This is a genomic window from Mesorhizobium sp. P160187, assembly GCF_057766425.1.
On record NZ_JBYMDX010000002.1, the window covers coordinates 286,129 to 401,471 of the forward strand.

87 protein-coding genes and 9 pseudogenes (2 of these 96 only partly in view) are annotated in these 115,343 nt (G+C 60.4%); 66 read left to right on the forward strand and 30 right to left on the reverse strand.

All coding sequences use genetic code 11. The annotated features are described in order from the left end of the window. The 7 genes from panB to AC3CCE_RS02685 form a co-directional block, all read left to right on the forward strand. Positions 1-780, forward strand: partial view of a 3-methyl-2-oxobutanoate hydroxymethyltransferase gene (panB, locus tag AC3CCE_RS02655; RefSeq protein ID WP_023707031.1) — the 3' portion only. 81 nt of this gene lie to the left of the window's left edge; 780 of the gene's 861 nt are visible here — the last part of the coding sequence; the start codon falls outside the window, past its left edge; it ends in the stop codon at positions 778-780. Then, positions 777-1,640 carry a pantoate--beta-alanine ligase gene (gene panC, locus AC3CCE_RS02660; RefSeq protein WP_352627103.1) on the forward strand — a complete coding sequence of 288 codons (864 nt, stop codon included), beginning with the start codon at positions 777-779 and terminating at the stop codon, positions 1,638-1,640. The genes panB and panC overlap by 4 nt, the downstream gene beginning before the upstream one ends. Positions 1,641-1,733: 93 nt before the next feature. Further along, positions 1,734-2,459: a LuxR family transcriptional regulator gene (locus tag AC3CCE_RS02665; protein ID WP_286456140.1), complete on the forward strand. Its 726-nt coding sequence runs from the start codon at positions 1,734-1,736 to the stop codon at positions 2,457-2,459. A gap of 92 nt (positions 2,460-2,551) precedes the next feature. Next, a complete protein-coding gene (locus AC3CCE_RS02670; RefSeq protein WP_031206361.1) occupies positions 2,552-3,184 on the forward strand; it encodes an acyl-homoserine-lactone synthase in 633 nt (210 codons plus the stop codon). 22 nt (positions 3,185-3,206) lie between these two features. After that, positions 3,207-3,581, forward strand: coding sequence for a transcriptional regulator domain-containing protein (locus tag AC3CCE_RS02675; RefSeq protein WP_352627105.1), 375 nt, complete (start codon positions 3,207-3,209; stop codon positions 3,579-3,581). A 58-nt stretch (positions 3,582-3,639) separates the two neighbouring features. Continuing rightward, on the forward strand, positions 3,640-4,050 hold the full coding sequence (locus AC3CCE_RS02680; RefSeq protein WP_023808079.1) for a DUF2285 domain-containing protein: 411 nt from the start codon (positions 3,640-3,642) through the stop codon (positions 4,048-4,050). A gap of 169 nt (positions 4,051-4,219) precedes the next feature. After that, on the forward strand, positions 4,220-5,194 hold the full coding sequence (locus AC3CCE_RS02685) for a hypothetical protein (RefSeq protein ID WP_023708080.1): 975 nt from the start codon (positions 4,220-4,222) through the stop codon (positions 5,192-5,194). Positions 5,195-5,631: 437 nt separating this feature from the next. Here AC3CCE_RS02685 and AC3CCE_RS02690 read toward each other — a convergent pair whose 3' ends face one another. Next, positions 5,632-6,387, reverse strand: coding sequence for a Crp/Fnr family transcriptional regulator (locus AC3CCE_RS02690; protein ID WP_352627108.1), 756 nt, complete (start codon positions 6,385-6,387; stop codon positions 5,632-5,634). A 112-nt stretch (positions 6,388-6,499) separates the two neighbouring features. Further along, entirely contained in the window at positions 6,500-6,712 is a 213-nt protein-coding gene (locus tag AC3CCE_RS02695; RefSeq protein WP_155921670.1) for a hypothetical protein, read from the reverse strand. Positions 6,713-8,152: 1,440 nt separating this feature from the next. Between AC3CCE_RS02695 and bluB the strand changes: the two genes are divergently transcribed. From bluB to AC3CCE_RS02710, 3 genes are all read left to right on the forward strand, one after another. Beyond that, on the forward strand, positions 8,153-8,788 hold the full coding sequence (bluB, locus tag AC3CCE_RS02700) for a 5,6-dimethylbenzimidazole synthase (RefSeq protein WP_023807046.1): 636 nt from the start codon (positions 8,153-8,155) through the stop codon (positions 8,786-8,788). Positions 8,789-9,653: 865 nt separating this feature from the next. Continuing rightward, positions 9,654-11,474, forward strand: a complete 1,821-nt coding sequence (gene glmS / locus AC3CCE_RS02705) for a glutamine--fructose-6-phosphate transaminase (isomerizing) (RefSeq protein WP_352445653.1) — start codon at positions 9,654-9,656, stop codon at positions 11,472-11,474. A 453-nt stretch (positions 11,475-11,927) separates the two neighbouring features. Further along, entirely contained in the window at positions 11,928-12,182 is a 255-nt protein-coding gene (locus AC3CCE_RS02710; protein ID WP_352627111.1) for a helix-turn-helix domain-containing protein, read from the forward strand. Between the two features lie 27 nt (positions 12,183-12,209). Here AC3CCE_RS02710 and AC3CCE_RS02715 read toward each other — a convergent pair whose 3' ends face one another. Beyond that, positions 12,210-13,202 (reverse strand): IS481 family transposase, encoded by a 993-nt coding sequence (locus AC3CCE_RS02715; protein ID WP_286454927.1) that lies wholly within the window; start codon positions 13,200-13,202, stop codon positions 12,210-12,212. Between the two features lie 713 nt (positions 13,203-13,915). On the opposite strand from AC3CCE_RS02715, the pseudogene AC3CCE_RS02720 reads away from it, so the two are divergent. Both AC3CCE_RS02720 and AC3CCE_RS02725 read left to right on the forward strand, forming a co-directional pair. After that, positions 13,916-14,798 (forward strand): annotated as a pseudogene (locus AC3CCE_RS02720) (IS1380 family transposase); the annotation flags it as partial. Between the two features lie 169 nt (positions 14,799-14,967). Further along, a pseudogene (locus AC3CCE_RS02725) lies at positions 14,968-15,132 on the forward strand (LysR family transcriptional regulator); the annotation flags it as partial. On the opposite strand, the gene AC3CCE_RS02730 reads toward AC3CCE_RS02725, so the two are convergent. Both AC3CCE_RS02730 and AC3CCE_RS02735 read right to left on the reverse strand, forming a co-directional pair. Then, complete coding sequence (locus AC3CCE_RS02730) at positions 15,119-16,324, reverse strand: beta-ketoacyl-[acyl-carrier-protein] synthase family protein (RefSeq protein ID WP_352627208.1); 1,206 nt, start codon at positions 16,322-16,324, stop codon at positions 15,119-15,121. The pseudogene AC3CCE_RS02725 and the gene AC3CCE_RS02730 sit on opposite strands and share 14 nt — an antisense overlap. Next, complete coding sequence (locus AC3CCE_RS02735; protein ID WP_031206078.1) at positions 16,325-16,600, reverse strand: acyl carrier protein; 276 nt, start codon at positions 16,598-16,600, stop codon at positions 16,325-16,327. It abuts the gene before it with no gap. Positions 16,601-17,175: 575 nt separating this feature from the next. On the opposite strand from AC3CCE_RS02735, the pseudogene AC3CCE_RS02740 reads away from it, so the two are divergent. Both AC3CCE_RS02740 and AC3CCE_RS02745 read left to right on the forward strand, forming a co-directional pair. Continuing rightward, positions 17,176-17,277, forward strand: a pseudogene (locus AC3CCE_RS02740) (LysR family transcriptional regulator); the annotation flags it as partial. Positions 17,278-17,374: 97 nt separating this feature from the next. Further along, positions 17,375-17,767, forward strand: a pseudogene (locus tag AC3CCE_RS02745) (transposase); the annotation flags it as partial. Positions 17,768-18,169: 402 nt separating this feature from the next. On the opposite strand, the pseudogene AC3CCE_RS02750 reads toward AC3CCE_RS02745, so the two are convergent. Beyond that, positions 18,170-18,941, reverse strand: a pseudogene (locus AC3CCE_RS02750) (IS1380 family transposase); the annotation flags it as partial. 988 nt (positions 18,942-19,929) lie between these two features. On the opposite strand from AC3CCE_RS02750, the gene queC reads away from it, so the two are divergent. From queC to queE, 3 genes are read left to right on the forward strand one after another with little or no spacing between them, the layout of a single operon-like run. Next, positions 19,930-20,628: a 7-cyano-7-deazaguanine synthase QueC gene (gene queC, locus AC3CCE_RS02755; RefSeq protein ID WP_023807035.1), complete on the forward strand. Its 699-nt coding sequence runs from the start codon at positions 19,930-19,932 to the stop codon at positions 20,626-20,628. Then, on the forward strand, positions 20,628-20,984 hold the full coding sequence (queD, locus tag AC3CCE_RS02760; protein ID WP_023807034.1) for a 6-carboxytetrahydropterin synthase QueD: 357 nt from the start codon (positions 20,628-20,630) through the stop codon (positions 20,982-20,984). The genes queC and queD overlap by 1 nt, the downstream gene beginning before the upstream one ends. Next, positions 20,981-21,715, forward strand: coding sequence for a 7-carboxy-7-deazaguanine synthase QueE (gene queE / locus AC3CCE_RS02765; RefSeq protein ID WP_352627224.1), 735 nt, complete (start codon positions 20,981-20,983; stop codon positions 21,713-21,715). The genes queD and queE overlap by 4 nt, the downstream gene beginning before the upstream one ends. 237 nt (positions 21,716-21,952) lie before the next feature. Here queE and hemN read toward each other — a convergent pair whose 3' ends face one another. Beyond that, positions 21,953-23,302 (reverse strand): oxygen-independent coproporphyrinogen III oxidase, encoded by a 1,350-nt coding sequence (hemN, locus tag AC3CCE_RS02770; RefSeq protein WP_352519776.1) that lies wholly within the window; start codon positions 23,300-23,302, stop codon positions 21,953-21,955. 152 nt (positions 23,303-23,454) lie between these two features. Here hemN and AC3CCE_RS02775 point away from each other — a divergent pair, with 152 nt between their 5' ends. The 13 genes from AC3CCE_RS02775 (at position 23,455) to AC3CCE_RS02835 (ending at position 37,619) form a co-directional block, all read left to right on the forward strand. After that, complete coding sequence (locus AC3CCE_RS02775) at positions 23,455-24,201, forward strand: Crp/Fnr family transcriptional regulator (protein WP_352519775.1); 747 nt, start codon at positions 23,455-23,457, stop codon at positions 24,199-24,201. A 554-nt stretch (positions 24,202-24,755) separates the two neighbouring features. Next, a complete protein-coding gene (gene ccoN, locus AC3CCE_RS02780; protein ID WP_352627211.1) occupies positions 24,756-26,366 on the forward strand; it encodes a cytochrome-c oxidase, cbb3-type subunit I in 1,611 nt (536 codons plus the stop codon). A gap of 11 nt (positions 26,367-26,377) precedes the next feature. Then, complete coding sequence (gene ccoO, locus AC3CCE_RS02785) at positions 26,378-27,109, forward strand: cytochrome-c oxidase, cbb3-type subunit II (protein ID WP_352519773.1); 732 nt, start codon at positions 26,378-26,380, stop codon at positions 27,107-27,109. An 11-nt stretch (positions 27,110-27,120) separates the two neighbouring features. Beyond that, positions 27,121-27,270: a cbb3-type cytochrome c oxidase subunit 3 gene (locus AC3CCE_RS02790; RefSeq protein WP_352519772.1), complete on the forward strand. Its 150-nt coding sequence runs from the start codon at positions 27,121-27,123 to the stop codon at positions 27,268-27,270. A 2-nt stretch (positions 27,271-27,272) separates the two neighbouring features. Then, on the forward strand, positions 27,273-28,136 hold the full coding sequence (gene ccoP, locus AC3CCE_RS02795) for a cytochrome-c oxidase, cbb3-type subunit III (protein ID WP_352627214.1): 864 nt from the start codon (positions 27,273-27,275) through the stop codon (positions 28,134-28,136). 128 nt (positions 28,137-28,264) lie between these two features. Next, positions 28,265-29,824 (forward strand): cytochrome c oxidase accessory protein CcoG, encoded by a 1,560-nt coding sequence (gene ccoG, locus AC3CCE_RS02800; protein WP_352627216.1) that lies wholly within the window; start codon positions 28,265-28,267, stop codon positions 29,822-29,824. Beyond that, positions 29,821-30,318 (forward strand): FixH family protein, encoded by a 498-nt coding sequence (locus AC3CCE_RS02805; protein WP_023713185.1) that lies wholly within the window; start codon positions 29,821-29,823, stop codon positions 30,316-30,318. Before ccoG ends, AC3CCE_RS02805 begins: the two co-directional genes overlap by 4 nt. Next, a complete protein-coding gene (locus AC3CCE_RS02810) occupies positions 30,315-32,603 on the forward strand; it encodes a cation-translocating P-type ATPase (RefSeq protein WP_352519768.1) in 2,289 nt (762 codons plus the stop codon). The genes AC3CCE_RS02805 and AC3CCE_RS02810 overlap by 4 nt, the downstream gene beginning before the upstream one ends. Further along, entirely contained in the window at positions 32,600-32,770 is a 171-nt protein-coding gene (ccoS, locus tag AC3CCE_RS02815) for a cbb3-type cytochrome oxidase assembly protein CcoS (protein WP_023697810.1), read from the forward strand. Before AC3CCE_RS02810 ends, ccoS (AC3CCE_RS02815) begins: the two co-directional genes overlap by 4 nt. 64 nt (positions 32,771-32,834) lie before the next feature. Beyond that, positions 32,835-33,533 (forward strand): CBS domain-containing protein, encoded by a 699-nt coding sequence (locus AC3CCE_RS02820; RefSeq protein WP_352519767.1) that lies wholly within the window; start codon positions 32,835-32,837, stop codon positions 33,531-33,533. A gap of 210 nt (positions 33,534-33,743) precedes the next feature. Further along, positions 33,744-33,824, forward strand: coding sequence for a cbb3-type cytochrome oxidase assembly protein CcoS (gene ccoS, locus AC3CCE_RS02825; protein ID WP_352519784.1), 81 nt, complete (start codon positions 33,744-33,746; stop codon positions 33,822-33,824). 409 nt (positions 33,825-34,233) lie between these two features. Further along, complete coding sequence (gene ubiM / locus AC3CCE_RS02830) at positions 34,234-35,415, forward strand: 5-demethoxyubiquinol-8 5-hydroxylase UbiM (protein ID WP_352519783.1); 1,182 nt, start codon at positions 34,234-34,236, stop codon at positions 35,413-35,415. 293 nt (positions 35,416-35,708) lie between these two features. Further along, a complete protein-coding gene (locus AC3CCE_RS02835; protein WP_023822534.1) occupies positions 35,709-37,619 on the forward strand; it encodes a putative bifunctional diguanylate cyclase/phosphodiesterase in 1,911 nt (636 codons plus the stop codon). A gap of 94 nt (positions 37,620-37,713) precedes the next feature. Here AC3CCE_RS02835 and AC3CCE_RS02840 read toward each other — a convergent pair whose 3' ends face one another. Beyond that, positions 37,714-37,995, reverse strand: coding sequence for a DNA -binding domain-containing protein (locus AC3CCE_RS02840; protein WP_352519782.1), 282 nt, complete (start codon positions 37,993-37,995; stop codon positions 37,714-37,716). Positions 37,996-38,099: 104 nt separating this feature from the next. Here AC3CCE_RS02840 and AC3CCE_RS02845 point away from each other — a divergent pair, with 104 nt between their 5' ends. From AC3CCE_RS02845 to rlxS, 9 genes are all read left to right on the forward strand, one after another. Beyond that, entirely contained in the window at positions 38,100-38,333 is a 234-nt protein-coding gene (locus AC3CCE_RS02845) for a helix-turn-helix domain-containing protein (RefSeq protein ID WP_023694857.1), read from the forward strand. A gap of 372 nt (positions 38,334-38,705) precedes the next feature. Next, a complete protein-coding gene (locus AC3CCE_RS02850) occupies positions 38,706-39,668 on the forward strand; it encodes an ArdC family protein (RefSeq protein ID WP_023694856.1) in 963 nt (320 codons plus the stop codon). A gap of 248 nt (positions 39,669-39,916) precedes the next feature. Further along, a complete protein-coding gene (locus tag AC3CCE_RS02855; RefSeq protein ID WP_023694855.1) occupies positions 39,917-40,336 on the forward strand; it encodes a DUF2958 domain-containing protein in 420 nt (139 codons plus the stop codon). 79 nt (positions 40,337-40,415) lie between these two features. Continuing rightward, positions 40,416-42,137: a ParB/RepB/Spo0J family partition protein gene (locus AC3CCE_RS02860; RefSeq protein ID WP_352519765.1), complete on the forward strand. Its 1,722-nt coding sequence runs from the start codon at positions 40,416-40,418 to the stop codon at positions 42,135-42,137. 547 nt (positions 42,138-42,684) lie between these two features. Then, positions 42,685-43,008: a DUF736 domain-containing protein gene (locus AC3CCE_RS02865; protein ID WP_023747246.1), complete on the forward strand. Its 324-nt coding sequence runs from the start codon at positions 42,685-42,687 to the stop codon at positions 43,006-43,008. A gap of 170 nt (positions 43,009-43,178) precedes the next feature. Beyond that, positions 43,179-43,448, forward strand: coding sequence for a helix-turn-helix transcriptional regulator (locus AC3CCE_RS02870; protein WP_023672373.1), 270 nt, complete (start codon positions 43,179-43,181; stop codon positions 43,446-43,448). Next, positions 43,445-43,993, forward strand: a complete 549-nt coding sequence (locus tag AC3CCE_RS02875; protein WP_023697819.1) for a S26 family signal peptidase — start codon at positions 43,445-43,447, stop codon at positions 43,991-43,993. The genes AC3CCE_RS02870 and AC3CCE_RS02875 overlap by 4 nt, the downstream gene beginning before the upstream one ends. A 17-nt stretch (positions 43,994-44,010) precedes the next feature. Continuing rightward, positions 44,011-44,667 (forward strand): lytic transglycosylase domain-containing protein, encoded by a 657-nt coding sequence (locus AC3CCE_RS02880; RefSeq protein WP_352627226.1) that lies wholly within the window; start codon positions 44,011-44,013, stop codon positions 44,665-44,667. A gap of 186 nt (positions 44,668-44,853) precedes the next feature. Next, positions 44,854-46,821 (forward strand): relaxase/mobilization nuclease RlxS, encoded by a 1,968-nt coding sequence (gene rlxS, locus AC3CCE_RS02885; RefSeq protein ID WP_352627222.1) that lies wholly within the window; start codon positions 44,854-44,856, stop codon positions 46,819-46,821. A 1,327-nt stretch (positions 46,822-48,148) separates the two neighbouring features. Here the strand turns inward: rlxS and AC3CCE_RS02890 are convergent. Beyond that, a complete protein-coding gene (locus tag AC3CCE_RS02890) occupies positions 48,149-49,345 on the reverse strand; it encodes an IS256 family transposase (RefSeq protein WP_488377083.1) in 1,197 nt (398 codons plus the stop codon). A 114-nt stretch (positions 49,346-49,459) separates the two neighbouring features. On the opposite strand from AC3CCE_RS02890, the pseudogene AC3CCE_RS02895 reads away from it, so the two are divergent. Beyond that, positions 49,460-49,854: pseudogene (locus tag AC3CCE_RS02895) on the forward strand (nodulation factor fucose acetyltransferase NolL); the annotation flags it as partial. A gap of 407 nt (positions 49,855-50,261) precedes the next feature. Here AC3CCE_RS02895 and AC3CCE_RS02900 read toward each other — a convergent pair. Together AC3CCE_RS02900 and AC3CCE_RS02905 are read right to left on the reverse strand one after the other, a co-directional pair. Beyond that, a complete protein-coding gene (locus tag AC3CCE_RS02900) occupies positions 50,262-51,908 on the reverse strand; it encodes an MFS transporter (protein ID WP_023704122.1) in 1,647 nt (548 codons plus the stop codon). 548 nt (positions 51,909-52,456) lie between these two features. Continuing rightward, on the reverse strand, positions 52,457-53,602 hold the full coding sequence (locus AC3CCE_RS02905; RefSeq protein WP_352627059.1) for a trans-sulfuration enzyme family protein: 1,146 nt from the start codon (positions 53,600-53,602) through the stop codon (positions 52,457-52,459). A gap of 88 nt (positions 53,603-53,690) precedes the next feature. Between AC3CCE_RS02905 and AC3CCE_RS02910 the strand changes: the two genes are divergently transcribed. Both AC3CCE_RS02910 and AC3CCE_RS02915 read left to right on the forward strand, forming a co-directional pair. After that, positions 53,691-54,335 (forward strand): helix-turn-helix domain-containing protein, encoded by a 645-nt coding sequence (locus tag AC3CCE_RS02910; protein ID WP_023709150.1) that lies wholly within the window; start codon positions 53,691-53,693, stop codon positions 54,333-54,335. Positions 54,336-54,384: 49 nt separating this feature from the next. Next, positions 54,385-55,023: an FMN-binding negative transcriptional regulator gene (locus AC3CCE_RS02915; protein WP_023672382.1), complete on the forward strand. Its 639-nt coding sequence runs from the start codon at positions 54,385-54,387 to the stop codon at positions 55,021-55,023. A gap of 644 nt (positions 55,024-55,667) precedes the next feature. Here the strand turns inward: AC3CCE_RS02915 and AC3CCE_RS02920 are convergent. From AC3CCE_RS02920 to AC3CCE_RS02940, 5 genes are all read right to left on the reverse strand, one after another. After that, the gene (locus AC3CCE_RS02920) at positions 55,668-57,731 is read right to left on the reverse strand and encodes a carbamoyltransferase family protein (RefSeq protein ID WP_352627062.1); all 2,064 of its coding nucleotides are present in this window, start codon (positions 57,729-57,731) and stop codon (positions 55,668-55,670) included. A gap of 1,139 nt (positions 57,732-58,870) precedes the next feature. Next, entirely contained in the window at positions 58,871-61,081 is a 2,211-nt protein-coding gene (locus tag AC3CCE_RS02925) for a xanthine dehydrogenase family protein molybdopterin-binding subunit (protein WP_352544198.1), read from the reverse strand. 3 nt (positions 61,082-61,084) lie between these two features. Next, positions 61,085-61,543 carry a (2Fe-2S)-binding protein gene (locus tag AC3CCE_RS02930; protein ID WP_023689394.1) on the reverse strand — a complete coding sequence of 153 codons (459 nt, stop codon included), beginning with the start codon at positions 61,541-61,543 and terminating at the stop codon, positions 61,085-61,087. 1,163 nt (positions 61,544-62,706) lie between these two features. Next, positions 62,707-63,609 carry a dihydrodipicolinate synthase family protein gene (locus AC3CCE_RS02935; protein WP_023685525.1) on the reverse strand — a complete coding sequence of 301 codons (903 nt, stop codon included), beginning with the start codon at positions 63,607-63,609 and terminating at the stop codon, positions 62,707-62,709. A 52-nt stretch (positions 63,610-63,661) separates the two neighbouring features. Continuing rightward, on the reverse strand, positions 63,662-64,894 hold the full coding sequence (locus AC3CCE_RS02940; RefSeq protein WP_023697828.1) for a trans-sulfuration enzyme family protein: 1,233 nt from the start codon (positions 64,892-64,894) through the stop codon (positions 63,662-63,664). 74 nt (positions 64,895-64,968) lie between these two features. Between AC3CCE_RS02940 and pdxR the strand changes: the two genes are divergently transcribed. The 4 genes from pdxR to AC3CCE_RS02960 all read left to right on the forward strand — a co-directional run bounded on the left by pdxR (position 64,969) and on the right by AC3CCE_RS02960 (position 70,527). Then, positions 64,969-66,474 (forward strand): MocR-like pyridoxine biosynthesis transcription factor PdxR, encoded by a 1,506-nt coding sequence (gene pdxR / locus AC3CCE_RS02945; RefSeq protein WP_023697829.1) that lies wholly within the window; start codon positions 64,969-64,971, stop codon positions 66,472-66,474. A gap of 157 nt (positions 66,475-66,631) precedes the next feature. Beyond that, positions 66,632-67,123: an MOSC domain-containing protein gene (locus AC3CCE_RS02950; protein ID WP_023704114.1), complete on the forward strand. Its 492-nt coding sequence runs from the start codon at positions 66,632-66,634 to the stop codon at positions 67,121-67,123. A gap of 6 nt (positions 67,124-67,129) precedes the next feature. After that, positions 67,130-68,065: a 2Fe-2S iron-sulfur cluster-binding protein gene (locus AC3CCE_RS02955; protein ID WP_352627055.1), complete on the forward strand. Its 936-nt coding sequence runs from the start codon at positions 67,130-67,132 to the stop codon at positions 68,063-68,065. A 65-nt stretch (positions 68,066-68,130) separates the two neighbouring features. Next, positions 68,131-70,527 (forward strand): transketolase, encoded by a 2,397-nt coding sequence (locus AC3CCE_RS02960; RefSeq protein ID WP_352627053.1) that lies wholly within the window; start codon positions 68,131-68,133, stop codon positions 70,525-70,527. A gap of 187 nt (positions 70,528-70,714) precedes the next feature. Here the strand turns inward: AC3CCE_RS02960 and AC3CCE_RS02965 are convergent, their stop codons facing one another. The 3 genes from AC3CCE_RS02965 to gmd form a co-directional block, all read right to left on the reverse strand. Continuing rightward, on the reverse strand, positions 70,715-72,136 hold the full coding sequence (locus AC3CCE_RS02965) for a phosphomannomutase (RefSeq protein WP_352544196.1): 1,422 nt from the start codon (positions 72,134-72,136) through the stop codon (positions 70,715-70,717). Between the two features lie 339 nt (positions 72,137-72,475). After that, positions 72,476-73,420 carry a GDP-L-fucose synthase gene (gene fcl / locus AC3CCE_RS02970; RefSeq protein WP_023672396.1) on the reverse strand — a complete coding sequence of 315 codons (945 nt, stop codon included), beginning with the start codon at positions 73,418-73,420 and terminating at the stop codon, positions 72,476-72,478. Continuing rightward, positions 73,420-74,490 carry a GDP-mannose 4,6-dehydratase gene (gene gmd, locus AC3CCE_RS02975; protein WP_023672397.1) on the reverse strand — a complete coding sequence of 357 codons (1,071 nt, stop codon included), beginning with the start codon at positions 74,488-74,490 and terminating at the stop codon, positions 73,420-73,422. The genes fcl and gmd overlap by 1 nt, the downstream gene beginning before the upstream one ends. Before the next feature lie 995 nt (positions 74,491-75,485). Here gmd and AC3CCE_RS02980 point away from each other — a divergent pair. Together AC3CCE_RS02980 and AC3CCE_RS02985 are read left to right on the forward strand one after the other, a co-directional pair. Next, positions 75,486-76,472, forward strand: coding sequence for a nodulation protein NodZ (locus AC3CCE_RS02980; RefSeq protein ID WP_352544195.1), 987 nt, complete (start codon positions 75,486-75,488; stop codon positions 76,470-76,472). A 239-nt stretch (positions 76,473-76,711) separates the two neighbouring features. Further along, complete coding sequence (locus AC3CCE_RS02985) at positions 76,712-78,127, forward strand: mannose-1-phosphate guanylyltransferase/mannose-6-phosphate isomerase (protein WP_352544216.1); 1,416 nt, start codon at positions 76,712-76,714, stop codon at positions 78,125-78,127. A gap of 200 nt (positions 78,128-78,327) precedes the next feature. On the opposite strand, the gene AC3CCE_RS02990 is transcribed toward AC3CCE_RS02985, so the two are convergent. The 5 genes from AC3CCE_RS02990 to AC3CCE_RS03010 all read right to left on the reverse strand — a co-directional run bounded on the left by AC3CCE_RS02990 (position 78,328) and on the right by AC3CCE_RS03010 (position 82,715). Further along, positions 78,328-79,899, reverse strand: a complete 1,572-nt coding sequence (locus tag AC3CCE_RS02990) for an E2 ligase fold family C protein (RefSeq protein ID WP_352627050.1) — start codon at positions 79,897-79,899, stop codon at positions 78,328-78,330. A 3-nt stretch (positions 79,900-79,902) separates the two neighbouring features. Beyond that, complete coding sequence (locus tag AC3CCE_RS02995; RefSeq protein ID WP_245261414.1) at positions 79,903-80,289, reverse strand: hypothetical protein; 387 nt, start codon at positions 80,287-80,289, stop codon at positions 79,903-79,905. 98 nt (positions 80,290-80,387) lie between these two features. Continuing rightward, positions 80,388-81,005: a putative metal-binding protein gene (locus AC3CCE_RS03000; protein ID WP_352627047.1), complete on the reverse strand. Its 618-nt coding sequence runs from the start codon at positions 81,003-81,005 to the stop codon at positions 80,388-80,390. Then, entirely contained in the window at positions 80,998-81,294 is a 297-nt protein-coding gene (locus AC3CCE_RS03005; RefSeq protein WP_352627045.1) for a DUF2604 domain-containing protein, read from the reverse strand. The genes AC3CCE_RS03000 and AC3CCE_RS03005 overlap by 8 nt, the downstream gene beginning before the upstream one ends. A gap of 902 nt (positions 81,295-82,196) precedes the next feature. Continuing rightward, entirely contained in the window at positions 82,197-82,715 is a 519-nt protein-coding gene (locus AC3CCE_RS03010; RefSeq protein ID WP_488377084.1) for a hypothetical protein, read from the reverse strand. A gap of 120 nt (positions 82,716-82,835) precedes the next feature. Here AC3CCE_RS03010 and AC3CCE_RS03015 point away from each other — a divergent pair, with 120 nt between their 5' ends. Both AC3CCE_RS03015 and AC3CCE_RS03020 read left to right on the forward strand, forming a co-directional pair. Beyond that, positions 82,836-86,837: an ATP-binding protein gene (locus AC3CCE_RS03015; protein WP_352627043.1), complete on the forward strand. Its 4,002-nt coding sequence runs from the start codon at positions 82,836-82,838 to the stop codon at positions 86,835-86,837. A gap of 267 nt (positions 86,838-87,104) precedes the next feature. After that, positions 87,105-88,484: a hypothetical protein gene (locus AC3CCE_RS03020; protein ID WP_352627041.1), complete on the forward strand. Its 1,380-nt coding sequence runs from the start codon at positions 87,105-87,107 to the stop codon at positions 88,482-88,484. 16 nt (positions 88,485-88,500) lie between these two features. Here the strand turns inward: AC3CCE_RS03020 and AC3CCE_RS03025 are convergent, their stop codons facing one another. Further along, positions 88,501-89,094, reverse strand: coding sequence for a hypothetical protein (locus tag AC3CCE_RS03025; RefSeq protein ID WP_488377085.1), 594 nt, complete (start codon positions 89,092-89,094; stop codon positions 88,501-88,503). Between the two features lie 81 nt (positions 89,095-89,175). On the opposite strand from AC3CCE_RS03025, the gene AC3CCE_RS03030 reads away from it, so the two are divergent. Together AC3CCE_RS03030 and AC3CCE_RS03035 are read left to right on the forward strand one after the other, a co-directional pair. After that, positions 89,176-89,310, forward strand: a complete 135-nt coding sequence (locus tag AC3CCE_RS03030; protein WP_488377086.1) for a hypothetical protein — start codon at positions 89,176-89,178, stop codon at positions 89,308-89,310. 34 nt (positions 89,311-89,344) lie between these two features. Then, positions 89,345-94,525 (forward strand): NACHT domain-containing protein, encoded by a 5,181-nt coding sequence (locus AC3CCE_RS03035; protein ID WP_352627037.1) that lies wholly within the window; start codon positions 89,345-89,347, stop codon positions 94,523-94,525. 948 nt (positions 94,526-95,473) lie between these two features. On the opposite strand, the gene AC3CCE_RS03040 is transcribed toward AC3CCE_RS03035, so the two are convergent. Together AC3CCE_RS03040 and AC3CCE_RS03045 are read right to left on the reverse strand one after the other, a co-directional pair. Next, positions 95,474-95,800: a hypothetical protein gene (locus AC3CCE_RS03040; protein WP_352627330.1), complete on the reverse strand. Its 327-nt coding sequence runs from the start codon at positions 95,798-95,800 to the stop codon at positions 95,474-95,476. Further along, positions 95,797-96,903, reverse strand: coding sequence for an IS5 family transposase (locus AC3CCE_RS03045; protein WP_488377079.1), 1,107 nt, complete (start codon positions 96,901-96,903; stop codon positions 95,797-95,799). The genes AC3CCE_RS03040 and AC3CCE_RS03045 overlap by 4 nt, the downstream gene beginning before the upstream one ends. A gap of 169 nt (positions 96,904-97,072) precedes the next feature. Between AC3CCE_RS03045 and AC3CCE_RS03050 the strand changes: the two genes are divergently transcribed. The 9 genes from AC3CCE_RS03050 to AC3CCE_RS03090 all read left to right on the forward strand — a co-directional run bounded on the left by AC3CCE_RS03050 (position 97,073) and on the right by AC3CCE_RS03090 (position 106,548). Continuing rightward, a protein-coding gene (locus AC3CCE_RS03050) for an IS630 family transposase (RefSeq protein ID WP_245262801.1) occupies positions 97,073-98,021 on the forward strand; the annotation gives its coding sequence in 2 pieces (ribosomal slippage) (positions 97,073-97,416 and positions 97,415-98,021; 951 coding nt in all). Between the two features lie 528 nt (positions 98,022-98,549). Further along, a complete protein-coding gene (locus AC3CCE_RS03055; protein WP_023772729.1) occupies positions 98,550-99,272 on the forward strand; it encodes a helix-turn-helix transcriptional regulator in 723 nt (240 codons plus the stop codon). An 81-nt stretch (positions 99,273-99,353) separates the two neighbouring features. Continuing rightward, entirely contained in the window at positions 99,354-99,905 is a 552-nt protein-coding gene (locus AC3CCE_RS03060; RefSeq protein WP_352544182.1) for a hypothetical protein, read from the forward strand. 175 nt (positions 99,906-100,080) lie between these two features. Further along, the gene (locus AC3CCE_RS03065) at positions 100,081-101,433 is read left to right on the forward strand and encodes a tyrosinase family protein (protein WP_352544181.1); all 1,353 of its coding nucleotides are present in this window, start codon (positions 100,081-100,083) and stop codon (positions 101,431-101,433) included. A gap of 188 nt (positions 101,434-101,621) precedes the next feature. Next, the gene (locus AC3CCE_RS03070; protein ID WP_245275558.1) at positions 101,622-102,035 is read left to right on the forward strand and encodes a hypothetical protein; all 414 of its coding nucleotides are present in this window, start codon (positions 101,622-101,624) and stop codon (positions 102,033-102,035) included. 244 nt (positions 102,036-102,279) lie between these two features. Then, positions 102,280-102,582: a hypothetical protein gene (locus AC3CCE_RS03075; protein WP_352544180.1), complete on the forward strand. Its 303-nt coding sequence runs from the start codon at positions 102,280-102,282 to the stop codon at positions 102,580-102,582. 283 nt (positions 102,583-102,865) lie between these two features. After that, positions 102,866-103,537: an acyl-homoserine-lactone synthase gene (locus AC3CCE_RS03080; RefSeq protein WP_023772735.1), complete on the forward strand. Its 672-nt coding sequence runs from the start codon at positions 102,866-102,868 to the stop codon at positions 103,535-103,537. Positions 103,538-104,038: 501 nt separating this feature from the next. Continuing rightward, entirely contained in the window at positions 104,039-106,144 is a 2,106-nt protein-coding gene (locus tag AC3CCE_RS03085; protein WP_352544179.1) for a multicopper oxidase family protein, read from the forward strand. 29 nt (positions 106,145-106,173) lie between these two features. Then, positions 106,174-106,548, forward strand: coding sequence for a cupredoxin domain-containing protein (locus AC3CCE_RS03090; protein ID WP_488377087.1), 375 nt, complete (start codon positions 106,174-106,176; stop codon positions 106,546-106,548). A 457-nt stretch (positions 106,549-107,005) separates the two neighbouring features. On the opposite strand, the gene AC3CCE_RS03095 is transcribed toward AC3CCE_RS03090, so the two are convergent. Beyond that, positions 107,006-108,223, reverse strand: a complete 1,218-nt coding sequence (locus AC3CCE_RS03095) for a hypothetical protein (protein WP_023772738.1) — start codon at positions 108,221-108,223, stop codon at positions 107,006-107,008. Positions 108,224-108,377: 154 nt separating this feature from the next. Between AC3CCE_RS03095 and AC3CCE_RS03100 the strand changes: the two genes are divergently transcribed. The 5 genes and pseudogenes from AC3CCE_RS03100 to AC3CCE_RS03120 form a co-directional block, all read left to right on the forward strand. Further along, positions 108,378-108,803, forward strand: a complete 426-nt coding sequence (locus tag AC3CCE_RS03100) for a hypothetical protein (protein WP_352544176.1) — start codon at positions 108,378-108,380, stop codon at positions 108,801-108,803. A gap of 483 nt (positions 108,804-109,286) precedes the next feature. Beyond that, entirely contained in the window at positions 109,287-110,144 is an 858-nt protein-coding gene (locus AC3CCE_RS03105) for a tyrosine-type recombinase/integrase (protein ID WP_352544175.1), read from the forward strand. Between the two features lie 3 nt (positions 110,145-110,147). Continuing rightward, positions 110,148-110,826: pseudogene (locus AC3CCE_RS03110) on the forward strand (IS91 family transposase); the annotation flags it as partial. 105 nt (positions 110,827-110,931) lie between these two features. Further along, positions 110,932-112,127 (forward strand): annotated as a pseudogene (locus tag AC3CCE_RS03115) (IS256 family transposase). Positions 112,128-112,173: 46 nt separating this feature from the next. After that, positions 112,174-112,682, forward strand: a pseudogene (locus AC3CCE_RS03120) (IS91 family transposase); the annotation flags it as partial. A 531-nt stretch (positions 112,683-113,213) separates the two neighbouring features. Here the strand turns inward: AC3CCE_RS03120 and AC3CCE_RS03125 are convergent. Together AC3CCE_RS03125 and AC3CCE_RS03130 are read right to left on the reverse strand one after the other, a co-directional pair. After that, positions 113,214-114,299 carry a hypothetical protein gene (locus AC3CCE_RS03125; RefSeq protein ID WP_352793063.1) on the reverse strand — a complete coding sequence of 362 codons (1,086 nt, stop codon included), beginning with the start codon at positions 114,297-114,299 and terminating at the stop codon, positions 113,214-113,216. 12 nt (positions 114,300-114,311) lie between these two features. Beyond that, on the reverse strand, positions 114,312-115,343 hold the 3' portion of the coding sequence (locus AC3CCE_RS03130; RefSeq protein WP_352627326.1) for an AIPR family protein. 735 nt of this gene lie beyond the right edge of the window; the window shows 1,032 of its 1,767 coding nt (coding positions 736-1,767); its start codon lies beyond the right edge, outside the window; the stop codon is at positions 114,312-114,314.

Consider the following 115,343-nt stretch of genomic DNA (forward strand, 5'->3'; position numbering starts at 1 on the left):
ACCGCCTACACCACCCCAGTCGCCCGGCTTGTCGATCCCCATTGTGATGTGGTGCTCGTCGGCGACAGCGTCGGCATGGTTCTCCACGGCCTGCCCTCGACGCTCGGTGTCACGCTGGAGATGATGATCACGCACGGCCAGGCGGTGCGCCGTGGCATCAAGCAGGCGCTGATGGTGGTCGACCTGCCGTTCGGTTCCTACGAGGAAAGCCCAGAGCAGGCTTTCCGCAATGCCGCGCGCGTCATGGCCGAGACCGGCTGCACGGCCGTCAAGCTCGAAGGCGGCGAAGCGATGGCAGAGACGATCGGCTTCCTCGCCGCACGCGGCGTGCCCGTCATGGCCCATGTCGGATTGACGCCGCAGGCCATCAACACCATCGGTGGCTACCGCGTACAGGGCAGGGGCGGGGATGCCGAGCGCATCAGGCGCGACGCAATTGCGGTGGGCGAAGCGGGCGCCTTTGCGGTCGTCCTGGAGAAGGTTCCTGAGGCGCTCGCCCGCCGGATCACCAAGGAGGTGGCGACCCCGACCATTGGCATCGGTGCCTCGGCAGCCTGTGACGGCCAGATTCTCGTCGTCGACGACATGCTGGGCCTCTTCGGCGACTTCCGGCCCAAGTTCGTCAAGCGTTATGCTGAACTCCGGGAGGCGGCTGCGGCTGCGATCGCTTCCTATGCGCGCGAGGTGAAGGAGCGCCAGTTTCCCGCCGCAGAGCACGTGTTTGCCGATGCGCCCAAGCCCGCCGACACGGACGCCACCAAGAGCGGAGAAGCAGCGTGAGCGTGCCGATCGTCAGGAGCGTTGACCAGCTTCGCGAAAGCGTCGCCGCATGGCGCTGCGAAGGTGTGAGGATAGCCCTGGTGCCAACGATGGGCGTCCTGCATGAGGGCCATCTCAGCCTGGTGCACGCTGCACTCGAGAAGGCAGACCGTGTGATAGTGACGCTCTTCGTCAACCCGAAGCAATTCAACAGCCAGGCCGATCTTGCCGCGTATCCCCGCACCGAGAACGAGGATGCCGCCAAACTGGCACCGGTTGGCGCGCACCTGCTTTATGCGCCAGATGCAGAGGAGATGTATCCGGCGGGCTTCGCCACCACCGTTTCGGTTTGCGGTGTCAGCGAAGGCCTGTGCGGTACATTCCGGCCGGGGCATTTCGACGGCGTGGCGACCGTCGTCGCCAAGCTCTTCCTGCAGACCAGCGCTGACTTCGGCTTCTTTGGCGAAAAGGACTTTCAGCAAATTCACCTGGTCAGGCGCATGGCCCGGGATCTCGATATTCCAATCACCATTGTTGCCTGTCCGACAGTCCGTGAAGCCGACGGTCTTGCGCTAGCATCGCGCAATGTGCGGCTCTCGCCAGCGGAACGCGCTGTTGCTCCCAAGCTATCATCGGTCCTGCTCAAGACGGCTGAGCGGCTTGAGCGCGGCTCACCCATCATGCCAACGCTTGCAGAATCTCGCGCAGCAATTCTAACTGCAGGCTATCGCGAGGTCGAATACCTGGAACTCCGCGATGAGGCAGATCTGCAGCCGATAACAAGCCTCGATCGACCGGCACGGTTGCTTGCCGCCGCCTGGCTCGGCGGCACACGGCTCATAGACAACGTCAGACTATTTCGGATTGGTTCAACAGATTAGCCACGTTCTCGGCACGCGCCGTATTCGTCCGGGATCATCTAAAACAAGGTCTCTGCCTGGCATTGAGCGTTACGGAGGTTACGCACAGGACACATGCATCGCGTGTTTGAGAACTTCGTCGAGCAACTGTCTGCAAGTGTTGATGCTGCCGATCTCTGTGAGGCAATGGCCTCCGCTGCAGCCGGCTTCGACTTCCCGCTATTCGCCTATTTCACCTACCCGTCAGCCTCCGGCGACGCCCCCCAATTGATTTCAAACTATCCTTCATCCTGGACGTCACGTTATCTGCAACAGCGGTACCACAGTCTCGATCCGGTCATCCTGCGCGGGCTGCAAGGCTGGGATACATTCGATTGGGGTGTGGATCGCGCTCGGCACTGTCTGCCGAATTCGCAGCAACAAATTCTAGAGAGTGCGGCTGAGTTTGGCATCTGCGGCGGCCTGACGATGTCCATGCATGATCATCTCGGCCGGTTTGCTGCCCTGACCTTTGCTTCCGACGAGTCCCGTCCGCCTCTGTTGCGGTCACTGGCACGTTACGAAAAAGCATTGCAGCTGGTGGCCATCAACTTTCATATCCATGTCCGGCGCAGGCTCGCCGATCATCGCGTGGTGGATGGTGTAACGCTCACCCCGCGGGAGTTCGAGTGCCTGAAATGGGCGGCGCGCGGCAAGTCGGCTTGGGATACTAGCCAGCTTCTCGGCGTCTCAAAGCGCACCGTGACCTTTCATCTGGAAAACGCCAAGGCAAAGTTTGGCGTTCGAACGATCAACCAAGCCGTTGCACGAATGGCTGCCTCCGGCCTGACGAGATCCTGATTCTCAGCCACGATACCTGTAAACCTCTACAGGCTGCATCGATGTCAGCTTTGCCCTTCGATGGCGGGAACACATCCCACATGGAGGCGACCATGATGCAACTGATAGCACCAGACTTTTACAACGAGTTTGCAGGCGAACTCAAAGAGATGCATGGGCTCAGGTTTCGGGTCTTCAAGGAAAGGCTCGATTGGGAAGTTGATACCGAAGACCAGATGGAATCCGATCCGTTTGATGCTCTCAAGCCTGTCTATCTGCTCCTCAAAGGATCCGACTGGCGAATTCGCGGTTGCGTGCGTCTTCTGCCCAGCACCGGACCCACAATGTTGCGCGACACCTTCCCGGTGCTGCTGGGTGCTGACGTCGTGCCCTCGACCACCGACATATGGGAGAGCAGTCGTTTCGCGCTCGATCTTCCTCCGTCGGCGCCCAAGGCAGCGGGCGGGCTGGCCCAGGCGACCTACGAGCTCTTCGCGGGCATGATCGAGTTCGGCTTGGCCAAGGATCTGACCCGGATCGTAACGGTGACGGACACGCGCATGGAGCGGATCCTCCGCCTTGCTACGTGGCCATTGTCGCGCATCGGAGAACCCAAGTGCGTCGGCAAAACGGAGGCGGTGGCTGGGTTTCTCGAGATTTCCCACGCGAGCCTTTTGCGAATCCGCAGCAGGGGACGTCTGAGCGGACCGGTACTTTGGCAACCGGTTCTAGGCCCGTCAGCATAGCGCCATTGTGGACACCTGTGCCATGAAGGATGCTGGTTTGCCCAAGGAAGCGACGGTCGGCGTTGTATGCTGGCCGGACTGGCGTTGCCAGGACGCTTACCACTACGCCAGACGATTGCCACGGACTGGCTGGGCCTGGGAGTTTCTTCGGCGCAATCCACAATTCCAGCGCGACCACGCCAAAATGGCACCGTCCGCCTGCTTTGTCGGAGCCCAGGCCGACATGAAGATAATCGAGTTGACGACAGAATCAGCTTTCCTAAGACAATGGAGCCTCCTTTTTCGCGGACGCGCCACAGTCGGACGCTACATCGGCGAGGGTCTTTTGGGATCCGCGCGATTGCGCCTGTATTCTACGAGCGGCCGCGGAGCCGCTGGGGCTCGACCACGATTTTGAACCGCTTCACCTTTCATCGCTCTCATGCTGCAAGGACATCCTGCTGACAGCTGCGGGCATGCAGCACGTGCTGCTGAGGGAGAACTGCCGGAGTCTGCAGATCGCCGTTTCCGGTGCGTCCGTCCTCCGCCCGTTGCGGCTATATGTCGACGCAATCCTTCAGCCGCAGCACCTCAAGTTCCATGTCGCTGCCCTTCAGTTCCTGAACGACATCAATGATTGCCGCCGCGTGTCAGCTGCTTGCTTTCCGCCGGAACACCGCGGAGCGCGTCTGCGTATTGTACTGCAGGCTTTGGATGGCTCGCTCGCGGGAGCATCTCATCAGGAGGTCGCCATTGCCTTGTTCGGGAGACGCCGTGTCGAAGAAGATTGGCGTCATCCAGGCGGCCATCTTCGCGATCAGGTACGCCGCGCCATCCAACGTGGCCGCTTCCTGATGGGCGGCGGCTACAGACAGTTCCTGAGGTAATTGGGGTGGTTGCGATTGTCTTATCCGAACGCGCAACCTCCATTTCTCACTGCAATGGTGCGTTGCACAAAACGTGGCAAGCGCCTAGTTCTTCCGCGGCGAATCGGGTTTCGGCGAAACACCGGGACCCAACTTCGTCGATAAGTGCATTCATGACCTGAGGACCCCGATGACCGTTATGAACTCCGACAAAGCCGGCGCTGCAAGCCTTGAGACAATCGCGCGAAACGGCAGCATGCTGCGTCGCATAGCCGTACGCATTCCGACCTACCTGTCGGATATTCGCGAAAATCCGGCGTGGCTGCCCATGTTCATGTTGGCGCGCACCATGCCGGCACGGAGAATGCACTGGCGTGGTGCAAAGCCGGTCCGAAGGCCGCAAAGAGCCCAGGACACGATGTTTGCCGGTGTCAATTGCCACGACGTTGTCGACGCGCTGCGGATGGATGGGCTTTTTCCCGGCCTTGTCCTGCCTGCAATGGTGGCTGAAGATGTAGCCGCATTCGCAAGGTGCACACCTTGTTTCGGCAATTTCGATCGCCGACTCGAATTCATGCCGGCGGAGCATGCGGAGGCTGAGGCGCGATTTGGCCGTCCGTTGCTCAGCGGCCATTATTTCGAGCGCATTCTGGGCTGTAAGTCGGCCGTTGCCATCCAAAACGATCCGCTGCTCATGGATATCGCCGCGCACTATCTCGGCGGCCAGGCGACGCTGATCACGACGCGCGTCTGGTGGAGCTTCCCGACCGGCCAGGCGTCGGACGCCGACAAGAACCTGGCTTCGCTCGGCAAATACCATTTCGACCTGGACGACTGGCGGATGCTGAAGTTCTTTTTCTATCTAGTGCCCGTCGACGAGGGGACCGGCCCGCATATCTATGTTCGCGGCAGCCATGATCGCCGCGCCCTCAAGCACCAATTTACGCTTGTAGTCGGCCATCCAGCGCAAGAGATTCTGGACGTCTACGGCAAGCAGAGTCCGGTCACGCTGACCGGCAAGGCCGGTTTCGGTTTCGTCGAGGATCCGTTCGGGTTCCATATGGGCACCGTGCCGTCGCACAGGCCACGGCTGATGATGGAAGTTGGCTTCGGCGTTTCTCCTCCATCGCGCCGCCGCTTCCATGGCGAGCCTGTGATCCGCTGATTTCGAAAAGTCCCGAAACAGCCTTCCCGTTGTGAGGCAAGATAAGGCTATGCGGCTGGCGCAATGAGTCTCGCCATTGCTCCAGCTTCCTCGAGATCGCCTGCCGCGCGAAGCCTCAGATGCTCTTCGAAAACCTCCTCTACGGACCGAGTCATCTCGGGTCTCCTTTGGAGTCACCGGAAGGTGGTGCACAGCCGTATCGTGCTTCGCAATCCTGAACGACTGCGAGGGGCGGTTTGTTCCTCGCGTGGCGCATGCAGCGGTGCCGGCATGACAGCTTCGTCTTGGATCCCGATGCTCGGCAACGTCGGCGGTGAAGGCTCTGTCTAGGCGGCTTACCCGGACATGACTCCAATGCAGGAAATCGACCATCTCCTGTTCGAGCACATTCGTTGGCGATCACCGTCGCGGCGCTACGGACGCCGCGGCGCCTGCGGTCAATGCAGTTTGCCGACTAGCCGAGCGTATTCGGCTTCAGCCCTGCCATATGACCCATCTGCCAGCGCAATTAGACGCGCGCGATCAAGAATGACTATCTCTCCTCGCCTTGAGCGTATCAGACCTTGGCCCTCCAAGGTTTGCAGCGCTATGGTGACGCCGGGCCGCCTGACACCGAGCATAACTGATAAGAACTCGTGCGTAATCGCAAAGCTGTTCCCCTCGACGCGATCATCACACATCACCAGCCATCTTGAGAGCCTATCGACGATGTTCATCCGGGCATTGCTGAGCGCGGTGAAGCTTGCCTGGAGGTGAAAGTAGTGAACGTAGCGGAGCAGAAAACTTCGCAGGGTTGGGCTTGTCAAAAGCGCCTTGGTGAAGAGGCCCGCGTCGATAACAAAGGCTCGGGCTTCTAATTGGACGTAACAATCGTGCGTTGACCGGTCATCGCCCATGATAAGCGCTGAGCCGGTCATACCCTCACAACCTATGATTCCGATCTCAGCTTCAATACCAGGCCGCAGTTCGCCCACCACTGACCCGAGACCGCTCTCGAAGAAGTACACGGTTCTGATTGGAGACCCCGCCACTTCGAGATGCGTCTTCAGTCCAAGGGAGACGCTTTCCAAATGAGGTTGCAGCAAGGCCAAATCTGCCGAGCACATTCGAAGCAGCAGCGAATTGCGATAGATGGAATTTTGGCCGGTGTCGCATTGCGCGGCAGTGTGAGTTTGTGAACTGGAATCTGTCATAGCTCCCTCTCCCTATTGGGGCGGAAGCATGTTGATCGCTCACAGCCGACGGACGCCCTTAGAGTTGCCGTCGATGGCACACTGTATGCCTGCGGACCGCGGGTGTCCCATTTTAACTGCGTTGATCGGCGCCAGCCAGGGTTTGGCGCACCCGCTCTAACGCCGCATTCAAATGCTCCAGAAATTCGTCATCGCTTTTGGTCGCCAAGCCGACTTGTCGAGCGCGAGTTACAATGCGCTCCTGGAGTGAAACCGCTGTCTCGTAGTGGTCGACGATCATCTGAAATGAAGCGCTCATTGGGGCGGATTCAAAGAGCTGTGCCATTGTGGCAATGTAGTTCCGCGATGATGAGAGTCCATGCGGCCGCCGCTTGGGTAACAATCGTACAATATACCCAAGACTGGCCGCGCTCTTTGGTTAGCCTCCCAGTAATCCAGTAGCCTTGCGAGGCGCAGCTTCTCGTCGCCCTTCTCCTCGTGACCCGGCCGACCAGTCCCGGCTTCAGCCATTCCGCCTTGTCCTTCTTATGCTCCTTCGGGACCGGGACGCCGACCTCGCCCTGCACACGATCCCATAGCGTTTGCCTCTTGTCGGCCTTGAAGGCTAACATCGCCCGCCCTTGTAGGACCGCTTTTCAGCCATGATCACCTCGGGGCGCTGAACGAAGCGCGTGCTTGTCGACTCTGTCGGTCGTCGCAGACGCTTACGGAGGCCTCACCGAAGAGGGCGATGCGCACTCCGGCTCGACGACGGCTGTCGCAAATCAGACTGCTGTGGGATGCACCACCATCGATCGGTACTAGGATTCTCAACCTCGGCAATAAGCTCCTCTGTACAGCAAGCGACCTTCCTGCCTAGCAATACCAAAAGTCAAACCCCGCCGCAGATGCATATCCCTGGCAGCACGCGTCGGTCTTTGGCCACGCATCTGCCAAACCGAAATCAAGTAGCCCGCCAGCGCGCGACCCTCAACGCGATCTTGATCATTGCAGTCGGGCAATAACTCATCTCTTTGGAGCTTGGTGGTGATATATAGGCGCCCAAGCCAGCGCTAATATTGCATGGAGCTAAAATGCCCGCTAAGATTTCTTGGGTGTTAGCTGGTGGGTATTTGATGGGGTTTGGTCGTCTAGGCGCGGTCGCTCTGGTTCTGGCGTTATTCATCAGCAGCGCTCATGGCCAAGAATCCTGCGACCCTAACTACACAGGCGCCTGTGTTCCAATCGCCAGCGATGTCGACTGTTCCTCCGGAAAGGGCAATGGTCCCGCATACGTACACGGGCCGGTCTCTGTCGTAGGCACCGATATCTATGATCTTGACCGAGACGGCGACGGGATAGGTTGCGAAAACGGCTAGAGGAGGCAAGTCGCCTTCCAACTTCATGACGGCACCAGCCCATCCGCGGTTTATGGTAACGGTCACCTCCGAGTTGAGGGTGAGCAACGTTCCCAGCCATTTGCATCAAATATTAGGACCTTCTAAATGCGACATGGCGACTCTGCGGTACGACGGTCGAACACCGTCCACGTCTCATCCGTCTCCTGCCATACGTTTGTCAGTTGGTAGCTGATTGTAGAATGTGCCAGTAACTGGGGATGCTCATCGCGTTCCACATGCGCGAGCCCTGATGCGCGTCAGTTATTTTTACTCTCCGAGAGGGGTCGCATGACGCGATTGTCGGACGCAACAAGCCAGCTTGGCAATAGGCAGAGGCTGTCCACACTGCACTCCCTAGTGCCCAATCCATACCTAACGAGACCGCCATGCCGTCACCTCCAGATTTCACCGACGATTTTCGCTCCGGGCTGATCACGCTGCTGCGCTGGCGCAGGGATGTGCGGCGCTTCGAGCCAACGGCTCTGCCAGAGGGTACGCTGGAACGCCTGCTCGAGCTCGCCAGCATTGCGCCCTCCGTTGGCCTCAGCCAGCCCTGGCGCTTCGTAGTGGTCGAGAGCCTCAAGCGGCGCACTGCCGTGAGAGACTGCTTCGAGCGCTGCAATGCCGAGGCGCTCACGCGCTTTTCGGGAGAGCGCGCCGCACTCTATGCCCGGCTGAAGCTTGCCGGGCTCGACGAGGCGCCCTGTCAATTCGCGGTCTTCGCCGACCACACGACCCGACAAGGCCATGGGCTCGGTCGCATGACCATGGCGGCGACCATCGACTATTCGGCCGTCATGGCAGTGCACACACTGTGGGTGGCGGCGCGGGCGGAGGGCATCGGCATGGGCTGGGTGTCGATCCTCGATGCGACCGAGATGGCCGAAATTCTCGACACGCCGCCCGAATGGACGCTGATCGGCTATTTCTGCCTCGGCTATGCCAGCGAGGAGCACGACATGCCGACCTTGGAACGCGAATGCTGGGAACATCGGCGGCCGCCGGTGGTGATCAGGCGGTAGTGGGGCTGCCTATCATTCGCCTCTTCCGTGGCGATGAGCTTGACGCAGATCGGGTCGCCCTTCGCCATGTTGCCATTCCGACCGAAGCCGAGGTTCGTGTTCTTGCAAAGGCTAGGAAAGAGCAGCATGACAAGCGCGACCGCAGCGAAGATGGCGCTTGCGACAACTGGGCTGAAGCCGGGCATGGAGGTGGTCGACCTCTGTTGCGGGGCGGCTGTGCCGATCGCCACAATCGCCCGCCATGTCGTCGCACTACGCCGACCAGCTGGAGGCCGCGCAGCGCCGGCTGACCGGCGCCGGCGCGACCAATTGCGAATTCGTCGCCGGCTATGCGCTATGAACTCGCTACTCTGGTGTCACGCCCCGTCGACTTCGTCTTCACGGCCAACGCCTTCGACGGCGTCCCGGACCGACCGCGGCTGGCACGTGCCGTGCGCGAGGCGCTCGCCCCCGGCGGACATTTTGTTATCGTCAACTGACACCGGCAGCCGCGCGAGACGACGACGGTCCTGAAGCGAACTCAGGCTGTCGCCAAGACAGACCATCGCCGATGCCCAAGTCGGCGGCACAATGCTCCTACCCGCAGGCCAGTCGTCCGTCCACTGTCCAAGGCCTCCTGGCCTTTCTGAGGCCGTGATCCTGCCGCGGGTGTGAGTTTGCGATCCTCATAAGAGCGTCAGGCGCGAATAGAAGTTTGGGTCGTGGCCCCACAGCGGCCGACCTATCCATCGGGTGGATGGTAGTTATCACAACAATCAATTTTACCAATATTATGGATTACTACTACAAGGCCGCCACTTAAAGCGGCCGGACGGGTATCCGTCTCGCGTGGGCTGGTGCTGCCCGCAAAGATGCGGAGACGAACATGTGCGGGATTGTTGGCATCGTTGGGCAACAGCCGGTGTCGGATCGGTTGATCGGCGCGTTGAAGGGTTTGGAATATCGCGGCTATGATTCCGCCGGCGTTGCGACGATCATCGAGGGTGCCTTGCACCGCCGGCGCGCCGAGGGCAAGCTCGTCAATCTCGAGACGCGACTGAAGGAAGAGCCGCTGAGCGGCAACGTCGGCATCGGCCACACGCGTTGGGCAACCCACGGGGCCTCGACCGAACGCAATGCGCACCCGCACTTTAGCGACGGTGTCGCCGTAGTCCATAACGGCATCATCGAGAATTTCACCGAGCTGAAGGACGAATTGGCGGCGGATGGCGCCGAGTTCCAGACCGACACCGACACCGAGGTCGTTGGGCATCTCTTGGCAAGATACCGCCGAGAGGGCATGAGGCCGCAAGAGGCCACGCGTGCCATGCTGAAACGCGTCAAGGGCGCCTATGCGCTTGCCATCCTCTTCGAAGATGAACCGACGACCATCACGGCGGCGCGCAACGGACCACCGCTCGCGATCGGTCACGGCGACGGCGAGATGTTCCTGGGCTCCGACGCGATCGCCCTTGCTCCTTTCACCAATGAAATTACCTATCTCATCGACGGCGACTGGGCCGTTGTCGGCAATTCGGGCGCCCATATCTTCGATATCGACGGCCGTCCCGTCGAGCGTCCGCGCCATATCTCCACGGCCGCGGCCGATCTGGCCAACAAGGGCAACCATCGCCACTTCATGGAGAAGGAGATTTACGAGCAGCCCGAGGTCATCGCCCATGCTCTCCGTCATTACATTAACATCATAGACAGTCGCGACATGGTTCCTGGCATTGATTTCGCCAAGGTCCCGAGCTTGGCGATCTCTGCCTGCGGGACCGCCTATTTCGCCGGACTGATCGGAAAATACTGGTTCGAGCGCTATGCGCGCCTGACGGTTGAAATCGACGTTGCGTCCGAATTCCGTTACCGCGAGATCCCGTTGCCGCCGCAGTCGGCGGCTCTTTTCATCTCGCAGTCCGGCGAAACCGCCGATACGCTTGCGTCATTGAGGTACTGCAAGGAGCGTGGGCTGAAAATTGGCGCTATCGTCAATGCCTGCGAATCGACCATCGCTCGGGAGGCCGATACGGTTTTCCCGATCCTTGCCGGACCGGAGATCGGCGTCGCCTCTACCAAGGCTTTTACCTGCCAGCTTGCCGTTCTAGCAGCACTCGCCATCGGCGCGGCCAGAGCCCGCGGGACCGTCCCCGAAGACGAGCTGCAGGCGCTCGTCAGGAGCCTCGCCGAATTGCCGCGCGTGATGGGCCACGTACTCGAGAGCATCCAGCCGGAAATCGAGTTCTTGTCGCGCGAACTGTCAAAGTGTCGTGACGTCCTGTATCTCGGCCGTGGCACCAGTTTCCCGCTAGCGATGGAAGGTGCGCTGAAGCTCAAGGAGATTTCCTACATCCATGCCGAGGGCTATGCAGCGGGTGAATTGAAGCACGGGCCGATCGCATTGATAGACGAGAACATGCCAGTGATCGTCATCGCGCCCCATGACCGTCTTTTCGACAAGACCGTTTCCAACATGCAGGAAGTGGCTGCCCGTGGAGGGCGGATTATCCTCATCACCGATGAAAAAGGGGCAGCCGTATCGAAACTCGAAACCATGCACACGCTCGTGCTGCCGGTTGTCGACGAGATTATCGCGCCAATGATCTTCTCGCTCCCGATACAGCTTCTAGCCTACCACACGGCGCTCTTCATGGGGACGGATGTAGACCAGCCGCGCAATCTCGCAAAATCGGTCACGGTCGAATGATTGTGAACCTCTACAGGTGGCGATGCGCCTCCAGGAAAGCGGTACCCCTTGTCTGGATCCGAAGCCCGGATGAAACCAGATGACCATTGTTTGCTGCAATTGCGAAACTCGGTAGCGGTTACGAGCGGGTCTTTCGCTGCCTCGCCGGTGGAGATTGGCCGAAGGAAGCAGTGTCCGTGCCGAAAGTTCGAGTTGCTGTTCAAGAAAGCCATCGGCGAGAATGGTCCACGAAGGATCGCAGGTCGCATGCGCTACGCCGACCAGGCTCTCAGCACGGGCAGCCTTGATACTTGATCAGAAGGAGGTGAGCCGCCATATTCCGGCCCGGCCAATTCAGCGGCCCATCCCATGCATGAGGCCGGTTCGGCCGATTGGACGACCATTTTTTTTATTTGCTAAGTGTGCGCCTCGGGGAGGAATCTCCGAGGGAGCTCCCAGTTCTTGGAGATGTTTATGAAGGATTCGCGCATTCCCGAACCAGTCTTGACGGCTATGTCCCAGGGAACCCACATCGTCCGCGCTTATCGCGAGCACCTTGGATATTCGATCGACGACCTGGCGGTCGCGTGCGGGCTGGCCGCTGAGGAAATCCAAAACATCGAGCGAGGTCTGAGGTACAGCAAGGGCTATCGGGATCGGATAGCGAAATCGCTTTCCATACCTGTGGGAATTCTTGGGTCGGAGTTGGACATTTCGGACGCCGCCTGATCAGTCGGATGATCTGCAATGGGTGGACTAGATGTTTAGTCCCAAGGTTTGATGGGTTGGATCGAGCCTGAATCGTTCGGGCTCTTTTGTCCAGATTTTGCAGATGTATTCAAAGGGCGTGAGGCCCTTGAGGGTCTTCAGTCGACGGCCGAAATTATAGGCTAAGACGAAATCGGCGAGATGCTGGCGCAGTTGGTCATGGCTCTCGTAGTAGAAGCGTTTGACGGTCGCATCCTTGATCGTGCGGTTCATGCGTTCGACCTGGCCGTTGGTCCATGGGTGCCTTGGCTTTGTCGTTCGGTGGTCGATATCGGCCTTGGCGCAAGTATGTTCGAAGGCGTGCGCCCATATGATTTCTCCCGCCGCCATGGCTTCCTTGATCAGCGGAACGGCCGAGCCGCCGGCACCTGGGGTCGTGAACTGAATGCCGTTGTCGGTAAGCACTGTGTGGATCTTGTAAGGGACAGCATCAAGAAGATGGCGCAGGAAATCGGCGGAGACCGCTGTCGTTGCCTTCTCGTGCAGCTCGACGAAAGCGAACTTCGAGGTCCGATCTATGGCCACGAACATATGCAGCTTGCCCTGCTCGGTTCGGACCTCGGCGACGTCGATATGGAAGTAGCCGATTGGATAGGCCTTGAACTTCTTCCTTGCCGGCTTGTCGCCCTCGACATCCGGCAACCTGCCTATCCCGTGACGCTGCAGGCAGCGATGCAAGGATGACCGCGACAGATGCGGGATCGTCGGTTGGAGAGCATAGAGGCAATCGTCCAGTGGCAGCAGCGTATAACGCCGAAAGGCGACGATGACCGCCTCTTCCTCAGTCGATAGCACTGTCGACTTCGGATCTCTGGGGCCAGTCGGAAGATCGGCGGCCGACGTCCGGTTCCTCCACTTCCTAACCGTCTTCTGATTGATGCCGTAGCGCTTCGCCAGCGCCCTCAGGCTCTCTTGACTATGCTGTATCGCTCGACGGATCGCCTCTGTCGTCGTGGCGCTCCCATGAAGAACCTGGCCCATAGCGCATCCTTTGATTCGGACGAAAAGTATGCGCCATCAAAGCCTGGGATCAAACATCTAGCTGTTGTGATGTGAAGCTTGCGGCTGATGTCGACGCTTGATTCGATTGGATGCGAATGCCTTCTGGCGCAGCTCGCCGAACAACAAAGCGATATAGCCGCCTGGAGTGCTACGAACGTGCACGACGGCATCGGATCGCGACGAAGGATTGTAACGGCGAACTCTTCCTAGTTCGGCAAGGCGATGCTGGCTTGAGCATCAACTCGGCCTACGGGCTGAATCATCCAACATGGCGAGTCGCGCCGCTCTGAAAGTAACATGGCGGGCATCCTGACGTTTCCGGGTTGACTATGGGCGTTCGAACCACGAAAAGGGGCCGCTCTTCGTGAGTGGCGTGCGCCGGCAGTCTGACCCCCAAGCCCCCCGCCCAGGCTGCCGGCGCGCTTCTAGAAAGATCGAAGTAGGCACTCGCTTGCGCTCTGCCCGCTCACACCTTGTGGTTCCTCCTGCGGGTCCAGCGGACCACCATGGGTGTCGCCAGTTCTGGTGGTTACGCGCGTCCATTTGCGATCTCGTTCAGTGAGTGCACCGCAAGCACCCTCTCTGCTAGCCTGAAAAATTCATGGGGGTTGGTGGATGTGGCGCAAGCCTTGAAATGACGTAGGATTTGGTTGCTTAAGCCGATCCGAAATTTCCCGGAGACCACACCCACCATGAACGATCTTGCGCTGCCGCTGAGCGGTTTGTCATCAGTCGGCGGCAAGTCCGTCGTCGCCCGTTTCGACGGCGGCATGCTGTCGTCCAACAGCGGCGTTCTGGCCTTGGCCGAGGTGGAAAAGCGGTTGCGGGTGGCCGAGCGTCTGGCGCGTTGCATCGACGATCCGCGCTGCCCGGACCAGGTCGTCCACAGCCTGGCGGACATGATCGGCTTTCGCATGAAGATGATCGCCGCGGGCTACGAGGACGGCAACGACGCCAACCGGCTGCGCCGCGATCCGGTCTTCAAGATGGCCCAGGATGCGCTGCCGTCGGGTCGGGATCTGGCGTCGAAATCGACGCTGTGCCGGCTGGAGAACCTACCCGGCGTGCGGGAGTTGGTCGATGGGACGGGCGATGGTCGATCTCTATTGCGCCTCGTTCCGGCAGGTGCCGAAGCGGATCGTACTCGACATTGACGACACCTTCGACGCTGTGCACGGAGGCCAACAGCTTCGCCTGTTCAATGCCCACCATGACGAGTACGGCTTCCAGCCGATCGTCGTGTTCGATGGTGCGGGACGGTTCGTCAGCGCGATCCTGCGACCGGCCAAGCGGCCGAGTGGGGCTGAGATCCGCCCCCACCTGCGCCGTCTGGTGCGGGCGATCCGGATCAACTGGCCGAACATTCGAATCCTGCTCCGCGGCGATAGCCATTATTGCAACCCGCAGGTCATCGACTGGTGCCGCGCCAACGACGTCGACTTCATCTTTGGCCTCGCGCCCACCACGACCCTGCGCAAGCATGTCGCGGATCTGGAGGCCAGCACGACGGCACGCTTGGAAGCGTCGGCCAAGACAGGCAAGGTCCGCAGGTTCAAGGAGCTCGTTGACGGCGCCCGCGGCGCGGCCGGGCCGGCAGCACTCAGGCGGCTATAACGGGCGCAGGAGCCGACCCTGAGGCTTCCAGACATTGTCGTGTACAGCTTCAGACCCTCAAGCCGAGCCCGCAGGGCCTCGCTTACCTTTTACGGGGCGGCGGTACGTCCAAGCCGCTTCAACAGTTAAGAATTTCGCAAAGACGATACCCCCGGATCGTCGAGCTTCCGCTGCCACTTCCCGCATTCGCCGAGGCGGTCAATGACCCGCCCTTCACAATAGTTATCTGGCAAGCATCTGGATGCGAGAGATAATGTTGCCGGAGGCATCTCTCATGGCTTCTACACCTGCCTGAACGCCAGAACCGCGTTCGTGCCGCCAAAGGCGAAGGAGTTGCTCAGTGCCACGCGCACCTTGCGCTCGCGTGCCACATTGGGCGTGACGTCGAGATCGCAATCGGGGTCCAGCTCACGATAATTGGCAGTCGGCGGCACGACGCTCTCGCGGATAGCCATCACGCAGGCGATCAACTCGAGCGCGCCGGACGCGCCGAGGCAATGCGCGTGCATGGACTTGGTAGAAGAAATGGACATTGAGAAGGCGTGCTGACCGAAGACTCGCTTGATCGCCGCCGTCTCGATCTGGTCGTTGGCCTTTGTGCCGGTGCCGTGCGCGTTGAGATAGTCGACATCCTCGGCGTCCAGCCTGGCATCGGCAAGGCAGGCCCGCATTGCTGCCTCCGGCCCCTCGACAGTCGGCGCGACGATGTCGGACGCATCGGCGGAAAGGCCGGCACCGGCAATTTCGGCAAGGATGGTGGCGCCCCGAGCCAGGGCATGCTCGTAGCTTTCCAGCACCGCCATGCCGGCGCCTTCACCAAGCGATAGGCCCTGGCGATCGGCCGAGAATGGCCGGCAAGCATCGGGCGAAAGCACGCGGATCGCTTCCCATGCCTTCAGCACACCCCATATGAGCGGCGCTTCGCTGCCGCCGGCAAGCATCACGTCGGCCCGGCCGTGCCTGATCTGGTCCACCGCGCAGGCAATCGCATGGTTTGCCGAGGAACAGGCGGACGTGACGCCGAAGACCGGCCCGCGCAGGCCGAGACTCATGCTGACCTGGCCGGCAGCGGCACCCGGCATCGCCTTGGGTACAGTCAAGAGAGCGGCACGCTTACCGCCCAGCAGGATGGCGCGGTAGGTTTGCTCGATCGCATCCCACCCGCAGCCGCCAACGCCCACCGTCGCACCGAAGCGATAGCTATTTCCCTCTTTGGAGGAAAGTCCGGCCTGACGCATGGCTTCGCGCGCCGCAAGAACAGCGAGCAGGCTGAAGCGGTCCATGGAGATGAGTTGCTTGCGGTCGATGTCATGCTCCGGCAGCGCTTTGATCTCGGCACCAATCCTGACCCTCAATTCATGGAGCTCGGAGTTGACGATTGGGCCGATGGCGGAGCGGCCTTCTCGCATCTCTCTCCAAATGGCGGCGGTGTTGGTCCCAAGCCCGCAAATTCCGCCAATCCCAGTAATCACGACGCGCCTGTCCATTCACACCCCCGTAGCGAGCAAGCTGCGCACGGCTTCCACCATGTCCCCAACATTCTGGAGATCCGACCATGCCTCGGCCGTATTCATCTCGATCTCGATGCCGTAGGCCTGCTCCAGGTCCCAGAGAACGTCCGCCAATCCCAGTGAATCGATACCGAGCGAAGTCAGTCTCGTGGCAGCCGTTATCTCGCCGCCTGTGGCAGGCGCTATGCCGCCCTCCGACGCGGCGCGCTTCTTGATCATGGCGATTATTTCGTTGGCGAGTTGATCTGCCATCTTGTTCCTTTCCAGCTTGCGTTTTCGGCGTCGTTCAAAACCCGAATCGCGTCGCGTTGCCAAAATTGCCCCTCATGGAGCCCTGTGCGCCGACCAAGCCCAATGCCCATAGGAACCGGACGAGTTCCGGCTTCTGCGGCGTCAGCCCGATGACGAAGAAAAGTCGCCGGCCTCCCGCTTTTGCGCCAGCACATCAAGAATCTGCGTGTAAATGGATAGGAACCGTCGTCAAACGTCAGCTAAACGCTGCGACGGTGGGTGCTGTCAGCGTATTCACTCGGCACCTCATATGTAATCGAGATGTTTCATAGCTCCGGACCAGTTGCGATCAACTATTGTACCGGTCCGCCATTCGTCGGAGAGTTCGACATGATCGGAGCGCTGCCTCTCATTTCCAGTACAATCTCCACCTCACGCGACAGATTTCCTCTTTCGGGCTCTTCTCAAGGGACTCGCCACGCGATAGGGGCAGTGATCGGCGCACTTGAGATCCTGCCAGGTCCATGCGACATTCCGGAAAATTGGTAAAATCCTTTGTTTCAATCAAATTCATCCACGCTATGGATAGCTAAGACATGCGTTTCAAAGGGCTCGATCTGAATCTTCTCGTCGTTCTCGACGCGCTGCTGAGCGAGCGCAGCCTCACGGCGGCGGCACGCCGCATCAACCTAGCCAAATTCATGGGGGTTGGTGGATGTGGCGCAAGCCCGTTGAAATGACGTAGGATTTGGTTGCTTAAGCCGATCCGAACCATTTCCCGAGACCACACCCACCATGAACGATCTTGCGCTGCCGCTGAGCGGTTTGTCATCAGTCGGCGGCAAGTCCGTCGTCGCCCGTTTCGACGGCGGCATGCTGTCGTCCAACAGCGGCGTTCTGGCCTTGGCCGAGGTGGAAAAGCGGTTGCGGATGGCCGAGCGTCTGGCGCGTTGCATCGACGATCCGCGCTGCCCGGACCAGGTCGTCCACAGCCTGGCGGACATGATCGGCTTTCGCATGAAGATGATCGCCGCCGGCTACGAGGACGGCAACGACGCCAACCGGCTGCGCCGCGCTCTCGACACCTTCGACGCTGTGCACGGAGGCCAACAGCTTCGCCTGTTCAATGCCCACCATGACGAGTACGGCTTCCAGCCGATCGTCGTGTTCGATGGTGCGGGACGATGGCGCCGGCATGATCGTGATGCTCGAAAAGGGCTGCGGCGGCCGTGGCAAAGCGGTCGCCGCGATGATGGTGTCAACGGCGTTGCATCGATGCGAGCGTTTAGACAGAGGTCTCCTCCTGGCATCCCGCGCATGCAAGGAGCTACGCAAGCGCAAATGTATCAAGTATTTTGAAGCGACGACCCCTCATGCATATGGAGCTGCGATGCACGGGCGGCATAAGCCTCGTTGCCATCTAGCCGCCTTGATGCACGGCGATGAGCTTTCGGCGGCCTGCATCGGCGATGTGGCCGCCCTGTGCATTTTGACAAGCCTCGTCGGGTGCCGGCGATGATCCGTGGTGATGGCAGGCGGGGGTTTACAGGTTGCGGTCGGCGGGTTCGTTTCGGGCGCCTGCGCCCATCGTTACGTCGCGAGTTGGGGGATGCGATTGAGGACGATGCGCAGGATGCGCTGGTCGGGGCACGATGTCGGCAGGTGCAGGCGGATTTGCGATTTCATCTCGACCACCCGCGCAGCGATTTTGATGAGGCGCAATCGCAGCGTGTCGAATTGGGCGACTGGAATGCTCGAGCGTTTCGGCATCGCGGCGCGCAAGCCCACATGAGCCAGTAGGCGCCGGCATGCAGGAATAACCGGAACTGGTTGGCCGTCGCTCTGTGCAGGAGGTTCGGCTGGCGGCGAGATGCGTCTTCTATGATTTGATGTGGTTCTCGGCCGCGCCGCGCCGACAGTAGACATTCTCGTAGAGCGCCTTGGCCTTCCCACCTGCAAGGTTGGTGACGATGAAGCGGGTATCGCCACCTTGGGCGCCGACCTCGACCCGCGCGAGGATGCGCTCGACGCGGCTCCAGCTAGCGGCGCCGTCAACGAGCTCCTTGAACCTGCGGACCTTGCCTGTCTTGGCCGACGCTTCCAAGCGTGCCGTCGTGCTGGCCTCCAGATCCGCGACATGCTTGCGCAGGGTCGTGGTGGGCGCGAGGCCAAAGATGAAGTCGACGTCGTTGGCGCGGCACCAGTCGATGACCTGCGGGTTGCAATAAGGGCTATCGCCGCGGAGCAGGATTCGAATGTTCGGCCAGTTGATCTGGATCGCCCGCACCAGACGGCGCAGGTGGGGGCGGATCTCAGCCCCACTCGGCCGCTTGGCCGGTCGCAGGATCGCGCTGACGAACCGCAGTGATGCACATGCAAGTTCAGAGATGCACTCTGGCCATATGCTAGGTGCCCAGCATATGTCGGCATCCCGCAACGCCGCTACGAAAAGACGGGCATTGCCGTTGGCATCCATCTTGGCCTGCATCGACAGGGGCATCCTGTGCCAGCTCTCCAAGGCCGCGATGTAATGTGAGAACATACCGTTAACGATGCAATAGTGGGTAACTAGGCCGTGTCCGTCTAACGCCAGCACGCCGAATTGGCCGCCGTGATATCGGATGGCTGCGACCCGCTGGACCTGCGCGTCACCGTCGATCCGAACGTCGAAAAGCAGGCTGCCGCGGCTCCTGTTGGCTATCTCGGCGGCTTTTTCAGCGAAGCTCAACGAGAGCGAGCGGACGCTTTCGACTGCCATCTGTAAAACCATCAAGTTCAGTTCATCCACTGCCATGAGGTACCTGTGCGCAAGACATGGGTGATTGCAATCGACCACACCGCTTGTTCACAGATGTCGGCTCACGACCGGTTATTCAGGGTTCGCCGGTCATCCATTGAGGGCGTGCTCATCAAAATGCTGCTGAAGTGGAATGCGCTGCTTCTACGAAACGCAAGGAGCAGGCCAGCCAAGCTGTCGCGACAATTGACCTCATAATCCATCCCGATATCTGGATTTCGGCATCGCTGAACATCCCTGATTAGTGAGCTGTTTGCGGCAAGCCCATCTCGGCTTTGTACCACGAAACCGTTGCACCGGCGTCGCTCGGCGCTCGGGACCGCCAGGCTCTGCTCGTCGAGAACTTTGTCCCCGAGAAGCGTTCGACTCTGAGCATTCCGCTCAAGGGTGACGTCTCGTCCGTGTCCTTGCAGCTCACCGCGAAGGCTTTTTGCGCATCGCACGCAAGCGCACGAACTGGTCTCCGTTCACTTCACAAAATGGTTTTCCTGAAGTACTGGAGCGCAGAGAAATCTCCGGTCGCAGCCTACCCGGTTAAAACAAGGACCCAACGATGAAGACTCTCGTCGTCTGCTCCGGCGGATTGGATTCCGTTACTCTTGCCCACAAGGTGGCAGCGGAGCACCAGCTTACCGGCCTGCTATCGTTCGATTACGGCCAACGGCATAGGAAGGAATTGGGCTTCGCCACCCTTTGCGCGGAGCGCCTGAGTGTCCCGCAGCGAATCATCGATATCCACGAGATCGGCGGCGGCCTTTCCGGCTCCGCGCTGACCGACAATGTGGACGTGCCCGACGGGCACTATGCCGAAGACACGATGAAGATAACCGTGGTGCCCAACCGGAACGCCATCATGTTGGCCATTGCCTTCGGCCTCGCCGCAGCGCAAGACGCTGACGCAGTGGCGACGGCCGTGCATGGTGGGGATCACGTTGTCTATCCCGATTGCCGTCCGGCCTTCATCGACGCTTTCCAGATGATGCAGGACCACGCGCTCGACGGCTACGCGCAGATTCGCCTTTATGCACCCTATGTGAACCTGGCGAAGGCGGACATTGTTACGGATGGAGCCACATACGGCACGCCGTTTGCGCAGACCTGGTCCTGTTACAAGGGCGCCGAGCGTCATTGCGGGAGGTGCGGGACCTGCGTCGAGCGGCGTGAGGCGTTTCACATCGCTGGGCACCCGGACCCAACGGAGTATGAGGACTCCGACTTCTGGCTCGGAGCGCTGCGAAGGACCACCGCGTAATGTTCCGCATCACCAAGGAATTCCACTTCTCAGCCTCGCATCAGCTCACCTCATTGCCACCCGATCACCAATGCGCGCGCCTGCACGGACATAACTACATCGTCGAAGTGGAGCTTTCAGCGGATGGACTGGACGATCACGGCTTCGTGCGCGACTACCACGACTTGGCGCCATTCAAACGCTACATCGACGAGAGCTTCGACCACCGACATCTCAACGACGTGCTGGGACACGAGCAAGTCACGGCGGAATATCTGGCCAGACATTTCTACGAATGGTGCAAGGCACGCCTGAGCGAAACCGCGGCCGTGCGGGTGAGCGAAACGCCGAAAACCTGGGCGGAATACCGGCCATGACGAATACTCATCCCGCAATCCGCGTTAGCGAGATTTTCGGGCCGACGATCCAGGGCGAGGGCGTGCTCATAGGTTTGCCGACGATCTTCGTCAGAACCGGCGGGTGTGACTATCGCTGTTCCTGGTGCGACAGCCTCCATGCTGTGGACAATCAATTCCGCCATGAATGGGAGATGATGTCCGTTGGCGCGGTGTGGAAAAATGTGCTTGCCCTTTCCGGTGGCCGCCCGCTGATGGTGTCGCTATCAGGCGGCAATCCGGCCATCCAGCCGCTCGGCGCGCTCATCGACCGGGGCCATGGTGACGGTTACCGTTTTGCGCTGGAAACCCAAGGGTCCCTTGCCAGGGACTGGTTTGCGCAGCTTGACGTGCTGATCCTCAGCCCAAAGCCGCCGTCAAGCCAAATGACGACAGATTGGGCCGCTGTCGAGGCGTGCCTCCAGGCGGCACAAGGCAACCCCCAAGTCGTGCTCAAGCTCATTGTTTTCGACGAAAGGGACTACACCTACGCGAAAGACGCCGCTGCGCAATTTCCGCAACTTCCGATCTATCTGCAGCCCGGCAATCACACGCCGCCACACCCCAGAAATGATGACGCGCCTGTCGACCTTGACGGAATATTGAAGCGCATGGAGTGGCTGGTTGACAGCGTGACCCGCGACAGATGGTTCGAGGCTCGCGTGCTACCGCAGCTGCACGTTGTGCTCTGGGGTAACAAGAGAGCCGTCTAGCCCAGGCCCTTTCCACTGGAACTGCGCCGGCAGAATTCGGGTGAACGGGTGGTTCAGGTCGAAGGGAGCTGTCGCCGACAACCATGATCCGACAGGCAGGGCTCGAGCGGACGATATCGTCGCTGCGCCAAGACGCGTCTGGTCCGCTCCGAATCTTGTCTCGATACGACGGTCGCCGATCAACAAACGTACCGCGGTCCATGATCGACTGAGAGGCATGACCGGTCCTCTGAGTGCTCAGACTGCCGCCGAGTGCCTGGCCGTTCCAGCTTCGAAATATTTGTCGAACCTGGCCGCGATGCTTCGGACGAAAGGGCGACTTTCAGCCGGCACAACGAATCTGTCGCCATCAAGTTCAAGCAATCGAACCGGATCGTGGAGGGCCATGGAACTTGACTGAAGGAGGAGCCTCTGGCCGGCCTCGCCGAAGCGTTCCACCAGATCGATGGCCGAGAAGGCGAAGTCGCACATCAAACGTTCGATGATCCAGCCGCGAACGCGGTCGTCGTTGGAAAATGCGATACCCCGAACAGCGGCCAGCCCGCCGTCATCAACCGTGCATCGATATTCGCTGGTCGAAGGCATGTTCTGCGCATAGCCCTGCCGAAACTGGCTGATGGACGATGGGCCTATCCCAATCAAGGTTTCGCAGCAATCGTCGGTGTAACCCTGAAAGTTCCGGTGCAGTGTTCCGGCGCGGGCGGCAAGGGCCAGGGCATCGCCGGGTTTGGCGAAATGGTCGAGGCCGATTGCTTCGTACCCCTGGTCCACGATCGCCCGCGCCGCCAGTTGCGATTGAGCAAATCTCTCCGCGGGACCGGGCAGCCATGCCTCGTCTATCATCGTCTGATGTTTCTTGAACCACGGCACATGGGCGTAGCCAAAAAGCGCTATCCTGTCCGGCTCCAGGGTCAGTGCCTGCGCGACCGTTGAGGAAACGCTCGCCCTGGTCTGGTGCGGCAGGCCGTACAGCAGGTCTAGATTGACGGATTCGACGCCGCGCGAACGAACACCGTCGACTACCGCTTTGGTCTGCAAAAAGCTCTGCTCGCGGTTGATTGCCTTCTGAACCTTCGGATCGAAGTCCTGGACGCCGAGGCTCCCACGAGTCATGCCGATTTCGGCAAGCGCATCGAGGCGGGCTCCATCCATATCGTTGGGTTCGATTTCAACGCTGATCTTGGCGCCGGGAAGAAAGCCGAAGCTGTTGCGCAGGGCGGTTCCCAGCGCCACCATATCTTCGGGTTTGAGGATGGTCGGCGAACCGCCACCGAAATGGACGGCACGGACGCGACCCTTGCCTGCGACAAGACTGGCGACGGTGGCGATCTCGGCATGCAGTGAGCGCAGATATGTGGTCACCGGTTCGTAATGGCGTGTCTGCTTGGTATGGCAGGCACAGAACCAGCAAAGCTTGTCGCAGTAAGGGATGTGCAGATAGAGCGAGATCTCGTCACCACCGCCGAGCGCTTGCAGCCAGCCACGACAAACGGCAGCATCAACGCCTGGATGGAAATGCGGCGCGGTCGGGTAGCTCGTGTAGCGCGGGACGTTCTCGCCAAATCTGGCAACTAGCTTTTGTCGCATGTCGTGGTCCACCGTGTTTGCGTCGCCCGAACTGTGGATGCTTGGATGAGCCTAAGCCCTGATTTCGATCAACCTTCAGCACGGACAAACTGCCGCAAGGATTTTTCTACCGTGGGTGCTATCCTGCCCGCACGGACCGGTAGAGCGATCGAATGACATTACGGCAGGATATTCACAGTTCCGGCATCCCCGTTCTTTGCCTGTCTTGCGAGGCACGGCGCCGCGGTGTCTGTGGCGCGCTAGAGCCAGACCATTTGGCTCAGCTCGCCAAGACGTCGTCGCGGCACAATATTGAGCCGGGGGTCGAACTGATCGGCGACGCCGAGGCGGTCGACTGTTATTCGAACGTGCTTTCAGGCGTGGTGAAGCTCACGAAGAGCCTGTCAGATGGACGCCAGCAGATTGTCGGCCTGCAGTTCGCCCCGGATTTTCTGGGTCGGCCCTTCAAGATGAAAAGTGCGATCAATGCGGAAGCGGCAACAGCTGTCTCGCTATGCTCGTTTCCCAGAGCGGCCATCGAACGGATGATGAAGCAATCACCCGAATTTGTGCATCGCCTGCTCAAGCAGGCGCTGAACGAACTTGACGAGGCACGCGAATGGATGGTGACTCTGGGGCGCAAGACCGCACCAGAGAAGGTGGCGAGCTTTCTCCTCATGATTGCCCGTAACATCGACTCCAATGTTGACCCGACGGCTAGCTCGGCGTGCTTCGAGCTGCCGATGACGCGTGCCGACATTTCTGATTTCCTTGGAATCACAAACGAGACCGTGAGCCGTCAGCTGACCAGCCTGAGAATGGACGGCGTGATTCGGATCGAGAACAACCGCCGCGTCACCGTGGACAGCATGAGCCGGCTGGAACGGCGCTGCGGCGGCCGAGGCGCTACAGTCGTTTGAATGACGCAGAAGCTGCATGGCCCCCGTCACTTACTTCATTCGGGGCAGGGCATGCTCGCGTTGGGCTCAGAAGAAGTCGCGTAGCGACAGCCAGTTCTCCATCCGATCGTATGCGCCAGTTGCCTTTCGGCTCGTGGGCGAAGCATCCACACTTGGCCGAAGTCAATACGCCTCATCCGCAGGGGAAAATCGCCGTCTCCCCAAAGCCATGAATGTCACGACGGCAGCGTAACGCTGGCGCTGGCTGTTCCAAGGCATTGAACGCGGGGTTCGGTAAGGCGTCGACCTGCTTTCCAGCGTCGCAGAAGGTGCGCTCCCCCACACGCCCGCGGTCGCCTCCGCACCCGGGGCCCGACCGGGGACGCCAGGCCCCACCATAAACGGGCGGCCGGTGGTGCGCTTCCACATTCGATCGTCGCAGTCTGATCGCACCGAACTCGATGCTGCTCGAGCAAAATGGTGCGGCTCTGACATGGATCAGGGCGAGCAGGCGACGGCTGCGCAATAAGGCACCGCGGTTTGGCATCCGCCGGAATTGGAAATCGGGGCTTGCGATGAAATTCGGCAAAGAAATCGTGCTTCTAAGCCTGTTCGCATTCGCGGCTTTGGTGGCGGCTGGCGCTGGGGTGGATGAACCCTTTCGCCAGCACATGTGGGTCTTGTTCTTCGCCTTGGCTGGCTTCACTGCGATCCTACTGCGTAACACTGAGTTCAAGCCTGCCGTTCCGATCGACCCGTCCGCTTACATGGACGGGCCAATCCGGTACGGCGCCATCGCCACCATGTTCTGGGGTGTGGTTGGCATGCTGGTCGGGGTGGTCATCGCGCTGCAGCTTGCCTATCCCGATCTCAACATCCAGCCCTGGTTCAACTTCGGCCGCTTGCGGCCTCTGCACACCTCGGGCGTCGTCTTCGCCTTCGGCGGCAACGCGTTGCTTTGCACGTCTCTCTATGTCGTCCAACGCACATGCCGCGCCCGGCTGTTCGGTGGCGATCTCGCCTGGTTCGTGTTCTGGGGCTACCAGCTCTTCATCGTCATGGCCGCGACCGGTTATCTGCTCGGCATCACCGAGAGCCGCGAATATGCGGAACCCGAATGGTATGTCGACATCTGGCTGACCATCGTCTGGGTCGCCTACCTGATCCTGTTTCTGGGCACCATCCTGAAGCGCAAGGAACCGCACATCTACGTCGCCAACTGGTTCTATCTCTCCTTCATCGTCACCATCGCGATGCTGCATGTGATCAACAACCTCTCGATGCCGGCCTCCTTCCTCGGATCCAAGAGCTATTCCGCATTTTCCGGCGTCCAGGACGCCCTGACGCAGTGGTGGTACGGCCACAATGCCGTCGGGTTCTTCCTGACCGCCGGCTTCCTGGGCATGATGTATTATTTCGTGCCCAAGCAGGCCAACCGGCCGGTCTATTCCTACCGCCTGTCGATCGTCCATTTCTGGGCAATCATCTTCCTCTACATCTGGGCCGGGCCCCATCACCTGCACTATACGGCCTTGCCCGACTGGGCGCAGACGCTTGGCATGGTGTTCTCGATCATGCTGTGGATGCCGTCTTGGGGCGGCATGATCAACGGCCTGATGACGCTGTCGGGCGCCTGGGACAAGCTGCGCACTGACCCGATCATCCGCATGATGGTGATGGCCATCGCCTTCTACGGCATGTCGACCTTCGAAGGCCCGATGATGTCGATCAAGACGGTCAATTCTCTGTCGCACTATACCGACTGGACCATTGGCCACGTTCACTCGGGTGCGCTCGGCTGGGTCGGCATGATCTCGTTCGGCGCGATCTACTTTATGGTGCCGAAGCTGTGGAACCGTGAACGGCTCTACTCGCTTCGCCTCGTTACCTGGCACTTCTGGCTGGCGACGCTTGGCATCGTTGTCTACGCCGCTGTCATGTGGGTGTCCGGCATCATGCAGGGCCTGATGTGGCGCGAATACGACGAGCAGGGCTTCCTGGTCTACTCCTTCGCCGAAACCGTGGCCGCTATGCACCCTTATTACATCATGCGCGCCATAGGTGGGGCCATGTACCTCTCCGGCACCCTGATCATGGCCTGGAACATCGCCATGACCATCCTCGGCTACCGGCGCGAGCAGGATCCGATGCCGCGCTCCACCCCCGCCGTCCAGCTTGCGCGATGATGAGACAGAAAATGAGCTTGATGAACAGACACGCGGTTATCGAGAAGAACGCTACACTTCTCCTCCTCGGGTCGCTGCTGGTCGTGACAATCGGCGGCATCGTCGAGATCGCGCCGCTCTTCTATCTCGATAATACGATCGAGAAGGTGGAAGGCATGCGCCCCTACTCGCCGCTCGAACTTGCCGGGCGAAACATCTATGTCCGCGAGGGCTGCTACCTCTGCCACAGCCAGATGATCAGGCCGTTCCGTGACGAGGTCGAGCGCTACGGCCACTACAGCCTGGCGGCCGAGTCGATATACGACCACCCCTTCCAGTGGGGATCGAAGCGCACCGGACCGGATCTCGCCCGCGTTGGCGACCGGTATTCCAACCTGTGGCACGTGGATCACCTGACAGATCCACGGTCCGTGGTGCCGGAATCGATCATGCCGAGCTATGCCTTCCTGAAGGACAAGCCGATCGCGGTGAAGGACTTCTCGACGCATCTGGTCGCCAACAGGCGCGTCGGCGTCCCTTACTCCGACGACATGATCGCTAACGCCAATGCCGATTTGATGGCGCAGGCTGATCCCAACGCCGACACATCCGGCCTCCAGGCCCGCTACCCCAAGGCCAAGATCGGCGACTTCGACGGCAACCCGCAACAGGTCACCGAAATGGATGCGCTGGTTTCTTATCTCCAGATGCTGGGCACGCTGGTCGATTTCAAGAACTACGATGAGACCGCCGGCTACCGCTGAGGACAATGGCCATGACGTACAATTTCATGCGGGAGTTTGCCGACAGCTGGGGCCTACTTGCCATGTCTCTTTTCTTCATCGGATCCGTTGCCTTTGCAGTTCGTCCCGGAAGCCGCAGGCAAGCCGGCGAAGCAGCTCAAATTCCTCTGAAGGAGGACTGATCATGAGCAGCGATCACATCGACGAGGTTTCCGGCATCTCAACCACCGGTCATGAGTGGGACGGCATCCGGGAGCTCAACAACCCGCTTCCGCGCTGGTGGGTCTGGACGTTCTACATCACCATAGTCTGGGCGATCGGCTACACCATCGCCTATCCGGCATGGCCTCTGCTGCACACGGCAACCAAGGGGGTGCTCGGCTACTCCAGCCGCAACGATGTCGGGAACGAGTTGTCCAAGGCTGAAGCAGCCAAGGGCAAATATGTCGCCGCGATAGAAGCGAAAAGTGTTTCGGAGATCGCGGCGGACGACACGCTGCGCGAATTCGCCGTCGCCGCCGGCGGTGCCGCGTTCAAGCTCAATTGCGTGCAGTGCCATGGTTCCGGCGCCCAGGGATCCAAGGGCTTCCCCAACCTTAACGACGACGACTGGCTGTGGGGCGGCAAGGCGGACCAGATTCAGCAGACGATCACCCATGGCATTCGCTTTGCCTCCGATCCGGATACGCGCCTGTCGGAAATGCCCGCTTTTGCCGACATCATCACCGCCGACCAGATCAAACAGGTCAGCGCCTACGTCGCCAGTCTGTCGGGGGCCGTCGTCAATCAAGCATTGGTCGCGCCGGGCGCCAAGGTCTTTGCCGAAAACTGCGTGGCCTGTCATGGCGACAATGCAAAAGGCAACAAGGAACTCGGCGCTCCAGATCTGACCGACGCCATCTGGCTCTACGGGTCAGGCGAAGCGGCCATCGCCGCCCAGGTAACCGCACCGAAACACGGCGTGATGCCGGCTTGGGGCGCGCGCCTCGGCGAGATCAAGGTCAAGGAACTGGCGGTCTACATCCATTCGCTTGGCGGCGGAGAATAGGAAAGAAGCCTATTCTCGTCCTCCCCCTCCCGCCAAGCGACGAGGCCCGGCGCAAGCCGGGCCTCGGCATCATCCAGAACCGATGAGTCGGCTTCCGGCGAAATCGTCGCTGGTGACTGGAGCTTCTCGTGCTCGATAACACGCAAATAGAACGGATCGAACCCACGACGGTCAACTCCGCCCAGGTGCGCCAGCCAATGTATGCCGCGCGCAGGAAGATCTTCCCGAAGCGGGCCTCTGGCAGCTTTCGCCGATTTAAATGGATCGTGATGGCGATCACGCTCGGCATCTACTATCTCACGCCGTGGCTGCGCTGGGACCGCGGTCCGTTTGCCCCCGACCAGGCGGTGCTGCTCGATGTCGCCAACCGGCGCTTCTATTTCTTCTTCATCGAGATATGGCCCCAGGAATTCTACTATGTCGCCGGCCTTCTGGTCATGGCCGGCGTCGGTCTTTTCCTGATCACATCGACTGTTGGCCGTGCCTGGTGTGGCTACACATGCCCACAGACCGTATGGGTCGATCTGTTCCTGGTCGTCGAGCGCGCGATCGAGGGCGACCGCAACGCACGCATCAAGCTCGATGCCGGTCCTTGGACCACTCGTAAGCTTGTGCTGCGGGCATCGAAACACGTCATCTGGCTGGTCATAGCCGCAGCGACTGGTGGCGCATGGATCTTCTATTTCGCCGATGCGCCGACGCTGCTCGGCGAACTCTTCACCGGCACGGCAGCGCCTGTCGCCTACATCACCGTCGCGGTCCTGACGGCGACGACCTACACGTTTGGCGGGCTGATGCGCGAACAGGTCTGCACCTATATGTGCCCATGGCCGCGCATCCAGGCAGCCATGCTCGACGAGAGCTCGCTCACCGTCACCTACAATGACTGGCGCGGCGAACCGCGCACGCGTCACGCCAAGAAGGTTCTTGCCGCAGGGCATCCCGTCGGCGATTGCGTCGACTGCAATGCCTGTGTCGCCGTCTGTCCGATGGGGATCGACATACGCGACGGTCAGCAACTCGAATGCATCACCTGCGCGCTCTGCATCGATGCCTGTGACGGCGTCATGGATAAACTCGGCAAGGAGCGAGGACTGATCTCCTACGCGACGCTCTCCGACTACAACGCCAACATGATGCTGGCCACCGCCGGCGGCGCCAGCTCGGTCGATCCGTCGCTGGTCAGGACGGATGACGGCGTGTTTTCGGACAGGGTGGCGCATTTCCATATCCGCAAGATCTTTCGGCCGCGCACTTACGTTTACATGGCTATGTGGTCGATGATCGGCCTGGGCCTGCTCTTTTCGCTGCTGACCCGCGACCGGCTCGAGATCAATGTCCTGCACGACCGCAACCCGCAATTCGTGACGCTCTCCGACGGCTCGATCCGCAATGGCTATACCGTCAAGCTGCTGAACATGATCCCCGAACCGAGAACGATTATCGTCACCCTCGGGGGTTTGCCAGGCGCAGAGATGAGCATCGTTGGCGTCGACCTCCCCGCCGATCGCTCCTTTGCGGTCCAGGTCGAACCCGACCGGCTGAAGATGCTGAAGGTTTTCGTGCGCCTGCCCGCCGATCAGATTAATCGCCAGGCGCAGACCTTCACATTCCGCGTCGAAGACAAGGTCAGCTTCGAGTCCAACGAATACACCGCCACCTTCAATGCGCCGGAGATCGCCAGATGACCGCCACCACCCGAAGACCCCGCGAATTCACCGGCAGGCACATGTTGGCCACCATCCTTGCCTTTTTCGGCGTGGTCATCGCGGTCAATCTGACGATGGCGACGCTTGCCAACACAAGCTGGACCGGCCTTGTCGTCGAAAATACCTATGTCGCGAGCCAGCAATTCAACAAGAAGGCTGAAGAAGGCCGTGCGCAGGCAGCGCTTGGCTGGACCGGCCAGTTGACCATCGCATGGGGTGAAGTCCGCTATGGCATCATCGACGCCGCGGGCAAACCGGTTTCCCTGCATGGCGTGAAGGTGCTGTTTCGCCATCCCGCTTACGAGAAAGAGGATGAGTCCGTCACGCTCGCCCTCGCCTCGGGCCAGGAGTTTGCAGCACAACACGTGCCAAGGGATGGTGTCTGGATCATCGAAATAGACGCCGATACCGGCCTGGCAAAGCCTTATCGCGACGTGCGCAGGATCATGATTTCCAATGGAGCGCTGAAATGAGCTGTTGTGCACCGGGCGCTGAAATAGCGCTGGATCTGGTCAGCGGCACCTCGGTCCTGCCCTCCAGCCAGGAAATCAGGCTGGCGAGCCGATCGCTTGGCGACGACCTTCATCAGACCGACCTTTCGGTGCCGACCGTTCATTGCGGCGCCTGCATCCAGACGATCGAGACGGCGTTGGGAAAACTCGATCACGTCGAGGCAGCTCGCGTGAACCTGTCAACCAAGCGGGTCTCAGTCCGCTGGCGCGGCGACGAGGCTCCACCATTGGTCGCTGTGCTCGGCCGGCTCGGCTATCAGGCGCATTTGTTCGAAGCCGAGATTGATGCAAAGGACAAGATGCTTTCGGAGCTTATCCGCGCCGTCGCTGTTGCCGGCTTTGCTGCGGGCAACATCATGCTGCTCTCGGTGTCGGTCTGGTCCGGCGCCGAGGGCGCCACCCGCGACCTGTTCCACTGGGTCTCGGCCCTGATCGCCATTCCTGCGCTGGCCTTCGCCGGCGGCATCTTCTTCAAGTCGGCGTGGAATGCGTTGCGCCACGGCCGCATGAACATGGACGTGCCGATCGCCGTCGGCGTGTCGCTGGCCTACGCCATGAGCCTCTATGAGACGATCACCCACGGCGACCACGCCTATTTCGACGCGTCGGTATCGCTGCTGTTCTTCCTCCTGATCGGTCGCACGCTCGATCACGTGATGCGGGAACGCGCCCGCACCGCTGTGAAGAGCCTGTCACAATTGGCCGCGCGCGGCGCCATGGTGCTGCGCGGCGATGGCGCTCGGGGCTATCTGCCGGTGGCCGAGATCGAACCGGGCATGCTGTTGTTGATCGCCGCCGGCGAAAGAATCCCTGTCGATGGCAAAATTGTGCGCGGGACATCGGACGTCGACTGCTCCCTGGTCTCCGGCGAGAGCACGCCCAGTAGCGTGGCGCCGGAAGACACCGTGCAGGCCGGCGTCCTCAACCTTACCGGTCCGCTGACGGTAGAGGCCACAGCGGCCGCCAAGGATTCGTTCTTGGCGGAAATGGTTCGGCTGATGGAGGCCGCCGAAGGTGGTCGCGCCCGCTATCGCCGTATCGCCGACCGCGTGTCGGCACTCTACGCGCCCGTGGTTCATCTCACCGCATTGGTAACATTCACGGGCTGGATGGCGGCGACCGGCGACTGGCATCGGGCGATGACGATTGCCATCGCTGTTCTCATCATCACATGCCCCTGCGCGCTTGGCCTCGCCGTCCCAATCGTTCAGGTGGTCGCCGCGCGGCGCCTGTTTGAGAATGGCATCATGGTCAAGGACGGCTCGGCCATGGAGCGCCTGGCAGCGATCGATACAGCCGTGTTCGACAAGACCGGCACGCTCACGCTTGGCCAGCCCAGGCTCGTCAACACGTCGTCGATCGATCCCGCCATGCTGGCAATCGCTGCCGACCTGGCCGCGCATTCGCGTCATCCATATTCAAAGGCCATTGCCGGCTTTGCCGTCAGCAGCAGCCAGCACAAATTCGACGCGGTGACCGAGCACCCGGGTTTCGGGATCGAAGCCACCGCCGCCGGTATCACCTGGCGGCTGGGTCGACGCGGATGGGCTGGTTGGAAGGCGCGAACCGGCGGCGAAGGCAAACATGGCTACGGCGGAACAGTGCTGACGAAAAACGGCATGATTGTCGCATCCTTCGTTTTCGAAGATGCGCTGCGCCTCGACACCGGGGCAGCGATCGATCAACTGCGCAACGCTGGTATGTGCGTGGAAATGCTGTCGGGCGATACCGCGAAAGCCTGCGCCGAGGTTGCCGACATGCTTGGTGTCGACGACTTCGTTCCCTGCCTGCTGCCGTCCGGCAAGGTTGAACGCATCGAGAGCCTGGCGAGAGACGGGCACAAGGTTCTGATGGTTGGCGACGGGCTCAACGACACGCCGGCGCTGAGCGCCGCGCATGTCTCGATCGCACCCGCCACGGCCGCCGACATTGGCCGCAATGCAGCCGACTTCGTTTTTCTGCGCGAAAGCCTCTTGGCGATCCCTCTGGCGCTGGACGTGTCGCGCAAGGCGGGAAGCTTGGTCCGACAGAACATAACAATTGCGATCGTTTACAATGCTGTGGCCGTGCCGATCGCCATTCTGGGTCATGTTACGCCTCTCATCGCGGCGGTCGCGATGTCTGCCTCGTCATTGCTTGTGATTGGAAATGCAATGCGTCTGCAAGGCTTCGCAACGGGTGCGTCGTCCGAAACTGCGCGGCAGGACAGGCCCGCGCGGGCCGGCACCTTGGCCCGATCCTCATGACGACGCTCGCCTATCTCATTCCGGTGGCGCTGTTCCTTGGCGCACTCGGCCTGTCCGGCTTCCTGTGGGCGTTGAGAAGCGGCCAGTACGATGATCTCGATGGCGCGGCGGAGCGCATTCTTATCGACCGCGACGACGGCGCGGAGAATCCTCCTCGTTCCAAGTGACTTAGATCAACGCGCCGCGGGTCGGGATGTCCTATCGTCGTCACGAAAGATCAGGAGGGTGAGGATGCAAGCCGAATCCATAATGACAAAGCCAGTCATCACGACGCATGCGAACGCGACGATAGCCGAAGCGGTCGAGCTCATGCTTTCAAAAAAGGTCAGCTGCCTGCCGGTAGCGAACAGCGACGGCACCCTGGTTGGAATTGTAAGCAAAAGCGACTTCTTGCGCCGAGAGGAACTCGGGACCCAGCGTGTGCGTCCGCGCTGGCTGGAGCTTGATCTTGGCCCGGGCACAACCGCCAATGACTATGCGCGCTCGAATGGACGGATTATCCATCAGGTGATGACCACACCAGTCATCTCGGCGCCTCCTGGCGCCTTGATTGCACAGATTGTCAACTTGATGATGCAACACCGCATCAACAATGTGCCGATTGTCGATCAGGAAAGGGTCGTCGGCATCATCACGCGAACTGATCTGCTGCTTGTCCTGATCCGCGCAATGCCGAAAGAGGGCACTACGCCACCCGATGACGACGTGATTCGCAAGGCTATCCTTGCCGAACTGCAGGGACAATCGTGGAGCTGTGGTGGCTTGATCGATGTGAGGGTCAGCGACGGCCTTGTCGAACTCACCGGGGCGATTGTCGACGAGCGTCAACGGAAAGCCGCGATCGTTGCGGCGGAGAACGTTGCCGGCGTCGGACAAGTCAAGGACAGCCTCTTCCTCCGTACAGATCCGCTCTCGGTGATGGTTTCATAGCTGCGAAAAAAGCGGGGACGCCAAGCAGCGTCCCTTTGGGTTCTGCTCCCTTCCCACATCACTTGGACATGAGGCCGTCGGCGAGTTCCTTCGGCGTATAGCGCCCGTCATGGTTGGCGAGCACGCTGTCGTCAGCGAAGACGCCCGTCCTGACGGAATGCGATGGCCGCTGCCTGTTTTGGTGGGGCTTGACCGGGGCTTCCTGTTTGGATCTTGAAGAGCGGCCAATACGAAGATCTCGACGGCTCCGCCCAGCGGATCCTTATCGATCGGGAAGAGCCGCGAGGCTGAACCGGTTGGCGGCGCCCAACGACTGTGCGGATGCTGGTCGTCAGTCGACCGAGTCTTTGCTGGATTGCCTCGTCATGATGATATCGGCGCGCGTGCGAAGAACGGATCAGCCACAATACGTTGCCGAACCTTTGCCCAGGAGGGGCACGCGATTGGGAAGCCGACCATTCAGAATGCCTAGACATGCAACGTTTTCGCGGCAATCGACCACTCGACCGTGAACCCGCCGTTGCCGGGTTATCGAGCCTGGTTGATCCAGATCAGCGTTATCTCTTCGTCGGCGTGGTTTCATTGACCAGGCTTCCAACGGAGAACGCATGTCTATCGAGGGAGATGAGCGGCAACCGTGGGTGATTGCGATGCTTCAAGAGCGCTTCGTATCGCAGATAGCCGCTATGGCGGCACGCTGATGGCCGGCTCTGTCGAGACATTCGACATCATTGTCGTCGGAGCTGGGCCGGTCGGACTTGCCTTCGCAGCATCGCTCGCCCGGAGCCGACTCAAGGTGGCAGTGGTTGAACGGCAGTCGCTCGACAGCCTGGCGAATCCGGCTTTCGACGGTCGCGAGATCGCGCTGACCCACGCATCAGTGAGAATCCTTCGCGAGCTCGGCGCCTGGGATGCCATCCCCGTATCGGACAAATCACCGCTTCATGGCGCGCGCGTGCTCAACGGATCGAGCCCTTTCGCCCTGTGCTTCGATACTCCCAGCGGATCTGGGGAACCACTCGGATTGCTGGTCCCAAATTGTCGGATCCGCGATGCCCTGTTCAAAGTTGTCTGCTTCCAGGATCATGCCCGGCTGCTGTGCGGCAACTCGGTCGTCAATGCAACAACCAGCGACGACGAGGCGGTCATAGCGCTTTCTGATGGCAGGCAATTGGCCGCTCGGCTGCTCGTCGCAGCGGATTCGCGTTTGTCCGCGATGCGCGACCTGCTCGGCATTGGCGCCAACATCCATCCGCTTGGCCACTCCATGCTGATTTGCCGAGTGAGGCACGAGCGCTTCCATCACCAGATCGCGGTCGAATGGTTCGACCACCATCAGACCATAGCGATGTTGCCGCTCATGGAAGGCGTGTCGTCGCTGCTTCTGACTTTGCGCTCAATCGAGGCCGATAGACTGTCTGTTCTCGATGACGAATTGTTCCTCATGGAATTGATGAACCGGTGTCGAGGACGCCTCGGGCAGATGACCCTGGCAAGCACCCGCCATGCCTATCCGCTGGTCACGACCTGGGCGCACAAGTTCTCGGCACCGAGTGCGGCACTGATAGGAGACGCTGCCATCGGCATGCACCCGGTGACCGCGCATGGCTTCAACATCGGCCTCAGCGGCCAGAAGCAACTCGCTCATAAAATACTGACAGCATGTCGCGCCCGCCGCGACATTGCCGATCCCGACATGCTCGGCAGATACGAAAACCGGCTGCGGCTGTCGGCGGCGCCGCTCTATCATGCCACCAACATGCTTGTCGGTCTTTACTCAAGCGAGCACCCGGCGGCAGGGCTTGCAAGACATGCTGGGCTCCGCTTTGCCCAACATCTTCCCTTTGTCCGCCATGGCATTTCGGCCATGCTCAGGCGGTGAATCGCACAGAGCGCTACCGCTCTGGAGCGCTGTCTCGGCACGGCTTCTTTGTCTTGCTGGCTCGCGGCGCCGCGGGCAAGGCTGCTTCCTGGTGACGTTGCCGATCATGGCATGATTCGGATCAAGGCACGCGCGCGGGCGAAACCTTGATGATTCGGCAATGCTAAGCCAAAGGTGTGACCCGAAGCATGGTGAGCGCACTGGGTACCCTCGCTGGGTAGTTAACCCGTCCTTCAGTGGGCTTGCATAGGTTTGGTCCTCGCGAACAATGGCGGAAGCAAACTGGTCCATTCATGGCACCCCTAAAGAAAGAAGAATCGCTGGAGGCCAAAATCCGTCAGGATCAGCTTGCTGACCTGAGGGCCGGGCTCTTCGTGTCGATGCCGATAAGCGCGATCCTGTCAGGCCTGATTTGCGGGGTGCAGGCCCTTTCTGGCGGCGGCTTTGCCGCTGCAAGCTGGTTCCTGGTCGTCAATGCGCTAAATGCCGCCCGGCTTGCACTCGCGCGTTTTCAGCTAAAGGAAACGGGGCGCCATCAGGATTTGCTTGGCGTTTTGCCGCGCCTTCGCATGTTTGGCGTCCTTGCCCTTCTGGCAGGGTTTGCCTGGTCCTTCCCGGCCGTGCTGACTGTTGGATACACAACACCACAAGCACCGATGCATCTGGTCATACTGGCGGGCATTTCAGCTGGTGCGGTTACATATGGCAGTTCGTATGCCGCTGCGGCGACCAGCTTCATCACACCTCCACTCCTCATCACGGTGGCGTGCCTTTTGGCGAAAGGCAATTTTGAACGCTACATTCTGGCTTTTACCGTTCTGCTCTTCATGGGCGGCTTGGTCCGCGCTTCGTTTGTTGGGCAGGCGCGCTTCCGCGAAGCAAGCCGCCTGAGACATGAGGCAGAGCGACTTGCGTCGGAAATGGAGCGCAACTCCAGGGAGGACCATTTGACCGCCCTTCTCAACAGGCGGGGCCTTGAACACGCCATCGGTCGGTTCAAGACCGCGGATGGCCCCTTCGTGGCAATGCTGATTGATCTGGACGGCTTTAAATCTGTCAACGACACCTACGGTCACAGGACCGGTGATGAACTGCTTGTCATGATCGCCCGCCGCATAGAGCAGGAAGCACCGGAAGGCTCAACGCTCGCTCGTATCGGCGGCGATGAATTCGTGCTGGTTTTTCCCTCAACGAGAGCTTCGCTTTCTGCCAGTGATCTCGCCTCCAATATCATAGCCAAAATTGCTCGCCCCTATATCGGGGTCGCGTCCGTGCGCGTCGGGGCATCGATAGGGATATACTTGGCGCAGACGTCGAGCCTGACTGAAATGCTGTTGCGGGCCGATATCGCCCTTTATACGGCCAAGCGCCATGGCAGGAACGAATTTTGCCTGTTCGATGCCGAACTCGACCGGGAACTCCAACGCCGCCAGTCCATCGAACGGGACCTTCATTCGGCGATAAAGACGGGAAGATTGCAACCTTGGTTCCAGCCGATCGTGAAACTCGACACCGAGGCCGTGGTCGGTTTTGAAGCCTTGCTGAGATGGTCCCATCCGACACATGGTGCCATCTCTCCACCCGAAATCATCACAGCCGCACGCGAAACCGGAATGCTTCAGCTGCTGACGCAAACCGTATTCGCCGACTGTTGTGCTTTTATCGACGGCTTGGTGAAAGCTGACCGTCGTAACATTCGTGTGGCGATGAATGTTTCCCCGCGCGAACTGGAAGCCGGCGATATCGACGACATGGTTCTGGATGGTCTGGCGGCAAGAGGCCTGCCTGCAACGATGTTCGAAATCGAGATTACCGAAGAATCGCCGGTGGACCCGGACAGAGTGGATGAAAAGCTCGGACGGCTTTCACATGCCGGTATTTCCATCGCGCTCGACGACTTCGGCACCGGCTTTTCTACCTTGGCATCTCTCAAGGACCGTCGGATACGCAAGGTGAAAATAGACCAGGGCTTCATTCGCGGCTTGGCCAAGTCCCGAGAGGACCGACTGCTTGTCAAATCGGTCATCGAACTCGGTGACATGCTCGGGATCGAGGTCATGGCCGAGGGCGTCGAAACAGAGGCGGATCGGCAAACCCTGCACAAGCTTGGCTGCCGAACCGCTCAAGGCTTCCTCTTCTCCAAGGCTGTGCCTTTGATGCAAGCACTGGAAATGGCAGTCAAACAGCACGCGAACCAGTTGTGACCGCTCCCGCAGCGCCGGCTGTCGCGGCCGTGCGCCGCCGAATTTGGCTACAGAGACTTGCCTGCTCGAAACACGTGGCAGTGGGCGCTGTGCATCAGCCGGCGAACAGTTCCTTGTAGCCGGTCGTCACCATCCAGTTCGCACGGTCGATATGGCTGCGAAGAGCTTTGCGGGCGCGGACCGGGTCAATGGACGGGTCTATGCCGAGAATGCGCTCGGCCATCTCCTTTTCGCTGGCATTGTCGGCGCAGGCATCCAGGATCCGCAGGTAGATCTTGAAATGCTCCCTGTCGTAGCTCGTGAGGTTCTCCGACCAGGGGACTTCATCGCTCAAAGTTGAGCTTCGCGTCTCATCTGTTCCCATTGGTCCATTCATGCCTGCGGATCTCGCCTGTGAGCGCACGCAGTATATCCCAAACTGGGATAATCCGAAACCGGGATTAGTCGCTGATCCGGTCTTTACCCGACCGGTTCGCCTCCATGCCTAAATCCCTTCGATCGCCCCGCCACCAGCGGTTCCTGGCCCGGCTGGTTTTGCTGCGCAAGACCAAAGGCCTGACCCAGAAGCAGCTGGCTGACAAGCTTGGTCGTCCCCAATCCTTCGTGGCCAAGTACGAGGGCGCAGAGCGGCGTCTCGACGTCATCGAGTTTCTCGACATAACTGCGGCCCTTGACGCTGATCCGTGCGAGATTCTGTCCAGCCTCCGGTCCTAGCGGGCGCCCGCGCGCCTGACGACGCGCATCAGGTGCTCGTGAACCGAGCCCGCTTTTCTTCGGCAAGCTCAGGCGGTCTCGGCCATTCGGCTTCGCCCCTTGGCGTGGGCAGCCCTTCGGGCTGAGACGGCCGCCGCCCTTGCGGGCGGCGCGGTTTGTCGGTTGGCCTTTCCCGGTGGGCGCGGGGTGGGCGGCACTCCCTTCTAGGCCCGCCGCGGCAGCCCGCAACCCTTCGCGTGCCGCTCAGGGTCCTCCTCTTCGTTCCGGTCCGTCGGATGCGGTCCGCCTACCACGGCGGGCCTTTCCGGTCGCGACTCGCCGCCCACCCCGCTTCCGGGGAAAGCGCGGCGATTGGTGAGCGGAGGATAACACATGCGTGCAAACAGCAAGCGTACCACCAGCACAGAGGCTGGCGCAGGCAAGGGCCGGCGCCCGGGCGCCAGCCTTTATCAGGAGATCACCGACGGCATCATTGCCGAACTGGAGCGCGGTACCGTGCCATGGGTCAAGCCATGGGGCAGCGCAAAAGCAGGCTTTGGCCTGCCGCGGAATGCGTCCACGGGGCGCACCTATTCCGGCATCAATATCCTCATCCTGTGGGGCGCCGTCATCGAGCGCAGCTATCCCAGCCAGAACTGGCTGACCTTCCGGCAGGCGCTTGCCCTTGGCGGCAACGTCAGGAAGGGCGAGCGCGGCACGACCATCGTGCATGCCGACCGCTTTGTCCCCAAGGACGAGAAGGAGCGCGCACGCCACGAGGGCGATGAACCACTGGCGGTCCTTTTTTTGAAGCGCTTCACGGTCTTCAATGTCGCGCAGTGCGAAAATCTTCCGGAAGAGCTCCATGCCGCCGCCGAGCCGCTGCCTCAGTGCGAGATCGTGCCGCAGGCCGAGACGCTCATTCGCGCCAGCGGTGCGGATTTCAGGGTCGGCGGCGATCGCGCTTTCTACATGCCGGGCAGCGACCACATTCAGGTGCCGCCGCAGCCGGCGTTCCATCAGCAGATCGACTATTACCGGACCTGCTTTCACGAGCTTGGCCACTGGACCGGCCACCCGACGCGGCTTGCTCGCGACCTCTCCGGCTCGTTCGGCTCCAAGGCCTACGCGCGTGAAGAATTGGTCGCCGAAATCGCTGCCGCCTTCGTCTGCGGCAATCTCGGTATCGAGCCGATCGTGCGTCACGCCGATTACATCGGCTCATGGCTGAAGGTGCTGCGCGAGGACAACCGCGCCATCTTCCGTGCCGCCAGCCTCGCCTCGAAGGCCGCCGATTTCCTGCTTGGCCTTCAGGCCGATGCCGAAGGCGAGGCGCAAGAAGGGATTGCGGCATGACGATGCGCGATCCTCAACTGGCCGCGACCGAGCCGACGCCGCAAAGGAGCAGATGCTCATTCCCGGCGTCCAGCCCATCACCACGCGGGCAAACCCTCCTGATGGACGCGCCGATGTGTCCGCGCGCGGCGCAAAGCTGCTCGAAGTCGGCCTCTTAATGGTGAGGCGGATCAGAGGAAGGTCCAGGGAGCCTTTCTCCCGCCGGACGCAAGAAATCAACGCGACACGTTCTGACAAGGAGTCTTTCCATGATCCTGATCACCAATCCACTGCGCGCACGACTGCTCGCCCATGGCGCCGCCGGCGCCGACATCGACCATTTTCCCGTTGTGAAACTGTTTAATCCGACAGGTGCCGCGACCTGGCTTCTAAGCGAACTCGACGCCGATGGCGACACGCTGTTCGGTCTTTGCGATCTCGGCTTCGGCTTCCCCGAACTTGGCAGCGTCAGTCTGGCCGAGCTTGCATCCGTAAAAGGTCCGCTTGGCCTCGGCATAGAGCGCGACCTGCATTTCCAAGCGCGCTTTCCGCTCTCCGTCTATGCCGAAGCCGCCCGCATTTGCGGCCACGTCAGCGAGGCCGAGCGACTGCTGCGGCAAGCAGCAGACGCCCTATCAAAGCCCCATTCCGAGCTTCCGCCCGACACGGCGGAACAGCAGCGCCGATAGGCGCAAAAACCGTCCCGCCGCGCCGGCCTTCGGCCTCTGCGGCGGGGACAACCTTAACCAAGGCAAAAGGAGAGTAACCATGCAGCTTGCCCACATTCCCTTGGATCAGCTCAACATTTCCGCGCTCAACATGCGCCGTGGAAAACGCGCGCCCGACATATCCGACATCCTGCCCTCCGTGCGTGCGCGCGGCGTGCTGGTGCCACTCCTTGTGCGGCCGAACGGCCAGCCGGAAACCTTCGAGATCGTCGCCGGCAGGCGGCGCTATTTCGCCGCGAAATCGCTTGCCGACGAGCGCGGCGAAGGCGATCCCTTGCCCTGCGCCATCATGGAGGACGGTGACGACGCCGATGCGCTGGAAGCTTCGCTGATCGAAAACCTCGCCCGCCTCGATCCTGACGAAGTATCGCAATGGGAGACGTTTTCGCGGCTTGTCAGGCAAGGCCGCACCGTTCCCGACATCGCTGTGACCTTCGGCATCACTGATCTCAAGGTCAAACGCATTCTGGCGCTTGGCGACCTCTTGCCCAATATCCGCGAAGCCTATCGGCGCGAGGAGATCGATACCGAGACGGTGCGCCATCTCACCATGGCTTCCAAGGCGCAGCAGAAGGACTGGCTGGCACTCTGTGCCGATCCCGATCAATACGCGCCGCGTGGCTATCAATTGAAGCAATGGCTGTTCGGCGGCCAGTCGATTTCCACCAAGGTGGCGCTGTTTGCCATCGAGGAGTATCCCGGCCTGATCACCTCGGACCTGTTCGGCGAGGACAGCTATTTCGCCGATGCCGACCTGTTCTGGCAAAAGCAGAACGAAGCGATTGCCACCAAACGCGACACCTATCTAAACGAGGGCTGGAGCGAGGTTGTGCTGCTGGAACCGGGCCAGTATTTCCACGCATGGGACCACGAGAAGACCCCGAAGAAGAAGGGCGGCAAGATAGTCATCACTGTCTCGCATCGCGGCGAGGTCGAGTGTCACGAGGGCTGGCTGTCACGCAAGGAAGCCCGCCGCGCCCGCGAGGGCGGCGAGCAAGAAGAAACAGCCGCCAAGCTGCCGCGCCCCGAAGTCACCGGCCCGATGCAGAACTATATCGATCTGCATCGCCATGCCGCCGTGCGCGCGGCCATGCTCGACCATCCCGCCGTGGCGCTGCGCCTCGTGGTGGCGCACGCCATCACCGGTTCGGGCCTGTGGCAGGTGCGGCCCGAGCCGCAGCGCGCAGCCAACGAGACGGTGACTGCCAGCCTTGCCGGCTGCAAGGCTGAAGCCGCATTCGGCAAAAAGCGGCGCGAGGTATTGGCCCTGCTCGGATCACCGGATGAGGATAGCTTGGTCGCCGGCGGCAATGGCGACGCCGTTGCTATCGCCGGCGTGTTCGCGCGCCTCTTGGCGCTCTGCGACGACGATGTCATGCGCGTTCTCACCCTTGTCATGGCCGAGACGCTTGCAGCCGGCAGCGCCGTCATCGAGGCGCTCGGCAACCACCTGAACGTCGACATGGGCATATGGTGGCAACCGGACGATGCCTTCTTCGACCTCTTGCGCGACAAGGAAATCGCCAATTCGATGCTGGCCGACGTCGGCGGCAAGCTGGTCGCGGACGGCAATGTCGCCGAGAAGGTCAAGACGCAAAAGAACATCATCCGCGACTTCCTGGCGGGCGAGAATGGCCGCCCCAGGGTCGAGACCTGGCTGCCGCGCTGGATGAAATTCCCGGCCGAAAGCTACACCAGCCGCGGCGGCTTCCGCACCGCCGATCAGTGGACACAGGTGCAGCCGCTGTTCGTGCGCGAATAGTCGATCAGGGCCCGAGCGGCGGTTCTCTCGATTACCGCCGCTCAGGTCGCGCGCGCCGCTATGGGCCACGCCGGCTGCCGATTGGGCGTCTTGTCGAGCCAGTGCCGCGCGCGAGAAATTCCGACGCCAGTTCGCCCCATTTCGGCAGCCCCGCACCGCGCCGGGTTGCTTGCTGAGGCGCCAAAGGCGCATGGGGCCAATTGTCCGATCCGGTTGCCGACAGAGCCCGCGCAGCCGGCGCCCTGCATTGCCGCCGGCTTCTTGTGTCACCGATCGCGCCACCTGTCTCCATTGTGTCTCAGGGACCATTCCCCTGCGGCTGGCTTGTCGACCTATGGGCGGATCCGGCCCGCCCGAAACCCTCGCCGGCAGCTTTTTTCCCCGCCGCCTGCGGCGGCTTCCTCGCGCCGCTTCGCTTCAAAAAAGCTGCCCGCGCGGGTCCTCCGCTATCGCTGCGGCCGTCCCGGTTCCGGCGGTCCGGACGCGCCCATCACGGTCCGCCATCGCAGGGGAATGGTCCCCTGCGAGCACCAAGAGGAGACTGGAAATGACCGCGATCGGATACGTCACCAAACAGGAAAACGGCGGCTACAAGGGCCAGCTCAAGACGCTCAGCGTCCGCGCCGACATCGATATCGTGCCCAATCAGGCAAAGAGCGCCGACACCCATCCCGACTTCCGGGTGCTGACGCAAGGGATCGAAGTGGGTGCGGGCTGGATCCGCACCGGCGAGACCTCCGGCAAGGACTATGTGAGCCTGTCGATTGCCGCCCCCGAGTTTGGCCCCCGCAAGCTCTACGCCAATCTCGGCCGCGCCGCCGGCCAGGATGACGACGACACTTACGCCATCATCTGGAACCCGGTCGACTGACCGGCCGATCCGGAAAGCCCCGCGCCGCCACCGGCGCGGGGCCTCTCTCAGGACCCGTGAGGCCGCCGAAGGGGGCGGCGAAAACTCGCCCCCCACTCTTCGCCCGTCCCCAAAACGATCTCGCTCGCCGATCCTCGCCTTCGCTTGTCCGTAGCGAAACGAGGATCATCATGGACGACGAAAACGAACGCGCAGCCCGCGCCAAGAAGGGCAGTCCGTTTCTCAATACCGCGCAGGCGGCCTTCTATATCGGGCTGTCCCAGCGCACGCTGGAGAAGATGCGCCTCAAAGGCGGCGGCCCGCAATTCCGCAAGCACGGCCGCTATGTCCGCTATCACATCGACGAACTCGACGATTGGTCGAAGGGGCACGCGCAGGAGACCGGGCCCGAGGACGGCGGGCACGATTCCGGCTCGGCCGGCGAGGGAGGCCGCTCATGAGCCGGCGTCCCACCATCCATCTGATCGGCAGCCATCTGCGGCGCATTCGGGCGCGCAAGACGATCGCCATGGCCACGATGGGCCTTGCCCTGATCGGCTTCGCCGCCTTCGGCAAACCATCGCCCTGGCTGGTCTGGAACGCCTCGGCGAGTGCGCCGGTCGGCCTCTATCGCGTCGCGTCCGGATCGCCGGCTCTTGGTGATCTCGTACTCGTCCGCCCGCCAAAACCGGTCGTCTATCTGGCCGCCGAACGCTTCTATCTGCCCAGCAACGTGCCGCTGGTCAAGCACCTTGCCGCGCTGGCTGGCGAGCATGTCTGCGCCTTCGGCGACGCCATCATCATCGGCGGCGAGATTGTCGCGCGCCGGCTTGCAACCGACACGCAGCACCGTCCGCTGCCTTGGTGGAATGCCTGCCGAAAGCTCGCCGCTGCCGAGGTTTTCCTACTCGGCAGCGACAAAAATCGCTCGTTCGACAGCCGCTATTTCGGGCCGGTGCCGACCGAAAATATCATCGGGAGGCTCGTGCCGCTATGGACCGAGTGACCCTCCTGATGCTGGGCATGGTGTCTCTCGCACCATGCTCCTGTTCCGCGGCGACCAACACGAAGCCGGTCGTCATCTCCCATAGTCCGCAGCTTGCAAGATGGCAGCCCTTCGTAGCCGAAGCAAGCCGGCGTTTCAGCATTCCACAGACTTGGATTTATGCCGTCATGGATGCCGAAAGCCGGGGGCAGACAAGGCTCAATGGACGGCCGGTCACGTCGAGCGCCGGTGCCATTGGCCTGATGCAGGTGATGCCAGGCACCTACGAGGAGTTGCGCGCAGAGCTTGGCCTGGGAGCCGCCCCGCACGACCCTCGCGACAACATTCTGGCAGGCACTGCCTATCTGCGCGCCATGTATGACCGCTTCGGATTTCCAGGCCTGTTTGCAGCCTATAACGCCGGGCCGGAGCGCTACGAACAGCATTTGCAGCGTGGGCGGCCACTGCCCAGCGAGACGGTTTCGTATCTGGAAGAGGTCAAGGCGGCGGGCATTTCGGCCGCCGATATGGACGCGCTCACCGACAAATCCCGTTCCAAAAGCGCGCCGGGAATCCCTTCCGGGCAGTCGCTGTTTTTCCTCCGAAACGGTGTTTCCGTGACCGGCCCGAGTGGCCACCTCCTGGTGCCGCTCGGATCGGAGCGAGCAAGGTCAGGCCGGCCGGATCGCAGGTGAGGGCAGCGGCTACCGCGGTTCGGGCGGGGGGCAGGGAGGCAGGTCCGCGGAAGGCAAGATAAAGGCATCGCCTCCTGAGGCGGCGAAGTGTTTGTCTGCACATCGTTTTCCCGGGAGGTTGCCTGCGGGTCCAGGAGGGTCTGGCGCGCAAGCCTCTGATTTTGCTGCTGGTTCATCGGAGGCCGCATGCAGGATGACGAATTCACGCCGAGGCTCGGCAAAATTGGCTCGCGCGGCTCGAAGGCGGGCAAACGCTACGCTGGCCAGGTCCAGGCCGCGGTCAACCGAGCAGGCGGCAGGAGCGGACGCGGCAGCCGCTTCATCGGAAGCCGGGTGGGGCGCGGCGGGGCTGCTGCCGCCGTTCTTAGAGCACGCGACCGCCACGCGGCGTTTCGGCAGCGGCGCGCAGTCGTCAAGGCACGCATCGTCAAGCTGGCCGGCAAGGGAGTCGACGGAGCTCGTGCGCACCTCCGCTACCTGCAGCGCGACGGCGTCACCCGGGAAGGCGAGCGTGGCGAGCTCTACGCTGCCGACAAAGACCACGCGGACGGCAGGGCCTTTCTCGATCGCGCGAACGGTGACCGTCATCAGTTCCGCTTCATCGTCGCCCCTGAAGACGGTATCGAGTATGATGACCTGAAGCTGCTCACCCGGCGCCTCATGGCGCAAATGGAAGAAGACCTCGGCACCAGGCTAGACTGGGTGGCCGTCGACCATTTCAACACCGGCCATCCTCACACCCACATCATCGTGCGCGGCAGGGACGATCACGGCGAAAACCTCGTCATCGCGCGGGACTACATCTCCTCTGGCCTGCGCGAGCGCGCAGCCGAACTGGTTAGCCTCGACCTTGGCCCGCGCACCGACCGCGAGATCGAGCAGCGCTTGCGCCAGGAGATGGAGCAGGAACGCTTCACCAGCATCGACCGGCAGCTGATGCGCATGCGCGACGAGGGGCATGTCTCACCAGCCAGCCGAGACACCTTTCGCCAGACGCTGCACCAGGGCCGCCTGCGCAAGCTCGAGCGGATGGGCCTCGCCGAGGAGATGCCTTCGGGTCGCTGGCGCCTGGAGGATGATCTCGAAGCCACGCTACGCCGCATCGGCGAGCGCGGCGACATTGTCAAGACCATCCATCGCGAGCTGACCGGCAAGGGGCTCGTCCGCAGTGCCGCCGACTATCTTATCCACGATCGATCCGACGGGTCGGCCCAAACCGTGGTCGGACGTGTCGTCGGGCGCGGGCTGGCCGACGAAATCACTGACCGCCATTACCTCGTCGTCGACGGCGTGGACGGCAAAAGCCACTATTTTGATATCGGCAAAGGCGAGGCCACCCAACCGACACCAGAAGGCTGCATAGTGCGGATCAGGCCGAGGGACACCGGGCCAAGAAAAGTCGACCGCACAATTGCCGGCATCGCCACGGTCAGCGACGGGCGCTACAGCATCGATATCCATCTCAAGCATGACCCCTCGGCCACCGAACGCTTTGCCGAAACGCACGTGCGGCGACTGGAGGCGATCCGCCGTGCGACCGGTGGCGTCGAGCGCGAGCCGGACGGCACATGGACAGTCGCGCCCGACCATCTCAACCGCGTCGCGGATTACGAGCGTCAACGAGCGAGGGCCCAGCCTGTTGTCGTCGACAAGCTCTCATCAATGCCGCTGGAGAGCCAAGTAGGCTTTGACGGCGCCACCTGGATCGACCAGGAGCTGGTATCAGCCCACCCTGAGTCCTTGCGCGACTCTGGCTTCGGTCGAGAAGTACGTCAGGTCCAGGCCCGCCGACAGCAGTGGCTGATCGCGCAAGGTCTTGCCCATGATGCGCAGGATCGGGTCATCTATCGCGCCAACATGCTTTCAATGCTGCGCCAACGAGAGCTGAACCGTGTTGCCAGTCAGCTCTCGGACGAACTCGGGCTCTCGTATTCTGAAGCGCAGCATGGCAATCGAATAGACGGTACGCTGCGCCGCTGCGTCGAGCTCGCCGGCGGAAAATACGCTGTCATCGAGAAATCGCGCGAGTTCACGCTGGTGCCCTGGCGGCCGGTGCTTGAGCATCATATCGGCAAGGAGGTGTCGGGCGTGGTGCGCGCCGAGGGGATTTCCTGGATGATCGGACGGCAGAGGAGCGGGCCTGGCGTTTCGTGAACTGGCTACAATTTATTTGTTCACGTTGAAACAGGTACTCAGCCCAGACGGAGTTCCTCCGCCTGCTGCTTGCTCGCAGCATTCATTTGGCGGAGAGTCAGTGTTCTGCATTTTGTAGTTCGCTCTGTCAAAAAGCGCTGGGAATATGCATCATGTTCTGCGTTAACACGGAAGCCGGGCCGACAGGTGCCGCCCTGTGGTTGCGGATCGGCTCCCGATGGCTGCCAGCTAGAAAGGTGGGCTGACTCGTGATAGCGCAAGGGGCTATGGTGGCCGCGGTACGGCGAAGCGAGCTCTGGCATCGAGGATGAAGCCGCACTTCCCGATCTTATTCTACTCGCAGGACCGGCAGACGCGGCGGTCGCCCCTGCGGGTGTTGTTGGCCCTGGCGTGAACTGGCAGTCCGTCCCGCGGGGACTTTGTAACGGAGAAAAGTCGCTGCGATGGCCCGGGTGACGATGCGGTCAGCGACCATGCCAGACGAGATCGGCAGCTTTCTGCCGCGGCACGGCGCCGGAGCCATCAGGCCGCCGCGACATCGGGTCTGGCGCACCTTCGGATGTTGGCTGGCCGCGGTTTACTTCGAGCAGCGCCGGGTGGGTCATGCGGTGCCGCTACTGGGCACCGAGGCAGCTTTGGGCATGAGACCCGTTCAATCGCGCCGGCCACGTCGGTCATCGCGACATCTGGAGTCGAGGCCAGGTCAGACCGGGAAAAAAACCTGCTCGTCGCGCGGGAGCCCCGGGTTGCGCCGTCGATCCTTCCGCCCAACTCAGCGCCGCGCGACCAGCAATAGCCCCTTGCCCCGAAACTGACGCCAAGCCGACGGACCCGCTCTGCGCATACCGATGCCGTCCGCGCCGTCGTCGGCGGAAACCAGCGAGCCGTGGACCTCACACAATCTGAGCCGCTGGTGACGATGTGCATCGCCTACTTCCATCCGCACTCCTATCGACGAACTCGCCCGCTGCCCGCGGTGATGCGAACCCGTGGATGAATATTTCGCCGAAGCCGCAGTGGGGGCTCAGCCTCGACGATTTTTTTGCCTTGCCCCGGCGGGCGGCGCAACCGAGCATCGAGACAAAAAACGGGAAAGGGAGGGCACCAGCCCGTTAGAGCCGTGGCCATGATGATGTGGGGACGATCTCCTGGAAGAAATGTGGAGATCGACGCTCTCCTGACGCGCTCATCGAAGATTTTAGGCCGCGCCGACGTGGCTGCTTGAGCGATAACACTCACTCCGGAGGCCCCAGTGCGGCTCCTTGGCCAAGCTGCTCGGCAGGTTGTGTGCGTCAAGTTCTGCAAAATGGGGCGGCCATGATGCTGGTCATGCGGCTTGGCGTAGAGCGAGCTTCTTGTGCTCGCGCAGATCATCCATGTTGATATAGCGGTTGGCCTCCATCCAGTTTTCGTTGGTCTCGACGGCCAAGGCCCTGACCAGGCGCAGGCAGCTTTCGGTATTGGGGAAGATGCGCACGACATAGGTGCGCCGGCGGATTTCCTCGTTGAGCCGCTCCAGCATGTTGGTGGATTTGAGATGCTTGTGGTGCTGTCTCGGCAGCCTGAAGAAGGTCAGGGTTTGTTCGATGGCATCCTCGGCCCAGCCTGTCAGGCGCGGATAGCGTGCCGACCATTTGGCAAGCCATGCGGCAAGATCAGCCCTGGCCTCTGCGAGATCGCGCCGGTCGTAGAGCCAGCGCAATTCCTGCAGGCAGTCGTCGCCGTGCTTCCTCGGCAGATGATCGAGCGCGTTCCTGAGGAAGTGCACGTAGCAGCGTTGCCAGGCGGCTTCGGGGATCACCTCGCCGATCGCTGCCACCAGGCCGGCGTGATCGTCGGACACAACCAACTCGACGCCCTTGAGGCCGCGCGCCTTGAGGCCGACGAGGAAGTCCCTCCAGGCCGAGCGGCTCTCGCGATTGGCCATCTCCACGGCCAGGATCTGCCGGCGCCCGTCCCAGTCGATGCCGACCGCGATCAGCACCGCCTGGCTCATGACAACACCGGCTTCACGCACCTTCTCGTAGCGCGCATCGAGGATGAGGTAAGGAAACGGCTCTCGAAGGGGGCGCCTGGCAAAGGCAGCGAGGCTCTCGTCCAGCCGCTTGTTGATGGCCGAGATCGACGAGGCCGAGAAGGCATGGCCGCACAGCTCTTCCGTGATCGCCTTCACCTTGCGGGTCGACACGCCCTGGACATACATCTCGGCCAGTGTCGCCACCAAGGCCCGCTCGGAACGCTGGTAGCGCTCGAACAGCTCGGTGGAGAAGCGCCCGGCACGGTCCTGCGGAACCCGCAGCTCGAGCTTGCCGACCCGCGTCACAAGGGTACGGCCGTAATAGCCCGAGCGATAGCCAAGCCGTTCGGGCGTGCGCTCGCTCTTCGAGGCACCCAGCGCCTCGTCCATCTCGGCCTCAAGCACCTCCTGCATCACCGCACGGAGCACTTCGTGCAATCCATCCGGGTTCGAAAGCAAAATGTCTTTGACGGCAGCGCTGGCGGTCTTAACTTCAGTCTTGGTCATGGTGGCGTTCCTTCGCGGGAATCAGGTGACGTGAACAATCACCAGCCTGCCATGACCGCCCCCTCTCAGCGAATTTGCAGAACTCTCAGCACACTACCGCTCGGCACGCCGTGAGTGTGCTTTCTTGTTTGGGGAAGGGAGACTTACGTCTACAACAATCTCGTTTCGATCTACGATGGAGAGTCGGCGAGACAAGTGTTGCTGATGTTCATTGGCTCAGTAGCAACTTCTGCAGTCACAATGCAGCTTATGTTCCTATGCTGGAGAGTTGGCCATTCAACTCGCGTAGCTCGCTTTGTTGCGGTGGAGCTTGGTCAGAGCACACTGCTGCTTTACCTGCTTCAGGGCGCCGTGTTTCGCTTCATGGATCTAATAGGGTTCGGAGAGCTTTGGGATCTCCCGAGCAGAATCGGGTTCGCCACTTTGCTTGGTGCCGCGATCGTTGTCTCCGCTTGACAATTCGCAGGATTGCGCGTGACCACGGATGGTTGTCGCGCGGCTACGCTTAATATGTGACGACGCTTGCGCCTTGTAGGCAATTGTTGCGGCCGCCCACGGCCGACATGAACGTGCTTGGCCGCACGTTTTCTAAGTGAGGCGGAAAGAGGCGCGCGACCCCTCTCCCCAGCAACCCGCCTTGCGGATTCCTCCTCTGCCCGCTTCGCAGACGGGGATACCCTCCGCCCCCTTGCTATTCGTGCCCGCCGCTATGCAAAGGACGGGCGACCTGAATCCGTGCTCAAGCCGATCTGGCGGCAGAGGGGGGGCGGGCTGAACATGGGACCCGTGATTGACATAATTGCCGCGCGAATTCTCATGCTCGCCTAACCGGCCGGAACGATTTGCAATCCGGGCAGGCTCGACAAATCAAGGAGTAGCTCGTTCCGTGTCCAAGCCCAGACAAGTCTTGGTTATCTCACGGGCGCGATACAAAAGGCACAGGCTGGACTTGGCTGCCGGGGGCGGGGCTTGTCGACCGCTCGATTGAAAGTGAGATGCGAGGCGGAGAATCACCCATGTGCAGAGCGGCAAGGCGCTCGCCTACCTCCCTGTCATTCACCGTCAGCCGATGGTTTAGACGAAGATAGTCCGTCCATGTCGGCGTGCGGAATGTCTCGGTCCAAAGCGTCGACTTCTGAAGGTCGCGCTGGAGGGTCCAGTCCCGCGCACCGGCGCGGCTCTGAACGCGCCGCCTTTCGCGCATGCAGCTCAGAAATTCATCGATACTCTCCTCGGGTATCGAGTACTCCACCTTGATCACGATCGGACCGCTCCTGGGTTTCAAAGGGAGGGCCAGTTCTGGTGGCCTGAAGTCGACGGCCGCTTGATCCGATTCCTCCCATAGCCGCACTGGCAATAGCTTTCCCACAGCCGCGACCAGCAACAGTGCCGCTGCAGCACCTTCCAAAGCCCACGTCAGCGAATAGTACTGCGCGACAGCACCCCAGATCCAGCTGCCCGCTGCCATGCCGCCGTAGGTCAGGGCGTAATAGATGGACAGGGTCCGACCAACGACCCACCTTGGGCTTGCCAACTGCACACACACGTCGGTTCCGGTCCAGGTGACAACCCAGCCAGCGCCACCGATTGCAAGCGCGATCGCCGCCACAGCCACCGACGATGTGAGGGCCATCAAAAGGCAACACGTTGCGCAAGCAACGGATGCGAGCGTGATCAATCGGTTCTGGGACGTAATGCGTCTCAAGTAGCTGCTGCCAATGCCGGCTATGAAGGCGCCTGTGCCGAAGCCAGCCAATAGCACCCCGTAAACAATTGGCCCTCCCGCCAGCTGGTCGCGAACCAGGAGGGGGAGCAGAGCAAGGATCGAGATGCTTGACAGCCCGAATAGGGTTGCACGCACAATCGCCACTCTGATCTCTGAGGATATTGCCGTGAATCGCATGCCATCATGAATGGCCGTAGTCATCCGCTCGCGCGGAAGAGGCGAAAAGCGAACTTGCCACTTTGAGCGCAGAACAGCGCTCAACGGGACCAAGTCACTCAGCGCAGCGAGGGCGAAAGCCGTAAGGGGGCCTAGCAAAGCTAAGATTACACCGCCCAGCGCCGGTCCTATGCTCCGAACCACGTTGTAGCCCACCGACATCAGCGTCACTGCGGCGGGTATGTCGCGCTTTTCCAGGATATCGCCTACCGACGCGTGCCATGCTGGATCGTTCAAGGCAAAGCCGCATCCGGCCAAGAAACTCAGTCCCAGGATCAGCCATGGACTAACAAAGCCCAGTCCCACAGCGAGTGCCAGCGCCGTGGATGCCAGTGCGATAAGGCAGTGTCCGGCAAGCATCACGCCGCGGCGGCTGAAGCTGTCTGCAATGGCTCCAGCAAGGATCGACAAGAAGAACGCGGGCAGTGTCGATGCAGCCTGTACGAGCGCAACCATTAGATCGGAGGCTGAAATCGTCGCCATGAGCCAGCTTATAGCCACGCTCTGCACCAGCCAGCCAAGGCTGGATATCTGCGTGGCTGTCCAGATAGAACGAAAGACCGGGTTGTGAAGAGGGATCAGTGTGTTTGCCGCAAAGCGCGGAGGATCTTGACGCCGCATCACTTCTCTCCTCCACTGGGTGTCGTTCGTCCGCTCATTTGCTTACAGCGGTGCGCTCTGTGCACAGACTGCGTCACAACGAAGTTCCGAAATCGCGCTCGCAACAAGGACAATGTGACATCCATGGTGCTGATGCGCCTTGAGGTACCAACCTGGCCGTTAGCTGATGGGTCCCGCAGCCCGCTGGGTGCGGTCAGTTCTGCCCTGCGACTCTTGGCTTTGGACGGTGCTAGCGCCCCGATGGCCGGCTTGTCAAACTGCCGTAGTGCCAGCACATCCATCCCATCTGTTGACCGCGATCTCCGACGAGGTCGAGCAGCAGTAGGTCAACGGCAAATCTGGGTATTTCCGCTATCCGGTCGAGCGCGTGGCCATCGTCCGGAAACCCGAAGACGTTCATCACCCAGGCGACCACCACGCCCGAGACAATGCGACACGGCGGTAGCGGTTCACCAGAGGACGTGCGTTCTACTCAGCAGGAACATTGTTCTGCCGATCGTCGGCTGCGCCAGCCGTCACGTAAAGCGGCGCCAGAGTTCTTGCACCCGTCATTGGACTCCCGCTTTGCAGGTTTCGCCTAGGGCCTGCATCAGGTCATCTATAATGTCCTGAGGATGTTCAAGCCCTACAGAAATTCGCAGCAATCCGCCTGGCGCTTTGGACTTCGCACCTTCAACGGATGCGCGATGCTCTATCAGAGAATGCGTCCCGCCAAGGCTTGTCGCCCGGACAACAATCTTCAGGCGGCCGGCCACGGCCATTGCAGCATCGGCTCCGCCCTCGACGATAAAGGATAGCATCGCTCCGTAATGGCTCATTTGCCGCGTAGCAAGATCGTGTCCCGGATCAGTTTGCAAACCAGGAAAGAGCACTTTTTCGACGCGCGGATGAGACGCCAGGGCCTCGGCCACTTTCTGGGCGCCTTCGCAATGGGCGCGCATGCGGACCGGCAATGTCTGCAGGCCCCGCAACGCCAGCCAACAGTCGAAGGGCGCTGCGACGCTGCCCTTGTGTTTCTGGACCATCCGCAATGGGCGACCGAGGGGTGACGCGTTTGGGACAATGACGACACCGGCCATCAAATCCGAGTGGCCGCCAATGTACTTTGTCGCCGAGTGCATCACCGCGTCTGCCCCGATTTCGAGTGGCAGTTGAAGCACTGGGGTGGCCCACGTATTGTCCACCACCGCCAAGGCGTCTGCCTCGTGCGCGATTGCGCAGATGGCCGCAATGTCGACAACGCGGATCATCGGGTTTGACGGCGTCTCGACCCAGACGAGGCCAGTCCGCTTCGATGTCACTGCGGCGCGCAAAGCGTCCAAATCGCGCATGTCGACGGGGGCAAAGTCGAAGCGAGACCCAATGTCGGTCTCTTCGATCAGCGAACGAATGCCGAAATAGATGTCATCCGGCAGAACGATCCGACCCGCCGACGGATGGCTCTCGAAAACTGCAGCGATTGCGGCCATGCCCGAAGCGAAGGCGATGCCGTCTCCCCCTCCCTCAAGCGTCGCCATGGCCGCCTCGAACGCATTGCGTGTCGGATTTCCATCCCTTGCGTATTCGAAGCCGGACGGAAATGACCCGTTGGCGCCTCGTTCGAACGTCGTGCTGGTGTGCAGCGGCATGGATACGGCCCCCGTGGACGCGTCGACACCTCGGCCGCAGTGGATCGCCTTCGTCTCAAAACGCATCGGTTATTCCTTCCTAACGGGCAGTTGCAATTTCGTGCCGGTCATTATACTGACCGCAATACGTGAGCCGAGGACCCAAGTCAATATAATGACCAATGTTACGGAAGCGTTTGATGCCGAGCAAGCGCTTGGGCAAGCGATAGCAGCCCGGATCCGAGACTTGAGGCGTGACCAAAGCCTGACCCTGGATCGCCTGGCTAAACTAAGTGGCCTATCGAAGGGAACCGTGGTCGCGCTGGAGCAGGGTAGGGCGAACCCCAGTATCGGCATACTGTGTCGGCTGGCGGCGGCGTTTTCGCTCTCGGTGGCCGATTTGTTGAACGAGCACCCTTCCACGGTGCGCCTTCCCATCGAGCGGACAGAGACCAGGAGGCTTTGGACGAGCGCCAAGGGAAGCTCTGCGCAACTGCATTCGTCGACCTCGGGACGCACGATGTTCGAACTGTGGAGCTGGGTCATGATGCCGGGCGATGTGTTTTCCGCGGACGCTCATAGTCCGGATACGCGCGAGCTGATCTCGGTCAGTCAGGGTGCCCTGAGCGTTGTGGTAGGTACCCACGTGGAAATTTTAAGCGAAGGCGAGAGTGCGCGGCTTGTCACTGACCAACCTCACTCATATGCGGCGGCATCTGATGTGCCCGCCCACTTCACGATGGCGGTGCTTGAGCGTGGTGGACACCGAAATCCGGGGCACTCGTCGACGGCAGCGAAGATTCAGGGGCACGTTCCGTAAGGCCCCGCCGATTACTAACAACCGCACATTCGCGACAGGAGATAAACCGTTGTACGTTCCGCCTCATTTTGCCGTCCCTGATCAGAACGCCCTGTTTGACCTTATCGAGAGACACCCGCTGGGTATCCTCGTCACCCAAAGCAAAGGCACGCTGGACGCGAACCACCTCCCTTTCGAGCTTGACCGCTCGAAGGGAGACAAGGGCGTTCTCAATTGCCATGTCGCTCGCAAGAACCCAGTCTGGGAGGAAGTCGCCAATGGCGATGAGGTTCTCGTAATCTTCCGTGAGGCCGACGCTTACATCTCGCCGAACTGGTATCCGAGCAAGCATGAATTCCACAAGCAGGTGCCGACCTGGAACTATCTCGTCGTCCATGCCCACGGACGCATCACTGTCCGGGATGATGAGCGGTATGTGCGCCGCAACGTGGCGAAGCTCACTCACATGCAAGAAGCCTCGCAGCCGGTCCCATGGAAGATGGGCGACGCGCCGAAGGACTTCATCGACACGATGGTCAGGGCAATCGTCGCCTTGGAGATCGAGATCACCGGCCTGGTTGGAAAATCAAAACTCAGCCAGAACAAAGAGTTGCGCGACATTCAGAACCCTGGCGAAATGCTGCGTGCCCAAGGGGCCATTGCGATGGGAGAAGCGATGCTCGCGGCTGCGGCGGTCAAATCCCAATAGCATGTGTCTTGTCCCGACAAAGCCGCTGGTGCCGGCTTCCCGACGGGTCACCTAGTCCGCCTTGACGCACGGCAATAGCGTTTGACGGCCTGAAGCGACGCTGTGGTCACCCTTGTGATGCTTTTCCACGCGCCTGCTCAGGCGACAGGATTGCTCCGTCGTGAGGACAGGCGGGAGTTTGCAGGTTGCGGTGGGCGGGTTCGTTTCCGGCGCCTGCGCCCCGTCGTATGTCGCGAGTTGAGGAATGCGATCGAGGGCGATGTGCAGGATGCGCTGCGGGAACGTCGTCGGCTGGCACAGACGGACTTCCGATTTCACCTCGACCACCCGCGCAGCGGTTTTGAATGAGGCGCAAACGCACGCGTGTCGAATTGGGCGATTTCCCTTGGGCGCCGAGCTCGACCATGCGCGATGATGCGCTCGACGCAGCTCCAGCTGGCGGCGCCTTCAACGAACTCCTTGAACCTGCAGACCTTGCCCGAAAGCACTTGCTCTTACGGGAGATGATTGGCTTTGTCGCCGAAGCGACTGATGGAGATGTTGGTGGGCGCCGCCGCGTAGGCGACGACCCCGTAATCACAGCGGGAGCTCGCAGGCGGGGTCGACAAACACCCTTGATTGGCCGAGCTTGAGGTGCATCTCTATCAGGCTGATTGCTTATTGGGCTGGTCCAGCGTTTGATCGGACCCATGATCCATCCGACCAGCTTGTGAGGGATGCAACCGAACCAGGCGCTGCTCCCACAGTCTTCGCAGGCCCTCCATTAGAGCTGCATGCCTGGCCTGATCCGGCTCAATCATATTGAGGTGATCTCGCAACACGGCTTCGCCCTCGATCCGCATCAGTAGATTAAACAAGTCGTTTGAAATTCGCACACTGTCAATGCTGGAGTGGTTCGGAATAATCTCGCAGACAGTCTCCTGATGATCTCGCGCTGTGTAAGCACGGGTTTGATGGAGGGAGACTGAGGGAGGCAATGAAATCGCAAGCGCAGTCCAATCCTGCAGCGTTGCAGCCCGTTTTTTTACCAGGAAGGGCCCGACCACAAGTCCATCCAGCTCTGTCGTCAAAAATGTGGCAATCGCGTCTGCAACCGTATCCACGATCGGTTCAGCATTGTTGTTAAAGGACGTATTGAGCAGAATTGGAGTGCCTGTCCGCTTCTTGAAGGCATTGATGACCTCCCAGTAAGCTGGGTTGGCATCGCGCGATACTGTTTGCAGCCGAGCCGTACCGTCGACGTGCGTAATGGCACCCAACAAGGCGCGCTTTGAGTCACGCACGCGAACGACGAAATTCATGAATGGAAATTCGTGCTTACCGTCCGGGAGGTCGAAAAATTCGCTCGCATCCTCTTCCAGCACAGATGGTGCGAAAGGCCTATAGCCTTCGCGCTTCTTGACCATGGCATTGATCCGGTCCTTGTTTGCAGCGGGCCGAGGGTCGGCAAGAATGCTGCGGTTGCCCAGCGCACGTGGCCCAAACTCCGAACGACCCTGCACCCAGCCGATCACGGCGCCGTTGGTGATCCAGTGGGCTGCACTGCTCGCTACGTCATAAGAGCGTTCAACCTCGAGATGTCCGGACCATGCATTCAGTTCCTGTTCCACGGCGCGGTCGCTCCCGAGATCAGGACCCCAATAGACCTCCTGCAGTCGCTCACGCGGCGCGGGGCGGCCCATCTCGTTAGAGACTATCAGCGCAGCTCCCAATGCGCAGCCAGCGTCGTGAGACGCGGGTTGCACGAAGATGTCTTCGAAAAGCCCTGAATACAGCAGCTTGCCGTTCATCGTGCAGTTGTGGGCTACCCCTCCCGCCAGACACAACCGCTTCATGCCGGTGGCCTCACGGTGGTGCCGGAGAATGTGGAACACGATCCGCTCAAGCGCTTCCTGCAGTGACGCACTCACATCTCGATGCTGCTGGGTGAAAGGCATTCCCTTTCGCCTGATCTCGATGTTGCGGAGCAACGCCGGACCGATGCGGTCGAGGTGAACACGGTAGCCACCGTTGGCGGAGAGCTCGTACAACTGCTCGAAGAGCTCGCGATAGGGAGCGGGGTCGCCATAGGGCGCGAGTCCCATTACCTTATACTCGTCGAACATGCCGTAGCCGAGACAGCGGATCGTCTCGAGATAAAACAGCCCAAGAGAATTGTCCTCCGGGAAAGCCTCGATTTGCGTAATTTCTGTGCCAGACCCTACCGCCACAAGGCCCGACAGGAAATCACCACAGCCATCAATCGCTAGAATGAGACTTTGTTCGAAGCCCGACATTGCAAAGGCGCTCACGGCGTGCGCCTGATGATGACCTACGAATGAAATACGCGAACTGTCCAACTTAGTGCCGAACTCACGCACTAACAGGTTCTGCACCAACATTTTAGCATCCAACGGAGTGGAGAGAATGTCCGGTTGGGAAGCGGACATACCTTCAAGCATGGCGTTGGCATAGGGCTCGCTGGCGTAGACCGCGACACGATCAATGTCGCTGAGCTGAACCCCGGCCGTCGAGAGACAGTATTGAATCGAACCACTTGGCAGCTTGTTCGAGTGCTTGATTCGATTGAGGCGTTCCTCTTCTACGGCGGCTATCACCTTTCCGTCTCGGACGAGCACCGCGGCGCCATCGTGCATAAAGGCGTTCGGACGCTCGAATCGGTTTTCATGGACTTGGTCAAGTCCGCCGCTGATTCCTAGGCACAGCATTTCTTTCTCCAAATAGTAACGGGAAGCCAAATTGGCTTACCTCGACTGTTTCCAACTAAATAGGCGTGTTGTCGCCTGCAGCTGCGACCGCCCGTCAGGCATCAGCGGCATCGAAGAAAGCCTCATAAACGATCAATGAGATGCTTCGACTGTGACGCCTACAGTGCCATCACGCCGAGAGCTTGGCTGGATCATCCAATCCTGAGCGGCTGCTGACATGTATCCGGCGATGTCGTTTTCATCGGCAGAACCAACTTGCGATGCCGCCTGTTCTTGGGAAGGGCGGCCGTCGACGAATAACAGTACCGCCCCCGTGAACTGGCCCGATTTCATTCTCCGAAGCGACCATGGTCGCACCGCCCGACATTGTCGGCCAGTTGCAACTCACTTTCTCGGCACGACCTCCACTGCACGTCAGGGCGCATCGAAGATTTTCTCCTTTGGATTATACCTAAGGCAGCTTTCGTCACGCGTTAGAGCAGCGTGTGATTGGTGCGTGAGGCTCTTTTTTGTCCATGCACGATTCCGGAAGAGTGATGAAATCGATTGTTTTGATCAAAGTCATCCACGCTATGAATAACAGCCGCAGCACATGCGTTTTCAAAGCGCTTCAGGCTTCCCGGATGGCTACTCCGATGTGAAGCGCATGGCATTCCAAGCGCTCTGTCAACCAAACGATGAGTATCGGCGTCGACCCTCATTGCCTTCGTCTTCGCGACTCCGTGACAGCGGCTGGCATTGTGTTTGTAGGGCATCGGGCGAAGATCATGTCGATCGGCCATCTCGCCTGCCTATTGACAAACCCTTGAACAATGATCCACGCACCAGCGCGATTGTGATCACGAGCGCCTCTGAGCTCTGGAGGTTCGGTTTTCTGAGGGTTCCTGGGTCTCCGAAGCGATGGAGGTAGCTAGCCTTCCTGGTGCTATACGGTTGTGCTCTTCATGGAGTGGACGCATTTGCGTCTCGAAAGCGGTTCTTCAGTGGAACCGGCGCCAAGGCCCGTCTGTGGTCGTTCAGAACACGGGGTGCCGTCTCCAAACCGGATATTGGAGCGGGCAGCCGCCGGAATTTGACCCATGGAAATGAGCGCCTGTCAGGAGGCGTTCGAAAACGGCGCGATCTTCATCGCGGCTGTTTCATGGTGTCATTCCTGACATGTTCTTTATAATCGGCAGCTTGCGGATAGTCTTGCCCGTCGCCGCCCGTAGCGCGTTGGCGACGGCCGGGCCGATCGGCGGCACACCTGGCTCACCAACTCCCGTGGGCGGCTCCTCGGACGGCACAATGTGCACCTCGACTCGCGGCATCTGCTCGATCCTGAGCGGTGTATAGGTATCGTAGTTCTCTTGGTCTACGACACCGCCCTTCAGGGTCAGCTCCTCCTGGAGGATCGCACCTAGCCCGAATCCGATACCGCCCTCCATCTGAGCGCGAATCTGGTCAGGATTTATCGCGGTGCCGCAATCTACCGCGCAGACGACGCGGTCGACCTTGAAACCATTTTCATCGTTGAGGGTGATCTCCACCACATCGGCGACATAGGTCGAGAGGCTTTCATGCAGGGCCACGCCGCGGAAACGGCCTTCCGGCAGAGGCTTGTCCCAGCCTGCCTTCTCAGCAGCCACTTTAAGCACGGCGGCATGCCGTGGATGGTGACCGAGCATTGACAAGCGGAAGTCGACCGGATCACGGTTCGCAGCGGCGGCGAGCTCATCGATCAGGGTTTCCACCGCGTAAGCGGTGTGGGTGGAGCCTACCGAACGCCACCACAGCACCGGGATGTTCACGTCCGTGGTGGTCAGCTCGACCTTCAGGTTCGGGATCGCATAGGGCAGGTTGGTGGCGCCCTCTACGGAGGTTGGATCGATGCCGTTCTTGATCATCGCCGCAGAGGTCGAACCGCCCAAGACCGATTGACCCACGATGTGGTCATGGAGAGCGACGACATTGCCTTTCTTGTCGAGCCCCGCCTTGACTGCGTGCACATAGGCCGGCCGGTACCGCCCACCCCGCATGTCATTCTCGCGGGTCCACTGCACCTTCACTGGCTTGCCGCGTCCCAGTGCACGCGCTGTGGAAACAGCTTCGATAATGACATCTGCATCCAAGACCGCGCGGCGGCCGAAACTGCCGCCGGTCTTCATCACGTGCAGCCTCACCTTGTCCGGCGTGGTGCCGCCTACCTGAGCGGCAGCCGCCTGATAAAGGTCGGGCATCTGGTGTCCGCCCCAGACATCGATGGTGCCGTCTTCGTTGATTCGGGCGGCCGCGTTGAGTGGCTCGATCGAAGCATGGACAAGATAGGGGAATTCGTAGTGCCCCTCGATGATTTTCTCAGCACTGGCGAACGCTGCGGGAGTGTTACCGTCGTCGCGCGCGGTGGCCGCGCCCAGATCGTCTGCTGCCTTGTTGTATTCGGCCATGATCTCGGCCGTGCCGCGCTCTTCGGCCTTCTCCTCGTTCCAGGTCACCTCCACGAGGTCGCGGCCCTTCAGCGCCGTCCAGGTGTCCCTGCCAACCACGGCAAGGCCTCGCGGCGTCTGGATGACATCGACAATGCCGTCGAGTGCCTTGGCCTTGGTTGCGTCGAAGCTCTCGATCTCGGCGCCGAACTTCGGCGGATGTATCATAACGGCCGTCTGGAGTCCCTCCATCATGAGGTCGATCGTGTAGGTCTGCGCGCCGTTGGTCTTGCCGGCGGAATCGTAGCGCTTGAGGCTGTCCGATCCGATCTGGGCCCACTTGTCGCGCGGCTTTAGCGGCACGTCGTCGGGAACCGGCATTCCCGCTGCGGCTTCAGCCAGGTCACCGTAGCGCGCCTGCATCCCTGAGGCGTGCGACACGACCCCGGAAGCGACTTTGATCTCGCCGGCTGGCACGTCCCACCGCTGCGCCGCGGCCGCCACCAGCAAGGCCCGTGCGGCAGCACCCGCCTTGCGGTAGCGTTCCCACGACGAGCCCATCGACGTGGAGCCACCAGTTGCCTGTGCGGCCCCGCCCCAGGCGAGATTGCCGTAGAACGCGGTATTGCCATATCCGCCGACCACGTCCACCTGCGCCCAGTCGCCGTCGAGCTCTTCCATAACCAGGGTGGCGATGCCGAAATAGGAGCCTTGTCCCATCTCGAACTGCGAGGAGTGGATGATGATTCGGTTCTCCTTTGTGATCTCGACATAGGTCTGGAAGGGGTTCGCCGGAACCTTTGCAGGGGTCGTTTGTGCGATGTCGGGCGCGGCCAGCACTGGCCGGTAGCCCACTGCGAGGCCGCCGGTGGTAACGCCCGCGCCGACGAGGAACCAGCGGCGCGTGGGCCGCACGGCAGTATGCTTCGAGAGAAACTGCGACATGCCTCAAGTCTCCAGCCGGTTGGCGGTCTCGTGGATGGCCGCGCGGATGCGATGATAGGTGGCGCAGCGGCAGAGGTTGCCGCTCATCGCCGAATCAATATCATCGTCCGTCGGCTTAGGCGTTTCTGTAAGGAGGGCCACGGCCGACATGATCTGGCCAGACTGGCAATAGCCGCATTGAGGTACGTCGAACTCGGCCCACACGGCCTGGACCGTTTCGCCTATCTTGCCCGACACACCCTCAATGGTGGTGATCGAGGCTCCTTCGATGTCGCCGACTGCGGTCTGGCACGAGCGCGTCGGCATGCCGTTAACGTGAACCGTGCAAGCGCCGCACTGGGCAAGCCCGCAACCGAATTTCGTTCCCGTGAGTCCGATGACGTCACGGACCGCCCAGAGCAGCGGCATCTCTGGATCGACGTCGAGTGTTCGCGCCTCGCCATTGAGGGTAAAAGCGACCATTGCTTGCTCTCCTTGTCCTGAGCTGGCTATCTCGTTGAGCCTCCGCCCGCCTGGCAACCGAGCTCTTGTTGCTGAGGCCTAGCGACCACACCGTAGGAACGCGCAGCTCAAGCAACAAGCCGCTAGGTTGGCGAGTTACGAGATCGTGAAGTGGGTCGTGTCGAAAGGCTGGAGGCAACTGAATGTCATTTTTTGGGCGGACAGGCCGCTTTAGGCTGGGTTACACGAGACTGGACATTCGGGTCGTCGCGAACATCGACCGCTGGTCGGCCGCGTCCGGCAGGGCCCTGATTGGCTACACGAAATGAAATGGGACTACTATCGATGGGGGCCTACCTCGACCCGCAACCTCCACGACTGGACCCTCAGGTTTCCGGCTATCGTCCCGGGCGGTGGCCGAGCTCGGCGCCTCGGACGCGATAATAGGCGGTGAGGCGTTCGTCGTTGACCAGAAGGCTTGTCGCGCATTCCCAGTCTTCAGCGGGCTCTTGGCCGCGGCGGGAGACGTCAGGACCATGCTTGCCGGCTTCGACCTGCTCAAGATCGACGGCGAGGGTCTTCGCGATCGGCCACTCGTCGATCGGCGCAAAGCGCTAGTTAACCTGCTGAGACGCCGCCAAACGGCATCGTTCTGAGCGACGAGATCAGCGGCGGCAGCGACATTCTCGCGCAAGTCTCCCAGTTCGGCCTCGATGGGCATCGTCTCCAAGCTGCGTGTCAGTCCATATCGATCCGGCCGGCGCCAAGAATGGGTGAGACAAAATGCGTGCTGAGTGATGAGTTCATCGTCATCGGCTGCGAACCCGGCAACAGTTACGGCGGTCGGGAAGCGTGCTCTGGCGAATGTCGAGGACGGAAATCTGGTGTTCGCCGGCGGCATTGGCACCGGCTTCAATGCGCGCACCGGGCCGGAAGTAAAGCGCCGGCTCGATGCCATTCCAATGGATAAACCACCGATTCCTAGTTTGAAGGCGAACGGTGCGGCATGGGCGGAGTGCCCTGCGCAGTCTGTACCTCCGCAGTCGATTGTCGAGTTCGAAGGGGGTGTGATTGGCGTCGAGACCGCTCCAGCCATGGCTATCAGCACGCCGAGTGCGTTGTTTTCGATCAGTTCTCGAAATGAGCGGGTAAATACCTTTCACTTGCCGAACGGGGTTTGCTGTTCACCGGCTGGCATCCGATGGCAAACCTTTCAACGCGGCAGCGATCTGGCGCTTCGCTGCTGGGGGCAGAGGCAGGATGGGACGCGGGGGTTCGGCACTGCAAACGTCGAGCAATTCAGCGAGTGCATAGACGACGCGAAGGCTCGAGAACTCCTTGAAGAGGCTCCAGATCGGGACCAGCGCGGCATTGATCCGTCGCGCTTCGGCCGCATCGCCCTGTTGCGCCGCTGTGACGATCGTCATGCAGACCTCGGGCAGGATGCCCGCGAGGACGCTGTACCATGTGTCGGCGCCGGCGATCATGGCCTCGGCGGCGTTCCAGTCGCCGCTGTAACCAATCGAGAACCCTTCCGGCAGTGTGCGCCTCTGGGCGGTCAGGTGGTTCTTGATCGCATCGCTTTTGTCTGTCGGATTCTTGATGGCGACAATCCCAGCCACCTTTGCCAGGCGGCTGACAAGGGGTGGACTGAAATGGAAATGCGTCGTTCCTGGATTGTCGTAGACGACGATCGGCAGGCCACTTTCGCGCGCCACAGTGGAGAAATGATCGAACACCTCGTCATCAGTAAGCGGGGTGTAGGAGGCGGCGGCAAGCAAACCCGCAGCTGCTCCAAGGGCCTTGGCGTCTTGCGCGAGCCCCACGGCTTCATCGGTGCGCAGCGCGCCCACACCCACCACGACCGGCATTTGCCCCGCCGTTTGGTCCAAGGTCTCGGAGAGCGCCCGCCGCCGTTGCTCGCGCGACAGATAGATGTATGTGCCGGTGCTGCCGAGAAGACCGATGGAATCGACCTGAGCAATGCCAAGCCGAGCAATCAGCCTGCGCAGGGCAACGCTATCGACGCGGCCGTCACGATTGGTCGGGGTGATGGGGAACGCGGAAAGACCGCTCAGGAATGCCATGGCAAGGCTCCAGATCTATGTGTGAGCGCAGAGGTGGCCGCACGCCAGGTCATTACAAGACGTCCAAAGCCCGCCGCAGATCGGCGATCAGGTCATCAGCGTCTTCAAGCCCCACCGAGAGACGCATGAGATCCTCGCCGACTCCATCGGCCAAATGGGCATCCTTGCGGATCGGCTGCCGAGCACGGGTGAGGCTTGCTGGATGATAGATGAGGCTGTCGGCATCGCCGAGGCTGACGGCGCGAATGATCAGGTTGAGCCGGTCCATCATCCGGCGCGCTCCTTCGTATCCAGCGTGGAGGCCAAAGGCCAACATGCCCGATCCGTTGGACATCTGTTTTCGCGCCGTCACCTGATCAGGGTGCGAGTCGAGGAACGGATAACTCACAAATGCCACCGCCGGGTGCGCTTCCAGCGCCCGAGCCACCGCAAGGGCTGTGGCGCTGTGCCGTTCCATACGCAGCGTCAGCGTCTTGAGACCGCGCAGGATTAGGAAAGCTGACATGGGCGAGAGCGCTGCGCCGGTGATGTAGCGCAGGCCCGTTTCATGCAGCGTACGGAGCGTCTGGGCGTCGCCGAGAAGCGCCCCGCCAAGGGCATCGCCATGACCATTGATGTACTTGGTCATCGAATGGAGCACGATGTCCGCCCCGTGCTCAAGCGGTCGCTGGAGCGCGGGCGAGGCGAAGGTGCTGTCGACTGCAACCCTTACACCGCGCGCGTGAGCGCGCTCGGCAATTGCCGCTATGTCGAGGATGCGGCTCAGCGGATTCACCGGCGTCTCGAAGAAAACCAGCCGCGTCCGCTCGGTGATCGCAGCATCGAGATTGTGAGGATTTGACAGATCGACCGCGACGACCTTGATGCCGAAGCGGGGGACCGCCTGTTCGACCATGGCAAGCGTGTTCGCATAAAGCGTCTTGTGGACGATGAGTTCATCGCCCTGGGACAGGAGCGACAGGATCAGAGTGCCGAAGGCCGCCATCCCCGAGGCAACAACCAGCCCTGCCTCGGCTCCTTCCAGATTCGCGAGCCGCTGCTCGAGGATCTCGGTCGTGGGATTGTATTCGCGCGCATAGAGCCTTCCACCAAGGGCGGCGGCGGCATCGTTTGCTGCCACGCTTTCGAACCCATAGGTTGACGTCAGGAACACTGGCGGCTGGACGGCATTGGAAAAGCCGGCCGGATCGTAGCCATGATGGATCGCCCGGGTGGCAAATCCGGGGCTGGTGCGGTTGAGCGACCCCGTGGGAGCATCGGTTTCGGATTGATGGGAGCTGGTCATTCGGCCTCTGCGATCTCTCTTGGGGTTCCGAAAGATTGACGGCAACCTGGCCAATGTGAAATATCCAGTTGGCGATGAAAGAGATGGTCCAGTCTTCAAGTGCCGGGTCTGCAGCGCGCTCGCACGCGATGGGTGCACGCCAGATATACGAAGCCCTTCGCGAGCAAATCCTCGGCGGCGTCTACGAAACCGGCAGTCAGTTGCCATCCTCCCGGGCCCTGGCAAATGACCTCGGCGTTTCGCGAACCACGGTGACGGTCGCCTATGAACAACTGGCTGCGGAGGGTTTCATCGAAGTCCGTCAAGGCGCACGACCTCGCGTTGCGTCTTCGTTGATGGGCCATGGGACGGGGCGCACTCACGCGCAACGGGTCGGCCCAATCCACCTGTCCGCATATGGCGAGCGGCTGCGCGCGACGTCACCCTGGCCAGATTATCTGCCGACTGGGCTGAAGGTCGAGTTCCGCTATGGCGACCTCGCGCCGTCGGATTTCCCTTCACTGGTCTGGAAACGCGCGATGAACGAGGCGATGGGGCAGCGCCCGCTGCGTCTTGCCTATGACGATCCTCGCGGCTCGCGCCGGCTTCGCCAGGCGCTTCAGGGCTATCTCTGGCGCGCCCGGACCCTGAGCTGCGACCTCGACCAGATCATAGTTGTGAACGGTTCGCAGCAGGGCCTTGATCTGTGCGCGCGCCTGCTTCTCGATCCCGCCGACCGTTTCGTCATCGAGGATCCGTGCTACAGGATGGCGCGTCAGGTCTTTGCCAGTACGGGTGCCTCACCCATCCCGGTCATCGTCGACGAAGACGGGATGAGGACCGAGTTGCTAGCGGGGATCGGAGCACGACTGGCTTATGTGACGCCATCGCATCAGTTTCCGCTGGGCGGCGTCATGCCGATCGCGCGCCGCCATCAGCTTCTGAAATGGGCGCGGCACAACAACGCCTATGTGATCGAGGACGACTACGACAGCGAATATCGCTACGACATCAATCCGGTCCCTCCGCTGCACAGTCTCGAGGACCACGGGGCTGTCATCTACCTCGGCACGATCTCCAAAACGCTCTCGCCGATGCTGCGCATCGGCTACCTCGTCGTCCCGCCCGAATTGCAGGAGGTCTTCGCAACCGCCAAACAATTCGCAGACCGGCATTCGCCGGTCGCTGAACAGGAAGCGCTGGCATCGTTGATCGAGAGCGGCGGCTACGAAAGCCATGTGCGCCGTGTGCGCAGGCTGAACGGCGAGCGTCGGGAAACGTTGTTGGGTGCCTTGCAGCACAGCTTCGGGGATCGCATCACTGTCCAGGGAGCAGATGCGGGACTGCACGTCGCGGTTTGGTTCAATGACCTGCCACGATCGCGGGAAACGGCCTTGGTCGAATCCGCCCGCGACGCTGGCCTGGGGCTACACCTGATCTCGCCGCTCTACGAACGGCCATCGGACGAAGGCCGCACCGATCGCGTCGGACTTGTCATGGGCTATGCCGCCTTGAGCATTCGGCAGATCGGGAAGGGCGTTGAGGTCCTGCGAGAGGTTGTCAAGCAGGTGCAAGACGCGATGCCGGCGCGGAACAACTGAGCCGGGGCGACGCCGAAAGCTGGCGCTGAAAACGGTCCGAGGGCCCCCGTATTTCTTTCCAAACAGCCAACTGGACCGGGAAAATGCCATGCAACTGGCGCTGTTGATCAGGCCAGTTTTGCAGCAGGTTTCCACGGACGAATTTCCGAGAGCGATGATGACCTGGCGAGGAAAGCTGCTTCACGTCCATATCGCGCCTGCCGCCTCCTATGAAATGGAGGAGCTGGCGCAGGCGCAGCTTATTGCCGGCCAAGGCGTTGTCGGAGACCGCTACTACCTGGGGACGGGGACCTATTCCGCGCGTCCTGACGTTCGCGAAGTGACGCTGATCGAAGCTGAAGTCTTGGACGCCATCGCCCAGGGCGAACCCAGAATTCCGGGCTTCAAGGCCAAGCTCGCACCCGAAGATCACCGGCGCAATCTGACGACACGAGGCGTTCCGCTTAGCCATCTTGTCGGCAAACGCTTCCGGGTCGGGGAAACGATTCTCAGGGCCGCCCGGATGAATGTGCCGTGCAAGTATATCGAGGAGTTGCTCGGGCTTCCGGGTCTCTACGAGGGGCTTCTGAACCGCTCCGGCCTGAACTGCACAATCGAGGTCGGGGGCGTGATCCGCCCCGGTGATCTGATCTTGCCCATCGACGAGTGAAACGCCATGGCCTCGCCGCGCATCATCATGAAGCTGACCGTGACCGCCGCCCGCAAGGAGCCGGGCGACGTGCTGGTCATCGACCTGAAACACCCACGCAAACCTGTGCTGCCGGCGTTCGAAGCGGGTTCTCACGTCGACGTCCATCTGCCTGAAGGGAAGGTGCGTCAGTATTCACTTTGCGGCGACCCGACCGAGCTTGGCCGCTACACCATCGCGGTGAAGCGCGAGAATGACGGCCGTGGCGGCTCGGCGTGGATCCACGAAACCATTGCCGTCGGCTCCACACTGCCTGTCTCCGCGCCACGCAACCATTTTGCGCTCAAGCCAGGCGAGGGGCCGACTTTGCTGCTGGCAGGGGGAATCGGGATCACCCCGATTCTGGCCATGGCGCGCGCGCTCACCCGGCAGGCCAAGCCCTTCGAGTTGCACTATTTCACCCGCAGCCGGGCGCTCACGCCACTCTTGGCGGCGATCGGGAGCGATCTTCCTGGCGGCAATGTGCGGATCCATTTCGACGACGAGCCTCAGACCCGGCAGAACATCGCCGCGCTGCTGGCGAACCGTTCGGACGACGCGCAGACATACTACTGCGGACCGCCTGGCTTCATGGCGGTTGTGGGGCGCGCGGCTCAACACTGGCCCGAGGGTACTGTTCATTTCGAAACTTTCCAGCCTCCCGAGTTTGACGGCGCGCCACCGGAACCGTTCGTCATAGAACTGGCTGAGGGCAGGGTGGTTGAGGTTTCGGCTGAGACCACGGCACTGGCCGCCTTGCGTGCGGCCGGTGTGCCGTTGATGGCCTCGTGTGAGAACGGGGTGTGCGGGACCTGCGAATGCGCAATGCTGGGGGGCAGCCGATCCATCGGGATGCCGTCCTGTCCAAGGAGGCACGCGGCCACCGCTTCATCCCCTGTGTGTCGCGCGCGACAGGTGTGTTGAAACTCGATCTTTGACCATTTGGGCGGGGGTCCTGTGAGACCGGCAGCTGATTTGCGGGAAACTGAATGACGAGGAAACTGGAATATCTGAACGAGATCGAGCGCTGCGTCTCCTGGCTCGCAGCCTGGACGATCCACCACGCCAACCACGTCCGCGAGGGCGATGAGATCAAGGTCGGGGGGCATCAGGCCTCGTCCGCGTCGCTGAGCACCATCATGACCGCGCTCTACGGTTCGGTCCTACGCCCGCAGGATCGGGTGGCGGTCAAACCCCATGCGGCGCCGATCTTCCATGCACTTCAGTATCTGGCGGGCAACCAAACTCACGAAAAGCTCATGAACTTCCGCGGCTACAAGGGCGCGCAGAGCTACCCTTCGCGGACGAAGGATGTCGACGATGTCGACTTCTCGACCGGGTCGGTGGGTCTCGGCGTTGCTCAGACGCTGTTCTCGTCGCTGGTACAGGACTACGTCTCGGGTCACGGCTGGATGAAGGAGCGTGCCGAGGGCCGAATGGTCAGCCTGATCGGCGACGCCGAGATGGATGAGGGCAACATCTACGAGGCCCTGATCGAAGGCTGGAAGCACGGGCTCAGGAACTGCTGGTGGGTGGTCGACTACAATCGCCAGTCGCTCGACGCCGTGATCCGGGAGGGCCTCTGGCAGCGTTTCGAGCAGATTTTTCGCAACTTCGGCTGGGACGTGATGGTCCTGCGCCACGGCGCTGTGCAAGAGGCTGCCTTTGCCGAGCCGGGGGGCGAGAAGCTGCTCGAGTGGATAGAGCGCTGTCCGAACCAGCTCTATTCGGCGCTGACCTTCCAAGGGGGTGCTGCCTGGCGCAAGCGGCTGCTCGACGAGATCGGAGACCAAGGGCGGGTAACCACTCTGATCGAACGCCGCTCCGACGACGAGTTGCAGGCGTTGATGACGAACCTTGGCGGGCATGACATGCCGAGCCTCCTCGAAGCCTTCGAGGCGGCGTCCAGGCATGACCGTCCCGTCTGCTTCATCTGTTACACCATCAAGGGCTACGGTCTGCCGCTTGCCGGACACAAGGACAACCACGCGGGGCAGATGACGCCCACGCAGATGGAAGACTACCGCCTGCAGATGGGCGTAAAGCGGGGTGAGGAGTGGGACAAATGGGCGGCCGCCAACTTGCCGGAAGCGGAACTTGACGCCTTCTTCGCAAGGGCGCCGTTCTTCAGTGAGGGCCGTAGGAGGCTGTCTGCGCCGTCGGTGCCGGTGCCCGAAACCCTTCCGTCACCGGGGCAGCCCGGCAAGCCGCTCTCGACCCAGATGGGCTTCGGCCAGATCCTGAACGACATCGCACGAGAGCGCAGTCTGCTTGCCGACCGCATTGTCACCACCTCGCCCGATGTGACGGTCTCGACCAATCTCGGTGGCTGGGTCAACCGGCGCGGCCTTTTCGCCCGGGAGACCATGGCGGACACCTTCAAGGCCGAACGCATTCCGTCGACCTTTACCTGGGAATTTGGGCCGAAGGGGCAGCACCTCGAGCTCGGGATCGCCGAGTCGAACCTGATGATCATGCTCGGGGCGCTCGGTCTCTCGCACTCGATTAATGGCGTGCGCCTACTGCCGATCGGGACAGTCTATGATCCCTTCATCTACCGATCGGCCGACCAGCTAAACTACGCCTGCTATCAGGATGCGCGCTTCATGCTGGTCGCAACGCCCTCGGGCGTGACGCTGGCGCCCGAGGGCGGGGCACACCAGTCGATCGGCACCCCATTGATCGGCATGGCGCAGGATGGGCTTTGCGCCTTCGAACCGGCCTTCGTCGACGAACTGTCCGTGATCATGCGCTTTGCCTTCGATTACATGCAACGTAATGGCGAGGGGAATCCGGATGAGACGACGTGGCTGCGTGATCAGACCGGAGGATCGGTCTATCTTCGCCTGTCAACCCGGCCGCTCGAGCAGCCGCTGCGCGACATGAAACCGGCGCTCGCGCGGGACATCGTCAATGGCGCCTATTGGCTGCGTCCGCCCGGGCCGAACGCGAGTGTCGTCATTGCTTACCAAGGCGTTGTCGCGCCGGAGGCGATTGCCGCGACGGGTCTTCTGGCGGAGGACCGGCGCGATGTCGGGCTGCTCGCGATCACCTCCGCGGACCGGCTTAATGCGGGCTGGCAGGCGGCGGAACGAGCCCGGCAGCGTGGCGCGATTGGCGCCCTGAGTCATATCGAGCGGCTGCTCGCGCCGCTATCGCGTGACTGCGGCATCGTCACCGTGATCGACGGCCACCCGGCGACGCTCGCGTGGCTCGGTGGGGTTAACGGGCATCGCGTGAAGGCGCTCGGGGTCGAGCATTTCGGCCAGACGGGGACTATTGCGGACCTCTACCGTCACCACGGCCTGGACACCAACGCCATCGTACATGCGGCACAGGCGGTGAGTGCGGGACCGGCTGTTCGCTACCGGAAGGCGCTGCCTTGACCATGAGCTACCGGACGCTTCGGGCCGGTACGGATCGGCTCACGTCCACCGCCCCGCCATTTCCACGGGCGTTCCGGTTCGCTTCAAAGCGGACAGTTGCCAGGGACACTGTGGACGTTCTGATCGCACTAGAGTAGCTCGTGCGACCCCCAGGGTCACCTGGAATACGCAGGGAGGCGGCTTTTATTTAGCCTTGCGTCCAATTACGAATTCGATCCAATCCAGTCCGGAGCAAAAGCTCCGCGTCCTCCCGATTTTCGGCTTCGACGTAGCACCGCATCTCCGGGGCATTTCCGGATGGACGCAAATGCAAGACACGCTTATCCGCGAGAGTGATACGAAGCCCGTCAACATCGCTAACCTTGCTTACCACTCCAATCGACCCGACGAAGGCGGCGATGTTAGTTTCCGCTGTACGAAGGTATGTCATGAGGCGAGTGCTGCTTTCGACGGAAAAATTTTCCAAGCGATCCGCCGCCGCCGCCGGCAATTGAAAGGAACTGCCAATCTCCGACAGTGGCTGCCCACTTGTATTAACAAGGGAAAGTGCCGCGAGGATGGGGAGAAAACTGTCGCGTGTAGGTAGCGCTGGCAGTTTAGTTCCGTTCGGGTCAAAGTCCGTGCCGGTCAACAAACCACCGTTTGCTTCGAAACCAACCACGCGCTCGTGACCCGACGCAACCAAATCGAGCATGGCAGCAATAACAAATGGCGATCCAACCTTGGTACGCACGACTTTAAAAGAACCTGCGGTCTCGATACCAGAGTTTGATGTGACCGGCGTGACGACTGCCTTCGCTTGCAGGAAGTTCGCCGTAATCAGGCCTAACAAATCACCGCGAAGGGGGTCTCCGTGGTCGTCAGCTACCAGTGGGCGGTCACCATCGCCATCTGCCGAGACGACCGCATCAAGCCGATGCTCTTTGGCCCAGAGCTTGAACTGTTGAGCAGTCTCGTCCGAGACCGCTTCAGTGTCGACAGGAATGAAACCTTCCGAACGTCCCAGGGTTACGACCGTCGCACAGTGATATGAGAGAATGTCAACCAAGAGATCGCGCGCGACTGTGCTGTGCTGATATACGCCCACCGTTAAGCCCTTTAGAGCATTAATCTCCATAAGCTTTCGATTGCGCGCCATGAAAAAGGCCTTGCATTCGGCCTCCCGGTGCTGCCGACGTGCAACAGCACCTTCAAGGACGTATCCGCGCTTCTCCAACTGCAAGGCGATGCGCGTTATCTCCCGCTCATCACCCTTGTCGATCTCACCGTCGGGTCGATAGAATTTTATTCCATTACGGTCGGCCGGAATGTGCGAGCCTGTGATCATCAAACAACCACTCTTACGCGCCTGAGCATACAGTGCCAGGGCAGGGGTGGGGACGGCGCCGCAATCGACTACGATGAAGCCGAGCGCAGACAGTGCCGCCGCACAGACGGCGGCGATGGCCGGACTCGAGGCGCGAAAGTCGCGCCCTATGAGTATCTCGTCGCCAATTCTGGCCAGGCCGGATTCCAGCAGGAATGTCGCGAATGCCGTTGCATATAGGGCAGAGGCGGCTCCTGCCAATTCTGTCGCCAGGCCCCGTAATCCACTTGTTCCGAATTTCATACCAAATCCGACGTTGCTAACCGGGTTTTGAGGGTAACATGCTCAAACTTTGGCTCGTCCGGAATGCCCATCGACAGATCCCTCGGACGAGAACAAGAAGTACATTCGGTTACCGTAGACGCGTTCGGTTATCGAGGGTTACCCTTGTGAGGATTGACGCAGTCGGCGTCGGCGTGGGCAGCGCACCGTGACCTTCACGGCGACGAGTTGGAGCGGATGGGGTCCGGGCCCGGCAGGGCTCCTCGCGGCTGGCTCACATGAGCGCTATCGCCATCGAGTGATTGTCTCAGTCTACATTAGCTCTGGGTCCCGAAAGCGACGTACAGCAAATCCTCTTATCTATCGCCGTTCGGTGTAGCTCCCGTTCAGAAATGCATGATAGACACTCTCGATGCCTTCCATGAGAGTGATCTTTGCTGCCCATCCCAAAGTGCGCAGCTTGTCGACGCTCATCAGCTTTCGCGGTGTACCGTCAGGTCTAGAGTGATCATGCGCGATCTCCCCAGTAAATCCGACTACACGGCAGATCATTCTGGTCAGCTCTAGGATCGTGATGTCCTGTCCGCAGCCGAGATTGACGTGATCATGGTCAGAGTAGTTCTTCAGAAGGAAGACTAATGCGTCGGCGCAGTCGTCGACGTGCATGAATTCCCGACGTGGTGTGCCCGTGCCCCAGATGGTGATTCGCTTATCACTTATGAGCTTAGCTTCATGCGCTTTCCGGATCAGCGCTGGGATGACGTGGCTTGACTGCAAGTCATAATTGTCGCCTGGCCCGTAGAGATTCGTCGGCATAGCGGAGATGTAGTCGCGGCCATATTGCTGGCGATAGGCTTGAGCCATTTTGATGCCGGTGATCTTGGCGACGGCGTAGCATTCGTTGGTGCGCTCTAGTGGCCCGGTCAAAAGCGCGCTTTCAGGAATGGGCTGTGGTGCCATCTTCGGATAGATGCAAGACGAGCCGAGGAAGAGGACGCGGTCGACATTGTTTTCGTGGGCTGCCGCGAAGATATTGGCCTCGATCATCAGATTGTCGTAAAGAAAGTCGACCGGATAGGTGGCGTTCGCGAGAATACCACCTACCTTTGCCGCCGCCATAATGATAGCGTCCGGTTTCATCACTGCCACGAAGTTTTCAACCTCGGTCTGTCGCTTGAGATCTAGCTCTCCCCGAGGGGCGGCCACAACTTTGCAGTCTTCAGACGCGAGTCGGCGTACAACAGCGCTGCCCACCATACCTTTGTGGCCAGCGACCCACACGGTTTTTCCGTTCAGATCATACATTACGCTTCCTTCATGACTACAGATGTCTGCATGACCTTCAGGTCTTCGCGGACCATTTCCGCAGCAAGGTCGCGCACGGATATCTCATGCACCCAGCCGAGCTTCTCCTTCGCCTTGGTAGCGTCACCCAGGAGAAGATCGACTTCCGTGGGGCGGAAGTAGCGTGGGTCCACTTGGACTAGGCATCTGCCGCTCGCTAGATCATAGCCCTTTTCGTCGACACCCTTGCCACGCCATTCGATCTCGACGCCGACATCTTCGAAAGCCCACTCGACGAATTGGCGGACAGGAGTCGTTTTGCCCGTAGCCAGCACGTAATCATCCGGTTGATCCTGCTGCATCATCATCCACATACCTCGCACGTACTCACGCGCATGGCCCCAATCGCGTTGAGCATCGAGATTGCCGAGATAAAGCTTGTCCTGCTTGCCCAGGTAAATAGCAGCGGCAGCGCGGGTGATCTTGCGCGTCACAAAAGTTTCGCCACGAAGGGGGCTTTCGTGATTAAAAAGAATGCCGTTGGAAGCGTGCATACCATAGCCCTCGCGATAATTGACGACCATCCAGTAGGCGTAGAGCTTGGCGGCGGCGTAAGGGCTGCGCGGATAAAAGGGCGTCGTTTCGTTCTGCGGTACGGACTGCACGAGGCCGTATAGCTCTGACGTCGAGGCTTGATAGAAGCGGGTCTTGTCCGTCAGACCGAGGAGGCGAATCGCCTCAAGAAGTCGCAATGTACCGATACCGTCCGCGTTTGCTGTGTACTCAGGTGTTTCGAACGACACCTGGACATGGCTCTGAGCAGCCAAGTTGTAAATTTCGTCTGGCTGAGATTCCTGAACCACGCGGATGAGGTTAGTCGAATCAGTGAGATCACCGTAATGCAAGATTAAGCGCGGATCGGATTCGTGCGGGTCTTGGTAGAGGTCTTCGATACGACCGGTGTTGAAGGAAGAGGAACGTCGCTTAATCCCATGAACGATGTAGTCTTTTTTGAGAAGAAGACGGGCAAGATAGGCACCATCCTGTCCAGTTATGCCCGTAATAAGAGCAACTTTCCTGCTATCACCCATTCTATTCCTGCTCAATTAAAGTTTAACGTTTCGGCTCCGGCTCGCCACGCCGACACAATGTGCGGCCCGCCCCGTGCCCTATGGAGCACTTCGACAGATGCGGCGCGAAGATCGTCATTGACGGTCCGCCAGCCGAGCACACCTGCTCTGCTTAGAGTCACGAGCAAAAATAGAGTCGCGCCGCTAACCTGTCGGACTCGTACATGCGGTCTGAGTGCCGCTCAGCTCACGCCCTGAGCGACATGTACTCCCAGCACCTTGCAGCTGATTTGCTCTTCTATCAGCGAGTGAGGACGCCTTTCTTTCTTGCTTCAGCGTCTTCTAATGGGAATTGTTTGGATCCGTGAAATCGATTGTTTGGATAAAGTGAATCCACAGAATGGATGGTCTGAGCGAGCAGCGGGGGCGCATCGCCGGCCCGGAGTCGTAGCGCGAGCTTCCGTTCGGGGCGAGGACAAAGTTCGTGGCCGCGAGCGTCACCACAGCATCCGGCACAGGTCGTGCAGAACTTTGGGAGCCGACTGCGGATTCTGTCGATCAGCTGGTTCCAGGCGCGTCGAGCCGTCGACCTCATCTCGCCCGGTACCGGTTGCTGTATGCAGCCTTGCACCCTTGGCGTACGGCGTCGACGGAATGATTTGCTTCGGCAGGCAGTGTCGTAGCGTTTCCGGCTGTTTCGGCTCTATTGACCGGGCCCGCGTCAGCCGAGCCCCTTCATCATGGCATCCAACACATGGATGGCCGGCATCCACTCAATAGATTTTACATATGCGGCGGAGGCCCAGTAGAGAAGGCTGAACCGGAAGCGAGGGCAACCCCAAGCGAGGGCATCGGCTTCAAGCTTTGCGAGCGTCACGGGATTAGTGGGCAGTGCTGAGTGAGCTCTTCTGCCCTATGGCCCGGCCTCTGCCAAGGGCCCGGCGTCAGGGTCTACTAGTGTCGACTAAGGATTCCAAACCGGATGCAACCTCCTCTCCGAAACGAGATTTCCGAAAATGCATGTTAGTGGATTGGAAAAGCGCCGGTTCGTCGTCTCTCGGAGGCGTACGGGGTTCGGTGATTGTCTGTGGTCGTTGGCGGCCGCTTGGCGCTACGCGCAGCGGTCGGGACGAACTCTAGTCATCGACTGGCGGGGGGCCTGCTACCTCGACCAACCCTTAACAAATGCGTTTCCGGTGTTCTTCCAGCCGATCAATGACATCGCTGGGGTGCCGGCTATTTCCGACGACCGGATCAACGACGTTTCCTTCCCTGGTCCATTCTTCCCGGAGTGGTGGAACAGGCCGGCGATCGAGTGCCTTTACCGGCCAGATGAGCAGATTTTCCAAGAGCGCGATGAGTTGGGCGAGCTCTTTCAGGCCGAACACGATGTCGAAGCGAACACAGTAGTGTGTGACGCTTGTCTGATGTGGCGGTGCGATGAGGATGCAGAGCGGCAGGTGTTCCAGAGTGTCCAGCCTCGGCCAGAAATTCAAGCCCGCATAGATGCCATTTATCAGGAATGTTTTGAGGGGCACAGCATCATCGGGATTCATGTTCGGCACGGTAACGGTGAAGACATCATGGAGCATGCGCCCTACTGGGCCGATCCGGAGCTCGCGGTTCGGCAAGTGTGCGCTGCAATTGACAAGGCTAAGGCGTTACCGCATCCCAGGCCTGTGCGGCTGTTCTTATGCACGGACAGCGCGCGGATACTGGATCTTCTGTCGGCCAGGTTTCCCGATCTGCTCACTGTCCCGAAGCACTTCGGATCCAATCAAGGTGGCCCCTTACACACTGCAGCACTCGGGATTGACGGCGGAATTTCCGCCCTCGTTGAGATGTATCTTCTCGGGCGCTGCGATACCGTAATTCGGTTTCCCCCGACGAGCGCCTTTACACGATATGCACGCCTTTTCGCACCACGGGTAATTGAATTCGATCTGAAAGAGCCAAGTCGTTTGACTTTGATAGAGGGCAGCCAAGTCTCTGATCTCAGTTAAGACCCGCCACCTGCGCAATTCGGCAGACGCAACCAACAGGCATAGTTGAATGCGCATTTCTCACCGACGCCAGTGGAGGCGTCGTACATTACCGATAGCGTCGTCATCTGACGCCGCCTGCAACGCGCCAGAACTTCGCCGTTACGCGGGGCCGCAGACAAGCCAGAGCGACGGCGATCGTGACGCTGACGCTCGAAAGAACGCGGGCGATCACTCCAGAGACGAAATCGAGGTTAGTTATGAAAGTGATTCCCGTGATCATCAGCGGCGGAGCCGGATCGCGGCTATGGCCCGCCTCAAGGCAATCGCACCCCAAACCTTTCCTCAAAGTAGCGGATGGATATTCTCTCATTCAGCACACTGTGCTGCGCGCCGCTTCGATAGAAGGTGTCGTGGAACTCGTCGCTGTTACATCCGGGGAACACCTCTTCCTGACCAAGGACGAATTTGACGAACTGGATTCCGTGGTCCTGCCACGCACGTTTCTGCTCGAGCCCGAAGCTCGGGATACGGCCGCCGCCGTGGCTGCAGCCGCGATCCATGCGAGGGCAACGCAAGGCCCTGACGCGATCCTGTGCGTTTTCCCGGCCGATCACCTGATTAGCAACCTGCCAGCGTTTCTAGACGTCATGGGCCTGGCCATGGAACATGCGAAGCTCGGGCGGATCGCCACATTGGGCATCACCCCAACCAGACCAGACACGGCATTCGGCTACATCGAAGCAAATGGTGAGAACGTCGTCCGTTTCGTTGAAAAACCGGATCTGGATACAGCCAAAGCCTATGTCGCGTCTCAACGCTTCTTCTGGAACGCCGGCATTTTCTGCTTCAGTGCGCAAACCATGCTCGACGAGATGGTTTTGCATTGTCCCGAGGTGCTCCAGGCCGTCGTCGACAGCTACGAGAACGGCCGCGCCAGTCAATGCCAAGGCTTTGCCAAAATCGAACTCGCGCCTGAGCATTTCGGTTCCGCGCCGCGGATCTCGCTCGACCACGCTGTCATGGAGAAAACTAACAAACTTGCCGTGATTCCCTGCGACATGGATTGGAACGACATCGGATCTTGGAACGCAATGGCCGATTTAATCGCCCCCGACGAAAGCGGGAACAGGATACGCGGCGATGTGCACATGGTCGACACGACCGGCACCTATGTGAGCTCCGACAAGCGCGTCATCGGCACGGTGGGCGTAAGCGACTTGATGATCGTTGATTCCCCGGATGCTTTGCTTGTCACATCCCGCGACCGCGTTCAGGACGTTAAGAAGCTCTTCGAGAGCCTCAAGGCTTCGGGACATGAAGCCCATCTGGTCCATAGCACGGTACACCGGCCCTGGGGTACCTTTACGGTTCTGGAGGAAGGCGAGCGCTTCAAGATCAAACGCATCGAGGTGAAGCCCGGTCGCCAGTTGAGCCTGCAGATGCACTATCATCGTTCGGAGCACTGGGTCGTGGTCAGCGGCTCCGCCAAGATCGTCAATGGCGAGCAGGAGTTGTTCCTAGGGACAAACGAATCTACTTACATCCCCTGCGGCCATAAGCATCGGCTCGAGAACCCAGGCAGAATTGACCTGGTGATCATCGAAGTGCAGAGCGGCGATTATCTCGCCGAGGATGATATCGTTCGCTTCGACGACGAATATGGTCGAACGTAGATAACAGTACAAAAAAGTTAAACGACGAGGCGTCGCTCAAGGATCTCTGTCGTGGGTTCTGGGCCTGACATTGGCAAGCAGCGGGCCGGGCGTGTCACAGTATCCGCCCCGCGCTCTCATCAGGCACTCGATCGTGGTCGAAAACGTCGGTGAGCGCTTGACAGCGCGCCGTCCGCGGTAACGAAGACTTCAGATCTTTCTTAGGCGGACCCGTTGCTCAGCTGTTCAACGGCACAGCCGTATTTCAGCCTGTAGGCGGCGATGAAATCCTCATCGCTGCAGATGCAGCGGCCGCTGGAATCTTTGGCTTTCGGATCATGGAGGTGAGAACCAAGGGGGCGCAGTAGGTTCACGCGAGTGCTGGTTGTCGGACTCATCGGAAAACCCGCACTATGCTTGACCAGGTCTGCGGCAAGCATGATCCCGGCAAGCGCTGATTGAAAGGCCATCGGAACCACGGTTCGAACGAGACGACTTCCATCGCTAAGCTGGAACACCAGACCGCCGCAGATAGCCTGCTGATAAAAGGAACGGAGGGGCTGGCCAACAAACGCGGCGAGCGGCTCAAACGGCACAGCCATCGCCGTAGCCACCCGAGCTACGAACTCATTGGGGACTCCTGTATTAGTCTGCAGGAGCGTTTTTACCTCATCGTGTGCTTCCGGCATTCCGAGTTCCTCCGCGACCAGTTGGTGTTCGTCCTTGGATTTCCCGGTCGGCATGTACATGCAGCAAAGGCAAGCCTGGCTGTCATCGAAACCATGCCGCGAGATGCCTAGATCTTGCTCCTGAGTCCAGGCGTTCGCGATCCATCGGGGCAGAGCACCTTGGACAGCTAGACGGTCGGCGGCGGTGTCAAGCGCCACACCCACTCGGTCGAATACCCAATCGCCCCGGCGCGCAACATATTCTGCCCACTTCATAGGGTGCGCCTCGACTTCAAGGACGGTGGACCGAAGGGCGGTAGACCGAAGGGCGTTGGTCGCGAGGGCCGCCTTAGAGAGGCCGACCTCCGCCTGACCTGCCAACACGTAGCGCTGCAGGTTTGAGAGTTCGATAGCTTCGTGATCAACTACATGCAGGCGCCCCGACAGACCGGATTGCCTCGCCAGCGCCCAGAGCGAGCCATGGCCTATCGCGCCGAGCCCAACGAGGTGCGTTTCGCCAAGGTCGACAGGGAAATTTAAGGGGCTGGAATCGCCGGCGTTGCTCTTGTTGTAGGTGCATAAAGAGAGGTCGATGTTCTCGTCCAGCTCGGCGCCAGTCAGCTGGGAAGCAAAGATGGTTCGAAAGACGTTGGCCGCGGCGAAGCAGCTTGCGGCGCCAGCTCCATAGGGCAGCAAGCTCGAGCCAGAGCCCACCGGGTCCGTACGCGACAGCTTTGCCGCCCAACCCTGGGATCCCATGAAAAACGTTGGGCACCGAAGTGATGGGTGCACCGCGCCTGCAGCTACACAGACCGTCGCATACTTGCCCGAACGCCGGATGCTGATTTTTGGATTGATCGACTTTGCCAAGCGCTCGAGCGCTTGGGCTTGAGAGCTCGCGGCCATGTCCAGGGGGAGTATGGCCAGAACCGGATAAAGTCTGGCAAGCAACCTGACCGTAAGGTCAAGCGTCGCCTGGCCCTCGGCACACGAAGCGGCTTGGCTGTCGAAGGCCACAGCCACGACCTGCTTTTCGAGGGCTGCTTTGAAGTCGCATAGATGAAAGTCGGCCAGCACCTGAGAAGCTGCCGTGGCGGCGCGGTCGATGAAGTTAGCGAGTGCCATCGTTCAACCCGTTATCGTGATCATCCGCCTGAGTGCCGCGGATGGGACCTCATTCCAGTTCGCCTTCGCGTCAAGTCGATAGGCGGCGACCCGAGCAAGATCGAAAGGCTCGCGGGCGAAATTGGGCACCACCAGCGACAGACACCCAACCGTCGTAGCGACCGCGTAGGCGTCGTCGGTCGTCGAATGGTAGGCTCGGCCCGGATGGCTATGGATCTGGGCGAAGAGTTTAAGGCTGCTCTTGTAGAGCCAGACATTGAGCCGGTGTAGTTCTTCGGCCGGAACTATCACGCAAACGCCGTCGCCCGTCCGAATGTGACGCTGTGCCGGTATAACGGTCTCTGTTACGCCAAAGTGCTGGTCCTGCTGAACGCCGACCCAGAGCGCCATCCCCTCATGGCCCTGTCGCCCAACTGAGCGCAGGTGCGCCTGGACACTTGAAAGACAGTCTCGGGGAAGAGCGACTGTCCCGACATCCTTGAGCTCGGTCATTCTGGAATGGCGGGTAGGGGTGCTATCATGGCTCCCACTGAGATTTGGAACTGATACTGAAGCTGCTCCACGGGACCGGTCCCGTACTTGATGATCTTGTCCAGGATGAAGGCCAAACAGCCTTCGCCAGAACCCCGGTGGAGAAGCCATGAATCACCTGAATGGGCTGGATTGTCGTGGTATTCCCGGACGCCTGACATGCACAGGAATGGCGTGTGTTCCGCACTGTTGGCCTGGATGAAGTCCGACAGCGACAGAGCGTTCTGCTGCATGAGGACCAAAATCATATCCGGTGGGGTTCCGGGTAGATGCGGTCGTCTCAGCATCCTGAGCAGCAAATCCTTCCGGGCAATCGGCCGGCGTATAAAGGGGTCTACGAAGACCACCGACGGAGGTCGGAGGTCGTGATTGGAGAAGTCGATCTCGACAGCTGCACCGATGATCTGTGGCTTTATCTTCGGCGGTACGAAGATGAAGAAGGCCGTCGGGAAGCTCGCCTCGATCAGGAAACAACCCTGAGCCCGGTAAATACCTGCTTGTGTTTGGAACCAGCCGATCTGCCGATCGAACTTCGCTCGGGACACCCCAGGGTCCACAGTTTGGAGTTCAGGCACCTGCGACACCCGCCTTCAGGCTGAGGAACAGGGTCACAGGGGTCGCGAAACTGAAATCGCCAACTTCTTTGTCGACGTCGAGCAAGGTGCCGGCCTCATCCTTGAATTCCCAATTCTCGGCCGGTTGGGCGACGTTCTGCGTATTCTCAAGTGCTTTGGTGCGAATGACGTGAAGCGGCTGGTTGGGATTGGCTTCGACCTGGGTGGGCTGCCCGTTCACCACCACCGCGATCTCGATCTTCGCGGGGCCGCCGCCGTGATTTTCGCCCTTGCCCGAATCCTTCGACATTGCCCTACTCCTGTGGCTTACCAACGGCCCCCAAGGCGCCAGTGCAGACCTGCTGGTGAGCGGGCTGGCGGTCTTCAATCGTCCACTCGGCACCACGAACCGCGAGTACGCGAAAGACAGGGACAAGCTACCGAATCGGTGCTGTCTTCTTTTATGCGGGACTTGAGCGGCAAGTAAACGGCCGAAACTGCTCTTCACAACTATAATCGATTAGAGCATTGATAAAATATTGGCGCCGTACCTAATTGCGCAACCACCGGCTTGGCAGGACCAGCTTCTCGTTTGCGACGACCCGTGCGCTCGAAAAGGCAAGTTTCAAGTCTTCTCGCGTACTTGCGAAATCGATGCTCCCGATGGGCAGCACGCAGTGCACGAGCGCGTAATCACCCGGACGATCGCGCGGCCGCGCGGGACGCAGCATGACGTACCGGATTTCTATGTTCGCAAGGCCCGGCTGGCGATTGAGGTGGCCTGGGCCGAGGGTTCGCGCTCGCCCAAATTGATTCAAGAGCCTGATCCAGCCACTCACTCAGCACATCTATCTTCTGCCGAATGGCAGCTTTGCGCCGGTGGGTTCAATAGGTCATTGAAATCGGGCCTTCCACCGCCTTAAAGCAGACTTCCGCATATCGCGCTATAGGTCGCGGCCGCGCCATGGGGTAGCCGCCACTGCTAGATAGGCAAACCTGATCCTTCCCGTCTGATGAGTCCACGCACAAAAGCTCGATGGCCGTGGCGCGGTCAGTATGCTAGCCACATTCCGTGGGGTACACGGTAGCTCAAATTGCCACCGCCGAGAGTAGCCAGCGAGAATGCGCAGCACCGTGCCGAACATGCTCCGGCCCAGGCATTGGCCTGCATCCCGGGCCAGCTTCCCGGCGGCAACCGTAGCGTTTAGTGAACTACTTCGGTGAAAAGCGCTCGATGAGCGAGACGATCGTGTCGCGCAGAGCCTTCTCGACCTGCGCAATCGGCGTCGGATTTTCCGATTCTTCTGAGCCGTTCGAATAGACATGGCCGCGCCACTCGGGTCCGTCGAAGACGCCGCCGAGCGTGGGCTGGCCATCGGCGCCCTCCACCACGGAGCGGTATTCAGGGTCTGAGTCCAGCCGCCTCTTTGGCAAGCCGGGCAAGCGAAAGGGTACAGAGGCCCCGCCCCATGTCATGTCGGCCGGGTTCCTCAACTTGATCGTGACCCGCCAGGCACCGAAACTATAGCCTTCGGGCCGATAGATGTGAACGACGACTCGATCGGTCAGGACATTGTAGTTCTCGCGAACGAAGTCCTCGATAAGGTCGCGCATCTGCTCCGTGCTTGTCTTCCCAAGCTCCTGGCAGATCGCATCGAAGTCGATTTTTGTCCGCTCGGTAACACGGGCGCGGAGGAATTCGGTCCTGGATGAGTCGGGTTGCATCACCATCTCTGCTTGTGTTACAGGTTACGCGTCTTGTAGCACGCTATGATGCGATCTACAAGAGAACGGCATAGCAGCTTGAAGCGGAAGTAGCTTTCGCAGCGTCAGGCTCTCTGGGCATGGAAGATGGACATCTTTGATTCTGGACCGCGGCTCGGTTCACCTTATGGCGATCCTTCTCGCCAGGCGGTTGCAGCTTTGCGTGGCTACGGCTACCAGCTCTATGCCTCAGGTCTTGCCTGGGTTGGACTGGCCGACGGCGAACTTCTTCACCTCGAGGTAGCGGAGGACTATTCCGTCACGACGCGCCACGCTTTGGCCGGCACCCAGGTGAAGTATAGCGCGGGGGGCGGCAGAATAACCCTGCAGTCGGCCGATGTGCGTGCGGCAATTGACAGTTTTGTCGACACGGCTGCGCGCAATCCTAAGCGAGTAGTCTCCCTGCATTATCTGACAACCGCCGATATCGGTCTCGAGCGCCGCAAAGATCAGCACGTCGGTAACCGACCCGCGTTGCATTACTGGCGTCTGGCTGCCGCCGGTGCCGATGTCGCGCCATTGCGCAAGCTGCTCGAGGGCCTCGATTTGAAGCCAGCTACGAAGGCCTATGTTTTGGCGCGGAACGACGAGTCCTTGCGATCGGAGCTCTTCACTCGGATTCATTGGCACTGCGGTGCATCAAGTTTCGAGGACCTTCGAGATGAGCTCGAATCCGGCCTCATCGAATTTGTCGCTTCAGCGAGGCGCTTGTCGAGCCAGGTGGCCAGAAACCTATTGCCGGCAACGGTCGAGCACATCTTGCGGACTGCAACGTCCAAAGGCGCTCGCCAATTGCGTCGCGCCGACCTGCTTCGCCTGCTTGACAGCATCTCCATGGTGTCTGTGCCCGTCGATCAACTCCCTGCAGCCTTCAGCGGATCGGCCGGCCCTTTTTCACGCCCTTCGCTACTCGTCCCGACGAGCGAACTGCCGATGCCTTCCCTTGTCGCACCACGCACAGAACTCGTGGCGGACATCAATGCAATTCGGTGCAGGACGGGCATAGCAATTGCCACTGCGGCCACTGGTCTTGGAAAAACACTTCTGGCGAGACTTGTCGCTTCACGGTCCAACGATCATTGGGTCATCGTCGATTTTCGCGATCTTGGTCCCATGGAGACGGCATCGAGGCTCTCCGTCGCCATGGGCGAGTTGGTGGCGCGTCCACCGACGCATGTCATATTGGATGATCTGAACGAGATCGATCATCCCACCGTGCGCGACCTTCTTCTCCGGATGATGGCAAGCCTGCGCCGACGCAACGCGACCGCAATCGTCACATCATATCGACCACCGGCGCCGGCGACACAGCATCTGCTGTCTCCCCAGGAATCGCCTGTCTGTGAGGTCCCCTATTTTAGCGACAATGAGGTGTCAGCCCTGGTCAGCACGATGGGCGGAGAGGTCAAATACGCTGATGCCGTTCATCGCGCGGCTTCGCTGGGCCATCCGCAGCTTACGATAGCAATACTTCTACGCCTGTCAGCGGCCGGCTGGTCTCGGGCGTCGGTCGCAGCACTGCTTGGCGGCAGCATCCAGACCGAAATGGGGGCGGAGCGCCGCGCGATGCGGCAGCGGCTTGTCGCGGCGGTCCCGACAGAAGCCCAGTCTCTGCTGCTTCGAACCAGCTTGATCGGCGGCACGTTCGATCGTGGCCTGGCCATGACACTTGGGGCAGTCGCTCCACCCGTTGCTCTTGCTGGCCTGGCGCTTGACCGCCTTGTCGGTCCTTGGATCGAGCCATGGCATGGAGACCGTCTTCGCGTATCGCCATTGCTTGAAGGGACAGGGCTTGAGGTTTTCACCGCAGCAGAACGTCGGGCCATTCATCGCTGCATAGCCGACGCCCTAATGAGCAGCAAACGTCTTTCAGTGCTTGACGCTGGCACTGCCATGCGCCACGCACTCAAGAGTGATGAGGCAGCGTTGGTTGTGGCTTTCGCGGACAGCGTAATCCGTTGCAACACCGAGACGCTCGAACTTGTTGCTCCCTTTCTTGGCGAGCTGGGTTCGTTTCCAACGAACACCCCGATTTTTCCCGCAAATCCCTTCGCGTCCGTGATGATGCGGTTTGGGCAGCTCCTGTCCCTGCTTCCCAATGGTGCCCCCGCAGACGCGCAACTGTGCTGGAAGGCGCTTGAGCGCGAGCGTGCTGACGTCGAGGGAAAGGTGCTGTTCGAAGGTTCGATTCTGTCGAAGCTGTTGATTCATGAACGTGCGGGCGAGCTGTTTCCGTCATGGATTGAGCTTCTCTTGCGCTTCGACCGTTTGACCGAAACCGATACGCGCTTGGCCGAGGTCAGCCGAGGTTTCCAATCCACGAAAGGCGGAAACGTGCACGTGACCGGCGTGCTGTTCGCCACTCAGATGCGTAACATCACGACCGTTGCGGGTTTCCGCGCCCTGATTGAGCGGCTCGACCAAGAGCATGCCGGGCTGCAGGAACGACTTTTCTCATCCTTTCAGAGCGGACGCGGTGACATATCGATCCTGGTCATGCACGCATGGCTGAAGGAATCGCGAGCGGACGCTTTCGACTGGGAGGCTGCGGCCGGCCAATATGGTGCCTGCGCGGATATCGCGATACGGTGGCAGAATCCGACGCTCGCGGTTCGTTGCGCTATAGCCCAGTCGATCTGTCTCGATGAGAGCGGGGATGATGTCGAGCGCGCCTTTGCTTGTCTTGCGGACGCGGAGAAGCGATTTGGTTTTGACATAGCGCTGGTGCGTGCGCGCGCCAAAATCCATTGGCGGCGGCGCGATCATGCAGCAGCCTTGCCCTTGCTCGCCACCGCCGCACGCGCCGGTGGCCAGGACGCGCTCGAGCGGGCCTATATCGCTAGGGAAGCAGGCATCAGCGCCGCCGAGCTGGGTGACTGGGCCGAGGCTGAGCGTTGGTTCGAGCAGGCACGGACTGAGGCATCTGATCTGCAGTTACCGTCGGTTCGGGCAATGGCGATCGGCTTGCTTGCCGATACCGCGCACGCTGCATGTTGCGCCGGACGTCCCGACGTTGCCGTGATGAAGTTGCGTGTCGCCTTGGCGCAGTTGCCAATGATAGATTCTGACGGAACGCTTGCTGAAGCGTATTGCCATCGCGTGGTGAGGCATGCGGTTTTGTGGCTGTTCAATGAACTCACGCATAGCGTGCCCGCGGACGTTCAGGACATTCGCTATGCTCCTGGATGCGCCAGTAACCAGGAGCCTCCAGAAGAGATCCGGTCACATCCGCTGGGCGACCTTGACTTTGCCTACTACATGCTTGCGGACGCCGACGAGGCTTTGCCTCGGCCGACAGGGTTCCACCTGGAATTTCGGCGGTATCTGATTAAGGGACCGATTCTTTCGTCGGAGATTTCGCGGATCATCGCGGCGGGTCGCAAGGCTATCGTGAGCCACAACGCGACGGACTTTGTGCCGCTGCTGCGCCATCACGCCGCAATGGCCGCCATGGTGGAGGCTGGCGGTGGGCGCGACTTTGGCGAGCAACTGCAAAATCCCGAGCGCGGCGTCGTCCCGCCCGCGATCATAGATGACGCAGCGGATCCGGAGGTCTTGCGCGGAGGCGAAGACATGCTTCTCAGTTTCTCGATCGCAGCCGCGCTTGCAGGTGCGTTCGCCGCTGTGGATAGCGTCGTTCAAGCCGGCTTGGGTACGGCGGAGATTTCTGGCTTGCACCCGCTTCTTGAGCGAATGACTGGCAAGCAGAAAACAATCGGCACCGATCGCCACGGGGCGGCACTGTCCGTTGATACCCTTCGGCGCGATGTAACGGGCGAGCCTGTCATCCTTTGGTGGGCGGGCGCATGGATGCTTTTCCACGTTCGCGCCTCTAAGCTGCGAAGCGGAGTGGCCGAGCCGCTCGTTTCCTGGATGTTCGACAAGTGGTCCGATCTTGCAGGAGAAGGGCGTTTCAGGCTGGCGACGCCCACCGTCAACGTCCCGCCGATGGCGGCGGTCCTCTCGGCTTCGGACCGCTCTCTGCCGAACGCTGCGCGTCTTCTGCTTGCAGCCGCGCCGGCTGCGTCGGTTCACATGGGGAAAGACATGCGTGAAAATCTGGAATTGTTGGCAAAGAGCGACCGTTGACCGCCGCCGCGCCGCAAGGATCGCTCTGGGGACTTCGGCGAGCGTCGTTTCTAAAGTCGTCGTCGCTGTCTGAGACATAGAAATCGCCGAAATGGCAATCCTTTTCATCTCGCATCGAAGGCCTCTTTGTCGTTGAGATATCGAGGCCGGCGAAGCTTGCGATCAGGATCCGAATAGCGCTCCGCGAACAGATAGCGCATGATGGGCCTTGCGTGCCCGTTCCGCCGCTCTTCGAGCCTGGACGGCTGTCCATGAGGTGAGGGGATCATGGCATCAATCGTCTTCATTCTCGGCCTGATCGGCTTCGCCTTGTTCACAGATGGCGGGCAGGAGGCGCTGCTCTCTAGCTCAGCGACCGTGCAGGGTTCACTTTCGATCCTGTGCGGAGCCCTCATTCTTTCAGTGGTTGGCTTCCTCTTCATGATTTCGCTGGCGACCAGGCGGTGGCAACAGCAATTTGCTATCGCGGCCGCTAGCATGTTCATGGTGGCGTTCGCCGTGGCTGTCACCCTAGCAGGAAGTGATCAACTGGCCCTGATCTGCGTTGTCGCCTTGGCCTTCGCCCTGATTCCGTGGCTTTGGATCTACAGCGTGCGAGGCCTGGTCAAGACGGCAGCGGTCCTGCAGACCTGGCGCTTCAGGATATTGTCGCTGGCATATTTGCTGTTTCTTATATTTGCGGTTTTTGCTTCTACGTTAGGCGGCATCATCGGCCCGGTCGCCTCATGTTTTGCGATCGGGGCCTTGATTGTCGCAATCCTTGGCTGCTTTGCGCAGATGCCGGCAAGAAGATACGTCTTTCGTAGCGTGATCCTGTCTACCTTGGCCGGCTTCATCTTTTACCAAGCGGCGCCGATCCGTGAGATCCCCGATCCAAAGTTGTTTTCCACTCCCGCCGCCGTGGCCTGTCCGGAGGCGGCAGCTCCGGCAGGGATGATGGAGGTGGAGACGTCCTTTGATTGTTGGCTCGCGAGCAACCAGGACAAGGACGGCCAAGCGACCATGTTTCTGGTGGAAAGCGCCGGCGGCGGCATACGTGCCGCGGAATGGACGGCGACCGTTCTTTCGGAACTGGACCGCCAAGTGCCAGAGTTTTCGAACAGGCTCTTTGCCATCTCATCGGTGTCCGGCGGCTCGCTTGGATCCGCAATTTATGTTGGCGAGCTTGCCGAAAGACAGCGTCGGCCGGGTTGCCGGCCTTTGCAGGCCGGAGGGCTTTCGCCTTGCGCGCGCGCCATGCTTGACGGCGAGTTTCTCGGACCGGTCGTTGCTTCGGCGCTCAGCGGGGATCTGCTCAGGACGATCTTCTGGCCGGCTGCGCGATTTTTCGATGATCGTGGCATAGCCCTTGAGCGTGCGATCGAACGAGCCTGGGCGGATGCCTATGGATCAGCCTTGTTCGAGTCATCGCTCAGCGCGCTCTGGCCGCAGCGGCCCTGGCCGGCGCTGATTATGAACGCGACGCTGACAAGTCGCGGCCTTGTCGCATATACATCCAATCTCCGCGACGCCGGAGAACTGACTCTGACGCTCCCCGACATTGAAGTCCTCGGCGTGGGCCTGCCGACCACGCGCGTCAGCACGGCCGTCGTCAACTCAGCCCGTTTCCCCGGGATTTCGCCGGGCGGCAGGTTCACGCTTCCCTAATTATGGCGCATCGTCTCTACTGCGCCTGGTCGAGCAACTCGATGACATTCAATGCGACAGGATCAAGGAACGAGGGAAGATCGAGAACCTCTATGCCCGTTCTTGCTCTGAGCTGCTGGCGACGAAACGCTTCGTCAGATATGTCCTTATTCAGATCACCTCCGATCCCACCCTTGCGGGCAAGTGTGATGCTCCGCCTGAACTTGATCTGGGTCTTGACACCACCATTTCCGAATCGCCCGACATCCTGTCGCCGTTCTTGACCCTGATGAGCACTAGATCCCTTGCAGGGCTCGGTTTGTCGAAGCGATTGTCCGATCACATCGATCACCTCCGCCTGGGCGATACCCAGTCTCGGACCTGGGGAACCTTCGCGGCTGGCGACAAGATCGTCGAACACACCTATTTTCACTTCGGGCTCGGCCCGCTTGAGGAATTGCCAGCCTTTGACAATCAGGTGCAGGAATTTGCGTTCCTCACGCATATGGCGCAGCGCCGCCAACACGGCGACCCGGAAGCCGATGTCCAGCTTGAAGGAAAGGCCGAAGCGCAGCGGCGGCTGAAACAGGAGGCAAGCCGGTGGGTGCAGGAGCCAACCTTCGAAAGCCATGTGCCCCCATTGACCTGGGGGCTCGCTCCGGACTCGAAAGCAGCAATTGCGCGGCACTTTGAGCAGTGCGGAGCCTGGGCAGTGCCGCAATTGCAGGAGATTGCCAGCAAGGGGATTCATTATCCGCGGCCGGAACTTGCCTCGCAAGACACCGCTCTCGCCAAAGACAAAGGCAACCAGGACAAGACCGCCGAGGGAAAGGATGAGCCCCACTAGAACAATGTGCTCACTTGATTGGAAGGGCGACTCCTTGCAAATCATATCGATGGTGGAAACGGAGCCCAGCCCCGAAATTGCGCGCGGTTCGAGCCCGGCATCGCGGGGGCCGGCCGGTGCCTATATCGAGGGTGAGCTCGGCGCGGTTTATCTGCTCGCGCTGCTGACAGGTAATCGGGCACCGGGCTTGCCCGACGCCCGAGTCGTCAGCGTTCGGTTCCAGGGCACGGAGCAGGGGTTCAAGCTCGATGACCTGATAGTTTCGGGCGCGGGATGGGCGGGCGACTTCATCCTCGAAATCCAGTCGAAGCGGGATATCACCTTCTCGCCTGGCGATAGTGTCTATCAGGATGTCGCGTCGCAAATCGCGCGGAGCGAGGTAGGCTCTGTCCCGGAAGACCGGCATCTTCTCAGCATCGCGACTCAGCGCACCAGTCGCAAGATTTCCGGCGCCTATCAGGATGTTCTCAGATGGGCGCGAACGGCGGACAGCGCGACCGCGTTCTTCGACCGGATCGAAGCCAAGGGCGTCGCGAGTAAGGACATGCGCGACTTCGTCGCGACCACGCGCAAGCATTTGATCGCCGGCGGCATCGCTGACGATAACCAAGCGATCTGGTCGCTTTTGCGGCGAATGCTCATCCTCGAGTTCGATTTCGAAGCGACGGCGCCGATTGCCCGGACCTATGGTCTGGCGCTCGCGCGCGTTGCGCTGGCAGACGAGGATGTCTCCCGTGCCGAGGCGCTATGGAGCCGGCTGATCGACTTGTCGATCAAGACCGGAACCACTGGCGGTACAATTGATCGAGATGGCCTCAGGGCCGAACTCGTCGAGGCAGGGTTCCGGCTCGCCGGGGACCGCGATTATGGGCCGGCACGCGCCAGGCTTGCCGAGCTCGCGCAGAATACGCTTGCCCATATCGGGACGACCGTGGCGGGTGTGACCTTGCCACGATTGGAAGCTGTCGCTGCGGTGGACGACGCATCCGAAGCGCATAGGTTCATTGAAATCCGTGGCGATTCCGGTGTCGGCAAATCCTGGGTTCTTCGGCATGTCGCCGAACGCGTGGCGCGGCAGGCGCCGATCATTGTGCTCGATCGCGACTCCACGCCGGCAGGCGGTTGGCTGCCGTTTTCCCACTCGCTTGGCATCCCGGGTTCGGCGGTCGAGTTCCTGACCGATCTGGCCGCGAGCGGCGGCCCGATGCTCTTCATCGACGGCATCGACATGTTTGACGATCGCGGACGCCAGCGCACGATCATCGAGCTCATGCGAGCGGCGAGCGGGATCCCTGGCTTCACGGTAATCGCTACCATGCGCACGGTCGGACATGGCGATCTCGAACCCTGGCTCGATGAAGGGATAGTTACCGTCCTGGGTGGCGCGCACCGGATAAGCGTCGGGCCCCTGTCGGAAGATGAAGTCGCGATACTGGTCGATCAGGCGCCGGATCTCCGGTTGCTGCTCGACCCCGAGCATCCCGCCGCCGGTCTTGCTCGAAATCTCTATCGGCTATCCCGGCTGCTGACGGTGCCGAGTGCGACTGAGGTTCGCACTGAAGCGGCAATGGCTGACGTATGGTGGAAGAGAGCGGACGGCACGCCTGCGCGCGAGGTGCGCGCAGCGCAGCGGCTGCTGGCCGCACTCGCGGCCAGTGCCTTGAAGGGAGAAGACGGCATTGATCTGACCGAGGATTCGTTTGCTCGGTCGCATCTGCTCGGGACGCTCACGCTCAAGGAAGTGCGTCGCGACCGGCTCGATTTCTATCACGACGTGCTGCGCGACTGGGCTATCGGGAACTACATCGCAGAGGATCCGAGCCGTCTGACTGAGCTCGATCTGAGTGTGCCGGTATCGCCGCGCGTTGCGCGTGGCATTGAGGTCGCCGGCCGCCTCGAGCTCGAGAAAGCGACGAATTACAGCGCCTGGACCGATCTGCTCACGCATCTGTCTCCGCAAGGGGCGCATGGATCATGGCGGCGCCAAGCGATCCTCGCCTTGCCGCGGTCGGAGGCCGGCTTCGAACTGCTCGAAAAGTACGGCGCCGGTCTATTGGCGGAAGACGCGGCTCTCCTTATCGAATTGTGCACGACGATCGCGGCGGTCGAGACCGTGGCGACGGCCGACTTGATGACGATGCCGGACGGCTCCAAGGTCAATCTGCCGCGCTCGTATCGTACAAATATTACCGGGTCGGCAGTTCTGGTCCTGCGCTGGGTGGTGGCGCACGCTGCCGAGATTCCGATGTCGGCGATCGGCGCGGTAGTCGAGCTAGTCCAAATACAGGTTTATTTCCTCAAGCACCTTCGACCGTTCGCCGAGCAGACGACCACCATGCTGTTCGGCTGGCTGCGTCAGCTCGATGTTCGCGACGCCGAGGTGACGATCCCCGGAGAGCGAAGCCTCGGCCGGGCGGCGAGCGACGCGTGGCGTAGCACGATAGAGTCGTTGCGCCAGATTGCGGTCTTGCTTGGCGAATTCGCGCCCGATCAACTGAAGGCTTATTTAAGGGAGCTCGGCGCCGAGAAGGACAGCTACAAGGTCAAGGCGATCCGGCCATTTTCTAAGATGATCGCGCCGGTTGCGCCGGCCGAGCTTGCGAACCTCGTGCTGTCGAGCCTCATTGAGAAGCGGGATCAGCGTGCCCGCCGTGACCGCTCGATGGGGCGAGCTTTCACCTTCGCTGACAGCGACTATCTGCCGGCCTCGCCAGCGCAGCCGCCATTCCTCGATCTGTTGGAGTCCGGCGCGACCGAAGGGTTGAGACTGATTCGGGCGCTGGTCGCGGAAGCGATTGCGTTCAACACTAACGGGCTTGTGTCGGAAGACGACGGCTACACCGTCGATCTCGGCCATGGCCCGCGCTTCTTTCCGTGGACTTCGAGCTACTTGTGGTCTCGCGATCAGAGCCACGAATATTCGGCGGCCTCCGGACTGAAGGCCCTCGAGGCGTGGAGCCAGCAGCGCCTCGACGACGGTGTCCCCGTCGATGAAGTGCTCACCGACATCCTTGGACCCGAGGGCAGCTGTGCAGCCTTTCTGCTGGTCGCAATCGACGTGCTGCTGTCGCATTTCGGTGTAGGCCGGGATGTTCTCGCTCCTTTTATCGCGGCCCCGGAACTGCTGGCTGCCGACCGTGCGCGTCAGACCCATGATCATATCGGTTCGGGAATCGATTTCCCTATCGGGAAAGAGCCGGATGGAAAGGTCAAACTCGCCGACTTGAAAGCCCGCCCGTCACGGGGTGCGTCCTTGTTTGACATCGTCCCGAATTATATGGGCGACAATGCCATTGCGAACCGTCTGCGTGAGCAGATGAGCGCCGCGGTCGAGAACCTGGAGCCCTATGAGCCTTATTCGAACTGGGGAGATGCGCGGTTCATCGCACGCGTTGCCAACAACATGCTCCAGCGGTCGAACTGGACAGACATCGAGGGCGGGAAGTTGGCCTATCAGTCGCCGGCGGACGAGGCCGCTCATCTTGCAGCGATGGAGAAGATGCGGGGTGAGTTTGTCCGATCGAGCGAACTCGAGGCGCGCATCAGTCTGGCTATGGATGGAGAAGGAGAACACGCCACCGCTTCAACGGCACGCGATGCGGTCGAATACGCAGAGGGTGATCTCCCCGACGACAGTGACACCGATGCTCTCAAATCGCGATCGACGAGACTGATCACGACTGCATTGCTGGTAGCACGCGATGGGGATGACGAGTTGCTCGCAACGCAAGACAGATGGGTTCGTCAGGTCATCTCGATCGCGTTGGAAGAGCAGTCCGATCGCGGAGGTGGTTCGCAGGATACGCTGCGTTTCAACCGCCCGGCGATCGCGACGCTTGCGCTAATGCATCTCTGGGAGCGCAAGGGGAGCAATGCGGACCGAGATGCGCTGATCCGGCTCGCGACCCGCAAGGACCGCCGCGCTGCGCCGGCCTTTTCCGCCGGCCTTGCGCGGATCCTCGAGATCGACCCCAGGCTTTTCAAAGCGGCGATGCGCGTAGCCTTCGCAAGCATGACTTGGCGCTGGAAGCGCCATCAGGAGGAGGGCGACGCCGAGCACGCGCGTTTCGAAGCAGAGCGGGCCGCGGCAATCGATGCAGCGGTCTCGGCCGAGATCGCGTGGCTGGATGGCGGCGCCGAACCTGCATGGCCGACATGGCCCAAGGAGCGTCCACATCTGCGCCGCGGCTCGCGCATCCGCGTTCCCGGACCAGTCACACCTATAGAGTTCGACGAAGACGAGGCGATCGAGATCGTCCACGTCGACAGCGCGGCTGCGGCGCAGTGGCTGGCGATGATCCAGGCCGCGCCTAAGGGATCGATCGGCTGGCGGCAGGAGGTGGTTGCGGCCTATGCCGACTGGACCGCGCGAATGAACGGATTGGGGCTGTCGGTTGATATCGAGATCGACCGCGACCCCCACGACTGGGACCTGCACTATTATGCGCTGTTCGCTGAGCGACTACTCGACGGCACGCCCGCGTCGTTCGATACCGATCTGAAGCTTGTGACCGATTTGCCAGACGAGCCCTTCGGCGACGTTGCGCAGGCGGTCATGCATGCGGCCGACGCGCTCTATTTCAATGATCCCCAACGCCCCGCCTCTCGGCCTGCCGATCTGCGCGCCAAGCTGGTGGAGCGGGTGATTGCGCTCAAGCGGTGGGAATATGCCGACGATCCGGCCAGCTCGCGGATCGACATGGAAAGTGGCAGCATCATCGCGAAGATGCTCCTCAATACCTACGATCCGTTCAACGGGACGCACAGCTATCTTCCGCCATTGCTCTTCGACCGTGTCGACCCGCTGCTAGCCACAATGCGCCCCCTACTGAGAGGCGGTCCGACGGTGTTCGTGGCGCTTTGCACTATGAAGCTGCTCCTCGTTGCGCCGCGGGCGCGACACCTCGACTTTGTCCTCGATGCCGTGGAGGCCTGGTTTGATCGCACCCGCGCGGCAGGCCTGTGGATCACCGCTGGCATCGGCGGTCGCGTCGTGCGCTGGTTCGACGCCGCGTTCGCCGAACAACCGGACCTGCTGATCCCGGCGCATTCCGCGCGAGGCCGGATCGACCGCGCGCTGGGCAATCTGATCGGCGTTGGCGTCGCCGAGGCGCATGAGCTGGAGTTGCAGGTGGAAGCGGCGGCCAGCGACACTCATGCATCGAGGAGGGGGGAAGCTGCGAGGTTGCTCATACGCGACCGGCACGGAAGGTGAATCTTGGCACGTCAAGCACTGGCTCAAACAGCTCAGTCAGCAGACAGTGTCTCGGATTGCTTCCGCGCCAGCCGCACTGCAATCTAACTGTAGGGGAAGAACGCTTCTGGTGACGAGATAGGCCGGATGCCACTGTCTGTTGTCTGGCCAGGTCATCTCGAAATCAGACTGTCGGCTCGCGGCCCCTTTTCGGTCATTCACTACAAGGGATTTCTACCTGCGGCTACGCGATATCTCGAAGCCTGTAATTAGTCGCGTTCATCGTCCTTAGGTTCGCCAGACCATACGAGAAAATACGAAGAATATGGCTTGGCGAACCATCCGCTAACGTTTCATTTTGTGTAGAAAACGATGACCCTCCGGGACTAACACAATCGTTATAAAACAATGGCTTGCGAGCTGGTTCGCCAAAGTCGACTCACGAGCAATTCGTCATCACGTTTTTGTCTTTTGCGGAATGGCAGCTTTACGCCTCATTCCGTCGCGAAGGGGGTGCCCGCGGCCTCTCGAAGGCAGAGATCGTGAGACGCCAGCCCTAGGCCATGGGTGCGCAAGAGAGCGCCATTGCTGGTTGCGCCCGGACCGGTGATGTAAAACGCGCGTGCAGACATGATAGAGAGGCTCGCGCGTGAAATCGGCCCCGACGCGCGGCATCGCGGTGACGACGCTAATAGCTCTTCCGGTATACTGTGGGGCTATTCCGGCTACTTGCCCCGTCCATCGTCAGCGGCGGAAGCTGCTATTGGACGAGCCGCGCCTTGCTGAATTTAGGTCGTTGTTGCACCCGGGCTACAGCCCCGTTAGCCGGATATCAGCTATGAGGCATATGCGTGGGGTTCCTGGTTCAGGCGGAGCATCCAGGAAGGGACGCACGGCAGTTTGAGGGAAAGGTAGCCCGTCGACCTTGGTCGGCGGGCTTTTTTTGCGCGGCCCCGGTCGCGAACTGACTTAGCAGGCTGTTGAAGAAGTCCATTTGCGGGCGATGAAGTCTGCTTCGTCGCCGCGTTGGAAGCAGATTTGTCCGTTGATAGAGCCGTCTGGCTGGATTTCAGCCCAGCCAGTGCCTTGGGCCTCGTCCATTTCGTCATTGCCTTGCCAGGAGAAGGCGACGTTGTTGCCGTGGCCCGCGCCGAAGATCTGCCCCGTAACGCAGCCGAAGGCGAATTCGCCGGAGCCATCGGCCGCGAATTCAATGTAGGCTGGCTCCATCATGTCGAGATAGTCCTCGACATAGTCGGGCATCTCAACGATCCGCCAGCGGGCCACGATGCTCATGCCGGGGCCGCCAGCAGCTTGGGCAGGCGGATCAGATTGTAGGCCGCCAAGTTCAAGGTGAAGGCAGCATTCACACGGGCGCATCCTCGCAGCTTAACCTTGGCCATGCCGGCCGAGGCCTTGATCCAACCGAACACCTCTTCGATCCGCTTGCGGCAGCGCTGGCTGACATCATAGCCCGGATGGCGTTTCGTGCGGTCATCGATCGCCGTCACGCGAGGCTTGCCGGTTTTGCTCAGATGGCCGTCGATGGCGATGTGCGGTGTGACCTTGCGCTCACGCAGATCCTTGACGAACTGGCGGATATCATAGGCTTTGTCGGCGCCCAGCGTGATGCGCCGCCGCGACGGTCTGCGGTCCAACATGGCGAGCGCGGCATCACGCTCACCCGTGCCTGTCGCCTGGGTAATGCCGCCATCGACCGCCAGCCCATGACGGTTCTCCATTAGCGCATGCCCCAAGTAGCACAGCCTCGCCGGCTGACCATCGCCCTTCTTGTAGAGCCGCGCTTCGGGGTCGCTCGTGCTTTGGTGTGTGTCGTTAGAGCGCTTCTCCTTATGGAAGCCCCGTTCGGCGTTGCGGCCAGCACCGTCCGGGCCGTTGTCGCCGCCATCCTTGCGGCGGAAACTCTTGATCGAAGCCCAAGCCTCGATCAGCGTGCCGTCCACCGAGAAGTGATCCGACGACAAAAGCCGCTTCACCCTTGGCTGCGCTAGCACCGCGCGCAGAAACTTTGCCGCGATCTCACCTTCCAACAGCCGATCCCGGTTCTTGGTGAAGCTCGAATGATCCCAGGCCGGCTCGTCAACACCAAGCCCTACGAACCAGCGGAACAGAAGATCGAACTCCATCCGCTCCATTAATTGACGCTCCGAGCGAATGCCGTAGAAGGCCTGCAACAGCATCGCACGCAGCAACCGTTCCGGCGCGATCGACGGGCGGCCGAGCCCAGGCGGATAAAGCACCGCAAAATCGCCGTGCATCTCCACAAGAGCCGTGTTGACGATCTCTCGGATCGTCCGAAGCGGATGATCTCGCCGCACCCGCGCCTCAAGGTCGACATACGAAAACAGCGAACCTGTCCGCTCGTCCAATCCGCGCATCCGCAAATCCCCATTCTTCCGGGGAGCAGTGAATCACGCCACTAACGCCTGCGCTAGCACTTCTTCAACAGCCTGTTAGAGCATAATCTGACCTGATGGAATCGCGAGGGATTCCCATCGGGGAGAATATCTGATTCATCATGTCGGCTGGGTATGGAGGCCAGCAGGCATGGTTAGAGCCATATCGGAGGATTTGCGTTCGCGAGTGATCGCAGCGGTTGAGAGTGGCCTGTCGCGGCGGGCTGCGGCGGATCGTTTCGGTGTTGCCGCGGCAAGCGCGGTCCGCTGGGTCCGCGAATGGCGAGAGAGCGGCGCGACGCGGGCAAAGCCCCAAGGCGGAGACAAGCGCTCCCAGCGGATCGAAGCCTACCGGGATACGATCCTGGCGGTGATCGAAGGTCAGGACGACATCACACTGGTCGAGTTGGCTGAATTTCTCAGGGCGGAGCATGCGGTCGTGTTCGCGCCGAGCACGATCTGGCGCTTTCTCGACCGTCACTCGATGACCTTCAAAAAAAACAGCGCACGCCAGCGAGCAGGATCGGCCCGACGTGCTCGCGCGGCGACGCGCCTGGTTCAAGGCCCAGCCTGATCTCGATCCCGAACGGTTGGTCTTTATCGACGAGACCGGCGCATCGACGAAGATGGCTCGCCTGCGTGGACGGGCAAAGCGGGGCATGCGGTGCCGATCTCCGATCCCGCACGGGCACTGGAAAACGACTACTTTTACAGGCGCATTGCGCCTGACGGGCATGACTGCGCCGATGGTCCTCGACGGACCGATGACGGGTGAATGGTTCGCCGCTTATGCCGAGCATGTATTGGCGCCTACGCTTCGAGTTGGTGACATCGTCATCCTCGACAACCTGCCCGCTCACAAAGTCGCCGCCGCTCGCCAAGCGATCGAAGCGGCCGGCGCGCGAATGCTCTTCCTACCGCCTTACAGCCCCGACTTTAACCCGATCGAGAATGCCTTCTCCAAGCTGAAGTCGATCCTCAGGAAAGCCGCCGCACGCAACATCCCCGAGCTTTGGGACGCAATCCGCGACGCCTTGCCACGCTTCACCGCCGAGGAGTGCTCAAACTACTTCTGCGCCGCAGGATACGAGCCTGAGTGATCAGATTCTGACTCTAGTACCCAAGAGCAGCTGTCAGGTGCTGACGCCTCCTCGCCGAGGATGTCTTGGGAGCACTAGTGACGGGCTGACAAGGATTAGCTTTGACCTGCTTGAAGGACGTGAACATCTTCCAGCTGATCCCTGGCCGGGGACGGGCAAGCGGATTGATCGACGAATGCTTTTGTTGGCCTGCGACGTGCGAGACAACACTGACATGTGGCGCGAAGCAGTTATTCCGCTTACGCCGATGTAGATGCGCCATCGTTCAAGTCGCGCATAGCAAGCATCTGCTCGGAAGTCCAAAATGACCCAACGCCTTCCGAAGGCCCGAAAAAGTTGTCGCTCGCTCATACTACCGCAAGACTCGGCCAAAAGTGCCGCCGAACGACCAGATCGCCGAGCACTTATGAGAAACGATCAACGCCTCTACTATTAAACGATTAAAGTGTTGCGAGGAAAACGCGCGTGAATGATAGTATGTTCGCGTCAACTAAATTAGTTGGCTGCGTGGATTACGCGGTGGGAGTGATGATCGATTCGGATGTATTCGAATTCGTCGAGCGTTGCAGAGCGCACACGGCACCTGGCCCCCTCCTGGATGACGTGCTCCAAACAGTGCGAAATCTCGGATTCGAGCACCTCATTCTCAGTGGTGTTCCGCTTGGCGGACAGAAGCTCGCGCCGATGGTCGAACTCAATGGGTGGCCCGAAGGCTGGTTCAAACGCTACGTAGAAGCTGAACATGCGGCAGTTGATGGGGTTTGCATCTATTCGGCAAAGACACTGAAGCCATTTCTGTGGGCCGACGTGCCGGCAAAGTGGTCCGACACGAAAGGCTCACGACGTGTTGCAGGTGAGGCCACTGAGTTTGGCATATCGAGTGGTTTTGCGGTGCCCATGCTAAGCGTGCACCACTGGCAATCAGTCCTGTCGTTTGCGTCCTCAGCAAAGGTCTGCACTCTCTCTCCGCGCGAGGAGGTGCAACTGGTCACAATGGCGGTCTACGCGGGTATGGCGATCCAGGCATTGTCGCACGGCGATGAGGTCGAGGAAGGGCTGCTCACCGAGCGCGAGAAGGAAGTGCTCTTGTGGGCCGCTGCTGGTAAGACATCATCCGAAACATCGCAAATTCTGGGTCTGGCGGAGCGCACCGTTAAGTGGCACGCGACACGTGCACGCGAAGCTTTCGGCGTCGCAACGACCACCCAAGCTATCGTTGAGGCAGTGCGCAGGCGCATGATCCATCCCTAATTTGCGTCAACTGTCCCATCGGACAGGTGACGCAGTCCCGGTCAGCTGCAAATAATCGTGAGACCAGCCGGGGGACACGCAATGATCGCCGCTTACCTTGTCGACCCTAGTGCCTGGCGCGGCAGTTCACCCCGCATTGCATTTTGGCGCTTGATGTTGGCGATTTGCATGAGCGTGGGTATTGGAATTGGCACGCTAGCTGCAGCGCCGAATACGCCTCAGGAAATCACGGGCAAGTGGACGTACCGAAGCTTCCATAACAACAAGAATCTCGTAACGGACAACGACCAGACCGCTCTCGGTCTGTTCTTTGCGGAAGCTACTTTTACGTTTGATGTTTCTGCCGACAACACACTCAAGGGAACGATCGACTGGAATGGCGGTGGCTTGGATCTCCATGGAAGCGTCCAACCAGCTGCATCCGGCGCTCCCTTGACGGTTCAAATCGTAGGAATAGGGCGGCCTGGTACCGGCACTCAGGACTGGGAGTACGACTACTTCGGATATTTGGCGCGCTCGTGGCCACAAGGCGTCGGACAGGTGCCTGCATTGGTCGGGAGCGTCATAAGGGCCAAACCGCACAACGGAGCACCTGCCGGTTATGTAGCATCGTTCATAGCGGTCCAACAGTGAAGGCTGACCGGCACGAATTCATGAGATCCATTGCAATCAAATCATAGGGGGTCACACGATGCTCACTCGTCGCAGTTTTCTAGCGGTCACGACAGTTGGTTTGGCGGCGCCGGCAATTCTCAGTTATCGACCAGCTTGGTCAGCAGCGGCGCGCGTCCGCCGAAATGCATCCACCATGGCCCCGATCGACCCATTTTTTTCCGATTATGCGCAAGCTGTCGAGGCTATGCATCAGCTGCCGGTGAGCGACCAACGCAACTGGCGAAATCAGGCGCTGATCCACATACGCCACTGCACGCATGGCGTTTCCGACTTCACGCACTGGCATCGATGGTATGTTTCGTACTTTGAGCAGATTTGTTCAAAGCTGATCGGCAAGCCTGATTTTGCCTTGGCCTACTGGGACTGGGAGGAGAGCAAGAGCAAAGTTCCAGATCCCTTCTTCGACCTTCCGAAACTCAATGTGGTCCAATGGAACGACCAATCGAACGAGCAGTCTGACAATTGGGGGCCGGGTAGGGTTACGACTATCGGTGCACGGGGAATCGCCCGAGCTCAAACCATGACGTCGATCCCGCAATTCGCCAACTCGTTTCTGAAAACGACTCTGGACAGTATTCGCGGCCAACCCGATTTCGAAATATTCACAGGCCTGCTCGAGGGGCAACCGCACGGCAACGCCCATGTCGCCGTGGGATCTCTGCACGGGGCGAGGGGCCATATGGGCAGCGGGATGTCTTCGCTTGACCCCATATTTTGGCTCCACCATTGCAATATCGATCGCATTTGGGCCGAGTGGCAGGCTAACGGAAACACATCTGACGATCCTAAGAACACATATCCCGACAGCTTCTATGACGCGGATGGCAAGTCTGTCGGCAGTAAAACATCGACAGGCGCGCTATCGCTAGGATCGTTCGACTACATCTACGATACAATCGAGCCGACGGTCATCGGACAAATTTCCGAGAAGCTCGATCTGCAAAAATTCGACGCTGGCGGCAACTCGATGATGGCGAAGCTAAATTTGACCACCCCTGCCTCCATAGGATCAGGTGCCTCGCCAGGCCCTGCGCTACCAAACATCGAAAGGGCAGTCGATGTGAAGGTGACCGATTTGGTGCAAGCCCTTTCAGAAGTACGCGTGTTTCTTGCGCCGGAAACATCTTTAAAGGCAATCGAGCCGAGCCGCATCGTTGCGCGTTTAGAGGGCGTTGAGACTCCTCAAAACACCGATATTGCAGTTGGCGTATTCGTGAATTGCCCTTATCTCACGCCCGAGACGCCTTCCGACGACAAACTCTGTGCGGGAGTGTTTAGCTTCTTTGGGCCCGGGGGACCGCATGGGCATCACGGCGGCCCAAGGAATGTCTACATCGACTTGACTGACGCCTTGCGGAGTGTCGCGTCGCAAGGTCGTCTGGCGGGGAACGGGTTCAAAGTCCAGTTAATGGCTGTTCCTGTCGCCGAGGGCGTTCCCGCGGACACTCGTATCCCCTTTAAGGGCGTTACGATCCTGTCGGCCTGATTTCAGCCCGAATCGTGGGGCGTATGAAGGTCATGCTACTGCGGTCGAAATGCCCAGATGTCTTGCATCCTTGGGTTAGTTGTCGCGCCTTGGGAATGATGGTGCTGATATCATCTGCAGCCTTGGTCGCGGGCGTTCGTTCAGACCTGGCTTGCCCGCTTAAGGGTCAGGTGGTTTCTGAGACTACTGTGGATGGCGTTGATCTCTTGGGACCGAACATCGCAAGCGCCCGCCGCGCCGTTGTAATTCCGCTAAGAGAGGTCGGGGCAAAAGTCCTGACGTCGGGAGTAATCACGATAAAGGTGAGCCTGCGGCCACTTAGGGTCGATCCAGAAGAGCAATTGCTGCTCCAGGTGCAACTGACCGACAAGACGCTTGACAATGCTCCTATTGCAACGGATGCGGTTTTGCCGGACGCAGCTGGGTCGGCATTCTTCAAACCCCTGAGCGTGGGCGAAAAAAAAGAGGTGTTTCTCTCATTGCCAGCTTGGGAATCTCCGAATCCGCCGAAAGCTGCCATTGTTGGAATTGTTTTGTCGACTGATAAATCCGCCCCAATCAATTCGGCAATCGAGATTCTTGCCGTCGACATTCTAAGCTGAGCTTCTGGTGCCACGACGATGGCATAGACACGCCGGCTAGGATGCTGGCTCAGGTCCCAATTTTGTCCTCGCAGTTGTCAGGGCGCTTGGCCACCAAGGGCCACGGGCGCAGATTGAGTCAACTGTCCGATCGGACAGGTGACTCATATTAGCTGGGCTGCAAGTATCTAACGGGCGATGGGCCGAATTGCCCGCCCGCGGCAAGCGCTGCTAGAATAAATGACAATCGTATCAGGAGGGCGAGATGAAACGGGGCCTCTTCACTTCTTGTACCGCAGTGTCAATGGGCATCGCATTCGCCGCCGCAGCGCAGCAAGTGACCGTCACAGGATGTGCGGAAGCGGGCGTTGAAAACGGATGCATTGTGATGAAGGACGGCGACAAACTCTACAACATCACACGTGCAACACCAAAACCAACGGCCAACACATACGGCACGGTAACGGGCACTGCCAGTGGCGGTATCGATTTGTGTCAACAGGGAACCCTGCTCACGGCGGCGCAGTGGAAGCCCGACGCGAGCAAGGTGTGTGGGAATACGCAGTAGCGTAGATGTCCACACGCTTTTTAGGATCTGCCAGGGCATGCCCGAGTTGGAATTCGGCCATCTGAGCAGGCAGAACCTTATCGCTTTCGATTGTCCGAGAGCGTCGGTGCGGGCGCCGGCGCTAAGGCTAACAATTGACGTGTTGGTCGCCCTGGAAGGGGAGTTTTGAGGAGGTCGGTGACGTCAAATGTCATCCGGCGCGCCGTCAACTGTCCGATCGGACAGGTGACGTATCTTAGAGGGACTGCAACTATCTCCGCAAGATCGACCAAGGGAGGGCGCCATGATAGCGGCTCATGTCGTAAACGCCCAAAACAAGCATCTCTACGAGAACGAGTTCGACGAGTTTTTACGCCGGCGGCACGATTTTTTCGTGCATCAGAAGTGCTGGCGCCCTCCCAGCCCTGACGGACGTGAACGAGACCAATTTGATACCGACGCAGCGACCTATCTGCTTGGTCTCGAAGACGGTCGCGTGGTGACATCGGCTCGATTGATCCCAACGAGCGAGCCGCACATGGTCTCGGAGGTTTTTCCTCATATGTGCGAGAAGTTCGGCGTCCCCCGGCGACCGGACTGGGCCGAATGGACTCGGACTTTCGTTGTCCCCGACAAACGCTCTACAGGCCTGCGCGGCACGCTAACGCAGCTGTGCTGCGCGGTGATGGAATACGCACTTGACGAGGGTTTGAGTGCCGTCGGCGGTGTCCAGGAAACGTACTTCATGCCTCATCACGGGGCCCTCAAATGGCGGGCAGACCCCATGGGCATGGCAAAGGAGGAGAACGGTGAGTGGTACATCGTCGCGTATATCGACGTGAACGAAGCTGCGCTGGCGAGTGTCCGCAAAATCCTGGGTTGTGACCACTCGCTGATCGTTCGACGAGGGATCCAGATGCCCTTCATAAGCGATACGGCATTCTCGAAGCCCAAGCATCGGCAAATGTGCGAATGACCACGAGCAGATGGAGAAGAAGCTATGTCGCGTGTCTATTCTGTCGATGAGGTGCACGTTGAAGGCCTCATGGTAATCCCCGACAACCCACCGGCCATCTCCGTATCTGCCAGGGGGTGGGTGCCGACAAGTGGATGGTCGCATCCTGACCTTGCCCCTTGGATGTACATCGTCCCCCCGACAGACGGTATTCTCGATCTCGACTTTGTTGCCAGTCCGCCGACCGGGCTCGCCCTCCAAGTATTCACGCGGATTGGTGTCACGAAGGCGTTTCCTGTTCCGGCTTGGGTGGTTGGCGTTCGCGTTCACAGCTCCACAAACTCGGTTGAGGATAAAATCGGCGGTGCCGCTGCGCCGAGTAAAGAGGCAATCGCTGGCGAAGGTATGCCCCTTCCTTGGCCATTCCCTTGGTGGGCGCCCAAAAGTGTGCGCCGCTAGGACGCCGAGGCTTACCGAAACATTTGTCCAGTTGCGGCCCAATGTCCTTGTTCGTGAGGTAAGATGGCGCGCCCGGTTGGTATCCGTTTTTTGACGGCCTACGCATTTACCGCTTTCGTCGGGACGGCCGGCCTTATCACCGCCGCGAAGACAGCTGATGGGGCGGAAGCCGGTCCGCTGATGCAGCCGCAAATTTGCTCGGCGATCACCACCCGGGGATCCCAACTCAATTTGCCATTCTGCCGGATAGCACCCTCGGGACCGGGCAGCGTTCATTCCGACTTGACTGTGGCTTTAACGGCGACGACATCGCCGGTTCAGGTCGGCGGGTATAGAGTGGAAACCGAGAACTACAACGGGACCTATCTCCCGCCGATCCTGGAGCTCAATGCCGGCGATACTTTAAGAGTTCGCCTCCTGGACGCTCTTGAAGCGGCATCCCAGGCTGGTGGGATGATGCATGACATGCAGATGGAGCAAGCTACCAATCTTCACACGCACGGGCTGATAGTGTCCCCCAACAATGCCGCCGACCCCACGCATGGAAATGGCGACAACGTGTTCGTCTCATTGAGACGAGGCGAGTGGCTCGACTACAGTATTAAGATACCAACTGCTCTGCCCGCGAGTATTCTTGACGGCACTGCCGGCACCATACCGCACCCCGGCGGACTTTATTGGTATCATTCTCATATCCATGGCCTCTCGGCGATGCAGGTCGCGGGGGGAATGTCGGGCGTCATGTCGATTGGCCCAAGCGACGCCAACGTGGTGGCGCGTGACGCAGACCCGATACGGGAGGGCAAACTAACCAGTGACCTTCGAGCGGTGACGGATACTTCGTACCTGATGCTCCGGGACATCCGGCTGAACACTTCGGTGGATCCAAGCGATGCCTCAGACGACGCCCCGGCACAATGGGTTCGCACCGAAGACCATAATCACTGCGCTCCATCGCGGAGCGATCAACCCCTCCCTGCGACAACTGATCGCAAAGGTTTTTGTCGGAGCCCGAAGGATGCAAACGATATTTGGCTGTTCACTGTAAACGGACAGCGGTATCCAACAATTGATATTGGTGCAGGCCATAATGGCCTATGGCGCATCGCGAATCTGAGCGCCGACGTAACCTACGACCTTCGGATCGTCTCAGCGGCAGATGGAAGTCTATTGCCGTTCGATTTGCTGAGCGTGGACGGCGTGGTTCCGGGGAAACCTTTGTTGCGAAACGCACCGGTTTCGGAAAACAAAGCGGTCCAGTTGTCGACCCTCACCCTTATGCCGGCCGCTCGCGCAGAGATTTACGTTCGCAACGATGCCCAATCGGCCGGCTCACGAACCTATTTCCTGAGGACGGGTCCAGTCAGCACCGGATCAGATCCACAGAGCGACGGTGACAATTGGCCCGAGATCCAGCTGGCCAAAGTGATCCTGGAAGCCTCTCCGAAGATCGTCGGAGAACGCGTTGCGGTCGACCGGAACTTGCCTTTCGCCGACCCGGACAATCGTCACCTATTTGTGACTTTAGAGACCGCGCCGGCTCCGGCATTTCCAACAGGATGCGTCCGCGATATCGACCGGAGCATGCGTGAGCACCGGCGTGTGATGTTTGCGGGAGGTCTAACCCCGGGCACCTGGCGCGTGCAGACTGATCTTATGCATCCGCCCCAGCCTGCGGGAACCTACCCGCTTCAGCAGTTCGCAGCAGACAAGACGGTGCGAATTGGTCCGGTTGGTTTCGACGCCTATTTAGATTCTGCCGGAGAGGTTGACTGGAGCGGCGCGGACGGGCGACCCAAACATGCCTGTGTGCAGCTGTCCAACGGTCACGGACAACTTTGGGAACTCAAGAATCCAACAACCGAACTGCACAACTTCCATATTCATCAGATGAAGTTCCGGCTGGCAATCAACGCCGATTTGATTGCCAACGGGATTGACCCCGAGACCTATGTTGCCCCGGTCAACGCACAATTGGTTTCCATTCGCAACGAAGACAGACAGGGCGCAATTACTTGGCATGATACCCTGCCTATTCCTGCAAACGGAAGTGTATTTGTCGTCATGAATTTCGACGCCCAGGAACAAATCGGTAAATTCGTTTATCACTGCCATATCCTTAAACATGAGGACGCGGGCCTCATGGCGCCATTCGAGGTGGTCCCCTAACGATCAATATCCAGAAAGGAAGCGCTACCATGTCAGCTAAAATCGATCGCCGCTTGGCTTTGCAAATTGGTGCTTTGGCATTGAGTGCCGCTGCATTTGGCGAAAAACGAGCTTTTGCCGACGGAAAAGTTACTCAAATCAAAGTCGTAAAGAGTGCCGACGGCTCAATGGGTTTTGACCCCAAAGAGGTGACAATCACCGCAGGAGACACCATGGAGTGGTCAAACGAAACGACCTTTGAGCACACGGTGACGCCGGACGCGGATTCTACCGGAAAGTTCGAGGGGACAAACTCTCTAAAACCAAAACAAAAGTATTCGACGACCATTAAGGCGTCAGCCGACCCTATTCACTACCACTGTGATTTTCATCCGACGATGAAGGGGATGATAATAGTCAAATGAAGGCGCAGGGCTCTGAGCCGCAGCCGCACAAACGATCGTGCCGCGGGGGGCGTACCCGAGCGCCGATGCCTTGGCGATGGACTGACCAGCCTGTTTCGAGCTGATCGCGCCGAGCGGTCTGGGTTGTGCTGATGGTCGATCCCCCGACTTCTCTTCCGCGGCTCTGCCTGCGCCGGCCAAGACGGCCGTCGAGATTGCATTATCCAAACCGCTGCAGCGCATAGGTCCGTGTCTCCAAAAATCAGCCGCGATGCGCGTTCTGTTGTCGGGAGAGAGTGGGCGCCCGCAATACACACAGGTGCGATTTCGACGCGATGCCGGTAGTTGGGGAGGCGACTCTATCAAACGCGACTGAGTGATCATCGCCTCCCTGTGTGCGCCAAGCGCAGACCACGTTCGCTCCCTCGCTGACAGCGAAGCCAAGGCCCCTTGGCTCTCCGTGACCCGTCGACCAGCTCTACCCTCCAATCAGGGTGTAAACATTCTGGGTCGGAAGGTCTTTCGACGAACTCTGCAGATTTTGGATATCTGTCAGCAGTTGGAGCACCCGACTTGAACCGTCTATGTTGCCTGCGGGGTCGCGGGCAATGCCATAGGCCTGCCCTTTGTACCAAACGTTGAGCAGATTGCCGACGCTATAACCTTTTCCCAGCTTGAAGACCGTGTACGAAGGTCCGCTGGTATGGGGGATGTCATATGCGTTCCCGATCCCCCACTCATTCCTGACGAGGGCGCCCAGATACAGAATGGCTCCCTCCAGCGATCTGGTTCGTAGCCGAACCTTGTCTCCTGATTTTTTCGTGGCTATTTCCTTCGAGGAAGCTCCGCAATAGTCACCCGGGCTCAGCTTGACCGTTATTCCAAGGCCTCGCAACGGAATTTCGGGTGCATGTTTGCGGAAGCAGAACCGATAGCCGGCGTCATGTTTGACCAGCCGAACACGGCTTCCGTCTGCCTCGTATCCAGGTGCGCCTGCCGGCTGCGCAATCTGTGCAGCTTGCACTTGGGCGCTGCCCGCGACCGATCGGGAGGTGTCGATGCCGACGGGCGTCGTGTCGCTGACTTTCTCGCCCTCCAGCTTGTATTTCGCCAGAATGTTGATGACGGAATAGTACTCCTGCCAATCGTCGCTGGAGTTGGGGTCATTAGCAACCAAAGTGGTCTTGCCGTTCTGCGTGATTTCGATGCCCGAGGTGAAGATGTTGAGCAATATCCGCGCATCGTAGCCCTCGCTGAGATATGCCAGTATGAGTTGCTGCGGAATTGGTTTTTGAATGCCTTGATAGAATTCCTGGCTGCTCAGATTTGCGACAGCAAACGTGTTCGCCGCGGATGTTCCAGCCAGGAATGAGCCCGTGATGGTTTGAAGTGGAAGAGTGCCTGTCCCGCCCCGAAACGGAAACGGCACACCGGTCGTGATTGAACCATTTACCTGGGCGGTACCCTGCGTCGACTGCAGCTCAGTAAACTGCAAGGGTTCAGCGTAAGCAGCCCGCACAACATTGGTCAGTATGCTGTTGCTCTTGGCTTCAGAGGCCTGCTGGTTGAAAGTGTTCGCCCGCGAGCTGACCGTGTCGACCACCGCACATCCAGAGGCCAATAATAGACCGAATAGTGCCACAGTTGGCGCTACTGCAGAAAACGAGAAGTTGGAATCCGGAATACCCTTGGTCATCGTCCCCTCCCTAGTTGACACTTGACTGCCGCGAGTATCAAGTGAAGTCGGTCGGGGTTCAAGCTGACTGCAGACGCATAACCTATGTTTATTTTGGGTCAGGCAATCGAATCTGGCGATTGATCTCTTTTCGGCAACATCGGGGATGGTGTCTATGGTTGCGCAGGCTAAGTTTTCCGCTAAGTCGATGTTTGAAGAGCTTGATAAAGGCCCACAATATGTCTTGACCGGTATGGTCAAACGTCACGCAACCGACAGTACTCGCTTGCTGTTCTCAGAGGTCGGTGGCTGCCAACACTGGACCGAAATCGATGAGAAACTGATTTCCCGCTTTGAGAACCATGGGCTGGCGACCTGTGGCGACCACCGTCACCCAATCGTAACCTTGCATCTTGTGCACCCGAATAATCCAGAGGCCAAGGTCTACGCCCGAGCGCAGGCTCAGACAGCCGCCTTTTCAACGCGGGCGCTAGACGCAATACCAAGCGGCGATACCGGTCCCGAAACAGACTGCTACTACGACCGCAAATCCCACATGTGGCGGAAGATCAGTGATAACACGCCATGCCCTAGACGTTGAACCTGATCGGCGGCCAGCTGTTCAACTGGCGCCGTATCTGCAGACACCCGGCTTGGTTCTTGACAGGTTGTCGGTCCGTTACGTGCTCGGATGCTATACCGCCGTGCAGACATCCAAGCCGGTTGACCTACTGCCCTTTCTCGATCAAGCCATGCCGCGGTAACCCCCAAGTGGGAAAGACTGCACGGCTGCGGCTCGGGTTGCAGGCCCCGGCGGATAATATAGTTTTCTCAAAAGGTTACGAGGAATTTCACCGAGGTTGGTTCAAGAGGCCGGGTGCCTTTTGTGTGCGGCGGAATGACAGCTTTGCGCCTCATGCACGAACCCGCTGCGCGGGAGGGCCGCCTCCTTCTGAGATGGCGTGCATGTCATAGACCTTGAGCGGGTAGAGGCGTCGATCTGACCATGGAGTTCCCTTCAACGAGAGGAACTCGCCATGGCTACCCCATCGACCGATGCACCTATAGCCCGCTTCGCCAGCGCATGCAGCACGACATGCTCATGCGGGGCCTGGGCTCGCATACCCAGCAGGATTACGTTCGTCACGTCCGGCGCTTCGCCGCGTTCCTCGGCCGCTCGCCCGAGGCGGCGTCGTCTGAGGACATCCGCCGCTTCCAGCTTCATCAGCATGAGAGCGGCGCCGGGCCTGCGACCATCAACGGCGCGGTCTCGGCATTGCGGTTCCTGTTCCTGGTGACGCTGAAGCGGCGGGATCTGGCGCATGCGCTGGTGGTCATGCGGTATCAGCGCAAGCTTCCCGACGTGCTGAGCGTGGAGGAAGCGGCGCGGCTGCTCGAAGCCGCACCTGGCATCAAGTACAAGGCCGCGCTCGGCGTCGCCTATGGCGCGGGCCTGCGCGTATCCGAGGTCGCGCATCTCAAGGTGGACGATGTCGATAGCACGCGCATGCTGCTCCGCGTCGAGCAGGGCAAGGGCCGCAGGGACCGCAACGCGATGCTCTCGCCGCAGCTTCTGGAGCTGCTGCGGCTGTGGTGGCGCGAAGGCAGGCGGCGCGGGGTGATGCTTCCGCATGGCTGGCTGTTCCCGGGCCGCAGTTGCACGGCGCCGATCTCGTCGCGGCAACTGCACCGCGCCGTCCAGGAGGCGGCCGAAGTCGCCGGCATCCGCAAGCGCGTCAGTCCGCACACGCTGCGCCACAGCTTCGCCACCCACCTGCTCGAGCAGGATGTCGACATCCGCGTCATCCAGCTGCTGCTCGGGCATAGCAAGCTCGATACGACCGCGCTCTACACCAAGGTCTCGACCCGGACGATCCATGCGGACGCAGGGCCGCTCGATCGGTTGATGGCGCTGATGGAAGGCAAGACGCCGTCCGGTTGAGCCGTGCGCGCCTCGATCGAGGTCGCCGATATCTTCCGTGCTGCCGGCCCCGCCTATCGGGTCGCCCATGCAGGTCACCTGAGCCTCATCCAGCTCAAGGTGATGTCGGCGATCGAGCATTGCCGCACCGCGGCGCTCGGCGGTCACGTCGAGGCCTGCGAGGACTGCGGCCAATGGCGGATCGCCTATAACTCCTGCCGCAACCGGCACTGTCCCAGATGACGGCGCGGCGGCGCGGACATGGCTCGCCGAGCGCGAGGCCGATCTGCTGCCGGTCGGCTACTTCCATGTCGTGTTCACGCTGCCCGCCGAGGTCGCCGACATCGCGTTCCAGAACAAGGCGCTCGTCTACGACCTGCTGTTCAAGGCAGCATCGGAGACGATGCTGACGATCGCGGCGGATCCGAAGCATCTCGGCGCGCGCATCGGCATCACCGCCGTGCTCCATACCTGGGGCTCGGCGCTGACCCACCATCCGCACGTGCACATGATCGTGCCGGGCGGCGGCATCGCGCCTGACGGAAGCCGGTGGATATCGTCACGGCCGGCTTTCCTTCTTCCGGTGCGCGTTCTCGGCAAGCTGTTCCGACGGCTGTTCCTGACCCGGCTGGTCGCTCTGCACGACGCCGGTCGGCTCGGCTTCTTCGGCACACTTGCTCATCTCGATGACCGCCGAGCATTCCTGCGATAGGTAGTGTGCTGAGAGTTCTGCAAATTCGCTGAGAGGGGGCGGTCATGGCAGGCTGGTGATTGTTCACGTCACTGATTCCCGCGAAGGAACGCCGCCATGACCAAGACTGAAGTTAAGACCGCCAGCGCTGCCGTCAAAGACATTTTGCTTCGAACCCGGATGGATTGCACGAAGTGCTCCGTGCGGTGATGCAGGAGGTGCTTGAGGCCGAGATGGACGAGGCGCTGGGTGCCTCGAAGAGCGAGCGCACGCCCGAACGGCTTGGCTATCGCTCGGGCTATTACGGCCGTACCCTTGTGACGCGGGTCGGCAAGCTCGAGCTGCGGGTTCCGCAGGACCGGGCCGGGCGCTTCTCCACCGAGCTGTTCGAGCGCTACCAGCGTTCCGAGCGGGCCTTGGTGGCGACACTGGCGGAGATGTATGTGCAGGGCGTGTCGACCCGCAAGGTGAAGGCGATCACGGAAGAACTGTGCGGCCATGCCTTCTCGGCCTCGTCGATCTCGGCCATCAACAAGCGGCTGGACGAGAGCCTCGCTGCCTTTGCCAGGCGCCCCCTTCAAGAGCCGTTTCCTTACCTCATCCTCGATGCGCGCTACGAGAAGGTGCGTGAAGCCGGTGTTGTCATGAGCCAGGCGGTGCTGATCGCGGTCGGCATCGACTGGGACGGGCGCCGGCAGATCCTGGCCGTGGAGATGGCCAATCGCGAGAGCCGCTCGGCCTGGAGGGACTTCCTCGTCGGCCTCAAGGCGCGCGGCCTCAAGGGCGTCGAGTTGGTTGTGTCCGACGATCACGCCGGCCTGGTGGCAGCGATCGGCGAGGTGATCCCCGAAGCCGCCTGGCAACGCTGCTACGTGCACTTCCTCAGGAACGCGCTCGATCATCTGCCGAGGAAGCACGGCGACGACTGCCTGCAGGAATTGCGCTGGCTCTACGACCGGCGCGATCTCGCAGAGGCCAGGGCTGATCTTGCCGCATGGCTTGCAAAATGGTCGGCACGCTATCCGCGCCTGACAGGCTGGGCCGAGGATGCCATCGAACAAACCCTGACCTTCTTCAGGCTGCCGAGACAGCACCACAAGCATCTCAAATCCACCAACATGCTGGAGCGGCTCAACGAGGAAATCCGCCGGCGCACCTATGTCGTGCGCATCTTCCCCAATACCGAAAGCTGCCTGCGCCTGGTCAGGGCGTTGGCCGTCGAGACCAATGAAAACTGGATGGAGGCCAACCGATACATCAACATGGACGACCTGCGCGAGCACAAGAAGCTCGCTCTGCGCCAAGCCGCATGACCAGCATCATGGCTGCCCAATTTTGCAGAACTTGACGCACACAACCCTGCGATACCTGTCGCCGGTCCGGAAGAAGCGCTGGGTGGTCTACGCCAAGGCGCCGTTCGGGGGACCGGAAGCGGTACTCGCCTACCTGTCGCGCTATACGCACCGAGTCGCGATCTCGAACCGCCGCCTCATCCGGTTCCAAGAGAACGGCGTCACCGCTACAAGGACTACCGTCGCGACGGCGTCGACCGGCAGCAGGTCATGACGCTTGCGACGGACGAGTTCATCCGCCGCTTCCTGCTCCATGTCCTGCCGCGTGGGTTCCACCGCATCCGTCACTACGGCCTGCTCGCAGGCTCCGCCCGCAAGGATAGCCTCGCCCGCGCCCGCGAACTCCTGGACGTCGCCGCGCCGCCTGACCTCGGCGATTCCGACGAACCGGACGACTTCCGTCCGTCATGCCCGTGCTGCGGCGGACGCATGATCGTCGTCGAGGTGTTCGAACGCTGGAGGCAGCCACGCGGTCCGCCGGACGCAACCGCGACGAACCGGGAGACCGCTCCATGACCCGGCATGGCATGGTCCAGACTTCAGTCGCAGGCCCTCAGCCTCCGGCAACGGATCGACGCACGTCTATGGTGATTATCGACTCCGACAGAGCCGGGCCCAGCCGCCCACCGTCCCGACAATACCGCGCGGAGGCGCAACGAAGCGGTCTGTCCGCATTCACCCCAGAGCTTCCCGACGGCGGTCGCGCCATCGCCGACATCAGCTGCAAATCGAAATCCCCATAGACATCGACTGTGGCCCGCGGGTTCCTGCATGAGAGGCTTTCGTACGCCCGACGGCACCCGAAACCCTTCCCAATATTGGACGTCCCGGCCCGTACCGTCGGCTCCCAATAGCAGCCGTTCGTTCAAGTTTGCCTGCGATGACGACATGGGGCGGGAAACGGGCAGGTAGGTTTGGTCAGTTTAGCATCAAAGCGGACATCGATCCCGTTCACCTAACCATGGCATCCCGAGGCTACGCCCACATCGCCAGTAGCGTTCCCCACTCCGTGCAGCTGCGGGCCATCACTAAAGATCCGCAGATTGTTCAGAGTAGAAAAGTTCGATGGCCTTGAAACATCGTCCCGTCGATTGCAGCAAACAAGGAGCCATCGGGAAAGACGCTTCCGTTCTGTACTACTGGGTTAGCTGGGCCGCCGCCGTCCGTAGTGTTGCCGTCATAAGTCAAAAGGGGCCACTCATCGTCCTCCAAAGCCGCTCCGATTGCCTCAAGGGCATGAACGTCAAGACCTGCGCCTATCCATAGTCCCTTTTGGTGAGGTGAGATTGTGAGCGACATCGCGAACCGACGGGCACCGACCTGGAATATGGGAAAGTCGACGGCTATGCGATCGCGGCGTTGAATGTCGCGAAGACTTCTTGCCGTGTCGGTCAGCCCCATGAAGGCCAGCCATGCAGCATAGTTCCGGCGTCTCACCCAGCTCTTGGGTAACTCAACCGGCCCCGTACCGTCTCGCCCGGGAGGGTCCACGAAGATCAAGGCAGACTGGGCGGAATTTCCTTTCTCACGAAAACAGCTGTAGACCGCAATCAAAGCGGCCTTCAGGACGGTTTTGATCTTGCTAGGGTCGTTATCGGGCTGCGAGAAAGACGCCTTAGATTCTAAGATCATCCGCTGCATGGTCTGCGTTTCAAACAGAAAGTCAGCGAGCTTCATCGTCTTGCCGTGAAGCGAGGCGAGGTGGCTGGAGACCGCTAGGTCCGAGGCAAGATGGCCGGCGAAGTTATACCCCTTACCATGCGCGAAGAGCAGCGAGAGTCCTTGGCCTAGGCGACCGCTCAGACTGGTCCGCGTGAAGTCGTTGAGCGATGCGGGACTTCCGGGAACGATCCTGAGATTTGCGGCAGGGCTAAAATCAACGATCCTGTCGACCTGCAGCAGGAAACCTAATCCGGGTAGAAGGAGATCGCGCTCCACAAGATAGTCAGCTTTTACAACGGCGTGGGCAAGTTGCCAGCCAGTGAAATGCAGCGGTGGTTTCGGCTGTGCCAGCGCAACCCATGCCGGGCCATTCGGTAGCCGAGATTTGCGAATGTCGGCCTGTGCCCATTCATACACGGCGACATTGTGGCTTCCCAACGCTGCGAGCATCCGCCCTACACCAGCAAACATTTGCACCCAACTCTAGCCGACGAACTTCTCTTCGACCTTGTCGCGGCTGTTGTCTTGCCAGACATAGGACACCCGCCTCGCCAACAGCATCACACCTTCAGCGACTTGCCGACCGCAACGAGATCGGGCAGGGATTTTGCCGGCAAACGGGCGATGCGCGTTGATCTTGCCGTCCATCCTCTGCAGGAACTTGGTCGAACGCAGGCTGCTCTTGAACGACCCGTATTCTTCGCGGTCGTAGGTATCGACGGCGGAGTCATAGAACCGGTCGACAGATTTGCTCACATATTTTCGGACCGCATTCGTGAATTCCGGGGTGTTCATGCGCGCCAGCGTTATCTGCGAGGCTTTGACGTTTGTGAACTTTTCAAAGAGCTTGTATGTGCAATAGATGATCCAATACGAGCTTGTGACACTGAGCAGCCCGGCATTTGCGTCGGCACCGATGCCCTTGACCAGAGCTTGCCGCTCCTCGTCCGCCAGCTTCCCGACTATCCAGCTCAGGTACACCGCGGTCGCTGGGATGCCCTTGTAGAAAAGCTTCTGATACGGCTGATCGAAGAGTTCGCCCTTGTTGGCGATGGCCTGGATAAGGAACTCATTCTGGGTCGACGCGAGGAACTGCGTCACTTTGTCGAGTTCGATCGTTTTGAAATCCTTTTTGCGCCGGGATCCTTCCTGCTTCGGCGCATAATCGACACCGACCGTCTTGAAATCGGCGCGCAACGTTTGCTGTAGGTCATCCGCCGCTCGCACGGACCAGATCCGAACGGCGTTCTGGGAATTGTTGTAACGAACGATGTCGTTGCGGATAGCGGACTTGGCCGCGATAACCCGCGCCAAGACCTTTGCTTCCCGCGACGCCTTCGCCTGCACCAGACTCGATGTCGTCTGGCAACCGTTGACGATACTAAACCGCTTCAGCTTCAACGACGTCTTCGTGCCCTTTTGAGGAATTGGCTCGACCGTATCCGCAACGAACGTAACGCCGTTGTTGAGCGCCCAAAAAGCGCCGGGTCGGGACTTTGCCGTTTTGATGATCTG

Excerpts from the sequence above, each read along its gene's own strand:
- AC3CCE_RS02665 (WP_286456140.1), top strand. The coding sequence starts at position 1,734 with ATGCATCGCGTGTTTGAGAACTTCGTCGAGCAACTGTCTGCAAGTGTT.
- AC3CCE_RS02670 (WP_031206361.1), top strand. The coding sequence starts at position 2,552 with ATGATGCAACTGATAGCACCAGACTTTTACAACGAGTTTGCAGGCGAA.
- AC3CCE_RS02675 (WP_352627105.1), top strand. The coding sequence starts at position 3,207 with ATGAAGGATGCTGGTTTGCCCAAGGAAGCGACGGTCGGCGTTGTATGC.
- AC3CCE_RS02680 (WP_023808079.1), top strand. The coding sequence starts at position 3,640 with ATGCAGCACGTGCTGCTGAGGGAGAACTGCCGGAGTCTGCAGATCGCC.
- AC3CCE_RS02685 (WP_023708080.1), top strand. The coding sequence starts at position 4,220 with ATGACCGTTATGAACTCCGACAAAGCCGGCGCTGCAAGCCTTGAGACA.
- AC3CCE_RS02690 (WP_352627108.1), bottom strand. The coding sequence starts at position 6,387 with ATGACAGATTCCAGTTCACAAACTCACACTGCCGCGCAATGCGACACC.
- AC3CCE_RS02695 (WP_155921670.1), bottom strand. The coding sequence starts at position 6,712 with ATGGCACAGCTCTTTGAATCCGCCCCAATGAGCGCTTCATTTCAGATG.
- bluB (WP_023807046.1), top strand. The coding sequence starts at position 8,153 with ATGCCGTCACCTCCAGATTTCACCGACGATTTTCGCTCCGGGCTGATC.
- glmS (WP_352445653.1), top strand. The coding sequence starts at position 9,654 with ATGTGCGGGATTGTTGGCATCGTTGGGCAACAGCCGGTGTCGGATCGG.
- AC3CCE_RS02710 (WP_352627111.1), top strand. The coding sequence starts at position 11,928 with ATGAAGGATTCGCGCATTCCCGAACCAGTCTTGACGGCTATGTCCCAG.
- AC3CCE_RS02715 (WP_286454927.1), bottom strand. The coding sequence starts at position 13,202 with ATGGGCCAGGTTCTTCATGGGAGCGCCACGACGACAGAGGCGATCCGT.
- AC3CCE_RS02730 (WP_352627208.1), bottom strand. The coding sequence starts at position 16,324 with ATGGACAGGCGCGTCGTGATTACTGGGATTGGCGGAATTTGCGGGCTT.
- AC3CCE_RS02735 (WP_031206078.1), bottom strand. The coding sequence starts at position 16,600 with ATGGCAGATCAACTCGCCAACGAAATAATCGCCATGATCAAGAAGCGC.
- queC (WP_023807035.1), top strand. The coding sequence starts at position 19,930 with ATGAAGACTCTCGTCGTCTGCTCCGGCGGATTGGATTCCGTTACTCTT.
- queD (WP_023807034.1), top strand. The coding sequence starts at position 20,628 with ATGTTCCGCATCACCAAGGAATTCCACTTCTCAGCCTCGCATCAGCTC.
- queE (WP_352627224.1), top strand. The coding sequence starts at position 20,981 with ATGACGAATACTCATCCCGCAATCCGCGTTAGCGAGATTTTCGGGCCG.
- hemN (WP_352519776.1), bottom strand. The coding sequence starts at position 23,302 with ATGCGACAAAAGCTAGTTGCCAGATTTGGCGAGAACGTCCCGCGCTAC.
- AC3CCE_RS02775 (WP_352519775.1), top strand. The coding sequence starts at position 23,455 with ATGACATTACGGCAGGATATTCACAGTTCCGGCATCCCCGTTCTTTGC.
- ccoN (WP_352627211.1), top strand. The coding sequence starts at position 24,756 with ATGAAATTCGGCAAAGAAATCGTGCTTCTAAGCCTGTTCGCATTCGCG.
- ccoO (WP_352519773.1), top strand. The coding sequence starts at position 26,378 with ATGAGCTTGATGAACAGACACGCGGTTATCGAGAAGAACGCTACACTT.
- AC3CCE_RS02790 (WP_352519772.1), top strand. The coding sequence starts at position 27,121 with ATGACGTACAATTTCATGCGGGAGTTTGCCGACAGCTGGGGCCTACTT.
- ccoP (WP_352627214.1), top strand. The coding sequence starts at position 27,273 with ATGAGCAGCGATCACATCGACGAGGTTTCCGGCATCTCAACCACCGGT.
- AC3CCE_RS02805 (WP_023713185.1), top strand. The coding sequence starts at position 29,821 with ATGACCGCCACCACCCGAAGACCCCGCGAATTCACCGGCAGGCACATG.
- AC3CCE_RS02810 (WP_352519768.1), top strand. The coding sequence starts at position 30,315 with ATGAGCTGTTGTGCACCGGGCGCTGAAATAGCGCTGGATCTGGTCAGC.
- ccoS (WP_023697810.1), top strand. The coding sequence starts at position 32,600 with ATGACGACGCTCGCCTATCTCATTCCGGTGGCGCTGTTCCTTGGCGCA.
- AC3CCE_RS02820 (WP_352519767.1), top strand. The coding sequence starts at position 32,835 with ATGCAAGCCGAATCCATAATGACAAAGCCAGTCATCACGACGCATGCG.
- ubiM (WP_352519783.1), top strand. The coding sequence starts at position 34,234 with ATGGCCGGCTCTGTCGAGACATTCGACATCATTGTCGTCGGAGCTGGG.
- AC3CCE_RS02835 (WP_023822534.1), top strand. The coding sequence starts at position 35,709 with ATGGCACCCCTAAAGAAAGAAGAATCGCTGGAGGCCAAAATCCGTCAG.
- AC3CCE_RS02840 (WP_352519782.1), bottom strand. The coding sequence starts at position 37,995 with ATGAATGGACCAATGGGAACAGATGAGACGCGAAGCTCAACTTTGAGC.
- AC3CCE_RS02845 (WP_023694857.1), top strand. The coding sequence starts at position 38,100 with ATGCCTAAATCCCTTCGATCGCCCCGCCACCAGCGGTTCCTGGCCCGG.
- AC3CCE_RS02850 (WP_023694856.1), top strand. The coding sequence starts at position 38,706 with ATGCGTGCAAACAGCAAGCGTACCACCAGCACAGAGGCTGGCGCAGGC.
- AC3CCE_RS02855 (WP_023694855.1), top strand. The coding sequence starts at position 39,917 with ATGATCCTGATCACCAATCCACTGCGCGCACGACTGCTCGCCCATGGC.
- AC3CCE_RS02860 (WP_352519765.1), top strand. The coding sequence starts at position 40,416 with ATGCAGCTTGCCCACATTCCCTTGGATCAGCTCAACATTTCCGCGCTC.
- AC3CCE_RS02865 (WP_023747246.1), top strand. The coding sequence starts at position 42,685 with ATGACCGCGATCGGATACGTCACCAAACAGGAAAACGGCGGCTACAAG.
- AC3CCE_RS02870 (WP_023672373.1), top strand. The coding sequence starts at position 43,179 with ATGGACGACGAAAACGAACGCGCAGCCCGCGCCAAGAAGGGCAGTCCG.
- AC3CCE_RS02875 (WP_023697819.1), top strand. The coding sequence starts at position 43,445 with ATGAGCCGGCGTCCCACCATCCATCTGATCGGCAGCCATCTGCGGCGC.
- AC3CCE_RS02880 (WP_352627226.1), top strand. The coding sequence starts at position 44,011 with ATGGTGTCTCTCGCACCATGCTCCTGTTCCGCGGCGACCAACACGAAG.
- rlxS (WP_352627222.1), top strand. The coding sequence starts at position 44,854 with ATGCAGGATGACGAATTCACGCCGAGGCTCGGCAAAATTGGCTCGCGC.
- AC3CCE_RS02890 (WP_488377083.1), bottom strand. The coding sequence starts at position 49,345 with ATGACCAAGACTGAAGTTAAGACCGCCAGCGCTGCCGTCAAAGACATT.
- AC3CCE_RS02900 (WP_023704122.1), bottom strand. The coding sequence starts at position 51,908 with ATGCGGCGTCAAGATCCTCCGCGCTTTGCGGCAAACACACTGATCCCT.
- AC3CCE_RS02905 (WP_352627059.1), bottom strand. The coding sequence starts at position 53,602 with ATGCGTTTTGAGACGAAGGCGATCCACTGCGGCCGAGGTGTCGACGCG.
- AC3CCE_RS02910 (WP_023709150.1), top strand. The coding sequence starts at position 53,691 with ATGACCAATGTTACGGAAGCGTTTGATGCCGAGCAAGCGCTTGGGCAA.
- AC3CCE_RS02920 (WP_352627062.1), bottom strand. The coding sequence starts at position 57,731 with ATGCTGTGCCTAGGAATCAGCGGCGGACTTGACCAAGTCCATGAAAAC.
- AC3CCE_RS02925 (WP_352544198.1), bottom strand. The coding sequence starts at position 61,081 with ATGTCGCAGTTTCTCTCGAAGCATACTGCCGTGCGGCCCACGCGCCGC.
- AC3CCE_RS02930 (WP_023689394.1), bottom strand. The coding sequence starts at position 61,543 with ATGGTCGCTTTTACCCTCAATGGCGAGGCGCGAACACTCGACGTCGAT.
- AC3CCE_RS02935 (WP_023685525.1), bottom strand. The coding sequence starts at position 63,609 with ATGGCATTCCTGAGCGGTCTTTCCGCGTTCCCCATCACCCCGACCAAT.
- AC3CCE_RS02940 (WP_023697828.1), bottom strand. The coding sequence starts at position 64,894 with ATGACCAGCTCCCATCAATCCGAAACCGATGCTCCCACGGGGTCGCTC.
- pdxR (WP_023697829.1), top strand. The coding sequence starts at position 64,969 with ATGAAAGAGATGGTCCAGTCTTCAAGTGCCGGGTCTGCAGCGCGCTCG.
- AC3CCE_RS02950 (WP_023704114.1), top strand. The coding sequence starts at position 66,632 with ATGACCTGGCGAGGAAAGCTGCTTCACGTCCATATCGCGCCTGCCGCC.
- AC3CCE_RS02955 (WP_352627055.1), top strand. The coding sequence starts at position 67,130 with ATGGCCTCGCCGCGCATCATCATGAAGCTGACCGTGACCGCCGCCCGC.
- AC3CCE_RS02960 (WP_352627053.1), top strand. The coding sequence starts at position 68,131 with ATGACGAGGAAACTGGAATATCTGAACGAGATCGAGCGCTGCGTCTCC.
- AC3CCE_RS02965 (WP_352544196.1), bottom strand. The coding sequence starts at position 72,136 with ATGAAATTCGGAACAAGTGGATTACGGGGCCTGGCGACAGAATTGGCA.
- fcl (WP_023672396.1), bottom strand. The coding sequence starts at position 73,420 with ATGTATGATCTGAACGGAAAAACCGTGTGGGTCGCTGGCCACAAAGGT.
- gmd (WP_023672397.1), bottom strand. The coding sequence starts at position 74,490 with ATGGGTGATAGCAGGAAAGTTGCTCTTATTACGGGCATAACTGGACAG.
- AC3CCE_RS02980 (WP_352544195.1), top strand. The coding sequence starts at position 75,486 with ATGCATGTTAGTGGATTGGAAAAGCGCCGGTTCGTCGTCTCTCGGAGG.
- AC3CCE_RS02985 (WP_352544216.1), top strand. The coding sequence starts at position 76,712 with ATGAAAGTGATTCCCGTGATCATCAGCGGCGGAGCCGGATCGCGGCTA.
- AC3CCE_RS02990 (WP_352627050.1), bottom strand. The coding sequence starts at position 79,899 with ATGGCACTCGCTAACTTCATCGACCGCGCCGCCACGGCAGCTTCTCAG.
- AC3CCE_RS02995 (WP_245261414.1), bottom strand. The coding sequence starts at position 80,289 with ATGGCGCTCTGGGTCGGCGTTCAGCAGGACCAGCACTTTGGCGTAACA.
- AC3CCE_RS03005 (WP_352627045.1), bottom strand. The coding sequence starts at position 81,294 with ATGTCGAAGGATTCGGGCAAGGGCGAAAATCACGGCGGCGGCCCCGCG.
- AC3CCE_RS03010 (WP_488377084.1), bottom strand. The coding sequence starts at position 82,715 with ATGGTGATGCAACCCGACTCATCCAGGACCGAATTCCTCCGCGCCCGT.
- AC3CCE_RS03015 (WP_352627043.1), top strand. The coding sequence starts at position 82,836 with ATGGACATCTTTGATTCTGGACCGCGGCTCGGTTCACCTTATGGCGAT.
- AC3CCE_RS03020 (WP_352627041.1), top strand. The coding sequence starts at position 87,105 with ATGGCATCAATCGTCTTCATTCTCGGCCTGATCGGCTTCGCCTTGTTC.
- AC3CCE_RS03025 (WP_488377085.1), bottom strand. The coding sequence starts at position 89,094 with ATGGCTTTCGAAGGTTGGCTCCTGCACCCACCGGCTTGCCTCCTGTTT.
- AC3CCE_RS03040 (WP_352627330.1), bottom strand. The coding sequence starts at position 95,800 with ATGAGCATCGTGGCCCGCTGGCGGATCGTTGAGATGCCCGACTATGTC.
- AC3CCE_RS03045 (WP_488377079.1), bottom strand. The coding sequence starts at position 96,903 with ATGCGCGGATTGGACGAGCGGACAGGTTCGCTGTTTTCGTATGTCGAC.
- AC3CCE_RS03055 (WP_023772729.1), top strand. The coding sequence starts at position 98,550 with ATGATCGATTCGGATGTATTCGAATTCGTCGAGCGTTGCAGAGCGCAC.
- AC3CCE_RS03060 (WP_352544182.1), top strand. The coding sequence starts at position 99,354 with ATGATCGCCGCTTACCTTGTCGACCCTAGTGCCTGGCGCGGCAGTTCA.
- AC3CCE_RS03065 (WP_352544181.1), top strand. The coding sequence starts at position 100,081 with ATGGCCCCGATCGACCCATTTTTTTCCGATTATGCGCAAGCTGTCGAG.
- AC3CCE_RS03075 (WP_352544180.1), top strand. The coding sequence starts at position 102,280 with ATGAAACGGGGCCTCTTCACTTCTTGTACCGCAGTGTCAATGGGCATC.
- AC3CCE_RS03080 (WP_023772735.1), top strand. The coding sequence starts at position 102,866 with ATGATAGCGGCTCATGTCGTAAACGCCCAAAACAAGCATCTCTACGAG.
- AC3CCE_RS03085 (WP_352544179.1), top strand. The coding sequence starts at position 104,039 with ATGGCGCGCCCGGTTGGTATCCGTTTTTTGACGGCCTACGCATTTACC.
- AC3CCE_RS03090 (WP_488377087.1), top strand. The coding sequence starts at position 106,174 with ATGTCAGCTAAAATCGATCGCCGCTTGGCTTTGCAAATTGGTGCTTTG.
- AC3CCE_RS03095 (WP_023772738.1), bottom strand. The coding sequence starts at position 108,223 with ATGACCAAGGGTATTCCGGATTCCAACTTCTCGTTTTCTGCAGTAGCG.
- AC3CCE_RS03100 (WP_352544176.1), top strand. The coding sequence starts at position 108,378 with ATGGTTGCGCAGGCTAAGTTTTCCGCTAAGTCGATGTTTGAAGAGCTT.
- AC3CCE_RS03105 (WP_352544175.1), top strand. The coding sequence starts at position 109,287 with ATGCAGCACGACATGCTCATGCGGGGCCTGGGCTCGCATACCCAGCAG.
- AC3CCE_RS03125 (WP_352793063.1), bottom strand. The coding sequence starts at position 114,299 with ATGTTTGCTGGTGTAGGGCGGATGCTCGCAGCGTTGGGAAGCCACAAT.